Raw genomic sequence first — 111,299 nt, 5'->3', positions numbered from 1 at the left:
TGGCTGTCGCGGCGGATCAGGGCGGCGTAACGGCCGTCCCGGGCGAGCAGTTCCTCGTGCGTGCCGCGTTCCGCCACTCGGCCGGCGTCGAGGACAACGATCTGGTCCGCGTCACGGACGGTGGAGAGTCGGTGCGCGATGGTGAGCGTGGTGCGGCCCTCGGACAGGGCGTCGATGGCCTGCTGAACGGCGTGTTCCGTGCGGGTGTCGAGGGCGCTGGTCGCCTCGTCGAGAATCAGCACGGGCGGGTCACGGAGGATCGTCCGGGCGATCGCCAGCCGCTGCTTCTCGCCGCCCGAGAAGCGGTATCCGCGTTCGCCGACGAGGGTGTCGTAGCCGTCGGGCAGGCCGGCGATGTGGTCGTGGATCTGCGCGGCGCGGGCCGCGGCCTCGATCTCCTCGTCGGTGGCGTCCGGCTTGGCGAAGCGGAGGTTCTCGGCCACCGAGGCGTGGAAGAGGTAGGTCTCCTGGGAGACCACGCCCACAGCGCGCGCCAGCGTGTCGAAGTCCAGGTCGCGCACATCGACGCCGTCGAGCGTGACGCGGCCCTTGGTGACGTCGTACAGGCGCGGCACCAGGTAGCTGAGCGTGGACTTGCCCGATCCGGTGGGGCCCACGACCGCCAGGCTGTTCCCGGCCGGTACGGTCACGTCGATGCCGCTCAGGGTCGGGCCGCTCTTCTCGTCGTAGCCGAAGGTGACGTCCTCGAAGGCGATCTCGCCCCGGACGTGCTCCAGCCGTACCGGCTTCTCGGGTTCGGTGATGTCCACCTCGAGATCGAGATACTCGAAGATGCGGGCGAACAGGGCGAGGGACGTCTGCATCTGCACGCCGGTGGAGAGCAGGCTCACGGCCGGCCGGAACAGGCCCTGCTGGAGTGAGACGAAGGCGACGAGTGTGCCGATGGAGACGCCGGTGGCACCCGACTGGAGGGTGAGCCCGGCCGCCCAGTAGATGACGGCGGGCATGGCCGCCATCACGATCCCGATCGTCGACATCCGCCAGCGGCCGGCCATGTTGGAGCGCACTTCGAGGTCGACGAGGCGCTCCGACTCCTCGGCGAAGGTCTTGGTGAGGGAGTCCGAGCGGCCCATGGTGCGGCCGAGCAGGATGCCGCTGACCGACAGCGATTCGGTGACGGTCGCCGCCATCGCGGCCATCTGCCGCTGGCGCTGCGTGGTGATCTTCTTGCGCTCCCGGCCCACTCTGCGGCTGATCCAGACGAAGACGGGCAGCAGGAGCAGCGAGACGACGGTGAGCCGCCAGTCCAGCGCGAGCATGGCGACCACGGTGGCGATGACCGCGGTGAGGTTGGAGACCAGGGAGGTCGCGGTGGAGGTGACCGTGGCCTGCATCCCGCCGATGTCGTTGGCGATGCGCGACTGGACCTCGCCGGTGCGGGTCCGGGTGAAGAAGGCGAGCGGCATCCGCTGCAGCTGGGTGTAGACGGCGGTCCGCAGGTCGTGCATGACGCGCTGGCCGACCGTCGTCGAGATCAGGGTCTGCAGGACGCCGAAGACGCTGTTCATCACCGCGGTGAGGATCATGCCGAGCGCGAGCAGCGTGAGCAGCCCCGTGCGTCCCTGGGGAATCGCGGTGTCCAGGATCTCGCGGAGCAGGAACGGCGATGCGACCGACACCAGCGAGGAGGCGCCGACCAGCAGCGCGACCACGGCGAGCCTGCCGCGGTAGGGGCGGAACAGCCGGAAGATGCGGCGCAGCTCGGCGGGCGGCTGCCCGTCTTCCGCGGCGGCGGGTGTCCAGGTGGGTTCGTCGGGTTTCATGGGCTCCTTCGACAGCGTGCGAGAGGGGTGTGCCGGGCTCTGGTTCCGGGCTCTGGGTTCCGGGGACCGGCAGGTTCGGGAGCTGCCGTGCGAGCCGATTGGAGAGCCTAGCTCATTGTTACCTCTATTCACAATGAACCAGGTCCTGATATTGTTCCCTCATGGACTCCCCCGACTCCGACGGCGTGCTCGCCGAACAGCTGCTGCGACTGACGCGCCGCCTCCAGCGCATCCAGAGCCGGCAGCTGGAGCCGATCGGCATCACGCCGGCCCAGTTCCGCCTGCTGCGCACCACCGCGCACTACGACGGCCCGCCCCGTATGGCCGATCTGGCCGAGCGCCTGGATGTCGTCCCCCGGGCGGTGACCACCCTCGTGGACGGCCTGGAGGCGAGCGGCCGGGTGCGGCGCGCCCCCGATCCGGACAGCCGCAGGGTGGTCCGGATCGAGATCACCGAGGAGGGCCGCGCCGTGCTGCGCTCGATGCGCGACGCGCGCAAGGCCGCCGCGGAGGAGATCCTGGCTCCGTTGACCGCCGAACAGCGCGAGGTGCTCGGCGGCCTGCTGACCGCTCTGGTCGACGGAATGCCGGAGCGTCGCCGCTGCTGAGGCATGCGGTGCGACCCGCGCACCGCGCCGTCGAGGGGACCCTGACATGCCGCTGCTGGAGCCGAAGCCGGAAGCCCTCCGCCCAGGGACGGCGCGTACCCCGTCACCCGATCGGGTGCCCGGCTGGAAGTCGTCCGGGACACCGGCGGATCTGCGGGCCGGCCTGACCGCGCTGCTGGGCCCCGAGAAGGTCCTGTGGAAGGTCTCCGACCTCGTGCGGTACGCCTCCGACGCCAGCCCCTACCGCTTCCTGCCGCAGGTCGTGCTGGTCCCCGAGGACCTCGACGACGTCTCGGCGATCCTGTCCTACGCCCACGGCAACGGCCGCGACGTCGTCTTCCGGGCCGCCGGCACCAGCCTCAACGGGCAGGCGCAGGGGGAGGACATCCTCGTCGACGTACGCCGCCACTGGACGGGGATCGAGGTGCTGGACGGCGGCGCCCGGGCCAGGATCCGGCCGGGGACGACCGTCATGCGGGCCAACGCCACCCTCGCACGGCACGGCCGGATCCTCGGCCCGGACCCGGCCAGCGCCATCGCCTGCACCGTCGGGGGCGTCGTGGCGAACAACGCCTCGGGGATGACCGCGGGGACGAGCAGGAATTCGTACCGTACGGTCTCCTCGCTGACCTTCGTGCTGCCGAGCGGCACCGTGGTCGACACGGGTGGGGCCGACGCCGACGCGCTGCTGCGTCACGCCGAACCGCGCCTGTGTGACGACCTGCTGGCGCTGAAGGCGGAGATCGAGGCCGACGAGCGGCTCACGGCCCGGATCCGCGCCAAGTACGAGATCAAGAACACCAACGGCTACCGCCTCGACGCCTTCCTCGACGGTTCGACTCCCGTGGAGATCCTGCGCGGTCTGATGATCGGCTCGGAGGGCACGTTCGGCTTCATCTCCGAGGTCGTCCTCGACACCCTGCCGCTGGACCGGCACGTCTCCTCCGCCCTGCTGTTCTTCCCCTCGCTCACCGCGGCCGCCGCGGCGGTTCCGCAGTTCAACGAGGTCGGTGCGATCGCGGTGGAGCTGATGGACGGCAACACGCTGCGCGCCTCGGTGAGGGTCGAGGGCGTGCCCTCGGACTGGGCGGGCCTGCCGGACGGGACGACCGCGCTCCTGGTGGAGTTCCGCGCCCCGGACGGGAGCGCCCTGACGGCGTACGAGCAGGCCGCGGCAACGGTGGTCGCGAACCTCGACCTGGTGGCCCCGGCGGTCTCCGTGACCAACCGCTTCACCCGGGACGCCGGCACCGTCTCCGGTTACTGGAAGGCGCGCAAGGCGTTCGTCACGGCGGTCGGGGGCAGCCGCCCGGCGGGCACGACGCTGATCACGGAGGACTTCGCCGTGCCGCCGTCCCGCCTCGCGGAGGCCTGCGAGGCACTGCTGGCCCTCCAGTCCGAGCACGGCTTCGACGCCGCCGTCGCCGGTCACGCGGCTCACGGGAATCTGCACTTCCTGCTGGCCTTCGACGCCGCGAGGCCCGCCGACGTCGACCGGTACGCCGCGTTCATGGAGGAGTTCTGCACGCTCGTCGTCGACCGCTTCGACGGATCGCTCAAGGCGGAGCACGCGACCGGACGCAACATCGCACCGTTCCTCGAACGGGAGTGGGGTCCGGTCGCGACGGAGCTCATGTGGCGTACGAAGCGGGCGATCGACCCGGACGGAGTGCTGGCCCCGCGGATCGTCCTCGACCGTGACCCGAGGGCGCACCTGCGCGGCCTCAAGACGATCCCCGGCGTCGAGCCGGTCGCCGACCCGTGCATCGAGTGCGGGTTCTGCGAACCCACCTGCCCGAGCGAGGACCTCACTACCACGCCGCGCCAACGGATCGTGCTGCGCAGGGAGATGATGCGTCAGCCGGACGGCTCCCCGGTGGAGGCGGCGCTGCTGGACTCCTACGGCTACGACGCCGTGGACACCTGCGCGGGCGACTCCACCTGCAAGCTCGCCTGCCCGGTCGGGATCGACACCGGAGTGATGATGAAGGACTTCCGCCATCACAGGCACAGCCCGCGTGAGGAGCGTGTCGCGGTCCTGACCGCGCGGCACTTCAAGCTCGTCGAGGCCTCGGCCAGGCTGGCGGTCGGTGCGGCCGACTTCGTCTCCCGCCGGGCGGGGTCAGGGCCGCTCGAGTCCCTGACCAGGCTCGCCCGCAGGGCTGTACGCCCTGATCTGGTCCCGGAGTGGCTGCCCGAGATCCCGGGTGCCGCCTCCCGTACGCTGCCGCCCACCTCCCGGACGGGCGCCCGTGCCGTCTACTACCCGGCCTGCGTGAACCGCATCTTCGCAGGTCCCGAGGACGCGGGCGCGCTGTCGCTCGCCGAGGCCGTCGTCTCCCTGTCCGCGCGGGCGGCCAGGCCCGTATGGATTCCCGAGGACGTGACGGGGACCTGCTGCGCGACGATCTGGCATTCCAAGGGGTACGAGGCGGCCAATGCGGTCATGGCGAACCGTGTCGTGGAGGCCGCCTGGAGGTGGACGGCCGGGGGTTCACTGCCGCTGGTGGTCGACGCCTCGTCGTGCACGCTGGGCCTCGCGCACGAGGTGGTGCCCTATCTGACCGAGGACAACCTGGCGCTGCACCGCGAACTCACCTTCGTCGACTCCCTCGTCTGGGCCGCCGATGAGCTGCTCCCGAGGCTGACCGTGTTCCGCAGGGCGGGTTCAGCGGTCCTGCATCCCACCTGTTCGATGGAACATCTGGGCGATGCGGCACAGCTGCGCGCGGTGGCCGAGGCGTGCGCCGAGGAGGTCGTCGTCCCGGACGACGCGGGCTGCTGCGCGTTCGCGGGCGACCGGGGCATGCTGCACAAGGAGCTCACCGACTCGGCGACCGCCAAGGAGGCGGCGGAGGTCGGCACCCGCGAGTACGACGCGTATCTGTCGGCGAACCGGATGTGCGAGATCGGTATGGACCGGGCGACCGGCCACCCCTACCACTCGGCGCTCATCGAGCTGGAGAAGGCGACCCGGCCCGTCATCTGACCGGGGACCCGCAGTCCGTTCGAGGGCCCGGCGTCCGATCAGGGCCCGCACCAATAATCGGTTGCTTCGGGCAGGGGCAGGACGCGAACCTTGCACGGTTTGGTCCCCACTGTTCCACCGGGTCCGCAACGGGCCTCCGCCTTCCGATTCTTGGGACGTCATGCAGATTCGCGATCTTCCGTACTCGGATCCCGGCGATCCCGACGTACGGTCCGGCCCCCGATTCCTGGTCTGGCTCGGAAGGAGCCAGCTCACCGGTCAGCTCAGGTCGCTGGCCTGGGGTCTGCTCCACCACTGTGCGATCGCGGGTCTCCCGCTCGCCGTCGGGTCCGCGGTCCAGGCCGTCATCGACCGTTCCGGCCACGGCCTCGCGCTGGCAGGCGGGCTCCTGGTCCTTCTCGGTGTCCTCATCTCCGTGGGCGACACCATGCTGCACCGCACGGCGATCACCAACTGGATCACCGCCGCGGCCCGGGTGCAGCAACTGCTCGCCCGGAAGACGGCGGAACTGGGCTCGGCGCTGACCCGGCGCGTCGCGGCGGGCGAGGTGGTCGCCGTGTCGACCGGCGACGTCGAGAAGATCGGCTGGTTCGTCGAGGCACTGTCGCGTTTCCTCGCCGCCGCCACCGCCCTGGTCCTGATCTGCGTAGGACTGGTCCTCTACCTGCCGTCGCTCGGCGTACTGGTCGCGGTCGCCACCCCCGTCCTGGCGCTCGCCGTCCTGCCGCTGCTGCCCCGCGCCACCCGCCGGGCGGACGCGCAGCGCGAGAAGGCCGGCCGGGCCACCGAACTGGCCTCCGACACGGTCGCCGGACTGCGGGTGCTGCGCGGTATCGGCGGCGAGGGCCTGTTCCTCGGCCGTTACCGGCGCGCCTCCCAGGAGGTCCGCGAGGCAGCCGTGCGCAGCGCGCGGATGTGGGCGCTCATCTCGGCGATCCAGGTGTTCCTGCCGGGAGTTCTGCTCATCTCCCTGGTCTGGTACGGAGCGACGCTGGCCCGGGACGGCCGGATCGACATCGGTCAGCTGGTCACGGTGTACAGCGCGGCGACCCTGATGCTGTTCCCACTGCGCAACGTGGAGGAGATCGCCATGGCGTACTCCTTCTCTCGACCGTCCGCCCAGCGTGCGGTGCGGGTGCTGGCCCTGCGCCGGTCCACCCGCCCCCCGACGGCCGATGCCGCCACGCCCCGGGGCGACCTGTACGACCCGGTGACCGGACTGATGGCGCCTCAGGGGCTGTTCACCGCGGTGGTCTGCGGCGATCCCGACGAGGCGGGCAGGCTCGCCGAACGCCTGGGCGGTCACGCCGAGCCCGGCGACGAGTCCGCTCCGGCCCCCTCCGTGCTGCTCGGCGGGGTGCCGCTGGACGATCTGCCGCTCGTGTCGGCGCGGGCGGCGGTGCTGGTGCAGGACAAGGATCCGGTGCTGCTGTCGGGGACGTTGCGCGAGCTGCTGGACGTACCGTCCTCGGGCGGGGTCACGGCCCAGGACGCGCTGGACGCGGCCCGGTGCGGCGACGTACTCGACGCGCTGGCGCAGGCGTCGGCCGACGGGGACGGCGACCCCATGGGCACCCGGATCACCGAGCGCGGCAGATCGTTGTCGGGCGGTCAGAGGCAGCGGCTCGCGCTGGCCCGTTCGCTGGTCACCGATCCGGAGGCGCTCGTGCTGGACGAGCCGACGTCCGCCGTCGACTCGCACACGGAGGCCGGGGTCGCCGCCGGCGTCGAGCGGCTGCGCAGGGGCCGCACCACGGTCGCCTTCGCCTCGTCCCCGCTGCTGCTGGACGTCGCGGACCGTGTCGTGCTCGTCCACGGTGGCACGGCCGTGGCGGTCGGCACGCACCGCGAACTGCTGCGGGACGAACCGCTGTACCGGGCGGTCGTGACCCGCGAGACCGGGGAAGAGGGCGCGGCACCGGCCGTGCACGACCCACGCGCCGTCGTCGACGGCCTCCGGCCGGCCCGGACGGCCGGGGAAATCGAGGAGAGAGCATGATCGGCCTGGCACCTCCGGCGTACGACCCGGCCGCACCGGAGTCGGCGACGACCCTGCCGGTCGGGAGTCCGACGACCGTGCGGACGTACGTACGCGCTCTGCTGCGGCGCCACCGCAGGCCGTTCGCGATGCTGATCGGCGCCAACGCCGTCGCGGTGATCGCGTCGATCACCGGGCCCTATCTGCTGGGCGGGCTCGTCGAGGACCTCTCCGACGGGGTCACGGACCTGCATCTGGAGCGCACGGCCGCGGTGTTCGCCGTGGCGCTGGTCGTGCAGACCGTCTTCACCCGGATCATGCGGCTGCGCGGTGCCATGCTCGGCGAGGAGATGCTCGCCGATCTGCGCGAGGACTTCCTCGTGCGCTCGGTCGGCCTGCCGCCGGGTGTCCTGGAGCGGGCCGGCACCGGGGATCTGCTGTCCAGGATCACCACGGACGTCGACCGGCTGGCGAACGCGATGCGCGAGGCCGTGCCGCAGCTGGCGATCGGGGTGGTCTGGGCCGGGCTGCTGCTCGGCGCGCTCACCGTCACCGCCCCGCCCCTGGCCCTGGCCGCGCTGGTCGCGCTTCCGGTGCTCGTCATCGGCTGCCGCTGGTACTTCCGGCGCGCGCCCTCGGCGTACCGCTCGGAGGCGGCCGGGTACGCGGCGGTGGCGGCGGTGCTCGCCGAGACCGTGGACGCCGGGCGGACCGTCGAGGCGCACCGGCTGGGTGACCGCAGGATCGCGCTGTCGGACCGGCGGGTGCGGGAGTGGACGGCCTGGGAGCGGTACACCCTGTTCCTGCGCTCGGTGCTCTTCCCTGTCATCAACACCACCTATGTGACGATTCTCGGCGCGGTGCTGCTGCTCGGCGGCTGGTTCGTGATGGAGGACTGGATCACCGTCGGGCAGCTGACGACGGGGGCGCTGCTGGCGCAGATGATGGTGGACCCGATCGGCTTGATCCTGCGCTGGTACGACGAACTACAGGTCGCCCAGGTGTCGTTGGCCAGGCTCGTCGGCGTCCGGGAGATCGAGCCGGACGCGGGCGACGACCGGGTGGGGCCGGACGGCCGTGAGGTCAGGGCCGACGAGGTGCGGTTCGGGTACCGCGCCGGCCTGGACGTCCTGCACCGGGTGTCGCTGGAGGTCGCGCCGGGTACGCGGCTGGCCCTGGTCGGGCCGTCGGGTGCGGGCAAGTCGACCCTGGGCAGGCTGCTGGCCGGGATCTACGCTCCCCGGGCCGGCGAGGTCACGCTGGGCGGTGCCGAGCTGTCGCGGATGACCGCGGAGCGGGTGCGGTCCCATGTCGCCCTCGTCAACCAGGAGCACCACGTGTTCGTGGGCTCGCTCCGGGACAACCTCCTGCTGGCCCGTACGGACGCCGAGGACGCGGAGCTGTGGGCGTCGCTCGCCGCCGTGGACGCGGACGGCTGGGCCAGGGCCCTGGACAAGGGTTTGGACGCCGAGGTCGGTTCGGGCGGTCTGGCCCTGACCCCGGCGCAGGCGCAGCAGATCGCCCTCGCCCGCCTCGTCCTGGCGGACCCGCACACGCTGGTGCTGGACGAGGCGACGTCGCTGCTCGACCCCCGGGCGGCCCGCCATCTGGAGCGTTCACTGGCCAGGGTGCTGGACGGCCGTACGGTCGTGGCGATCGCGCACCGGCTGCACACCGCACACGACGCGGACATGATCGCGGTGGTCGAGGACGGCAGGATCAGCGAGCTCGGCAGCCACGACGCGCTGGTGGCTGCGGACGGCGCGTACGCGGCGCTGTGGCGCTCCTGGCACGGCTGAGCCCGTCGGGTCGGGGCGTACGCGGGTCCCCCGTCCGGACCCGCGTACGCCCTCCCACAAGAGGCGGACTCGGTCCCATCCGGTGAGGATGAGGGGTGACTGGCCCCGGATCCGGGGCAGGCGAGCGATGTCCGCGTAAGCCCGAGAAGGGACGCACACCGTGGCACGACCGAAAATTCTCGTCGTCGGCGCCGGCTTCGCCGGGGTCGAGTGCGTGCGCAGGCTGGAACGCACCCTCGCCCCGGGCGAGGCGGAGATCGCGCTCGTCACCCCGTTCTCGTACCAGCTCTACCTGCCGTTGCTCCCTCAGGTCGCTTCCGGGGTGCTCACCCCGCAGTCGGTCGCCGTGTCCCTGCGCCGCAGCAGGCGTCACCGCACCCGGATCGTGCCGGGCGGGGCGATCGGGGTGGACACGAAGGCGAAGGTCTGTGTGGTCCGCAAGATCACCGACGAGATCGTGAACGAGCCGTACGACTACATCGTGCTCGCCGCCGGCAGTGTCACCCGGACGTTCGACATCCCGGGGCTGGTCGAGAACGCCCGGGGCATGAAGACCCTGGCCGAGGCCGCGTACATCCGCGACCACGTCATCTCCCAGCTGGACCTGGCCGACGCCAGTCACGACGAGGAGGAGCGGGCGTCCCGGCTCCAGTTCGTGGTGGTGGGCGGCGGGTACGCCGGTACGGAGACGGCCGCCTGTCTCCAGCTGCTCACCAGCAACGCCGTCAAGCACTACCCCCGGCTGGACCCCGCGCTGATCAAGTGGCATCTGATCGACATCGCGCCCAAGCTCATGCCGGAGCTGGGCGACAAGCTGGGCACCAGCGCCCTGGAGATCCTGCGCAAGCGCGGCATCGAGGTCTCGCTCGGTGTGTCCGTGGCGGAGGCCGGTCCGGACAAGGTGACCTTCACGGACGGGCGGGTGCTGCCGTGCCGCACGCTGATCTGGACGGCCGGGGTGGCGGCCAGTCCGCTCATCGCGACCCTCGGCGCCGAGACGGTGCGCGGCAGGCTCTCGGTGACGCCGGAGATGGCGCTGCCCGGCGCCGACGGGGTGTTCGCGCTGGGTGACTCGGCGGCGGTGCCCGACCTGGCGAAGGGCGACGGAGCGATCTGCCCGCCCACCGCGCAGCACGCGATGCGCCAGGGCCGCAAGCTCGCGGACAACATCATCGCTTCACTGCGCGGGCGTCCGCTGCAGCCGTACGTGCACAAGGACCTCGGTCTGGTCGTGGACCTCGGCGGCCGGGACGCGGTGTCCAAGCCCCTGGGCATCGAGCTCCGCGGCATGCCGGCCCAGGCCGCGGCCCGCGGCTACCACTGGGCGGCGCTGCGGACCAATGTGGCCAAGACGCGGGTCATGACGAACTGGCTGCTCAACGCGATCGCGGGCGACGACTTCGTGCGCACCGGGTTCCAGGCCCGTAAGCAGGCCACGCTGCGCGACTTCGAGTACACGGACGCCTACCTCACGCCGGAGGAGATCCGCGCGCACACCGCCGGGGCGGCCACCCCGGGCTGACCGGCCGCCCCGGGCTGACCGGCCCCCCTTGTGGCTCCGGCCCCCTCCTTCGTCCTTCGCCGGGCGGGAGGGGGCCGGAGTCGTTCCGCCGGAGTCTGCGGGGCCGGAGTCGTGCGGTCGGAGTGGTGCGGTCGGAGTCGTGCGGAGGACCGAGCCGCACGGGGGCGGCGGGCACGGTTTCACGTCCGGCGGGAGAGCACCGTCTCGACCGTGTCCGCCTCGTCGGCCCGCTTGTCCTCGCGGTGGCGCAGGACCCGGGCGAACCGCAGGGTGACGCCCGCCGGGTAGCGGGTGGAGTTCTGCAGCCCGTCGTATGCGATCTCGACGACGAGTTCCGGGCGTACGGTCACCACGTGTCCGTCGTCGCCGGTGGACAGCTCCTGGAGGCGTTCCGTCTGCCAGGCGAGCATGGTGTCGGTGAGCCCTTTGAAGGTCTTGCCGAGCATCGCGAAGGTGCCGTCCTCCCGGCGCGCCCCCAGGTGCAGGTTGGAGAGCTTCCCGGTCCGCCTGCCGTGGCCCCATTCGGCGGCCAGCACGACGAGGTCCAGGGTGTGCACGGGTTTCACCTTCAGCCAGGAGGCGCCACGCCGGCCGGCGCTGTAGGGGGCATCCGTGCCCTTGACCACAACGCCCTCGTGCCCACGGGCCAGGGTGTCCTCGGAGAAGGCCACCGCGGCCGCCCGCCCGCGCTCGTCCCCGGGGTCCTCCACGACGACACGGCGTACCCGCATCGGTTCGGGCACCAGGGCGGCCAGCGCCTCGTGGCGTTCGGCGAAGGGCAGGTCCAGCAGGTCGCGTCCGTCGACGGACAGCACGTCGAAGAAGACCGGGACCACGGGTACGGTCTCCGCGGCTCCGACGACGTCGCGGCGGGAGCCCACCCGACCCGCGGTCTCCTGGAAGGGCCGGGGCCGGCCGTCCGCGCCGAGTGCGATCACCTCACCGTCGAGGATGAACCGCGCCGCGGGGAACCCCGCGACGGCCGTCGCGAGCTCGGGCAGCCGGTCGGTGATGTCGTCGAGCGTGCGGGTGTACGCCCGCACGCCCGCCCCGTCCGCGTGCACCTGTACGCGGATGCCGTCGAGCTTCTCCTCCACGACGCAGGGCCCCAGCCTGTCGACGGCCTCGACGACCGAGCTCGCGGTGTGGGCGAGCATCGGCTGGACCGGGCGGCCGACGGTGAGCCGGAAGGAATCGAGGACCCCCGGGCCCTCCGAGAGCAGTGCGGCGGCGACCGATCCGAGCGAACCGGCGAGCATGACCGCGCGGCGTACGTCGGCGGGTGGCGCCCCGGCGGCGTCGGCGAGGGCCTCGACGGCGACGGCGTCCAGCGCGCCCTGGCGCACCTCGCCGGTGAGCAGCGCGCGCAGGAAGCGCTGTTCCCCGTGGGTGGCCGCGCCGAACAGCCGGGCCAGCCGTTCCTTGCGGGCAGCCTGGGAGCCCGGCCCCTTCAGGGCGCCGATCGCCGTCAGCTCCGCGTCGGTGTCCGTCACGGTGAGGGTGGCCTCGCCCGCGGGCGGCACCTCGTCGCGCAGGGCATTCCAGCCGATCCCGAGCCGCCCCTGCGGGAGGCGGCCGGCGAGGTACGGGATGACGACCGGGACGTCGTCGGGCCCGGCTTCCCGGAAGAGCCCGGCCAGCAGGGCGGTCTTCCGATTGCGGGCGGACGTCGCGGCGACCTCCAGGGACACGTGGGCGAGCCGGGCGAGCAGCATGCGGCCATGGTGCTACGCCGCCGGGCCCGCCGCCCCCGGAGGGTCACGGAGGGCTTGCGCCCGGATCACGCCGGGCCCGACGTCCGGCACCGCCCCGGCAGACGCGCGGAGTCCTCAGATGATGTTGATCGCGGCGGCCGCGCCCACTCCCCCGAGGATCATGAAGGCGGGCATCAGCACCTTGAGCTCGACCCAGCTGCCGGCCCGGAACCGCATGGCCTTGGGCGGTCCGAGCGGGTACCAGCGCTTGCGGCCCAGCGGGATGGGCCACAGGATCGGGCAGCCGGAGACGGTGAGCGCGTCGCCGATGTCGTGGACGAGGGCGCCGAGCACGATCGGGAGTCCGAGCCAGAGGTACTCCTGGCCGGGTGCGCTGAACAGCCAGTCCGAACCGTTGCCCGCCTTGTCGAGCAGGCCGGCCAGGATCCAGGCGCTGGTCGCGCCGAGCAGCCATACGAGGACGTCGCTGGACACCCGGGCGGCCCGCCACAGGAGGCCCTCCACGGCGAGGACGAGGTGGACGAAGAGGATGGCGAGAACGGCCCACCGGCCGCCCGTCACAGCGGCGGCTGAGGCTCCCGCGCCGAGGAGCACGGCCCACAGCCAGGTGTGGGTGAGAGTGCGGTGGCCGCCGGTCCTGCGAGGGTCACCGGGCCCCTTCGTCGCCTTGTAGACCGCGTACGAGAGTTTGTCGACGATCTCGCAGATCGCCTTGGAGATGGGCCCGAAGGCGCGCGAGATCGTGGCCGCCTTGTGGTCGAGGTCCGGTGCGAGTGCGGCGCCGGCGGTGATCAGAGCCCCGACGACCAGGACGGGCCAGGGCATCGTGTGACCCGCGGCCGCGGCCGCGGCACCCACCCCCAGCCAGGCCGCCGCCCCCGACAGAGAGTGTGCCGGTCCCATCATGTGCTTTCCCGCCCCCATCGTGATCCGGCCGTGCCTTCCGGCCTGGCCGCCATAGCCTGTGCGAGGCGGCCGAGTTGAGTGGGCAGCGTATCGTCCGTGATCTTCGCGCGGTCCTCCGGTTCCCTCATCCGGGCAGGAGACAGGCAAGATGGGGACGTGACCCTTATCGATCAGCTCCCCCCGACCGCCGACCCGGACGCCCTCTTCGAGTCATTCTCGTCATGGACGGAATCGCAGGGCATCACCCTCTATCCGGCTCAGGAGGAGGCGCTGATCGAGGTGGTCTCCGGAGCGAACGTGATCCTCTCCACCCCCACCGGTTCGGGGAAGAGCCTGGTCGCGGCGGGTGCGCACTTCACGGCGCTGGCCCAGGACAAGGTCACGTTCTACACCGCGCCGATCAAGGCGCTGGTCTCGGAGAAGTTCTTCGACCTGTGCAAGCTCTTCGGCACGGAGAACGTCGGCATGCTGACCGGCGACGCGTCGGTCAACGCCGACGCCCCGGTGATCTGCTGTACCGCCGAGGTGCTCGCGTCGATCGCGCTGCGTGACGGCAGGTACGCCGACATCGGCCAGGTGGTGATGGACGAGTTCCACTTCTACGCCGAGCAGGACCGCGGCTGGGCCTGGCAGATCCCGATCCTGGAGCTGCCGCAGGCCCAGTTCGTCCTGATGTCGGCGACGCTCGGCGACGTCAGGATGTTCGAGGAGGACCTGACCCGCCGCACCGGACGCCCCACCTCCGTGGTGCGCTCGGCGACGCGTCCGGTCCCGCTCAGCTACGAGTACCGGCTGACGCCGATCACCGAGACGCTCACCGAACTGCTCGACACCAGGCAGTCACCGGTCTACATCGTGCACTTCACGCAGGCCGCGGCCGTGGAGCGCGCGCAGTCGCTGATGAGCATCAACATGTGCACGAAGGAGGAGAAGGAGAAGATCGCCGACCTGATCGGCAGCTTCCGCTTCACCACCAAGTTCGGCCAGAACCTCTCCCGTTACGTGCGCCACGGGATCGGGGTGCACCACGCCGGGATGCTCCCCAAGTACCGCCGGCTCGTCGAGAAGCTGGCGCAGGCGGGCCTGTTGAAGGTGATCTGCGGGACGGACACGCTCGGGGTCGGCGTCAACGTCCCCATCCGTACGGTGCTGTTCACCGCCCTCACCAAGTACGACGGCACCCGGGTGCGTACGCTGCGCGCCCGGGAGTTCCACCAGATCGCCGGGCGGGCCGGCCGGGCCGGTTTCGACACGGCGGGCTTCGTCGTGGCGCAGGCCCCCGAGCACGTCATCGAGAACGAGAAGGCCGTCAAGAAGGCGGGCGACGACCCCAAGAAGAAGCGCAAGGTGGTCCGCAAGAAGGCTCCTGAGGGCTTCGTCGCCTGGTCTGAAACCACCTTCGACAAGCTGATCACCTCGGATCCGGAGCCGCTGACCTCCCGATTCCGGGTCACGCACACCATGCTGCTGTCGGTGATCGCCCGGCCGGGCAACGCGTTCGAGGCGATGCGCCACCTGCTGGAGGACAACCACGAGCCGCGCCGGGCCCAGCTGCGGCACATCCGGCGGGCCATCGCGATCTACCGGTCGCTGCTCGACGGCGGTGTGGTGGAGCAGCTCGACACGCCGGACGCCGAGGGCCGGATCGTGCGGCTCACCGTCGACCTCCAGCAGAACTTCGCGCTCAACCAGCCGCTGTCGACCTTCGCGCTGGCCGCGTTCGAGCTGCTGGACGCGGAATCCCCTTCGTACGCCTTGGACATGGTCTCCGTGGTCGAGTCGACGCTCGACGATCCGCGGCAGATTCTCGCGGCCCAGCAGAACAAGGCGCGGGGCGAGGCCGTCGGGCAGATGAAGGCGGACGGCGTCGAGTACGAGGAGCGGATGGAGCGACTCCAGGAGGTCACGTACCCGAAGCCGCTGAGCGAGCTGCTCTGGCACGCGTACGACGTGTACCGCACGAGCCACCCGTGGGTCGGCGACCACCCGGTGTCCCCGAAGTCGGTCATCCGGGACATGTACGAACGGGCCATGACGTTCACGGAGTTCACGTCGAACTACGAGCTGGCCCGCACCGAGGGCATCGTGCTGCGCTATCTGGCGAGTGCGTACAAGGCGCTCGAGCACACCATCCCCGACGACCTGAAGTCCGAGGACCTGGAGGACCTGATCGCCTGGCTCGGCGAGATGGTGCGCCAGGTGGACTCCAGCCTGCTGGACGAGTGGGAGCAGCTGGCGAATCCTGAGGTGGAGACCGCGGAGCAGGCGCAGGAGCGGGCCGACGAGGTCAAGCCGGTCACGGCGAACGCCCGCGCCTTCCGGGTCCTGGTGCGCAACGCGATGTTCCGCCGGGTGGAGCTGGCCGCGCTGGACCGGGTCCGCGACCTGGGCGAGCTCGACGGCGACTCGGGCTGGGACGAGGAGGCGTGGGGCGAGGCGATGGACGGCTACTGGGACGAGCACGAGGACCTGGGCACGGGTCCGGACGCACGCGGCCCGAAGCTCCTGAAGATCGACGAGGACCTGGAGCACGGTCTGTGGCGGGTGTGGCAGGCGTTCGCCGACCCGGCCGGGGACCACGACTGGGGAATCCGTGCGGAGGTCGATCTGGCGGCCTCCGACGAGGAGGGCCGGGCAGTCGTCCGGGTCACGGCCGTGGGCCGGCTGTGACGGCGCGCCGGCCAGGAGAGTGGAGAGCAACCGCATGACGAACCCCGCCGAGAGCCTGGTCGATCTGCTCGACCTGGAGCGGATCGAGGTCAACATCTTCCGCGGCCGCAGCCCCGAGGAGTCCCTGCAGCGGGTCTTCGGCGGCCAGGTCGCGGGCCAGGCGCTGGTCGCGGCCGGCCGCACCACGGACGGGGACCGTCCGGTGCACTCGCTGCACGCGTACTTCCTGCGGCCCGGCCGCCCGGGTGTGCCGATCGTGTACGACGTGGAGCGGGTGCGGGACGGCAGGTCCTTCACCACGCGCCGGGTCACGGCCGTGCAGCAGGGCCGGACGATCTTCGATCTGACGGCGTCCTTCCACCGCCCCGAGGAGGCGGGCTTCGAGCATCAGCTGCCGCCGGCCCGAGTCGTGCCGGACCCGGACGAGCTGCCGACGGTCGCCGACGAGGTGCGCGAGCACCTGGGCGGGCTGCCGGAGGCTCTGGAGCGGATGGCGCGGCGCCAGCCCTTCGACATCCGCTACGTCGACCGGTTGCGCTGGACGCGGGAGGAGATCAAGGACGCGGACCCGCGCAGCGCGGTGTGGATGCGTGCGGTCGGCCCGCTGGGCGACGACCCGCTCGTGCACACCTGCGCCCTGACGTACGCGAGCGACATGACGCTGCTGGACGCGGTGCGGATCCCGGTGGAGCCGTTGTGGGGGCCGCGCGGCTTCGACATGGCCTCGCTGGACCACGCGATGTGGTTCCACCGGCCGTTCCGGGCGGACGAGTGGTTCCTGTACGACCAGGAGTCGCCGATCGCCACGGGTGGCCGCGGGCTGGCCAGGGGCCGGATCTACGACCGACAGGGGCAGTTGCTGGTGTCGGTGGTGCAGGAGGGGTTGTTCCGGCGCCTTGAAGGGGCGTAGCGCGCCGCTTCCGGTCGTTCAGGTGCCGGGCAGCGGGTCCTGCTCCACCTCGTGCCGGCGGGTCCGGATGTCCGGGCCCGCGGGGTGGAGCTTGGCGTCACAGGCGGGACCGAGCCCGGTGCGGCGCGACTCGGCACCGGTGAGGGGTCGTCCGCACAGGGCGCACCGCACCGGGCGGCGGACCTCGCGGCGGCCGGCCTCCGGCTGCTGCGGTCCGGGGAAGAGTTCGGGAGGGGGCTCGGGGGATTCCACGTACGGATCCTCTCAAAGGCGTGCGGCCGACGCCCCGCGCCGTGGCCGGCACCCTCTCCGCAGGCTGCCGCCGCACCCCGCCCGAGCGGCCGGAAGCGGCCCGGACCTGGATGATGGGAGGCAGGCCACGGGCAGGCCGCCCGCACGGCCTCGCGCGCAGGCAGGAGGGCCGCCATGCCCCAGGAACACACCTCACCGCTCCGTGCCGTACCGGGCGCCACACCGCAGGAGCGGGCGGCTTTCGGCCGGGCGGCCCGCAAACGGACACCCCGGTCCAGCCATGAGCTGTACGAGTCACCGGCGGACCGCCAGGACCCGCTGGCGCTCCTGGTGGCCCAGTCGGCGGCCAGGGTGCCGGAACTCGTCCCGATCAGGTACGGGCGGATGACGGAATCGCCGTTCCGCTTCTACCGGGGCGCCGCGGCGATCATGGCCTCCGACCTGGCGGGGACGCCTGACTCCGGGATCAGGGCGCAGCTGTGCGGTGACGCCCACCTGCTGAACTTCCGGCTGCTCGCCTCGCCCGAACGCAATCTGCTGTTCGACATCAACGACTTCGACGAGACGCTGCCCGGGCCCTGGGAGTGGGACGTCAAGCGGCTGGCGGTCAGCCTCGTCATCGCGGGGCGCGCCAACGGCTTCTCGGACAGGGAGCGTGCCCGCGTCGTGCGGGCCACCGTGCGGTCGTACCGGGAGTCGATGGCCCGGTTCGCGGAGATGCGCAATCTCGATGTCTGGTACACGAAGATCGACGTGGACCGGCTCAGGGCCGCCGCCGGGAGCAGACTCGCGGCACCGGGCCGCAAACGTGTGGCGAGGGCGACGGCCAAGGCCCGCACCCGGGACAGCCTCCAGGCCTTCGAGAAACTGACCGACGTCTCGGGGGGCCGGCTCCGGATCGCCGCGGACCCGCCCCTGCTCGTGCCCGTCGCCGACCTGCTGCCCGACGCCGAACGCCGGGCGACCGAGGGGCAGTTCAGGAAGCTGCTGCGGCGATACGGGCGCAGCCTCCCCTCGGACCGGCGGGCCCTGCTCGCCGACTTCGAGCCCGTGGACATGGCACGCAAGGTGGTGGGTGTGGGCAGCGTGGGGACGCGCTGCTGGATCATCCTGCTGCTGGGCAGGGACGGCGGTGACCCGCTCTTCCTCCAGGCCAAGGAGGCGGACACGTCCGTACTGGCGCCGTACGCGGGGGCGAGTGCCTACCGGAACCAGGGCGAACGGGTGGTGGCCGGCCAGCGCCTGATGCAGGCCGCCGGTGACATCTTCCTGGGCTGGGAACGGGTGGACGGCTTCGACGGGAAGCGCCGGGACTTCTACGTGCGCCAGCTCCGCGACTGGAAGGGCATCGCCGAACCGGAACTCATGGTGCCGCGTGACATGTCGGCCTTCGGGGAGCTGTGCGGGACGACGCTGGCCCGTGCTCACGCCCGTTCCGGGGACCGTATCGCGATCGCGGCCTATCTCGGTCGCGGCGACGTGTTCGACCGGGCGCTCGAGAGGTTCGCCGAGCTGTACGCCGACCGGAACGAGAGGGACCACCGGGCACTGGCCGACGCGGTGGCGGCGGGCCGCCTCCCAGGGGTCGGCGAGGGCAGGAAGTAGCGGATCCGGGATTCGCCGCTCCCCGACAGCGGGTGCACCTCGGACATAACCGGACATCGTGGTATCACCGTGTGGACTCCGGCAGGGCGCTACGCCCCGCCGGGACCCGACACCGAGGAGACCATGACCATGTCGGCCGAACCGGTCGGGACACCCGGCGCGGACACCCCGGATCCGCTCACGGTGATCCGCACCCGGGGGTACGCGGTACTTCTGATCATGGTGGCGGTCCTCGGGGTCCCCATCTCCGCGGCGGCCTTCGGGTTCCTGGCACTCGTGCACGAACTGCAGGACCTGACCTACGACGATCTCCCCCGCGCCCTGGGCTTCTACGGCACACCGTCCTGGTGGCCGGTACCCCTGCTGGCCATCTCGGGTCTGCTGACCGCACTGGCCGTGCGCCACCTGCCGGGAACGGGCGGGCACAAGCCGGCCGAGGGGTTCGTGAAGACGGGGGCCCCGACAGCCGCGGAACTCCCGGGGGTCGCGCTCGCCGCTCTGGCTTCGCTGGGGCTCGGCGCGGTGCTCGGCCCGGAGGCCCCGCTCATCGCACTCGGCGGCGGGCTGGCCGTGTACGCGGCACGGCTGCTCAAGCCGGGAATCGAGCCGAGCGCGAGCGCCCTGGTCGCGGCGGCGGGGAGCTTCGCCGCCGTCAGCGCCCTGCTGGGGTCGCCGCTGCTCGGCGCGTTCCTGCTGATGGAGGCGTCCGGCGTCGCCGGGATGACCCTCGGCCTCGTGCTCGTACCCGGGCTTCTCGCGTCGGGCATCGGGTCACTCATCTTCATCGGCCTCGGTTCGTGGACCGGACTGGGGACCTACTCCCTGGTGCTCCCCCATGTGCCGCACACCCCCCAGCCCACCGTCGCCGAGTTCGGCTGGGCCCTCGCGCTGGGGGTCGCGGCGGCCCTGGTGGGCACCGGCGTCAGGCGGTTGTCGCTCTCCCTGCAGGAGCGGGTCGAGCAGCGGCGGGTGCTCGCGACCGTGGTGATGGGCCTGACCGTCGGCGTGCTCGCGCTCCTCTACGCCGAGAGCACCGGAAGGAACGCGTCCGAGGTGCTCTACTCGGGCCAGGACGCCCTCGGCGGACTGCTCGCCGAGGACGCCACGTACGCACTGGGGACCCTTCTGGTCCTGATCGTCTGCAAGGCGCTCGCCTATTCGGCTTCGCTGAGCGCCTTCAGGGGCGGCCCCATCTTCCCGTCGATGTTCCTGGGCGCGGCCGGCGGGCTGGCCATGTCGCACCTGCCCGGTCTGAACGCCACCTCGGGTTTCGCGATGGGCATCGGAGCCATGTGCGTGGCGATGCTCAGACTGCCGATGACATCGGTGCTGCTGGCCACGCTGATGCTGGGGTCGGAGGGCATCACCGTGATGCCGCTCGTGATCGTCTCCGTGGTGGTCTCCTACGTCCTGGTGCTCAGGCTCGAGCGTCCTTCTGCGGCGAGCACAGCGCCCAGATGACGAAGACGTTGATCGCGATGAGGACGATGGACCAGAACGGGTAGTACGGGAGCCACAGGAAGTTGGCGATCGCGAGGAGCCCGGCGAGCAGGACACCGACGGCGCGCGCCCAGAGCGCACCGCTGAACAGGGCGCATCCGGCGAGGACCACGACGATGCCCAGGATGAGGTGCACCCAGCCCCAGCCGGTCAGGCTGAACTGGAACACGTAGTTGTTGGTCGAGACGAACAGGTCGTCCTTGGCGATGGCGGCGATCCCCTCGAAGATGGCCATCGCCCCACCGAAGATCATCATCACCGCCGCGAAGACGGTCCAGCCGGTCGCGGCGGTTCTGCCCTTCCTGGCGGAGTCGTGCCCCGTTCGCGAACCAGTCATGCTTCCAGCCATGTCGGCCTCCTCGGCTCCTCGGCCGATACCCGGACAGACGTCCCGGAATGCGGCTTATCTCTCCTTTATCACACTGGCACACCCTCACCCGTTCGGCATACGGGCATCGCGATCCTCATCCCTGGACAGAGATACGATCCCTTGGATGAGAGATGAAGGGGGCCCGGTGGCGGACTCCGTCGACGCCCGGCTCGCGGCGCGGCTGGGCCTGCTCCGCACCGAACGCGGCTGGTCGCTGGATGAACTCTCCCGCCGCGCCGGCGTGAGCCGCTCGACGCTGTCGCGGCTGGAGCGCGGCGAACTGAGCCCCACCACCACCGTGCTCGGTCAGCTGTGCACGGCGTACGGGCGGACCATGTCCCGCCTGCTCACGGAGGTGGAGGAGGCACCGCCCCCGTTGGTGACGGCCGCGACTCAGCCGGTGTGGCGGGACGAGCTGTCCGGGTTCGTACGCCGCTCGGTCTCACCACCGCACCCGGGCCTGCGTGCCGAGATCATCGAGGGCACGCTCGACGCCGGCGCCGGCCTCTCCTACGAGAACGCGCCCGTGCCCGGAGTGGAGCAGCACGTGTGGGTGCTCGACGGCACGGTCGAGATCACCGTGGCCGGCACGCCGCACACCGTGCGCCGGGGCGACTGCCTGCGTTTCCGGCTGACCGGCCCCTCCCACTTCCACTGCCCGGGCCCCGACCCGGTCCGCTACGCCCTGATGTCCGTCCTGCCCTGACTGTGAAAGGACCCGCTTCATGACCGAGATCGTCCCCGTGTCCGGCCCCGAACTGGTCACCTACGCCGACGAACTGGCCGCCCTGCTGATCGAGGCGGTGGAGGGCGGGGCATCCGTCGGATTCCTCGCGCCGGTGGAGCGGGCGACCGCGGCAGCCTGGTGGCGGGAGCGGGCCGCAGCCGTGGAGTCGGGCCGCCATCAGGTGTGGATCGCCCGGGACGACGAGCGGCTGACCGGCACGATCGGCCTCGTCAGGACGGCGCTGCCCAACGCCCGCCACCGCGCGGAGGTGGCGAAGCTCATGGTCAGGCCCTCGGCCCGCGGCCGGGGAATCGGCCGGGCGCTGCTCGCGGCGGTCGAACAGTGGGCGCTCTCGGAGGGGCTGACCCTGCTGGTCCTGGACACTGAGACGGGGAGCGACGCCGAGCACCTCTACCGCGCGGAGGGCTGGACCCCGTGCGGCTCCGTCCCCGGCTACGCGGCCGACCCGCACGGCACGCTCAGGGCGACCACGTTCTACTACCGGGCGCTCGGCCTGCCGCAGGCCTCCGCGTAGGACGCGCCACAATGGGGTCGACGCCACGCTGACGAGGAGACATCCCATGACGCTGCACGACATCCCGCTCCGCACGCTCACCGGCGAGCCGACGACACTGGGGGCCTACGAGGGCTCGGCGGTACTGCTGGTGAACGTCGCTTCCAAGTGCGGCCTCACTCCGCAGTACGCGGGCCTGGAGAGGCTCCAGAAGGAGTACGGCGACCGCGGGTTCACCGTGCTCGGCGTGCCCTGCAACCAGTTCGCGGGCCAGGAGCCGGGTACCGCGGAGGAGATCCGGACGTTCTGCTCGACGACGTACGGGGTCAGCTTCCCGCTGCTGGAGAAGATCGACGTCAACGGCGAGGACCGGCACCCGCTGTACACGGAGCTGACGAAGCTCGGCGACGCGGAGGGCGCGGCCGGTGACGTCCAGTGGAACTTCGAGAAGTTCCTGATCTCCCCGGCCGGCGAGCCTGTCGCCCGCATCCGCCCGCGTACCGAGCCGGAGGCTCCCGAGGTCGTGGCGGCCATCGAGGCGAACCTGCCGCAGAAGTAGCACGGAGTGCGCGAGGGGGGCGGACCGTGAGCACGGTCCGCCCCCCTCGTCGCCGCTAGCGGATCGGCATCCCGGACAGGGTGCGGGCGATCACCAGGCGCTGGATCTCGCTCGTGCCCTCGAAGATCGTGTAGATCGCCGCGTCCCGGTGCATGCGCTCGACCGGGTACTCACGGGTGAAGCCGTTCCCGCCGAGGATCTGCACGGCCTGCGCGGTGACCGTCTTGGCCGCCTCGCTCGCGTAGAGCTTCGACATCGAGCCCTCGGCCGCGGTGAACGGCTTCCCGGCGCTCGCCATCCAGGAGGCGCGCCAGACCAGGAGCCGCGCCGCGTCGACCTGCGTACGCATGTCGGCCAGTTGGAAGGCGACGCCCTGGTTGTCGATGATCGGGCGGCCGAACTGGGTACGGGTCTTGGCGTAGTCCAGGGCGACCTCGTAGGCGGCCCTGGCGGTGCCGACCGCCATGGCGCCGACGGCCGGGCGGGACGCCTCGAAGGTGGCCATCGCCGCGTTCTTGACGCGCTCGCCGCCGGACCTGGCGCGCTCGCGGGCACGGGCGAGGCGCTCGTCGAGCTTCTCCTTGCCGCCGAGCAGGCAGTGGCCGGGGATACGGACGTCCTCGAGGACGACCTCGGCGGTGTGCGAGGCGCGGATGCCGTGCTTCTTGAACTTCTGGCCCTGCGAGAGGCCGGGGGTGGCCGGCGGGACGATGAAGGAGGCGTGGCCCTTGGAGCCGAGCTCGGGGTCGACGACGGCGACGACGACGTGGACGTTGGCGATACCGCCGTTGGTCGCCCAGGTCTTGGTGCCGTTGAGCACCCACTCGTCCTTGGCCTCGTCGTACACGGCGCGGGTACGCATCGAGGCCACGTCCGAGCCGGCGTCCGGCTCGGAGGAGCAGAAGGCGGCCAGCTTCACGTCAGCGGCGTCACCGTACATCTGGGGGATCCAGGTACCGATCTGCTCCTCGGTGCCGTTGGCGAGCACGCCGACGGCGGCCAGGCCCGTGCCGACGATCGACAGGGCGATTCCCGCGTCGCCCCAGAACAGCTCCTCCATGGCCACGGGGATGCCGAGGCCCGTAGGGTCGAAGAACTGCTGGGCGTAGAAGTCGAGGGAGTAGATCCCGACCTTGGCCGCCTCCTGGATGACGGGCCAGGGCGTCTCCTCACGCTCGTCCCACTCCGAAGCGGCCGGCCGGATCACCTCGGCGGCGAATCCGTGCAGCCAGTCACGGACCTGCTTCTGGTCGTCGTTGAGCTCGAGCGTGAACTCGGCCATGTTCCCTCCATGCACTTCCGGATAAACCCGTTACTAGCGGTAACAACAGTCTGTTACCAGCAAGTAGCCTCTGTCAACCGGTCAGCTGCGGATCAACGTACGGCTGAGCAGGGTGTTACGTTGCCCGAGCATGACGAGATCGCAGGACAGCCGGGTGGGGCGGGAGAAACGACATGGAGACCGCACGAGGGGCCGAACGGCAGCGGACCGCCGCGGAACGGCGGCGCCGGGAACTGCTGGAGGCCGCGGACCGCGTGGTGCTCAGGGACGGCCCCCAGGCGTCGATGAACGCGATCGCCGCGGAGGCCGGGATCACCAAGCCCATCCTCTACCGGCACTTCGGCGACAAGGGCGGCCTCTACCGCGCCCTCGCCAAGCGCCACACCGACGCCCTGCTGAGCGCCCTGCGGGCCGCGCTCGACGCCCCGTCCGAGCGGCGCGAGCGGGTCGAGGCGACCCTGGACACGTACCTCGCGGCGATCGAGGCCCGTCCGCAGGTCTACCGCTTCCTGATGCACCCGTCCGACGACGCGGCGCCCTCCCCCGAGCAGGGCTTCGACGTCGGACGGCACTCCGCCCCGCTGCTGCGCCGGCTGGGCGAGGAACTGGGCAAGGTGATCGTGGAACGGGTCGATCTCGGGCCCGAGAGCGAGCAGATGGCCCGCATCTGGGGACATGGGATCGTCGGCATGATGCACGCGGCCGGCGACTGGTGGCTGGGTGACCGGCCGTGCTCGCGCGAGCAGCTCGTACGCAGCCTCGCCGACCTGCTCTGGGGCAGGCTGGCCGAGGCGGGCGACCTGCCGGGCGGCCAGGGCTTCTGAGCTCCGCCCCGAGCCCGCGGGGCCAGCCGCGCGAGGCGTCAGGCGGTGCCCGTACGGCCCCACGAGGCCTTCCGGGCGGCCCGGAGCGCCCTGGCCCGGCGCAGCCCTGTCAGCCGGTCCGTGTAGACCCGGCCTTCGAGGTGGTCGCACTCGTGCTGGAGGCAGCGGGCGAACCATCCGGTGCCGGTGACCACCACCGGCTCGCCGGTCACGGTCCTGCCCTCGACCACGGCGCGGTCGAAGCGCGGGGTGCCGGCTTCGATACCCGGGAGCGACAGGCAGCCCTCCGGTCCGCGTACGGTGATCCCGTCCGCCTCGACGAGCACGGGATTGACGAGATGACCCAGGTGCCGGACCTCGTCGTCGTCCGGACAGTCGTACACGAACACCTTGAGCGGGACGCCGATCTGGTTCGCGGCGAGCCCGACACCGTTCGCGGCGTACATGGTGGCGAACATGTCCTCCACCAGCCGGGCGAGCGACGGGCCGAAGTCGGTGACGTCCTCGCACGGGCTGTGGAGCACGGGCGCGCCCAACAGGCTCATGGCGCGAACGCGTCCGGAACTGCCGGGGATCGGGCGGTTTCGCATGGGGAGAAGCGTACGTTCCACGTGACCTCCACGTTCGCCGTGGTGCCGAGGTGCGGTCGCCGCGCCGGACATCGATAGGCTGGGCCCGGACTTACGCAAGGAGGATCTAGGACGATGGCAGGCAACACGGAGCCGTTGTCGCCGCGGGCCAAGCTCGCCGTGACGGCGGGCAAGGCCGCGGCGGCGGTGTCGCGCGCTGCGGGGCGCGGCAGCGGATCGGTGATCGGCGGCCGGGTGGCGCTCAAGCTCGACCCCGACCTGCTCGGGCGGCTGGCGCAGCACCTGGACGTGATTCTCGTGTCCGCGACGAACGGCAAGACGACCACCACCCGGCTGATCGCCGAGGCACTCCGGGCCGCGGGCCCGGTCGTGTCGAACGCACTCGGCGCCAACATGCCGGCGGGGATCACCTCCGCGCTGGCCGGCGGCTCGGACGCCAGGTACGGCGTGATCGAGGTCGACGAGAAGTACCTCGCGGGTGTGGCACGCGACACGACGCCGAAGGTGATCGCGCTGCTCAACCTCTCCCGCGACCAGCTGGACCGCGCGGCGGAGACCCGGATGCTGGCCGAGAAGTGGCGTGAGGGCCTGTCGGGCTCCAAGGCCGTGATCGTGGCCAACGCCGACGACCCGCTGATCGTCTGGGCCGCTTCCTCCTCCCCCAACGTGGTGTGGGTCGCGGCGGGACAGGCGTGGAAGGACGACGCCTGGTCCTGCCCGTCGTGCGGCGGTGTGATGCAGCGCCCCGGCGACGACTGGTTCTGCGGCGAGTGCGGTTTCCGCCGCCCCGCGCCCAGTTGGGCACTGAACGGCGACTACGTCCTGGACCCGCACGGTTCCGCGTGGCCGATCCACCTCCAGCTCCCCGGCCGGGCCAACAAGGCCAACGCCACGAGCTCGGCGGCCGTGGCCGCCGTCTTCGGCGTGCCGCCGCAGGTCGCCCTGGAGCGCATGTACCAGGTGCAGGCCGTGGCGGGCCGCTACGACGTCGTCTCCTTCCTCGGCCGTGAGCTCCGGCTCCTGCTGGCGAAGAACCCGGCGGGCTGGCTGGAGACCTTCTCCCTGATCGACCCGCCGCCGACCCCGGTGATCCTCTCGGTGAACGCACGCGGCGCCGACGGCACGGACACCTCCTGGCTGTGGGACGTCGACTACACACAGCTGTACGGTCACCCGATCTTCGTGCTCGGTGACCGCAAGCTGGACCTGGCGGTCCGGCTCGAGGTGGCCGGACTCGACTTCCGTGTCTGCGAGAACCTGGACGAGGCCGTCCAGATGGCTCCGCCCGGTCGCATCGAGGTCATCGCCAACTACACCGCCTTCCAGGATCTGCGCCGTCGTGTCGGCAACTGACCCCCGCGCGGGCTCCCCCCGGAGAGGACGAAGCATGAGCAACAACAGCCTGCGGCTGGTGTGGGTCTACCCGGACCTCCTCAGCACCTACGGCGACCAGGGCAACGCCCTGGTGGTGGAACGCCGGGCACGCCAGCGCGGTCTCGACGTGTCGCGTGTGGACGTACGCAGCGACCAGCCCATCCCGACGTCGGGCGACATCTACCTCATCGGCGGCGGTGAGGACCGGCCGCAGCGGCTGGCATCGGAACGGCTGCGCCGTGACGGCGGGCTGAGCAGGGCCGCGTCGAACGGCGCGATCATCTTCTCGGTCTGCGCGGGCTACCAGATCCTCGGGCACGAGTTCATCAACGACCTCGGCGAGCGCGAGCCCGGCCTCGGGCTGCTCGACGTCGTCTCCACCCGGGGCGAGGGCGCCCGGTGCGTCGGCGACGTCCTCGGTGACATCGATCCGCACCTGGGGCTGCCGCCCCTGACCGGCTTCGAGAACCACCAGGGCATCACCCACCTCGGCCCGTCGGCACGCCCGTTGGCCCGCGTCCGGTTCGGCGGGGGCAACGGCACGGGTGACGGCACGGAGGGCGCGTACAACGACACCGTCTTCGGCACCTACATGCACGGGCCGGTGCTGGCACGCAACCCGCTGATCGCGGACCACCTGCTGAAGCTGGCACTGGACGTGAACGCCCTGCCGCCGTGCGACGACCGTTGGTACGAGGCGCTGCGCGCCGAGCGGATCGCGGCGGCGACACAGCCCGCCTGACGCACCGCGTCCGGACCGGTCCGTTCGCGGGCCGGTCCATGGTGTGCGGGACCGGTGTACATTCGGTCGTCGTCCAGCAGTCGGACAGTGGGTTCGGTACGGACACCCCGCGCCGGTAGGGTGGCGGGGATCCAACCGGACGACGTGGTCCGGCGTCGGCCCACGTTGCAAAGGTTTCCCGGGCAATGCGAATTGGTGTGCTCACCTCCGGTGGCGACTGCCCCGGCCTCAACGCCGTCATCCGTTCCGTCGTGCACCGCGCGGTGGTCGACCACGGCGACGAGGTCATCGGCTTCCACGACGGGTGGAAGGGCCTCCTCGAGTGCGACTACCGCAAGCTCGACCTCGACGCGGTCGGGGGGATCCTCGCACGCGGCGGCACGATCCTCGGCTCCTCCCGCGTCCAGCCCGCGCATCTGCGTGACGGGGTGGAACGCGCCAGGGGACATGTGACCGACCTCGGCCTGGACGCGATCATCCCGATCGGCGGCGAGGGCACGCTCAAGGCCGCCAACCTGCTCTCCGAGGCGGGGCTGCCCATCGTCGGTGTGCCCAAGACCATCGACAACGACATCGCCTCCACCGACGTGACCTTCGGTTTCGACACGGCCGTCGGAGTCGCGACCGAGGCCCTGGACCGCCTGAAGACGACGGCGGAGTCGCATCAGCGGGTGCTGATCGTCGAGGTCATGGGCCGCCACACCGGGTGGATCGCACTGCACTCCGGCATGGCGGCCGGGGCGCACGCGATCGTCGTACCCGAGCGGCCCTTCGACATCGAGGAGCTGACCGAACTGGTCGGCCGGCGCTTCTCGGACGGCAAGAAGTTCGCAATCGTCGTGGTGGCGGAGGGCGCCAAGCCCCGCGCGGGCTCGATGGAGTTCAACCAGGGCACCAAGGACATCTACGGTCACGAGCGGTTCGCCGGCGTGGCCACGCAGCTCTCCGGGGAGTTGGAGCAGCGCCTGGGCAAGGAGGCCCGCCCCGTGATCCTGGGCCACGTCCAGCGCGGCGGCACCCCGACCGCGTACGACCGTGTCCTGGCGACCCGCTTCGGCTGGCACGCGGTGGAGGCCGCCCACCGCGGCGAGTTCGGCATGATGACGGCGCTGCGCGGCACGGACATCACGATGGTTCCGCTGGCGGCGGCCGTGGAGACCCTCAAGACGGTCCCGGCCGAGCGCTACGCCGAGGCACAGGTCGTCCTCTGACCTTCGCGACGCCCCGTGAACCGCCCCCGGCCGCATCAGCGGCCGGGGGCGGTTCTAGTCTGGTCCGGACAACAGGCACGAAACGGGGACGTCCCCAGCGGGAGTGAACAGATGGATCACAGCGGGCACGGCATGAACATGGATCTGCCGCCGTTCACGCTGGGACGGGGGCTCGAGTTCTCGGCGGACCCGTTCTTCCTGATCGGCTGCGTCGCCGCGCTCGTCCTGTACGCGTACGGAGTCGTGCGGCTGCGGGGCCGGGGCGACGGATGGCCGGTGAACCGGATCGTCTTCTTCGTCCTCGGCGTGCTCTCCATCGCCCTGGTGATGTGCACCGGACTCAACGACTACGGCATGGTCATGTTCAGCGTGCACATGGTGCAGCACATGGTGATCAGCATGGTCTCGCCGATCCTGCTCCTGCTGGGCGCCCCGGTGACGCTGGCGCTGCGGTCCCTGCCGGTCGCCGGCCGGGGACGCACCGGGCCGCGCGAACTGCTGCTGATGCTGCTGCACAGCCGCTACATGAAGGTCGTCACGCATCCGGCGTTCACGATCCCGCTCTTCATCGCGAGCCTGTACGCGCTCTACTTCACCCCGTTGTTCGACTTCCTGATGGGATCCACGACCGGCCACCTCTCGATGATGGTGCACTTCCTCGGGGTCGGCCTGGTGTTCTTCTGGCCGATCATGGGGGTCGACCCGGGACCTCACCGGCCCGGTTACGTGATGAGGATGCTGGAGCTCTTCGCGGGGATGCCGTTCCACGCGTTCTTCGGCATCGCCCTGATGATGGCGAGCCAGCCGATGGTGAAGGTCTATGAGAACCCGCCGGCCTCCCTCGGTGTGGACGCGCTGAGTGATCAGACGGTGGCGGGAGGCATCGCCTGGGCGTTCAGTGAGATCCCGTCCGTGCTGGTGCTGATCGCGCTGGTCTTCCAGTGGTACCGCTCCGAGCAGCGGACGGCCAAGCGCTCGGACCGTGCCGCCGACCGTGACGGCGACCAGGAGCTGAAGGCGTACAACGCCTATCTGGCCTCATTGCAGGCGCGCGGGCAGTAGCGGTGGGGGTGTGGGAGGGGTGACCATGGCTTCAACGGCCGTGCGGCCGGTGAGGAGCGTGCGCTCATGCCTGGATCCACGAAGACCATGGGAGTGCTCACTGTCGGCACGCTGGTCGCGGTGACCGCGTACACGGTGGCCCTGGGGAGCAACGGCTGGCTCTGGTTCGGCTGGGTGGTCCTGGGACTGGCCACCCTGGGGATGGTCGCCACCCGGGACACCTGAGGCGGGCCGCACGGGTTCCGCCCCGTGCGGGATGGGCCGGGTGCGGCTCACCCGGCAGGCGGGCCGGTGGTGCGGGTGACCGAGTCGTAGCAGCGGGCACCGGTCCACCGACCGGTGAGGACGCTGCCGGGCGCCGGGGGGAACACTTCGGCGTCGGAGACGTCCGGGGGCATGTCGCGACCCCGGCCCAGGGTGAAGTGGGGGACCCAGCGCGCGGGGTCGAGGAGCGGATCGGGCGGGCCGCTGCCAGGTGACCCGCACAGGATGTGCCACACCGTCTCGTGCAGGCGCAGCAGCGCTTCGTCGGGCCTGACCGCCCAGGCGAGCACCTGCCTCCGGCCCGTGAACCGTACGAGCCCGTCCAGGCGCAGTGGCACGGGCAGCACCGCAAGTGCCTCCCCCAGCCGTGCGCGCGTCTCCGGGAGGAGGATCTCCGCGGTGGCGAGGGTGAGGTGCGGGCGGTTCGTCGGGTGCCGGTGCGCGGCCATGCTGGGCAGCCCCGCCCGCGCCAGTCGCGCCCATACGTCGCGGACGGCCGTCTCGGTGCGCTCGTCCGGCAGCAGCTCCACACTGTGCACGGGTGAAGCCTACGGCCGTGCCGCGGCGGGTGGCGTGGCCAACGGCCGGTGCGGGGTGCGGGGGCCCCATCCCGCAACCCCGCACCGGCCGTGACGGTGTCGTCCGTACGGTCAGCTACCGGCAGCCGCGCGCTTGCGGAAGGCGTGGAGGAGTCCGCCGCCCGCGATCAGCGCCGCCGCGGACAGGCCCACCACGGGGAGCGTGTCGTAGCCGGTCGCCGCGAGGGCGCCGTCCGTCGTCCCCTGGCCGGAACCACCGGACGCGGAGCCCCCGGACGTGGAGCCCCCGGACGCGGAGCCTCCGGAACTGGCACCACCGGACGTGGACGACGAACCGGCGGCCGAGGAACCGGCCGTCGAGGAACCGCCTGCCGACGAACCACCGGCAGTGGAACCACCCGAACCGCCCGTCGTGCCGGAACCGCCGTTGACCACGATCTCGGCGGTGTCGTTGGCCGCGTTCCTGTCGAAGGGCCTGGCCGCCCCGGTGAAGGAGACCTTCCCGGTCGCGCCCTCGACGGCCTTGTCGATCCGCAGGACGAAGGTGTACTTCTCACCCCGCGTCTCGTTCACCCAGGACTGCGAGGTTCCGCAGGTGTAGTGCGTCCTGGTGACCGGGCTGCAGTAGTCGTGCGCCTTCACCACCGTGGTCCCGGACGGGATCCGGACGTCGACGGTCGCCGCCCCCTGCCCCGCCTCGCGGTAGACCCAGGCCGGGCCCTCGTTGACGAACTCCACCGTCGCGGTGACCTTGTCGCCGGCCCTGCCCTCGAGCTCGGCACCGGTCAGCGCGAAGTCGGCCGAGTTGACCGCGGTGACGTCGGCGGACGCGGAGGCCTCGGCATGGCTCGCCCGGTCGTCGTCGGTCGCCGGGGCCTTCTCGACCAGTTTCAGCGGGGCGCCCGTGCCGGGCACGGGCTCCGTGCCGCCGCCGTCGGACGGTCCGGGCTCCGTGGCACCCACAGTCATCGAGACGTTGTCGTACAGCGCGTTGTCCAGCGCCTTGAGCCCGAGCGGCTGGTCCGGCACGTACACGACACCCGGCTTCAGCGGCTGGTCGAAGGCGCACACGGCGAGGTCCCTCTCCGGGGCCTCGTCGTGCGACGGCACCGTCGAGTACGCGCAGTTCGCGTAGGAGTCCGCCGCCGCGAGACCCGAGGTGACGGCGTACGTCACCCACACCTTCCCCACCTCGTCGGTGCCCTTGTTCAGCACCGAGAACGGCACGTCGACACCGCTGCCGGGCTGCGCACCCGTGATCGGCGCGAGCGGCCCGATCCCGAGGTCGGGTTCCGCGGCGACGGCGGGCACGGATCCGAGTCCGGTCAGCGCGGCGGCGGCGAGTACACCGACCGCGGTGCGCGAGAGGCGGCGGCCGGGAAGGGTGTGAGTCATGGAAGATCCCTCGTCATGGCGTGCGGTGGACGAAATGCCGTCTCCGGCAAAACACTTGCACGAGTTGGAGACGTACGCGGAAGCCGATCGGTTGTACCCACCACGCGTCCGAATGGCACGGGCCCGCTGCCAGGACCCCCGACCGGCCTCGCGGGACGGCCGGCGCACCGAGGTCTGATCACCCGGCCGGGCGGGCAGGTGATAGCGCATCAGAGACTGCTCCTCGGCACCTCGGAGGCACATGGAACAGGGCTACGATCGATCATCCGGGAGCGATGCCGGAGCACACCGGCCGGGGCGCGTCGGGGTGCACCGGCGAGGAGTCGACAGCTGTCCGACCGGACACGGCCCGGGCCGGCCGCCCAGGCGGGTCGGCGAGGACGGCAACACCGTGCGTGAACCGGCGGGACGCGGCCACCGGTCCGGCCAAGAAGGCTAGGAGAGAAGCTGTGTTCTATTACGTCCTGAAGTACGTCGTGCTGGGTCCCTTGCTTCGGCTGACCTTCCGGCCCCGTATCGAAGGGCTGGAACACATCCCCGACGACGGTGCGGCCATCGTCGCCGGCAACCACCTGTCCTTCTCCGACCACTTCCTGATGCCCTCGATCCTCAAGCGCCGGATCACGTTCCTCGCCAAGGCCGAGTACTTCACCGGCCCGGGCATCAAGGGGAAGCTGACCGCCGCCTTCTTCCACAGCATCGGCCAGATCCCCGTGGACCGGTCGGGAAAGGAGGCGGGGCAGGCCGCCATCCGTGAGGGGCTGGGGGTGCTGGCCAAGGGCGAGCTGCTGGGCATCTATCCGGAGGGCACCCGGTCGCCCGACGGACGGCTCTACAAGGGCAAGGTCGGCGTCGCCGTGATGGCGATCAAGGCCGGGGTGCCGGTCATCCCCTGCGCGATGGTCGGGACCTTCGAGATCCAGCCGCCCGGCCAGAAGGTGCCCAAGGTCAAGCGCGTCACCATCCGGTTCGGGGAGCCGCTCGACTTCTCCCGCTTCGCCGGTCTGGAGGACCAGAAGGCCGCGATCCGCGCCGTCACGGACGAGATCATGTACGCGGTCCTCGGCCTCTCCGGGCAGGAGTACGTCGACGAGTACGCGGTCAAGGCGAAGGCGCCGCAGGCCGATCAGCCCGGGAAGTTCCCGCGCCGGCCCCGCTGAGAGCGATTCGCGTCCCCCGCCCGGAGAGACCGCGTGGCGACAGGGGTGAGCGGACGGCCGCCGGGAATCATCGGCCGTCCGCTCACGTCAGGGGGTGTTACGGCTTCGGCGTGGCGTGCGGGGTGCACGTCACATCGTGCCTGTCGGTCTTGCCCGTGAGCAGGTAGGACTCCACCCGCTCGTTGACGCAGGGGTTGACCAGGCCGGTCACACCATGCGAACCGGCGCCCTTCTCGGTGATGAGACGGGAGCCCCTGAAGCGCTTGTGCAATTCGACGGCGCCCTCGTACGGAGTGGCGGCGTCACGCTCGGACTGCACGATCAGCACCGGCGGCAGACCCTTGCCGGTACGCACCTCCAGGGGTGTCTGCTGCTTGGCGGACCAGGTCGCACAGGGCAGGTTCATCCAGGCGTTGGCCCACGTCATGAACGGGTTGTCCTGGTGCAGCCTGCTGTTGTCTCGGTCCCACTTCTTCCAGCTGGTGGGCCACTTGGCGTCCGCGCACTCGACCGCGGTGTAGACGGCGTTGCCGTTCTCCGCACTGATGTTGCCCGCGGTGTCCGACAGGTCGGGACCCGCGGCGTCGATCAGCCCCTGGGTGTCGCCGCCCAGGTAGTCGCTCCAGATCTGGGCGGTGGGCGCCCAGGCGGAGTCGTAGTAGGGCGCGCTCTGGAAGAAGCCGATGAGCTCGGCGGGGCCGACGACGCCGCCGATCGGGTTCTTCTTGGCCGCCGCACGCAGCGTCAGCCAGGCCTGCTCGACCTTCGCCGGCGTGTCACCGATGTGGTAGGCGGCGTCGTTCTTCGCGACCCACGCCTTCCAGTCGTCCCAGCGTGTCTGGAAGGCGACGTCCTGGTTGAGGTTGGCCTCGTACCAGATGTTGTCCTTCGAGGGGTCGACGACGCTGTCGACGATCATCCGGCGCACGTGCGACGGGAAGAGCGTGCCGTAGACCGCGCCCAGGTAGGTGCCGTAGGAGACACCCAGGAAGTTGAGCTTCTGCTCGCCGAGCGCGGCCCTGATGACGTCCAGGTCGCGTGCGGTGTTGAGCGAGGTCAGGTGCGGCAGCATCGCGCCGCTGCGCTCGGCGCAGCCGTCGGCGTACTCGGCCGCCAGCTTGCGCTGGGCCCGCTTGTCCGCCTCGCTGCCGGGCACCGGGTCGGCCTTCGGGGCCTTCACGAACTCCTGCGGGTCGATGCAGGAGATCGGCGCCGAGTGGCCGACCCCGCGCGGGTCGAAGCCGACGAAGTCGTACGCCTTCGCGGTCTTCGTCCAGAGGGGGTTCTTGGTGACGACGCGCTTCGGGAACGCCATTCCGGAGCCGCCGGGGCCTCCGGGGTTGTAGAGCAGCGAGCCCTGTCGCTCGTCCTTCGTGCCCGTGCTGACGTGCCGGTCGACGGCGAGCTTGATCTTCTTGCCGTTCGGCTCGGCGTAGTCGAGCGGAACGCTGACCCATCCGCACTGGATGGGTGCGGCTATCGCCCAGTCCGCCGGACAGTCCGCCCAGTCGATTCCGGCCTTCGCGGCCCGGGCGGCTGCCGTCTGTACACCGCGCGCCTCCCGGTCGCCGTGGTGATGACGACCGTCGGCACCTGCGACCGGTGCGGCTATCGCACCCGCTATGAGCGTGCCCGCGATCAGTGTGCCGGCCGAACCGAGCACCGCTGTGCGCCTCAAGTGGAACCTCCCCCTGCGTGATGCGCCGCCGGTGGCGGCGCGGTTGTGCGTGCGTCAGCAGATCCTTTCGTCTGTGAGGTTGCCGAGAGAAGGGCGTACACCTGTTTCTTTACCGAACCAATAACCGGTGCACCCTGTCCCGCTGAGCGAACTCAGGCCGTCGGGGCGGACCTTGATCCCTTGAGAAGCCCCTCCAGAGCGTCGTCCAGGAGCCCCCGGAGCAGCCGGGCGTCGGCGGCGAGCGCCGTCACGAGGACCGCGGGCCCGGCCAGCGGGGCGAGGGACGCGGTGGGGCCCAGCAACCGTGGCGCCGGCAGGTCCTTCTCGAAAGCGGGGTCGACCACGAGCAGTTGCCCCACGGCGCGGTGGCCGCCGAGAACGGCGGCGCCGTCCCAGCCGCCCGGGGCGTCCGGCCCGTACGCCAGCTGCTGGTCGAGCAGCGGGCGTCCGGCTCTACGGACCGTCAGGCGGCTGGAGAGCCGCCCGGTGGCCTCGCCGTGCCGGCCGAGGATCTGCTCGTCACGCAGCACAAGGCTCCCGGTGGCGGCGAGCTCGACGCGGGTGGTCATGTCGAGTGCGCTGCCCTTCGCCGAGATCAGCTGCTCGGGGAGCCAGCGCAGGTCCGCCCCCTCCCCCACCTCGAGTCGTACGTCGTACGAGGCGGGGACCGCGTCCGGGCCGGCACCCGGCAGTGCCACGGTGGCGGCGGCGGAGTCCACGGCCAGCCGCGCCCCTTCCCCGGCCCGCACCTCGATGGCGAGCCGGTCACCGCCGAGGGGCGCGCTCATCGCGCCGATCACGGTGACTCGCGCGTACGCGGCGTCCGGCGACCTGGTCCGGCGCAGGGCGAGCGGACCCTCGCTCTCGAGCACGGGCAGCGCCGTGGAGCCACGTCCGTCGGCGACCGCGGTGATCCGGGCGGTGGCCGAGACGCTCATGCGACCCAGGCGGCGAGCTGCGACCGCACCCAGTCGGCGACGGGTGCGACACCGTTCTCGGCGGTCAGGGAGGTGAACACCACGGGCAGGTCGCCGCGTTGTTCTGCGGCGTCGTGCGCCATCCGGCCCAGGTCGGAACCGACGTAGGGGGCGAGATCGGTCTTGTTGACGACGAGGAGGTCGGCGGTGGCGACACCCGGGCCTCCCTTGCGCGGGATGTCGTCGCCGCCCGCGACGTCGATCACGAACACCTGCGCGTCGACGAGCCCCTTGGAGAAGGTGGCGGTGAGGTTGTCACCGCCCGACTCGACCAGGATCAGGTCGAGCGGCCCCACGGAGTCCTCGAGTTCCTCGACCGCTTCGAGGTTGGCCGAGATGTCGTCCCGGATCGCGGTGTGCGGGCAGGCGCCCGTCTCCACGGCCTGGATGCGCTCGGGCGGCAGCACGGCGTTGCGAAGCAGGAAGGCCGCGTCCTCGCGGGTGTAGATGTCGTTGGTGACGACGGCGATGGAGATCCGGTCACGCAGGGCGCGGCAGAGGGCGGCGACGGTCGCCGTCTTCCCGGAACCCACCGGTCCGCCGAGGCCGATGCGCAGGGCGCGACGGGTGCCGTCGGGGCGTGCGGCGTCGGCGCCGACGGCAGCGGGGCCGTTGTGGTCGTGGTCGAGGTGCATGGGTACGGCTCCTGGTGGTGACGGGGCGGGGGATCGTCGGTTCAGGACGCGAACAGCCTGACCGGCCAGGCCGCGTGGGCCTCCGCGGAGATGTCGAGCATCGGCGCGGACGCCGCGGGCAGGGCGTCGATGCCCTGTCGTGCGGCTGCGGCCGCCTGGTCGGCGACCCGGTCGAGTGCGGGCGCGAGCCGGGCGAGGACGGCGGTGGCCTCGAAGGGGTCCAGGGAGAGCAGCCGGACGACCGCGGTGGCCGGGCCGCTGACGGTTTCGTAGGCGACCCAGTGAGCCGCGTCCTCGGGCCCGAGGCCGGCCGCGCGCGCCGTGAGGCCGAGGACGACCGGCTGGTGCGCACCGCGCGGGAGGGCTGCGGCGAGCGCGGTCAGTTCGGGGCTGGGCCAGGTCGCCCGGGCGGCCCTCATCAGCTGCCGGCCGAGCTTGCGCGCGACGGCCCGGAGGGCGGGTGAGGGGGTCCGGGCGTCGGCGGCCTCGTCCAGGGCGAGGGGGTCAAGGCCGTGGGCCGCCGCCGCGGCGAGTGCGGCCGAGGTGAGACCGGTGGTGTGGAGCCTGCCGAGGCAGAAGTCCGCCAGGTCCCGGGCGTCGCGGATCCGTCCCGCCTTGACGGCCGGCTCGGCGCCGCCTGAGTGGGCGTGGCCACCGGCGGGGAACCGGCCGTCGGCGAGGACGAGCAGGGCTGCGCGCGTCGTCATGAGGTGTGGTCCGTGTTCAGAAGAGGAAGTAGCGCTGGGCCATGGGGAGTTCCGCCGCGGGAGCGGGTTCGACGCGATCGCCGTCGATGGTGACGGCGAAGCTGTCGGCGTCCACCCGGACCTGGGGCAGCGCGTCGTTCTCGCGCATGTCCGCCTTGGTGACTCCCCGGGTGCTGGTGATCGGCACGAACCTCTTGCCGAGCCCCAGCCGCTCCGGAAGCCCGTCCTCGACGGCCGGGGCGGAGACGAAGTTGAAGGAGTTGGCGGCGGGGGCGCGGCCGACGGCTCCGAACATGGGCCGGGGCATGACCGGCTGCGGGGTGGGGATCGACGCGTTGGCGTCGCCCATCTGCGCGTACGCGATCTGGCCCCCCTTGATCACCAGTTGGGGCTTGACGCCGAAGAAGGCCGGGTCCCACAGGACGAGGTCGGCGAGTTTGCCGGGCTCGACGGAGCCGATCTCCCGGTCCAGGCCCTGGGCCACCGCGGGGTTGATGGTGTATTTGGCGACATAGCGACGCGCCCGGTTGTTGTCGGCCGAGCCGTCGCCGGGCAGGGCGCCGCGTCGCCGTTTCATCACGTGGGCGGTCTGCCAGGTACGGAGGATCACTTCGCCGATGCGCCCCATCGCCTGGGAGTCCGAGGAGATGATCGAGATGGCTCCGAGGTCGTGGAGGATGTCCTCGGCCGCGATGGTCGACGGCCGGATCCGGGACTCGGCGAAGGCCAGGTCCTCCGGCACCGCGGGGTTCAGGTGGTGACACACCATCAGCATGTCGAGGTGTTCCTCGATCGTGTTGACCGTGTGCGGCCGGGTCGGGTTGGTGGAGCTGGGCAGGACGTACGGCTCCGAGACCACGCTGATGATGTCGGGAGCGTGCCCGCCTCCCGCGCCCTCGGTGTGGTAGGCGTGGATCGAGCGCCCGGCGACGGCGGCCAGCGTGTCGGCGACGAAACCGGCCTCGTTGAGCGTGTCCGTGTGGATGGCGAGCTGCGCGCCGGTCTCCTCGCAGACGCTCAGGCACGCGTCGATGACGGCCGGGGTGGCGCCCCAGTCCTCGTGGATCTTGAACCCCAGCGCTCCGGCGCGCAGTTGGGAGTGCATGGCGTCGCGGGACATCGTGTTGCCCTTGCCCAGCAGACCGATGTTGACCGGATAGCCGTCGAGCGCTTCGAACATCCGGGCGAGGTGCCAGGGGCCGGGGGTGATCGTCGTGGCCTTGGTGCCTTCCGCCGGGCCCGTGCCGCCTCCGACGAGCGTGGTGACCCCGGAGGACAGCGCCTGGTCGACCAGGGTCGGCGAGATGAAGTGCACGTGGGCGTCGATGGCACCAGCGGTGACGATCTTGCCGTTGCCCGCGATGATCTCGGTCTCGGGCCCGATGACCAGGTCGGGGTGGACACCGTCCATCGTGTCGGGGTTGCCGGCCTTCCCGAGGCCGGTGATCCGGCCGTCGCGGATGCCGATGTCGGCCTTGACGACGCCCCAGTGGTCGATGACGACCGCGCCGGTGATGACGGTGTCCGGCGCGCCCTCGGCGCGGGTGGTGCGCGCCTGGCCCATCGATTCGCGGATCACCTTGCCGCCGCCGAAGACGGCCTCGTCGCCGGCCCGCCCGGGGCCCCCGGACCTGTCCTCCTCGATCCGTACGACGAGATCGGTGTCGGCGAGCCGGATGCGGTCACCGGTGGTGGGCCCGAACAGGTCGGCGTACACGGGGCGGCTGAGCTCAGGCATCGAGGGAACCTCCGGTGTCGCCACGCAGTCCGGGGACGATGCGCAGGCCTGCGAGCGGGACGAGTTCGACGTCTACGGGGATGCCCGGCTCGAAGCGCACGGCGGTTCCGGCGGCGATGTTGAGCCGCAGCCCGCGGGCTGCGGCACGGTCGAACTCCAGGCCGGTGTTGGCCTCGGCGAAGTGGTAGTGCGAGCCGACCTGGACGGGCCGGTCGGCGGCGTTGAGGACGGTGAGGCGCGTGACGGCGCGCCCCTCGTTGAGCGGCACCGTGCCGTCCGCGTAGAGGATCTCTCCGGGAATCATCGGCTGCTCCCCCGTCAGACGATCGGGTCGTGGACGGTGACGAGCTTGGTGCCGTCGGGGAAGGTGGCCTCGACCTGGACGTCGTGGATCATCTCCGGGATGCCGTCCATGACGTCGTCGCGGGTGAGCACCTTGCGGCCGGAGGCCATGAGTTCGGCCACGGTCCGCCCGTCGCGGGCGCCCTCCAGGAGGTGCGAGGTGATGAGCGCGACCGCCTCGGGGTGGTTGAGCCGCAGTCCGCGCGCCCTGCGCTTCCCGGCGACGTCGGCCGCCACATGGATGAGCAGGCGTTCCTGTTCGTGCGGAGTCAGTTGCACGCTTCCACCCTCTTCGTCTACCGCCCGGTACCTGCCCCGGGCGCAGCGGGACCCTATCCCGGCTTCAACACTCTGTTGAACGATGAAGAGGGTTCCGCGGCCAGGTATTGCACGTTAGGGCGGAAGTTTTTCCAACGCGTTAACTGCTCTTTTGCGGACCCATGGACATCAGGCCGCGCAACCCGTTCTCCAGGACCTCGGGCTCGGACCCGCCGAACAGCGCCTCCTGCGCCAGGAACCCCTGCGCGGTGGCGATCACCGTGCGGGCGACGTCGTCGGCGGGTACGTCGGCGCCCATGAGCCCCGCCGCACGGTAGGCCTGCACCAGCTTCGCCCAGGCCGTACGCATGCCGGCGTAGCCGTCCCGGAGGGTGGCGGCCAGCCGCTCGTCGCGCAGGGTCTCCGCCCACACCTGGACGATGAGCGCGGCGCACGTGCGGCGCTCCATGCCGTACACCTGCCCCGTGAAGACACCGCGCAGCACCCTGCCCAGGAGCACGTCCGGGGTGGGCGGCGGCGCCAGTTCCGCCGCCTCGTCGAAGGCCTGCCGGATGCTCAGGAAGGCCTCGTCGGCGATGGCGGCGATCAGGTCCTCCTTCCCGGCGAAGTAGCGGTAGACGGCCCCCGCCGACAGGCCCACCTCTTTGAGTACGTCCTGCATCGACGTGCCGTGGAACCCTCCGAACGGTGGCGGCCGCTCTTCTCGCCGCCCCGGTGGTGACTCTCGCGCTCCGGGCCTTCGCACGGCCCGCCGCACGCATCGCTCCGCGCTACCTGCCCGTGGGCATCGCCGGAGCGGCACCGGCCGCCGAACAGCTGCGGGAGCGGTTCGAGCGGCAGGAGGGAGCCTTCGAGATCCACCGTTACACCGACGATGCCGCGACCCGCTCCGCGATCGAGGACCGGGTCGTATACGGGGTGGTGGTGATCACCGCAAGGGGCCGCTACCGGTCACCGCCTCCGCCGCGGGGCCGGTCGTCCCCCAGCTGCCGACGGGGCGGTCACGGCGGCGGCCCCCTCGGAAGGCGGGATACCCGTCACCGACGTCGTCGCCGCGCCGGAGGCCGACCCGCGCGGCAGCGCGCTCGGCGCGAGCGTCCTGCCGCTGACGCCGGCCGGGGTCGCCGCCGGCGCGATCGTGACCCTGCTGAAGCTGCGCGGCGGGCGGGCCGGCAGTCGCGCCGGCCCTGTGGACACCGCTCGGCCCGACCGCCGTCCTGGTGGGCGGCCGTGGGCGGCCGGAGTCCGCCGCACCCAGGACCGGGTCCGACGCCTTGGCTCCGGAAAGCCCGCGCTCAACAGCTGAAGGACTTCGCCGCTCACGACGCGCCCGACGGGTCGACGAGTTTTCCTCGCCCGTTCGGCGTAGGGGGTCCCCCGCACGAGGGACAGCCCAACTTGCGCAACAGGCACGGACGCTGAACGGAATATCTCGTTCCGACGCTGGTGCGGGGCTGGTCGGGCAGGGCGGCCAGATCTCCCGATCCGCCCTGTCCACTCGAACGGATCAGTGGTGACGACTCTCACATATCGCCGCTTCAGCGAGGAAATCCGGCAGTGCGTGCGTAAAGATCCCTGGGACGACAAGCCCCCGCCGCCGCGGCGGGGCGGTCCGGGCGGACGCCGAGTCCTGCCGCTGTCCGGATGCCTGGTCGACAGAAGTGGATCGGCAGGAGTGGAGGACCCGAGCACAACGGGCCGACCGGACACGCCGGACGGCCCTCGGGGTGAAGCCGCACAGGTCCTGTCCGAAGCCTCGCCGTACGCCCTGAGGGCGCCGCGCGGGACTTCGCGCACACGGGCCGGGGCGGCCGGGCGACTTCGCCAGCCCGAACCCGACAGGTCATCTTTCACAGGCGGCTGACGAAGGGTTGCGCATGACTGCGCAGGTTCATGTCCCGTCACTGCTGGCCCGGGTCGGTACCGCCTCGGTTCTCACATTCGCCGTCGGCACCACCATGCTGGCTCCCGGTCTCGTCGACGACGCGGAGGCGGCGCCCCATTCGGCGAGGGCTCTCGACGTCGCGGCCTCGAAGAAGGGTGCGCCCTACCGATACGGCGCCGCGGGCCCCCACCGGTTCGACTGCTCGGGCCTGACGCTCTACTCGTTCAAGAAGGCGGGCAGGAAACTCCCCCGCACGGCCCAGCAGCAGTACAACAAGACCCGCCACATCCCCAGGTCGCAGCGGCAACGCGGCGACCTGGTCTTCTTCCACGCGGGACGCGGTGTCTACCACGTCGGCATCTACGCCGGCAGCGGGAAGATCTGGCACTCGCCGAAGACCGGGGCCGTGGTCCGGCTGGAGAAGATCTGGTCGAACAGCGTCTGGTACGGGAGGGTCCGCTGACACCTTCGTCCACCAGGTGCTGACGCCTCCCGTCCGGCGCCTCCCCACCAGGATCAGTGCAGCAGGGGCTCGGTCACCAGCACGAGTCCCAGCGCGGTGAGCGCCGCGCCGCTGCCGCCCTCGATCACGCGGGCGGTACGCGGCCGGCGCAGCCACCGGCCGAGGCGGTCCACCAGGAGGGCCACCGCGGGGAACCATACGAGCGCCAGCAGCACGACCACCGAGGCGAGCAGCAGGGTCCTGGGCAGGGGCGCCTGGCCGTCGGGGACGAACTGGGGCAGCAGGCTGAGGAAGAGCACGGGCGCCTTGGGGTTCAGTGCGTTGGTCAGGAATCCCTGGCGCAGCGAGCGTCCGGGCCCCTTGGGTGCACCCTGGTCCTCTTCTTCCGCTCCCGGCCCCGTGACGGCCCGCCGCCGCATCGAGTGGAGGCCGCTGAGGCCGAGGTAGAGCACGTAGGCGCCACCGAGCAGCTGGACGGTGCGGAACAGCACCGGCATCGTGACGAGCACTGCGGCGAGCCCGGCGACGGCAAGCGCGGTGTGCACCAGCAGCCCTCCCGCGACTCCCACCGCGGTGGCCAGACCCGAGCTCCGGGATGCGAGTGCGTTGCGCACGACGACGGTGAAGTCCGCACCCGGCAGCGCGACCATGCCGGCCGCCACGGCGGCGAAGGCGAGAAGTTGTGCGTCCATGAGTACACCCTGGCCTCTTCGGCCCTCTACTGTGTACTTGCAATCTTCTGGGTCTGCCAAAAGGAACGCTTAATGTACGACCCGACACGGCTGGCCGCGCTGGTGGCGGTGGCCGAGGCGGGCTCGATCACCCGGGCCGCCGCGAGGCTGGGCTACACCGCGCCCGCGCTCTCGCAGCAGCTGGCCAAACTGGAGCGGGAGTCGGGGGCGGCCCTCCTCGTCCGGCACCACCGGGGGGCACGGCTGACGGCCGCAGGTGAGCTGCTGGCAGGCCGGGCCAGGCGCGTCCTGGACGAGATGGACCAGGCACGGCACGAGCTGGCCCGGCTGGCGGGGCTGTCCGGGGGCAGGCTGCGCGTCGGCACCTTCGTGACGGCCGGGATCCACCTGCTGCCCCCGGTCCTGACGGCGTTCCGGCGGGCCCACCCGGACGTGGAGCTGACGGTCACGGACTACGAGCCGCCCGCCGGTGTGGCCGCCGTGGCGACGGGCGACGTGGACCTGGCACTGACCCACGCGTACGAACCAGCGGCCTCCTCTCCCCTGCCGTCCGGGGTCTCGGCCGAGCCGCTGCTCGTCGAGGAGTTGGTACTGGTCACCGCACCGGGGCAGATGCTCGCCGAGGGCAGCGGCCCGCTGCCGGTGGCCGAACTGGCGGGCCGGCCGCTGATCAGCAGCGCACCCGAGCACCCACCGCGCCGCGGTGTGGAGCGCGCTCTGGCCGAGGCGGGTGCGACCCCCGCCGTCGTGTGCGAGTCGCCCGGCTACGCCCTGGTCTGCGCCCTGGTGAGCGCGGGTCTCGGTGTGGCCGTGGTTCCGGAGATGGTCGCCGCGATGTCCCCGGCACCTCTGGCCGTACGGCGCCTGGAACCTGCCGCCTTCCGGCGGACGATCTCCGTCGTCCACCGGGGGGACGAGAACACCGCCGCCGCGACGACCCTGATGGCGCTGCTCCGGAGCGGCTTCGGACGGGTCGGCGTCCCGTGAGAACCGGTCAGGCCTGAGCGGGGACGACCCAGGGAAGGGCGATGGACACGGTCTTCCCCCCGTCAGGGGTGGGGCTGACGCCGAGCCTGCCCCCGCGTTCCTTGGCGAGGGAACGGATGATCACCATGCCGCGTCCGTTGTCCTGCCGGACCGCCGCGGGGAGCTTCTGCGGCCAGCGGGGGTGGCTGTCCGTCACCCCCAGGTACAGCTCGACGTCACGGTCGAGCCGCAGGTCGATCGTGAACGTCGGCGACAGACCGAACGTGTGCTGGACCGCGTTCGTGGTGAGTTCGGAGACGATCAGCCGTACGGCGTCGGCCATGTCGCTGTCCTCGTCCAGGCCCCAGTCGGTGAGTACCCGGGCCACGTATCTGCGGGCCTCGGACACCGAGACCGGGTCGCTCGGCAGAGTGACGGTTGCTTCCTGATGGTCTGCCATGGCGACGTCGTCCCTTCCGCCCGGACCGACCCGCGATCGGCCTGGATTGTGCTTCGCGCCAGACTGCCACTGTTGCGGCCGTCCGTAACTGCGATCCCCCAAGATGTGCATATATCTGTCGCCCATTCCGGTGAACTGTGCCCCGTAAGCCGTGAACGGGCGCCACACTGGCCCCTTTCCGGGCCGCTCCCCAGAAGACGGCTCTCCGTACAACGGAAGGAGGCCGCCTTGCGAAACGGCCCTGTCGTACGCCGCCGGAAACTAGGCGAGGAACTGCGCGGCCTGCGTCACGCGGCCGGGCTCACGAGCCGGGACGCCGCGGGCATGCTGGGCTGGCACCAGTCGAAGGTGAGCCGGATCGAGACGGGTGCGAGCGGGGTGACGCCCGGCGACGTGACCCGGTTACTCGACGTCTACGGCGTGGACGACGGACAGTTGCGCTCGCTGCTCCAGACGCTGGCCGGCTCGGCCGGCGGCGGTGGCGGAAGTGGCTGGTGGCACGCGTATCGCGGACTCATCCCGCCTCAGTACCGCGACTTCATCAGCCTCGAGTCACAGGCCGACGCGGCACGAACGCTCGAGACCTCGGTGGTGCCGGGTCTTCTGCAGACGGCCGACTACGCCCGAGCGGTGACCCGTTCCTCGTTGGACGGACTGCCTCCCTCGGCACTCGACTCGCTGGTCGAGGTCAGGCTCGCCCGGCAGAGCGTCCTGCACACGTCCAGGCCACTGCGGCTCAGCGCCGTGCTCGACGAGGCCGTCGTCAGGCGCGAGGTCGGCGGCGCCGGGGTCATGGAGGCGCAACTGCACCATCTGTCCCAGGTGGCTCAACTTCCACACGTGACACTCCAGTTGCTGCCGTTCGAAGCAGGGAGCTATATCGGCCTTACGGGGCCCTTCGTTATCTTCTCGTTTCCGAGCACTTCTGATCTAAATGTGGTCGTTCTTGACCATCTGACGAGTAGCCTCTACCTGGAGCGGAGAGAAGACCTCGAGGCGTACAGCTCGGCCTTCCGCACGATGCAGGCCCACGCGCTGTCGCCGGAACGTTCGCTGGACCTCATCGCCGCGGTAGGCCGCGGTGGTTGGGCGGAGCCTTCCGACTCCCCGAGGGGGACACGATGTCCGACCGTCTCGCACAGCCCGCACCCGAGTGGCGGCGCAGCAGCCGCAGCACCGGGATGAACAACTGCGTGGAAGCAGCAAGGCTCGGCACCGGCCACCTCGCGGTCCGGGACTCCAAGGACACCGGCCTGCCTCCGCTGAGCTTCTCGGCCACGGCATGGACGTCGTTCGTCGCCGGGCTGGGCGGCCACCGGATCACCGGCGGCCGCACCCGGGAACTCAGTTGACCGACGAGGGGGCACACTCCACGATCGTGGCCACCGCCGACTCGATCTGTGCGCTGGTCAGATCAGCCCGGGCGGTCAACCTGAGCCGGGAGATCCCGTCCGGCACCGACGGGGGCCGGAAGCATCCCACCCCGAGCCCCGCGGCGCGGCAGTCGGAGGCCCAGCGCACCGCCGACGCGGCCGAGGGCGCACGGACCGACACGACGGCCGCGTCGGGGCGAACGGCGGTCAGACCGGCGTCGGTCAGCCGGGCGTACAGCTCCGCGGCGACCTCCCGCGCCCTCCCCGCGCGCTCCGGTTCACGGCGCAGCAGCCGCAGAGCGCCGAGGGCCGCGCCCGCCGCGGCCGGGGCGAGGCCGGTGTCGAAGATGAACGTACGGGCCGTGTTGACCAGGTGGGCGATGACCCGGGCCGGGCCGAGGACCGCTCCGCCCTGACTCCCCAGGGACTTGGAGAGGGTGAGCGTGGCGACGGTCCCCTCGTCGCCCGCGAGCCCCGCGGCCGAGAGCGCACCGCGTCCTCCCTCCCCCAGCACACCCAGCCCGTGGGCGTCGTCCACCACCAGGGCGGCGCCCGCCTCCCGGCAGGCATCGGCGAGCCCGGTCAGCGGGGCCGCGTCACCGTCCACCGAGAAGACGGAGTCGGTCACCGTCAACGCCGGCCCGCCGTGCGCGTGGAGCGCCTTGCGCACGGCCTCGGGATCCGCGTGCGGCACGACGGCGGTGGCGGCCCGCGACAACCGGCAGCCGTCGACGATCGACGCGTGGTTGCCGGCGTCCGAGACGATCAGCGAGCCGTGGCCGCCGAGCGCGGTCAGGACGGCGAGGTTGGCCGCGTAGCCGGACGAGAACACCAGGGCCGCCTCGAAGCCGCAGAAGTCTGCGAGTTCGCGTTCGAGCGCGGCGTGCAGCGCGGTGGATCCGGTGACCAGCCGCGAACCGGTGGCACCCGCGCCCCATTCCCGCGCCGCCTCGGCCGCGGCCGAGGTGACCTCGGGGTGGCGGGTCAGCCCCAGGTAGTCGTTGCTCGCGAGGTCCAGGAGTTCCGTCCGGGCGTCCCGGGGGCGCAGTGTCCGGACGAGTCCGGCGTCGGTACGGCGGCGGGCCTCGTCGTCGATCCAGTCGAACGGGGCGTAGGACATGGGCGGGTCCCTTTTGTAGGCAGCTCACAGACCCTAGCCCGGTGCGCAACATGCCAGGGTGTGGCAATACCCACAGCATCGACGGCACGTCCTGTCCGGTTCCTCCTTGGCCGGAAGCCGTGTCGTACGTCAGGATCAAGGCCATGGACCTGCTGAACACGCTGGTGGACAAGGGGCTGCGGCGCGAATCGCCGACCCGTGACGAAGCGCTCGCCGTGCTGGCGACATCCGACGACGAACTACTCGATGTGGTGGCCGCGGCCGGGAAGGTGCGCCGCCAGTGGTTCGGCAGGCGCGTCAAGCTCAACTACCTGGTCAACCTGAAGTCGGGGCTCTGCCCCGAGGACTGCTCCTACTGCTCGCAGCGGCTCGGCTCCAAGGCCGAGATCCTCAAGTACACCTGGCTCAAGCCGGACGAGGCGAGCAAGGCCGCGGCCGCGGGTGTGGCGGGCGGCGCGAAGCGCGTGTGCCTGGTGGCGAGCGGCAGGGGGCCCACGGACCGGGACGTCGACCGGGTGTCGAAGACGATCGAGGCCATCAAGGAGCAGAACGAGGACGTCGAGGTGTGTGCCTGCCTCGGCCTGCTGTCCGCGGGCCAGGCCGACCGCCTGAGGTCGGCGGGCGCCGACGCGTACAACCACAACCTCAACACCTCCGAGGCGACGTACGGGGACATCACGACCACCCACACCTACGCCGACCGGGTGGACACCGTGCAGCAGGCCCAGGCCGCGGGGCTGTCGGCGTGCTCCGGTCTGATCGCGGGGATGGGCGAGACCGACGCCGATCTGGTGGACGTCGTCTTCTCGCTCCGCGAGCTGGACCCCGACTCGGTGCCGGTGAACTTCCTGATCCCCATGGAGGGCACCCCGCTCGCGAAGGACTGGCACCTCACTCCTCAGCGGTGCCTGCGCATCCTGGCGATGGTCAGGTTCGTCTGCCCGGACGTCGAGGTGCGCCTCGCGGGTGGCCGGGAGGTGCACCTGCGTTCGATGCAGCCGCTCGCCCTGAACCTGGTCAACTCCATCTTCCTGGGCGACTACCTGACCAGTGAGGGCCAGGCCGGCCAGACCGACCTCGACATGATCGCGGACGCGGGTTTCGAGGTGGAGGGCGCGGGCACGACGACGCTTCCGGAGCACCGGGCGGAGCCCGCCGCAGGCTGCGGTTCGCACGAGGGCGGCTGCGCCCCGTGCGGCGACGCCCCCCGGGCCGTTCCGGCACCGACGGAACCACCGGCCGAGGCGCCTTCGGCGCGCAAGGACCTGGTGGCGGTGCGCCGTCGCGGTGCCGGGACGGACCTCGCGCCCAATGCCTGACCGGCTCGGCCTCACCGAACTCCGCTCCCTGGACCGGGCCCACGTCTGGCACCCCTACGGCCCGATGCCCGGCCGCCAGGAGCCGCTGGTCGTGGAGTCCGCGTCCGGGGTACGCCTCCGGCTCGCCGAGTCCGTGCACGGGCAGCGCGAGTTGGTGGACGGGATGTCCTCCTGGTGGTCGGCTGTGCACGGCTACAACCATCCGGTGCTCAACGAGGCCGCCCGCGGCCAGCTGGACCGGATGAGCCATGTGATGTTCGGCGGGCTCACCCACGAGCCCGCCGTGCGGCTGGCGGCCCGGCTGGTGGAGATCACCCCGGAACCGCTCCAGCACGTCTTCCTCGCCGACTCGGGCTCGGTGTCGGTCGAGGTCGCCGTGAAGATGTGTCTGCAGTACTGGCGCTCCGCCGGACGACCGGCCAAGCGCCGTCTCCTGACCTGGCGCGGCGGCTACCACGGGGACACCTGGCAGCCGATGTCGGTGTGCGATCCCGAGGGCGGGATGCACGAGCTCTGGTCGGGCGCCCTCCCGCGGCAGGTCTTCGCCGACGCGCCCCCGGACGGCTTCGACGCCGAGCCGGACGAGGCGTACGCACGGCACCTGGGCGACCTGGTCGCGGCCCACGCCGACGAACTGGCCGCGGTGATCGTGGAGCCGGTGGTGCAGGGCGCGGGCGGGATGCGCTTCCACTCGCCGGCCTACCTCCGGGTACTACGCGAGGCGTGCGACGCGAACGACGTGCTCCTGGTGTTCGACGAGATCGCGACGGGGTTCGGCCGGACCGGGCAGCTGTTCGCGGCCGGGCACGCCGGAGTCGCGCCGGATGTGATGTGCGTGGGCAAGGCGCTGACCGGCGGCTACCTGACGCTGGCGGCGGCCCTGTGCACCTCGCGGGTCGCCGAGGGCATTTCGAGCGGAGAGGTGCCGGTGCTGGCCCACGGACCCACCTTCATGGGCAATCCGCTGGCCTGCGCCGTGGCCTGCGCCTCGATGGACCTCCTGCTGGGCCAGGACTGGGAACAGGAGGTGAAGCGGATCGGCGCGGGTCTCCGGAGCGGCCTCGCCGAGGCCGCCGACACGCCGGGCGTACGGGATGTACGGGTGCTGGGCGCGATCGGGGTCGTACAGCTCGACCACGAGGTGGACATGGCGTCCGCGACGCGCGCCGCGGTCCGGGAGGGCGTGTGGCTGCGCCCGTTCCGCGACCTCGTGTACACGATGCCGCCCTATGTGACCGGCGACGACGATGTGGCGAGGATCAGCCGGGCCGTGTGCGCGGCGGCGAGGGAGGGCTGAGATGACGATCCTGGTGGTGACCGGTACGGGCACCGAGATCGGCAAGACGATCGTGACGGCGGCGGTGGCGGCCGCCTGCCGGGACCGGCGGGTGGCAGTACTCAAGCCCGCCCAGACGGGTCTGGCCCCGGGCGAACCCGGGGACGCCGCCGAGGTGGTGCGGCTGGCCGGTTCGCAGGTGACAGCGGTCGAACTGGCCCGTTTCCCCGAACCGTTGGCCCCGGAGACGGCCGCGCGCCGGGCGGGCCTGACTCCCGTACGCCCGTACGAGATCGCGGAGGCCGCCCAGAAGCTGGCGACGGAACACGACCTGGTGCTCGTCGAGGGCGCGGGCGGGCTGCTCGTGCGTTACGACGGACAGGGGGCCACGCTCGCGGACGCGGCACGGCTGATGTCCGCCCCCGTCCTGGTCGTGGCCCCGGCGGGACTCGGCACCCTGAACGCCACCGCGCTGACCACGGAGGCGTTGCGGACAAGGGGCCTGACCTGCCTCGGCGTGGTGGTGGGCAGCATGCCGGCCGAACCGGACCTGGCCTCGCGGTGCAACGTCGACGACCTCCCGGTCGCGGCCGGCGCCCCGCTGCTGGGCGCGGTGCCGGCCGGGGCAGGCGCCCTGGCTCCGGCCGACTTCCGTGAGAGGGCGAGGAGTTGGCTCGCACCGGAACTCGGCGGGAATCGGCAGGTCGGCTGAGCGGCAGGGCGCGTCCGTACGGTGGACAATCGGGGTGGAGCCGCATCTCCGCGCCCTCCGAGGAGGCCTGCCATGCGTCGGCGAAGCGCGAAAGTCCCACGGGACGCCGTGCACCACCCTGTTTTCGCCCGCTTCTACGCGCGAATGAGCGTGACCGCCGACCTCAGGGGAGGTGTCGCGGCCCATCGCGAGGAGCTTCTGGCCGGCCTGTCGGGCCGGGTCATCGAGATCGGCGCGGGAAACGGCCTCAACTTCTCGCACTGTCCCGGGGCCGTCTCGGAGGTGGTGGCGATCGAGCCGGAGCCAAGCCTGCGGCGGCTCGCGGTGGCCGCCGCGCATCGCGCCGAGGTGCAGGTGGACGTGGTACCGGGCACGGCCGAGGCGCTGCCGGTGAAGGGCGAGGCGTTCGACGCGGCCGTGGCCTCGCTGGTCCTGTGCACCGTGGCCGACCTCCACCAGTCCCTGTCGGAGATCGGGCGGGTGCTCAGGCCGGGAGGGGAGCTGCGCTTCTTCGAGCACACCCTCGCCCCAGGACGGGCGCTGGCGACGACCCAGCGGGCGTTGGACCGCACGGTGTGGCCGCTGTTGTTCGGCGGATGTCACACGGCACGGGACAGCGTGGCGGCGATCGAGGAGGCGGGCTTCGAGCTGGGCACGTACCGCAGGTTCCGTATCCCGGAGAAGGGAGTGCGACTGCCGACCACCCCGTGCGTGATCGGGGTCGCGCGACGGCCCGCGGTGGCGGACGGGGCCACCCGGGCGGACTGACGGGGGCGGGTCAGAGGCTCCACCTGCGGAGCTCGTCGGCGATGGCCCTTACGTCCGCCTTGCCCTCCTTCACCAGTCTGGCCAGATCGCGGACCTGCTCGGGAGAGGTGATGACCTTGAGCCCGGAGGCGACGAGATAGCCGTAGGCGACCGCGGAGGCGAACATCGCGTTGGAGTGTTCGAGGGCCGGCACATGGAGCAGAAGCTGCAGCATGGCGGCCGCCCGGGAGTGCGGGTCGCTGTAGACGGGGCTGCCGAAGATCTCCGCCTCGTGTCGGCTGACGGCGGCGACCAGCGCTCCCCAGTCCACGACCTGCGGATCACCGGGCGTCTTGTGCTCGGCGACCATGAGCAGCCAGGAGAGGTCGATCTGCAGGTTCAACGGGTGCCTTCGCGCTCCGGGCCGAACTCCTCGGCGAACACCGACTCGTACTGCTTCATGAAGTCGGCCGCGGCCTCGACGAACGTGTGTCCCACCTCGCCGGCGTCCCTTTTGACGAGCTCCTCTATGTAGCGGTTCACGCTCATCCCCCGCTGGAGGGCGCGCTGACGCGCTGCCTCGGCGGTGGCCTCGTCCACTCGAACGTTCAGCTGAGTCTTGGGCACGCCATCAAGCTAGCGCGTGACCGCTAGCAGCCGCAAGGGGACCGGGACGGCGCACCGCCGAGGTCCGACGGGACGGCACACCGGCACCGACCGGGAGTGCCGACCTGGAATACGGTCGCACCGCCCTCGGGCGCTCTGGTTGGCTCGCGACCATGAACGATCTCGAAATCCGCTTCGCCACGCTCCGTGACGTCGACACCGTGCTGCGCTTCTGGCGGGACGCGGCCGAGGGCACCAGCATCACCGACGACCACGACGGAGTCGCCGGGCTCGTCACTCGGGACCCCGAGGCCCTGATCCTCGCGGAGGCGGGCGGCCGGCTCGCCGGGACGGTGATAGCCGGGTTCGACGGATGGCGGTGCTCGGCGTACCGGCTCGCCGTGCACCCGGAGCACCGTCGGCAGGGTGTCGCCACCGCATTGCTGGAGGCCGCGGAGCGGCGGTTCCTCGCCCTGGGCGGGCGTCGCGTCGACGCCATGGTCCTGGAGTCGAACACCCGGGCGCACCGCGTGTGGGGCGCGGCTGGTTACCATCGCGAGGGTCACTGGCGGCGGTGGGTCAAGTCCCTCTAGCGGCGGACGAGACCGCCGACGCCCCACGAACGTCCAGCACGCAACGCATTTTGCTGATCCTTTACCATGGACGTCCGAACGTACGACCTTTCGAAAGGTGTGAGCGTCCGCCCATGGGCGAGCCCCCCAGTAGTCGATACCGCCGACATCGCGCGATCCCCCGGCCCCTGTCCGATCATGGGACGGAGGTGAACCGATGACCGAAGTGCTACTACTCGTCGTGGCCCTGCTCCTCTCCCTCGCCTGCGGTGTCTTCGTGGCGGCGGAGTTCTCTCTGACCACGGTGGAGCGCGGGCAGCTCGAACGGGCCGTCGAGCAAGGGGACCGGGGCGCGGCCGGAGCTCTCAAGGCCGTACGCAGCCTCACCTACCAGCTCTCGGGCGCACAGCTCGGGATCACCGTCACCAACCTGGTGGTCGGCATGCTCTCCGAGCCGTCCATCGCCAAGCTGATCCGGGGGCCGGTGGAGGCGACCGGCCTGTCACCCGGGGTCTCCTCCTCGCTGGCGCTGGTGATCGGAACCGCGCTGTCCACCGTGGTGCTGATGGTGGTCGGCGAGCTCGTCCCGAAGAACTGGGCGATCTCGTCCCCGCTCGCCGTGGCCAAGAGGGTCGCCACACCGCAGCGCGCGTTCACCGCGGTCTTCCGCCCCTTCATCAGCCACCTCAACAACACCGCCAACCGGATCGTGCGCCGCTTCGGCCTGGAGCCGGCGGAGGAACTGGCCTCGGCGCGCAGTCCGCAGGAGCTGGTGGCCCTGGCGCGGCACTCCGCGAAGGAGGGCGCGCTGGAGGCGGACACCGCCGAGCTGTTCGTACGCACGCTCAGCCTCTCCGAGCTGACCGCGGAGAACGTCATGACGCCGCGCGTCCAGGTCACCGCCCTGGAGGTACAGGCCACCGCCGAGGACGTCGCGAACGCGACCCGCGCCACCGGCCTGTCCCGCTTCCCGGTCTACCGGGGCAGCCTGGACACGGTCGTCGGCGTCGCGCACATCAAGGACGTCCTGGCCGTCCCGGCCGACCAGCGGCCCCGCAAACGGGTGTCGGACATGCTGCGCGAACCGCTGCTCGTCCCGGAGACCCTCACGGTGGACCGTCTGCTGGACCGGCTCTCCGGGAAGTCGGCCATGGCGGTCGTCATCGACGAGTACGGCGGCACGGCGGGGGTCGTGACGCTGGAGGACATCGTGGAGGAGGTCGTGGGCGAGGTGCGGGACGAGCACGACCCGCACGAGACACCCGACCTGGCGCCGGCGGGCGAGGACGCGGACGGCCGCAGGCTCTGGTCGGCGGACGGAGCGGCCCGCACGGACCAGCTCCGCACGATCGGACTCCGGATGCCCGACGGCCCCTACGAGACCCTCGCCGGGCTGATCGCCACGGAGGTCGGCCGCATCCCGGTGGTCGGCGACACCGTCGAGCTCACGGGCTGGCGGATCGACGTGGTGGACGCCTCAGGGCGCCGTGCGGCGCGTGCCCTGCTGCACGCACCGCTGTTCGGTGACGACGAGCCCGTGGAGGAGACACGATGATCGCGGTTCAGCTCTTCATCGGCCTGCTGACCCTGGTCGTCAACGCCTTCTTCGTCGGTGCGGAGTTCGCGCTGATCTCGGTACGCCGCAGCCAGATCGAGCCCGAGGCAGAAGCGGGGAACCGACGGGCCCGCAGCGTCATCTGGGGGCTCGAACACGTGTCGGCGCTCCTCGCGGCGGCACAGCTGGGCATCACGCTCTGCACCCTGGTCCTGGGTATCGTCGCCGAGCCCGCCATCGCGCATCTGCTGGAGCCCGTCTTCGACACGGTGGGGGTGCCGCACGGACTGGTGCACCCGATCTCCTTCGTCATCGCCCTGACCGTGGCGACGTACCTGCACATGCTGCTGGGCGAGATGGTGCCGAAGAACATCGCGCTGGCCGAACCCGCCAGGACCGCGCTGCTGCTCGGACCGCCCCTGGTCGCGCTGGCCAGGGCGCTGAAGCCGGTGATCTTCGCGATCAACGCCTTCGCGAACGCCCTGCTCAAGATCCTCCGGGTGGAGACCAAGGACGAGGTCTCCGCGACCTTCTCCGACGACGAACTCGCACGCCTCGTCAAGGACGCCGAGGATTCCGGACTGGTCGACGACCGCTCGGCGGACCGGCTGCGCCACGCACTGGAACTGGGCAGGCGTCCGGTCCGGGACGTGGTCATGCCGACCGAACGGGTGCTGCACACCAGGGTCGGCACGACCCCGGAGGAACTGGAGCGGCTCTCCCACGAGTCCGGCTTCTCGCGGTTCCCGGTCATGGACAGCGAGCGGCGGATCATCGGCTACCTCCATGTGAAGGACGCCCTGGACGCCGCGCCGCGGGACGTCCCGTTCCCGGTGTCGGCTCTCCGGCCGATCGCCCGGGTACGCGCGGCGACACCTCTGGACGACGTGCTGACAGCGCTGAGGCGCAGCCGTACACACCTGGCCGCCGTGCTGGACGAGGACGACCGGCTGACGGGCATGGTCACCATGGAGGACGTACTGCGCGAGCTGGTGGGCAGGCCGCAGCAGGCCCGCTGAGGCGGGCGCCCTCGGGGCGACGGAGCGGGGAGGCGCGGCGAAGGCCGCGCCTCCCCGCTCCCCTGCCTCCCGTCCGCCCCTCGCGGTAACATCGGCATCGCCATGAAATTGAATGCCTCCTACACCAGTCTTGTCGCGGTCGGCGACTCGTTCACCGAGGGCATGTCTGATCTGATGCCCGACGGCTCCTACCGCGGCTGGGCCGACGTTCTCGCCGCCCGTCTCGCGACGGGCACACCGGGATTCCGGTACGCCAATCTCGCCGTACGCGGAAAGCTCATCCGCCAGATCGTCGACGAACAGGTCCCGATCGCGGCGGCGCTCCGACCGGATGTGATCACACTCGTCGGAGGCCTCAACGACACCCTGCGGCCGAAGTGCGACATGGGCATGGTCCGCGATCGGCTGGAGGAGGCCGTGGAACGCCTCGCGCCGGCGTGCGGGACCTTGGTGCTGATGCGCAGCCCCGGCCGGAACGGGCCGGTGATGGAGCGCTTCCGCCCGCGCATGGAGGAACTGTTCGCGCTGGTGGGAGAGCTGGCCGACCGACACGGCGCGCTGGTGACCGATCTGTACGGCGCTCCGTCGCTCGGCGACCCGCGCATGTGGGACGTCGACCGGCTGCACCTGACCGCCGAAGGGCACCGCAGGGTCGCCGAGGCGGTGTGGCAGTCGCTGGGCCTGCCCGCGGAGAGCGACTGGCAGACCCCGATGGCCGCCTCGGCGCCGGCGCGCTGGGCACAGCGGCGGGTCGACGACGTCCGGTTCGCCCGACAGCACCTGATGCCCTGGATCGGTCGGCGCCTGACGGGACGTTCGTCCGGCGACGGGCGGGCCGGCGCGCACTTCGACGCCGGGCTCGGCCAGGCGTTCTGGATCACGCCCGAGGACGTGTCGGCGCCCGGGCCCGTGACGGGCTGGCGACGGCTGGACGGCTGAGGTACCGGGCTCCTGGCACGGCGTGCGCCGGGACGCGGGCACCGGAGCGAAGGACCGGGAGCGCCTGAGGGCTGTCCCGTAGGAAGCCACAGCCCGGCCCGCGGCGCGGACCTGCATGAACCGCCAGTAGAATCCGGACACGTGACTGCTGTGTCTGCGAAGCCTCGCATCCCCAATGTCCTGGCCGGCCGCTATGCCTCCACGGAGCTGGCCGTCCTCTGGTCCCCCGAGCAGAAGGTGAAGCTGGAACGTCAGCTGTGGCTGGCGGTGCTGCGCGCTCAGAAGGACCTCGGCATCGAGGTGCCCGACGCGGCGCTGACCGACTACGAGCGCGTGATCGACCAGGTCGACCTGGTATCGATCGCCGAGCGCGAGAAGGTCACCCGGCACGACGTGAAGGCCCGCATCGAGGAGTTCAACGCCCTCGCCGGCCATGAGCAGGTCCACAAGGGCATGACCTCCCGGGACCTGACCGAGAACGTCGAGCAGCTGCAGATCCGGCTCTCGCTGGAACTGATGCGTGACCGCACGGTGTCGGTCCTGGCCCGTCTCGGGAAGCTCGCGGCCGAGCACCGCGAGCTGGTCATGGCGGGCCGCTCGCACAACGTCGCCGCTCAGGCAACGACGCTCGGCAAGCGCTTCGCCACTGCGGCGGACGAGCTGCTGGTGGCGTACGGCCGGCTCGAGGACCTGCTGGGCCGCTACCCGCTGCGCGGCATCAAGGGCCCGGTCGGCACGGCACAGGACATGCTGGACCTGCTCGGCGGCGACGCGGACAAGCTGGCCGACCTGGAGCAGCGCATCGCCGGGCACCTCGGCTTCGCGCACGCCTTCACCTCGGTCGGGCAGGTCTACCCCCGCTCCCTCGACTACGACGTGGTCACCGCGCTGGTCCAGCTGGCCGCCGCCCCGTCGTCGGTGGCGAAGACCATCCGGCTGATGGCCGGCCACGAGCTGGTGACCGAGGGCTTCAAGCCGGGCCAGGTCGGCTCGTCGGCGATGCCCCACAAGATGAACACCCGCTCCTGCGAGCGCGTCAACGGTCTGATGGTCATCCTGCGCGGTTACGCGTCGATGACGGGTGAGCTGGCGGGCGACCAGTGGAACGAGGGCGACGTGTCCTGCTCCGTGGTCCGCCGGGTCGCGCTGCCGGACGCCTTCTTCGCGTTCGACGGTCTGCTGGAGACCTTCCTCACGGTGCTCGACGAGTTCGGCGCCTTCCCCGCGGTCGTCGCACGCGAGCTGGACCGCTACCTTCCCTTCCTCGCCACGACCAAGGTGCTCATGGGCGCGGTGCGGGCCGGGGTCGGCCGGGAGGTCGCGCACGAGGCCATCAAGGAGAACGCGGTCGCCTCCGCACTCGCCATGCGCGAACAGGGTGCGGAGCGCAACGAGCTGCTGGACAAGCTGGCGGCCGACGAGCGCATCCCCCTCTCCCGTGAGCAGCTCGACGCGCTGATGGCCGACAAGCTCTCGTTCACCGGCGCGGCGGGAGACCAGGTCACCGCACTGGTTGCCAGGATCGAGGAGATCGCCGAGCGTCACCCCGAGGCCGCGAGTTACACCCCCGGCTCCATCCTCTGACCGCGGCGTCCCGTCACCCGATGACATGCGAAGACACCCGGACCGCCCGCGACCGCGTCGTACCCGACGTGATCGCGGGCGGCCTGCGTGTGCTGTTCTGCGGAATCAACCCGAGCATCATGACGGCCACGACCGGGCACCACTTCGCACACCCGGGCAATCGCTTCTGGCCCGTACTGCACCTGTCGGGCTTCACGCCCCGGCGGCTGAAGCCGTCCGAACAGCGGGAGCTGCCGGCATACGGCCTGGGCATCACCAATGTCGTGGCCAGGCCCACCGCGCGGGCGAGCGAGCTGGAAGCCGAGGAGTACCGGGAGGGCGGACGAGTGCTGTCCGCCAAGGTCGAGGAGTTCGGCCCGTCGTGGCTGGCCGTCGTCGGCGTCACCGCCTATCGCACGGCCTTCGGTGAACGTCACGCACGGATCGGCCCGCAGGAGCGGACCGTAGGTGGCGCCCGTGTCTGGGCCCTGCCCAATCCCAGCGGCCTGAACGCCCACTGGACCGTGGCCACGATGGCCGAGGAGTACGCCCGCCTGAGAGAGGCCGTCGGGGAACATCCCGCCGTGGCCGGCGGGCAGCGGTAGGACCGCGCTTCCGCAGTCGGGAACCGCGAACCGGCGGTCACGCGCTCTGGAGCATCCCCGCGCCGTCCCGGGCGTCGCGGTGCCAGGTCCGTCGCGACGGCCATGACAGTACGTCAGAGCCATTGGGGCGCGCGGAGGTTCGGCCACAGGGCCGCCGGCGCCAGGCGGCGGTGGCCACCGGGGTCGCAGGCCATGCCCCTCAAGGCGGGTCCACCGCCGTGACGATGACGCCCAACTCGCAACCTGCCCCGTGGTCCCCCGGGTACAGCGCCACGGCGACCCATCGGTCACCGGTCCGCCAGAGCTGCAGGTACTCGCAGCCCGCGACGGGCTCGGCCCACGGCTCGGCTATCGCCTCTCCCGCCGCCATCCGCTCCTGTGCGCTCCACAGGCTGAGGGCCTGCGGTTCGCCCCAGCGCAGGGCGAGCAGGGTGAGGAGGGCGTCGTGCTCCGCCAGGCACTGCGCCCTTCGTCCGACGCGGTCCGCCTCGTCCTCCCCATGAGCGTCGTCGCCGACGAGAAGCGCGGTGTGGTAGCCGGGTCCGCTGACTCCCGTGCCCGAATGAACGCGCTCCGAGGGGAATTCCCTGGTGCGCATGACGTCGATGAGGCCGAGGTGGTGTGCGGTCGTCATGTCGTCAGTAAACCGCCACGCACTGACACATGGCGTCCCGCGCACCGTTTCCCCGTCCTGCTTCGCGGCTCCCCCGCCGACCGGAGCCGAGCCGGTGTCCGTTCCGGCTCCGCCGGGTCGCCGGCCGGGGGCCCGTCGCCTCTCCCCGGGTGCTGGTCGCCGCGTCCCGGACCAGCGAGTACGATCCGGCAGACACGCACGACCTGGGAGGACGCACCGTGGGCAAGCTGACCGGTGGGGACCCGTCTCTGCTTCGGCGGATCAATTCCGCAGTGGTGCTGCACGCGCTGCGAGGGGCGGACTCTCCCACGCTCACGGACCTGACCCGGATCACGGGTCTCTCCCGCCCCACCGTCGAGGGTGTCGTCGAAGGTCTCTTCCAGGAGGGCCTGGTCGTCGAGGCGCTGCCGGACGACAGCGGAGCCCGCCGGCAGGGGCGCCCCGCCAGGCGGTTCAGGTTCCGTGCCGAGGCCGGCTATCTGCTGGGGATCGAGATCGGGCCGCACCGGGTCTCCGCGCTGCTGTCCGGCCTGGACGGCAGGGTGGTCGGCGCGGGGTCTCGTGATGTCTCGGAGACGGCGTGTGCGGACGACCGGCTCGAACAGGTCAGAGCCGTTATCGCCGATGTACTGCGACGGACCGGGGTGGCACGGAACAGTCTGCGTGCGGTCGGCGTCGGCAGCCCCGGCATCGTGGAGGCGGACGGCACCGTACGCCTGGGCACTGCGCTCCCGGACTGGACGGGCCTGGCGCTCGGCGAGCGGCTGCGGCGTTCCTTCCGCTGCCCGGTGCTCGTGGAGAACGACGCCAACGCCGCAGCCGTAGCCGAGCACTGGAAGGGCGCGGCGACCGAGTCCGACGACATCGTCTTCGTGCTGGCGGGCCTGAGTCCGGGCGCGGGTTCGCTGATCGGTGGCCGGCTGCACCGCGGGTTCGGCGGTGCCGCCGGGGAGATCGGCGCGCTGCATCTGCTGGGGCGCGATGTCACACCGGAGCACCTGCTCTCCACGACGGACACTCCCCTCGACCCGCTTGACGAGCACGCGGTCGCCGCGGTCTTCGCCAAGGCCAGGGAGGGGGACGGCGGGGCTCAGGCGGCTGTCGCCCGCTTCATACAGCGGCTGGTGCACGACGTCGCCGCCCTGGTGCTGGCGCTCGATCCGGAGGTCGTGGTGATCGGCGGGTGGGCCGCCGGACTGGACGGAGTCCTGGATCCGCTCCGGGACGAGCTCGCCCGTTACTGCCTGCGCCCGCCCCGGGTGGCTCTCTCGCTCCTGGGTGAGGCCGCTGTCGCCACCGGTGCACTGCGGCTGGCGCTCGACCACGTCGAGGAGCAGCTCTTCGCCGTCGAGGGTACGGTGACGGCCCGCCGCTGAGGCGACGGGCCGTGCCGGGAGGACCGCGGCGCCCCGGGTGGGGAGCCGTTCAGGCCCGCAGGACTGCCGGAAGTATCTGGCGGAAGGTCAGGAAGCTCTGCGCTCCTGCTCGTCGTGGCTGATCTCCAGCGCTCCGGAGTCGCCGAAGGTGAGCCGGCAGGTGTCCGCCCGGTAGGTGGCTACGGCAACGGCCGCCGTCCCGGCCGAGGCGAGGTAACGGGTCGTGACCACCAGGACAGGGGCACCCGGCAGCCGGTCGAGTTCCTTCGCGTCGTCGGCACGGGCCGATCCGAGCTCGACCGAGCGGTCCTGGCCGTCGAGTTCAAGGCGGTGCAGCTCCCGCAGGACGCTGCGGGCCCTGGCGGGCCCGGAGGCGGCCTCGATGGCGGAGAGTTCGGGCACGGACGCGCCGGGGACGTAGAGGAGTTCCGCGGCTACGGCCTGCCCGTGCGTGGTGCGGATACGGCGCACCACGTGCACGGTCTCGCCCTCGTCGAGTTCGAGCGCGGCCGCGACCGCCGTGGGAGCCGTGGCGGTGGTGCACTCGACGGGCTGCCACGCCTCGCCCGTGTCGCCGGCCCAGCCGTGCTGGGCCGTGGCGACGGCCACGCCGACCCGGGGCGGTGCGACGGTCGTGCCGACGCCTCGGCGCCGCTGGAGCCGGCCTTCCAGTTCGAGCTGCTCCAGGGCCTGCCGGAGCGTGGCCCTGGCGACGCCGAAGCGCGCTGCGAGGTCCCGCTCGTTGGGGAGAACCTCTCCCACCGCGAAGTCCGAGTCGAGTGCCTCACTGAGCACGGTCTTGAGGTGCCAGTACTTCGGCTCCTGAACCGATTCCAGCTGCGTGGTCCCCACCCTGTCCTCCGCAATCGCTCGACGGTTTTCCGCGACGTTATTTATTAAAGGTTCCTGTCTTAACGTTCAGACTTTAGGGCGGCGAAGCACCTTGGTCAAGACCAATTCTCGCCCGGTGACGGAGCGAAACAGCCCACTGCCGCAGAGCGTTCACGGGACGTTCGTGCGGCTGTGAACCCGGGCAACACCGGGCCCGGCGCCCGGCCGGATCCGCGGGGCCCGCACAAAGGGAGCACGGGACGGCCGGGACCACGCCACCGGCGCCCGCGGCCGGGGTGCTAGCCGACCGGCAGCCCGGCCAGTTTGTCGGGGTTGCGGATGGCATAGACGCACCGGATCACTCCGTCGCCGACCTCCGCCTGGAAGACGGTGTCCACCTTCCCGTCCACGCCGAACACCAGGGCCGGGCCGCCGTTGAGCTCCAGGATCCGGACCTCCATCCGCGAGGGCCGGCCCTGCGCCACCGCGTGGAGGAAGCGGCCCACCTTGTCCGCCGTCTCGATGATCCGGCGTGGCGCCTTGGCCTTGCCCCCGCTGTCACTGACGAGCCGCACATCGGGCGCGAGCAGGGCGAGCAACTGCTCCAGTCCGCCGCCCGAGGCGGCGGAGAGGAAGCGCTCCGTCAGATCGCGCCGCTCGGCCGGGTCCGCGTCGTAGCGCGGCCTGCCCTGCTCCACGTGGCGCCTGGCCCGTCCGGCGAGTTGGCGCACCGCCGCCTCGGAGCGGTCGAGCGTCGCGCCGATCTCCGCGTAGGGGAAGCCGAAGGCCTCGCGCAGGACGAAGACCGCGCGCTCCGGCGGGGAGAGGGTCTCCAGGACGATGAGCACGGCTAGGGAGACGGAGTCGGCGAGGACAGCCTTCTCGGCGGAGTCGGGGGCCGCGTGTCCGAATTCGGTGACCACGGGCTCGGGCAGCCAGGGCCCCACGTAGGCCTCGCGCCGGGCTCGCAGCTGACGCAGTCGGTCGATCGCGAGACGGGTGGTGATCCGCACGAGGAAGGCCCGTGGCTCCCGTACGTCCTCGCGCCCGGCCGAGGACCAGCGCAGCCACGCCTCCTGCACCACGTCCTCGGCGTCGGCGGCGCGGCCGAGCATGCGGTAGGCGACGCCGGTGAGGACGGGCCGGTGTTCCTCGAAGAGAGCGGTCACGGTGTCGTCTGTCACTTCCCCATCCCAGCCGACGGGCAGGAGGGTGTCCAGCGGGAATCGCGCCCACCTCTTGAACTGCAAGCTACCCAGCGGTAATCATTGCTGACGAGCCGTCTCATTCATTCCGTGGCCCGTGCGGCCGGATCGCCCCGAGGAGCAGCATGGCCCACACGGTCTCGTTCACGGTCGACTCCCCCGCCGGGCGGCGCACCGTCGGTGTGGCGTACGAACGAGCCGGTTCCGGTGAGCCGTTGGTGCTGCTGCACGGCATCGGCCATCACCGGCAGGCCTGGGATCCGGTGCTGCGGATCCTGGCGGCCGAGCGGGATGTCATCGCCCTGGACCTCCCCGGATTCGGCACCTCACCGTCGCTGCCGGACGGGCTCCCGTACGACCTGAGGACCATGGCTTCGGTGCTCTCCTCGTTCTTCGGCACACTCGGCGTTCGGCGCCCGCACGTCGCGGGCAATTCCCTGGGTGGCCTGCTGGCCCTGGAGTTGGGCCGCCGGCGGCTCGCCCGCTCGGTGTCGGCCCTGTCCCCCGCCGGATTCTGGACGGAGAGCGAACGCAGGTACGCCTTCGGCGTGCTCCGGGCGATGCGCGGCGCGGCACTCACGATGCCCCTGCCCCTGATCGGCCGCCTCTCGCGGAACGCTCCCGGCCGGACCGCGCTGACGAGCACCATCTACGCCCGGCCCGGGCGCCGTTCACCCGAGGCGGTCGTCTCGGAGACGGTGGCCCTGCGGGGAGCCACGGGCTTCCACGGCACCCTGGCCGCGGGAAGGTCCGCCGCCTTCACCGACGACGTCCCCGGCATCCCCGTCACCATCGCCTGGGGCAGCAAGGACCTGATCCTGCCGCGCCGCCAGGGCGTCAGGGCGAAGCACGTCATCCCCGGTGCCCGGCTCGTCCGCCTGCCGGACTGCGGCCACGTCCCGATGAACGACGATCCTGCCGCCGTGGCACGGATCATCCTCGACACGAGCCGCTGACCGCCACCGGCCGGTGCCCGGCCCGGGCGGCACACCGGCCGGCCCCGCCGCCGAGAGCGCCCCGCCACCACCGGTGGGCGGACCCCGGCTCCGTCGCGGACGGAAAAGGTGCTGAAGGCGACCAGATCCACACGTAACCCATCAGTCACAATCCGTTCGTGATCAGGCAACACCGTTCGGTCACAGTAGGTACATGACTGATGTGACATCCGCGAAGAGTGCCCGACGCCCGCACCACTGGCGGCGTGACCTGATCGAGCTGGCCGCGCTCTTCACCGCGGTCGCCGTGGCCGACGCGATCGCCAACCTGATCGGGCACCAGCCCGACGGCCCCTATCTGCTCATCGCCTCGGCCGTGGCCCTGGCCGCCACGGCCGCGTTCCACACGTGGTGGGCACGACGGCACAGCCACGCGCCTCCCCCGGAGTCCGATACGGGCACCGGCACGGAGACCCAACTCGCCTCCGCCGGTGCCCACGAGCAGCTCGAAACGGTTCTGTGGCGGATGCGGACGACCGTACGGGACACACCGGGCGCCCTGGCCGCCCTCTGCATCGCGCTCGCCCGCCACCGGATCGACATCCTCACCCTCCAGACGCACCCACTGGCGCAGGGCACCGTCGACGAGTTCCTGCTGCGGGCGCCCGCCGCGCTGCCGGCCCAACAGCTCAACCGGGAGATCTCCGCGGCCGGAGGGTCGTCCACCTGGATCGAGCGCGCCGACGCGCACGACCTGGTCGACACACCCACCCGGGTCCTCGGCCTGGCCACCCGCACGGCGCTGGACGCGGCCGAGCTGCCTCTCGCGCTCCGCCAGCTCCTCGGCCGGTGCACCATCCACTCGCTGCCCGCCATGTCGATCACCGGGCGGCCCACCGGGGAGAGCGCCCCGGTGGAAGGCGTCCTGGAGGAGACCGTGATGAGGCTGCGCGATCCGTCGGGCGGTGTCATCAGCGTCGAACGCCCCTACCTCCCCTTCACCCCGACCGAGTTCGCCCGGGCACGGGCACTGGTCGAGCTCGACGCCCGGCTCGGACCGCGCGTGCCGCGCAGCGAGGACGTCCTCACCCTCCCCGAGGGCAACGAGATCACCGTGCGCAGGGCGGACCAGGCGGACCTGGACGCGGCGGTCGCCATGCACGACCGCTGCTCCGAGCGCACCCTCGGTCTCCGGTACCACGGCCCGGTCCGCGACGCCGACCGGTATCTCGCCCACCTGCTGAGCCCGCGCTTCGGCCGTACGCTCGCCGTGCAGACGGCCTCCGGGCGGCTCGTGGCGCTCGGACATCTGCTCTGGGACGGGGACGAGACCGAGGTCGCGCTCCTCGTCGAGGACGACTGGCAGCGCCGTGGAATCGGTTCGGAGCTCCTGGAGCGTCTGGTGGCGCTGGCGGCCGAGGCCGGCTGCGAGAGCGTGTACGCCGTGACGCAGGCCCACAACACGGGGATGGTCGCCGCCATGCGGGCGCTGTCGCTGCCCCTCGACTACCAGATCGAGGAAGGCACCCTGGTCATCACAGCGCGGCTGACCGCCGCTCCCGTCCAGCCGGCCGCGGAGTCGACGACCCGACCGGCGACATCGGCGACGCAGCCGCCCCCGCGGCCCGAGCAGGCGCGGGAGCGGTTCCGTCACTGAGCGCCTGGCACAGGTCGGCCCAGAGGTCCTCGACGTCCTCGAGGCCGACGGACATCCGCAGCAGCCGGTCTCCGACACCCGCGGCCCGCCGGTCTCCCTCACCCACGATGCGGTGGCTGATGGAGGCCGGGTGCTGGATGAGCGTGTCGACGCTGCCGAGGCTGACGGCGGGCGTGATCAGCCGGACCCCCGCGATGATCCGGTGAGGATCGCCGTACACCTCGAAGGACACCATCGCGCCGCCCACCTCGGGGTAGTGCACGCGGGCGATGCGCGGGTCCGCCGCGAGCCTGCGGGCGATCTCCGCGGCGGACGCCGAAGCGGCCCTGACCCGTACCGGCAGCGTGGACAGTCCGCGCAACAGCAGATATCCGGCCATCGGATGCAGGACACCACCGGTGGCGAACCGCACCTGCCGCAGGGTCGCGGCGAACTCCTCGTCGCAGGCGACCACTCCGCCCATCACGTCGCCGTGGCCGCCGAGGTACTTGGTGGCACTGTGCAGAACGATCCGGGCCCCGTGTTCGAGGGGCCGCTGCAGCACTGGCGTGGCGAAGGTGTTGTCGACCAGCAGCGGCACGGATCCGCAGGAGTGCGCGACGGCCCTGATGTCGATCTCGGCCAGCGTCGGGTTGGCGGGCGTCTCGACCATCACCAGACCGGTGTCCGGGCGGATGGCGTCGGCGATGCCCGCGGGATCCGTCCAGGTCACCTCGGTGCCCAGCAGCCCGGCGCCCAGGAGGTGGTCGCTGCAGCCGTAGAGGGGACGCACCGCGACCACGTGGCGCAGCCCCAGGCTCGCACGCGCCAGCAGGACGGCGGTGAGCGCCGCCATTCCGCTGGCGAAGGCGACGGCGCTCTCGGCGCCTTCCAGGCGGGCCAGCGCCGTCTCGAACCTGGCCGTCGTGGGGTTGTCGAGCCGTGCGTAGACGGGCGGCCCGTCGGGCCTGGCCCCGGTCGACGCGAAGGCGTCGATACGTTCGGCCTCGCCCCTGGAGTCGTACGAGGGGTAGGTGGTGGACAGGTCGATCGGCGCGGCGTGCAGACCGAGAGAGGCGAGGTCGTCGCGTCCGGCGTGCACGGCTTCGGTGGCGAGCGCCCTGGACCGGAGGGGGGCCTGGGGTGTCAGGGAGGAGGCTTCGGTGTCCATGACATCAGCCTGAACAAGCAACGGATGATTGCGCCCGAACACCGTGCTACGTTCGCCGAATGCCTGAATCCGTCGCTCTCGATCCGGTTGATCTGCACATTCTGCGACTGCTGCAGAACGATGCCCGGACGACCTACCGGGAGCTCGCCGCGGAGGTCGGGGTGGCTCCGTCCACATGCCTGGACCGGGTCGCGCGGCTTCGCCGCTCGGGTGTGATCCTGGGGCACCGGCTGCGCATCGATCCGGCGCGGATCGGCCGCGGTCTGGAGGCGCTGCTGCTGATCCAGGTCAGGCCGCACCGCCGGGAACTGATCGGCCCGTTCGTCGAACGGATCCGGGCGCTGCCGGAGTCCCGGGCGTTCTTCCACCTGACCGGCCCCGACGACTATCTGGTGCACGTGGCCGTCGCCGACCCGGCGGACCTCCAGCGGCTGGTGCTGGACGAGTTCACCTCGCGCCGGGAGGTCGCGCGGGTGGAGACCCGGCTGATCTTCCAGCAGTGGGAGTGCGGCCCGCTGATGCCGCTCGCGGCGGGGGCCCGTACGCCCGCCGGCACCCCGGAGCAGCACCCGGACGTCCCGGCCCCGTAAGGGATCTTCCCGGCCGAAGTCCTCTTTACCCGTGACGCGAGGACCTCTGCCGTACGAAGATGTCCACATGTCAGACACTCCGAGCAGCGCACTGCCGCGCCAGGTCGCCGACGCATACGTCGACGCGTACATCGAACTCGACCCGATCACAGGTACCTATCTCGGTGTCGCGGAAAGCTACCGCAGGCTGCCCGATCTCTCGCCCGCCGGTCAGGCCGCCATGGCCGAACTCGTCCGCCGCACCCTGGTGGAACTCGACGCCGCCGAGCGGCTTCCCGGGGCGGACACCGAGGAGGAGAAGCGCTGCGCACGGCTGCTGCGGGAACGCCTGACGGCCGAACTCGCCATCCATGAGGCGGAGGAGGGCCTGCGGGCCGTCTCCAACATCCACTCCCCCGTACACAGCCTCCGTGACGTGTTCTCGGCGACGCCGACCGCCACGGACGAGGACTGGGCCGCGATCGTCGACCGGCTCCGGGCGGTACCGGCCGCGATCGACGGGTACCGCGCCTCGCTCGCGCTCGGTCTGGAGCGCAAGTTGTACGGGGGCCCCCGCCCGACCGCCACGTTCATCGGGCAGCTGGGTACCTGGGCGGGCGAGGGCGGCACGGGGTTCTTCCAGGACTTCGTGGCCCGGGGACCCGATTCGCTGCGCGCGGAGCTGGACGAGGCCGCCGGCCGGGCGACCGCGGGACTCCTCGCGCTGCGGGACTGGCTGACCGAGGTGTACGCCCCCGCGATCGAGGGCGCCCCGGACACCGTGGGCCGTGAGCGCTACGCCCGCTGGGCCCGCCAGTTCAACGGCACGGACCTCGATCTGGACGAGGCGTACGCCTACGGCTGGTCCGAGTACCGCCGCCTGATGACCGAGATGAAGAAGGAGGCGGACAAGATCCTTCCGGGCGCGGGCCCGTGGGAGGCGCTCGCCCACCTCGACGTGCACGGCAAGCACATCGAGGGCGTGGACGAGGTACGGGACTGGCTGCAGGGGCTGATGGACGAGGCCATCGAGGCCTTGGACGGCACGCACTTCGAACTCGCCGAGCGGGTAAGGAAGGTGGAGTCCCGCATCGCTCCCGCCGGGGGCGCCGCCGCTCCGTACTACACGGGCCCGTCCGAGGACTTCTCGCGCCCCGGCCGCACCTGGCTGCCCACCATGGGCCAGACGCGCTTCCCCGTCTACGACCTGGTGTCCACCTGGTACCACGAGGGCGTGCCGGGTCATCACCTCCAGATCGCGCAGTGGACGCACGTCGCCGAGAGCCTCTCCCGGTACCAGGCGTCGATCGGCCATGTCAGCGCCAACGCCGAGGGCTGGGCGCTGTACGCCGAGCGGCTGATGGACGAGCTGGGCTTCCTCCCCGACGCGGAGCGCCGCCTCGGTTATCTGGACGCGCAGATGATGCGTGCCTGCCGGGTGATCGTCGACATCGGCATGCACCTGGAGCTGGAGATTCCCGCGGACTCGCCCTTCCACCCGGGCGAGCGGTGGACCCCGGAGCTGGCTCAGGAGTTCTTCGGAAGCCACAGCGGCCGGCCGGCCGACTTCGTGGAGAGCGAGCTGACCCGCTACCTGTCGATGCCGGGGCAGGCGATCGGCTACAAGCTGGGCGAGCGGGCCTGGCTGCTGGGCCGGGAGAACGCCCGCAAGGCGCACGGCGACGCCTTCGACCTCAAGGCATGGCACATGGCCGCCCTTTCGCAGGGGTCGCTCGGCCTCGACGATCTGGTGGACGAGCTGTCCAAGCTCTGATCCCGCCGGTGGCGGGGCCCGGTGCGCTGCCACCGGGCCCCGCCGCCTGGCCGGCACGCACACCCCGGTCCTTCGGGCCCTCCCGAAGCCCCGAAGCTCCCGAAGCTCCCGACGAATGAGTCCCGCATGGCTCCGCCCGGATTCCTGTTCTGCCGCGACCCGCTGCGACCGGCACGGCCGGACGGCGCCTTCGCCCAGGAGGCCGCCGCGGCCCGGCAAGCAGGCGCCCCGGTGGTACTGGTCGACCACGACGCGCTGCTCGCCGGGGACGCGGAGGCAGCCGTCGGCCGGGTACCGCGCGGTTCGGGGCCGTACTGGTACCGGGGTTGGATGATTCCGCAGGGTCGCTACGGAGAGCTGGAGCGGGCTCTCGTCGCGCGCGGCTGCTCGCTGCTCACCGACGCCGTCGCCTATCGGACGGCCCACGAACTCCCAGGCTGGTATGCGGTGTTCACGGAGCTCACCCCGGCCAGTGTGTGGCTCCCGCTGACGTCGGGGAACGCCACGCGCGGTCACGCACCGTGGTCCCGCCTCGCCCGGCCCCTCGGCTCCGGACCGGGGATCGTCAAGGATTTCGTGAAGTCCCGCAAGCACGAGTGGCACGAGGCGTGCTTCGTGCCGGAACTCGGGGACGCGGAGCGGCTCACCGCCGTCATCGACAGGTTCCTCGCACTGCAGGGCGACTTCCTGGCCGGTGGAGTGGTGCTGCGCGCCTTCGAGCGGTTCGTGCCGGGCGGTGAGGCACGGGTGTGGTGGGTGGACGGCGAGCCGGCGCTGGTGACGGCTCACCCGGACACGCCCGGCCGGTCGGCGGGGCCGTCGCTGGGTGCCGTCCGCGAGGCGGTGCGGGAGCTCGGCTGCCGATGGGTGACCACCGACATGGCACTGCGCGAGGACGGGGTCTGGCGTGTCGTGGAGGTGGGCGACGGCCAGGTCAGCGGTCTGCCCCCGGAGGACGACGGCGGGAGACTGTTCGCCGCGCTCCTCGCGAGGTGACCGGGTGGCACCGGGTACTCCTCCCCGGCGGGCCGTCAATCGCTGAGCGTGCCCACCGCCCGGTGGCGCACCGCGGACCCGTGCCTCTCCTTCACCACCTCGAGCTGGGCGGGGATACGGCGCCTCAGGTCCGCGACATGGCTGACGATGCCGACGCTGCGGTCCCGCTCCCGGAGCGAGTCCAGGACGTCGAGCACCTCGTCCAGCGTCTGGTCGTCCAGGCTGCCGAAGCCCTCGTCGATGAACAGGGTGTCCAGGCGTACGCCTCCCGCCTCGTCCGTCACCACGTCGGCGAGGCCGAGCGCCAGGGCGAGCGACGCGAAGAAGGTCTCGCCGCCGGACAGGGTCGCCGTGTCCCGCTCCCTGCCCGTCCAGGAGTCGACCACGTGCAGGCCGAGTCCCGCCCGCCGGCCTCCGCTGCGCTCGTCGGAGTGGACCAGGGTGTAGCGGCCGGACGACATGCGCTGGAGGCGGGCGGTCGCCGCGGCCGCCACCTGTTCGAGGCGGGCCGCCAGCACGTAGGCCTCCAGGCGCATCCTGCGCTCGTTGTCCGCCGAGGTCCCCGCGGTCAGGCCGGCCAGCCGGGCCACTCTCTCGTACTCCGTACGCAACGGCCGCAGCCCGCGCACCTCTTCGGCGGTGCGGTGCGAGAGCCGGCCGAGTTCGGCGCTGCGCTCCCGTGCGGCGGCGTGGTCGGCGGCGCCGTCGCGCAGTGCCCGCGCCGACAGTTCGTACGCCGTCCTCGCCGCGTCGGGCGCGGCGGGCGGGCGCTCTGCGGCTGCCCTGGCGTCCGCCTCGGCCAGCCGGTCGGCGACCGTCGCGGCCTCGGTCTGCCAGGCGTCGATCCGGTGCTGGAGTTCGCGCTGCGCGGTGTCGCCGAGAATCTTCGCAGCGGCGGCCTGCGGGGTGTCGAACCCGGCTCGGAACGCGGCGTCGGCGAGCCTGCCGTCCGCTTCCTTCAGCCTCTCGGCGGCGCTCTGTTCGGCACGGAGCGCCTCAGCCGCTTCCTCGAGCAGGCCGGCCCGCCGTTCCAGCAGGTCCGCGTGTTCGGCGACGGAGCGGCACGCGCCCCGGGCCTTGGCCAGCTCGGCTTCCAGCGCGTCCTGTTCACGGTCGAGTGCTTCCCGCTGCGAGGTGCGGGCAGCGGCGCGCCGCTCGGCCTGCTGCCGTTCGTCGAGCCGCCCGAGGTGCTCGCGTTCGGCGGTGGCGAGGGCCTCTCTGGCCGCGTGCGTCCCGGCGGCCAGGCGGTGCGCGTCCGTGTGCTCCCCGGTCAGCCGGTCCACGGTCTCCTGGAGTCCGGCGACCGATGCGAGGTGACCGGTGGCCGCCGGTCCGGACGCGGAGTCCGGGTCCGGACCGGATCCTGCGCCGACGCGGTCGGCCGGCTCGGCGTCTCCGGCCGCCTCCGCCCGTGCCGCCGCGTGCCGTTCGCGCAGGACGCCGAGTTCGCTCTCCGCCTCGGCACGTGCCTGTTCGGCGCGCCGGTGGACGGTGAGCGCGGCTTCCTCCGTGGCCCGGTCCACGTGGTCCGCCTGCGCACGGGCGGGGTCCGGGTGCTCGGTCGAGCCGCACACCGTGCAGGCCACGCCGTCGGTGAGGCGGTCCGCCAGCTCGGCCGCGATGCCCTGGAGGCGCTGCTCGCGCAGCCGTAGCCAGTCCTCGTGCGCCGCCACCGCGCGCTCACGGGCCTCCGTGAGAACCCCCGATGCAGCCTTCTCCTGCGCGCCGAGCACGTCGCGCCGCCGGGCGGCGTCCAGCCGTCTGCGTGCCGGACCGAGCCGACCGGCCAGCTGCTCCGCCCGGGTGGCGGCATCCTGCGCCGTCTGCACCCGCTCCCTGAGACTCCGGTGGGTCGCGTCCCAGCCGGCCAGCCAGTCCGCCGCCTCCTGGATCAGTTCGTCGTCCGCCCTGGACTGCCTTTCCAGACGCGCCCGTTCGGTGCCGATCTCGCTGCTGCGGTGTTCGGCGCGCTTGGCGGCGTCGAGTCCGCCCAGCTCCGCCCGCAGCCGGCGCTCCCTTTCCGCCAGCTGGTCGAAGCCGGCGTCGGCCAGTTCGGGCGGGAGTCCGGCGCGGGACCGGTCCCGCGCCGCCACGGCCGCGGTGTGTGCTCGCGCGGCCTCCTCCCGCAGTTCGAGCGCGGGGGCGACCAGGTCCGCCTTACGCGCGCGGGTCAGCTGCTCGTGGCAGCGGTCGCGCTCGGCCCGGCGGCCCTCGAGCCCCGCCGCTCGCCTCCGGGTCTCCTCGTACCGCTGCTGAAGGCGTGCCAGTTCGCGTTCCGCTTCCAGCACGTCGCGCGCTGCCGCGTTCCTGCCCTCCGCAGCGGCCAGGACGCATTCGGCGATGTCCAGCCGTTCCCGGGCCCCGCTGCGCGCGACGGCGGCCCACTGGAGGACCCCCTCGGCCAGGCCCGGCTCACCGGGGCGGTCCTCGGGGAGAGGGGCCTCGTCCGCGGCCGGTCCGGCCGCCTGCGCGATGCGCTGGGCCAGGGCGAGGACCTGCTCGTCGGCCGCCTTGACCCGGGCTTCCGCCGTACGCCGCAGCTCGGCCAGGCGTTCCTCGACGGCGGCGAAGCGGCGGGTGTCGAAGAGCCGCCCGAGCAGTTTGCCGCGCGCCTCGGCATCCGCACGCAGGAAGCGGGCGAAGTCGCCCTGGGGAAGCAGGACGACCTGGCAGAACTGGTCCCTGCTCATCCCGACGAGTCCGCCGATCTCCTCGCCGACCTCCTGGTGGGAGCGGCTGAGGGCCTGCCATCCCCTCTCGGGGTCGTACTCGCGCAGGAGGCTCTGTGCCTTCTCGGTGGTGAAGCCGCCGCCGCGCTTCTTGGGGCGTGGCTGCGCAGGCCGCCTGGTGACCTCCAGCCGGCGCCCGCCGACGGTCAGTTCAAGGCGTACCTCGGTCGGCAGGTCGAGCGGGGCGTGGTCGCTGCGCAAGGAGGTGCCCGGGCTCTGCCGGGCACCGGGCACGGCGCCGTACAGCCCGTAGCAGACGGCGTCGAGGACGGAGGTCTTGCCCGCGCCGGTCGGTCCGTGCAGCAGGAAGATCCCCGCCGAGGACAGGGCGTCGAAGTCGACTTCCTGGGTGGCGCCGAAGGGTCCGAACGCGGTCAGGGTGAGCCTGTGCAGCCTCAACGGGACACCTCGTGGACGCCGTCGCCGACCCGCACGTCGTCGAAGGCGGCGCGCAGCACCGTCCGCTCCTGTGCGCTGGGGCCGCTTCCACCGCGTACGTGGGCCACGAAGTCCTCCGCGATCTGCTGGTCGTCGCGCCCGCTGAGCCGCTGTGCGTAGGACGCGAGTGGGTCCTCGGGGCCGCGTTCCGGGTCGAAGACGAGGCTGAGGGTGTACGGGAAGCGCTCGACGAGCCGGGCCATCGGCTCGTCCGGGCGCGCCGGATCCGTGAGGGTGGCCTCCACCCAGGATTCCCGGTGCCGTTCGAGCACGGGATCCTCCAGCAGGGAGTCGAGGCGTCCGCGGAGCCGGGCGAGGGGGCGCGGTACGGGGCAGTCGATCCGCTCGGCGGCCAGATCGCCCCGGGGGCCGAGGTCCACGAGCCACATGGTCTTGCGGTGCACGTGCTCGGAGAAGGAGTAGGCGAGCGGGGAGCCCGAGTAGCGGACCCTGTCCGTCACGGTCTGGGAGCCGTGCAGGTGGCCGAGCGCGACGTAGTCGACGCCGTCGAAGACCCCGGCGGGGACGGCGGCGACACCGCCGACCGTGATGTCGCGTTCGCTGTCGCTGGGCTGCCCGCCGGCCACGAACGCGTGGGCGAGCACCACGGAGCGCGTCCCGTCCGGCCGGGCGGCGAGATCGGCCCGTACACGGTCCATGGCGGCCGAGAGGACGGCTTCGTGCCCTGCCTTCGAGGCGCCGAGCGTGTCCTTGACGAGGGCGGGTTCGAGATACGGCAGCCCGTAGAAGGCCACGTCGCCGTGGGTGCCGTCGCGCAGCACGACCGGGGTGGCGCAGCCCGAGGGGTCGGTACGCAGATGGATCCCGGCCCGGGCGATCAGTCCGGCGCCGACGCCCAGTCTCCGGGCCGAGTCGTGGTTCCCGGAGATCATGACGGTGGGTACGCCGGCCGCCGCGAGCCGGTGCAGCGCGTCGTCGAAGAGCTGGACGGCCGACAGCGGCGGTACGGCACGGTCGTACACGTCGCCCGCCACGACGACGACGTCGACCGCGTGCTCCCGGACCGTGTCCACGAGGTGGTCGACGAAGGCGGCCTGGGCGTCGAGCAGGGACACCCGGTGGAGCGAGCGCCCCAGGTGCCAGTCCGAGGTGTGCAGAATCCTCACCACGCCACCCCGAGCCGCGTCACTCCGAGGCACGCCACTCCGAGCCACGCCGCGACCAGCCACACCGCTTCGGGCCGCGCCGCCACGGGCCAGGTCGCTCCGACTGCTTCGCCCGGCATGTTCCGCTTCCTCCGCACCCTGGATCCCACGTGTTCCACTCTGTCCGCCTTCTCCGCCTCCGGCCCACGGGTCGGGACCTGCCCCGCCCGGGCCACGCGTCCGGCCCGACCACGCCGGTGCCGTGCCGTACCGGAGTCCTCATCAGCCCCGGACATCGCCGTACGCCTCGCCACCGAGTTCGAGGGTCGCGGCTCCTGCCGTGGCGTCGGCCAGCCAGGCCCTGAAGTCCTCGACCTCGGTCTCCGGCAGCCCGATCTCGAAGGTCACCGCCTCCGCGTACGTGACGTCGTGCACGGCCCGGCCGCCCGCGCGCAGATCGTTCTCCAGCTTCCCCGCGCGGTGGTGGTCGACGGTCACCGTGAGGAGACGGAACCGGCGGCGGGTGATCGTGCCCAGCGAGTCGAGTGCCTCGCCGACCGCACCGCCGTACGCCCGGATCAGCCCGCCGGCGCCCAGTTTGACTCCACCGAAGTAGCGGGTGACCACGGCCACGGCGTACCGCACGTCCCGACGCATGAGCATCTGGAGGATGGGGACGCCGGCGGTGCCTCCGGGCTCCCCGTCGTCGCTCGCCTTCTGCACGGAGGCGTCGGCACCGATGACGTACGCGAAGCAGTTGTGGTTGGCGGTGGGGTGTTCCTTGCGGATGCGTGCGATGAACTCCTGCGCCTCGTGCTCGGTGGCGGCGGGAGCGAGCGCGCAGAGGAAGCGCGATCGGCTGACCTCGGTCTCGTGCACACCCGCGCGGGCGACGGTGCGGTACTGCTCCTGCATCAGCCCACCCTATGCGCCGGTGCCGCCGGACAGTTCACCCTTCCGTGGGGAATGGTCCGACGGGACCGTCCGTTGTCAGGGCATGTACGCAGACGAAGAGACGATCCGCGGGATTCTTCAGGACTCGGGCGACACCTGGGCGGTGGTCGGACTGTCCGGCAACCGCTCCCGTGCGGCTTACGGGGTGGCGGAGGTCCTCCAGCGCTTCGGCAAGAGGGTGGTCCCGGTCCACCCCAAGGCCGAGACGGTCCACGGCGAACAGGGGTACGCCTCGCTGGCGGACATACCCTTCCCCGTCGACGTGGTGGACGTCTTCGTCAACAGCGACCTGGCGGGAGGCGTCGCCGACGAGGCGGTGGCCGTCGGAGCGAAGGCGGTCTGGTTCCAGCTCGGAGTCGTCGACGAAGCGGCGTTCGCCCGCACGCGGGAGGCCGGTCTCGCCATGGTGATGGACCGCTGCCCCGCGATCGAGATACCCCTCCTGCGGAACGGCTCCTAAGCTCGCTGCCGGCGCTTCCCGTCCTCCAGACGTCACCGTCGCCACTCCCGCTGCCGCCCGCCCAGCCGATTCCGCAGGGTAGGCGTGGTGTCGCTACAGGTCACCGGCGGGGAGAATGCGGGACGTGACACAGCATCCCGTCCTCAGCGATGGACGCACGGCCTCGCAGCTGCACGAGCTCGGCCTGCGGCGGGGCGGTGTCGTGCTCGTCCACGCATCGATGCGCTCCGTGGGTGGGGACGCCGGGACGGTGGCCGAAGCGCTGCGTGGCGCCCTGGGCCCAGGTGGAACCCTCGTCGTCCCGGCCTTCACCCCGGAGAACTCCGACACCTCACGCTCCTACCTGGACCGCGTCCGAGGCCTGAGCGACGAGGCATGTGCGGCCGTGCGGGCGGCGATGCCCCCGTTCTCCCCGGGGGTTTCTCCCGCACCGGCCATGGGGGCGCTCGCGGAGACGGTGCGGCTCACTCCCGGCGCTCTGCGCAGCGCTCACCCGCAGACCTCGTTCGCGGCGGTCGGCCCGGCGGCGGAGAAGCTGCTCACCGGCCACCGCCAGGACTGCCACCTGGGCGAGGGCTCCCCTCTCGCCCGGCTCTACGAGACCGACGCACAGGTCCTGCTGCTGGGCACCGGCTTCGACACCTGTAGCGCCTTCCACCTCGCGGAGTACCGTCGCCCCGCCCCGCCGCCCCGCCGGGTGTACCGCTGCGTGGTGGAGTCGGCGGGCACGCGCCGCTGGTGGGAGTACGAGGACATCGTGCTGGACGACGGCGACTTCGCGGCCCTGGGGGGCGACTTCGCGCGCGAGGGCCGCGCGGCCGGGGCGGTCCGGTCCGGGCGGGTGGGCTCGGCGACCGGCCTGCTCTTCGGCCTCCGGGCAGCGGTGGACTTCGCCCAGGGCTGGTTCGGGCGCCATCGGCCCGCGCGTCCGTAGCGTGGGAGCCGCGTCACGTCCGCCCGCGCCCCTGGTCGTCCGCGTGGATCGCGGGCCCTTTCACCGCCGCTCCACCGCTGCCGCGCCGGGTGGTGCCCACCGCAGCGATCGGCTCGGCGGGGATGCGGCCGCGGCGCGAACCGCCCCGGTGTGCTGACGCGGGGCCTACGCCGACAGCCTCCAGGTTCTGCTCACTTGCCCTCTCGGCGGACCGGCGGGATCGAGACCGCCATAGTCATCTCGACCGGCTCGGTGCCGTCGTTGCGGTAGTCGTGCGGCACGTGGGCCTCGAAGGTCGCCGACGTACCCGCCGCCACGGCGTGCGGCTCGCCGTCCACGATCAGCGTCAACTCGCCCGCCGTGACGTGGAGGAGTTCGACCGTGCCCTCGGGGTGCGGGTCGGAGGCGCTGCCGTCGCCCGGCATCAGGCGCCAGGACCAGAGCTCGATCGGCCCCCGTGCCTCGGTACCGACCAGGAGCGTGGTCGAACTGCCCGCCTTCGTGGACCACATGCGCACGGCCTGCCCCTCGGGCACCAGCCGCACCTGTGGCCCCTGCTCGTAGTCGAGGAGGGTGGTGATGCTGACGCCCAGCGCGTCGGCCAGTTTGACGGTGGTGCCGACACTCGGGTTCGTACGCGCCTGCTCGATCTGGATGATCATGCCGCGGCTGACCCCTGCCCGGGCCGCGAGAGCGTCCAGGGTGAAGCCCCGCTCACCTCGCCAGCGCTTGAGGTTGCGGGCGAGCGACTGGGTGAGCTGATCGAGGTCAGACACGTTCCGTCCAATATTCTGGATGACAGAGTCGAAAATAATGCACTACGGTGTGGTGTACCCACCGACCACCGCACTGTACTGCGAGGCGCCCGATGACAGCACTGTTCGCCCTGGCCACGAGCCTGTTGTGGGGCCTGGCGGACTTCGGCGGCGGACTGCTCACCCGTCGTCTGCCAGCACTCACCGTCGTGGTCGTCTCGCAGTGCATCGCGGCCGTGGTCCTGGGCGTCGTCGTGATCGCGACCGGGGCGTGGGACGAGGCCGGAGGCAGGCTCTGGTTCGCGGTGGCCGCGGGTGCCGTCGGACCTGTCGCGATGCTGAGCTTCTACAAGGCTCTGGCACTGGGCCCGATGGGCGTGGTCTCTCCGCTCGGCTCACTCGGTGTCGCGGTCCCGGTGGGGGTGGGCCTGGCCGTCGGGGAGCGGCCGGGACTGATCCAGTTCGCCGGGGTGGCGGTCGCCGTCGTGGGGATCGTCCTGGCCGGCGGGCCGCAGCTGCGCGGAGCGCCGGTGCAGCGTCAGGCGGTCCTGCTGACCCTGCTGGCGGCCTTCGGTTTCGGAGCGGTGATGGCACTGATCGCGGAGGCCTCAACGACCGTGACCGGCCTCTTCCTGGCCCTGTTCGTGCAGCGCGTGACGAATATCGCGGTCGGCGGGACGGCCCTGTACGTCTCGGTGCGGCGAGGTGGTCGCGCCCTCCCGCAGGACAGCGGCTGGTCCGTCGTACGGTCCGCGCTGCCGGCTCTGGCCTTCGTCGGGCTCGCCGATGTCGCGGCGAACGGCTCGTACGCGATGGCGGCAGGGTACGGCCCCGTGACGGTCGCCGCCGTCCTGGCCTCGCTGTATCCGGTGGTCACCGCGCTCGCCGCACGCGGCTTCCTGGGCGAGCGGCTGCGCGGGGTCCAGGCCGCGGGCGCGGGTCTGGCCCTGCTGGGCACGGTCCTGCTGGCGACGGGCTGAGGGAAGCGCGGGGGACGGACACCGAGACGGGACGGGCGTTCCGACGGAGGATCAGCCCTACAGCTCGACCCCGTCACCGCCCAAGCCCTCCACCTAGGCCCCCTCACCGCCCACCCCGCGATCAGCTCTCCGCCGCGGGGTCGTCCAGGAGCAGCGCGACCGCCTGCAGCTCTTCGGAGGTGACGCCGGCCGGGATGGGCACCGGTGCGGGTGTGCGCAGGGGCGGCTGCCAGCCCTGCTCCGGGTCCCAGCTCCGCACGACACGGGCCGGCGCCCCCGCCACGACGGCGTGGTCGGGCACCTCTCCGCGTACGACGGCTCCCGCCGCGACCACCACGTTCCGGCCGAGTCTGGCCCCCGGGAGGATCACCGCCCCGGTCCCGATCCAGCAGCCCGGACCGATCGCGACGGGTTCCATGCGCGGCCACTGCTTGCCGACGGGCTCATGGGGATCGTCATAACTGTGGTTGGTGGAGGTGATGTAGACGTACGGACCGCAGTACGTGTCCGACCCGATCGACACCGTGGTGTCGGCGATGACGTGACTGCCCCGGCCCAGCACCACACCGTTGCCCAGCGTCAGGATGGGCTCGGACCCGAGGTCCAGATCGGGCATCAGCCCGGCGGTGAGCGTCACCCGCTCACCGATGATGCAGTGGTCGCCCAGCTCGATCCACGGCTCCCCGAAGACCGTGCCCTGGGGGAACGCGAGACGGGTACCCGTGCCGATGCGGCCGAACCGTAGCCGTCCCGGGTGCTGCGCGGTGACCGCTCCGGTCTCCTGCGCCCAGGCCCAGACGCCGTGGACGGCGCGGGACATGGCACCTCGCCCGAGGCGGGAGAGGGAGGAGAACGTGTTTCGGTTCTTCGGCACCTGCCCAAGGTAGTCCGACCGCCGGGAACGCATCCGCGCGACGGGCTGTGATGTTCACCCCACCTCCCGGTGCGGGTCGGGGCGTCCATTACGGTTCGTCCGGAGCACGGCACGGCCGAGGGGCGCCGCGCGCACCACACCGAGGAGCAGGCGATGGCAGAGCAGGCGTTGGTCACCGGCATCGGCGGCAGGGAACCGGACATCGATCCGGACGCCTTCCTCGCGCCGACGTCCGTCGTCATCGGCGAGGTGTCGATGGCGGCCGGTTCCAGCCTCTGGTACCAGGCCGTGCTGCGCGCCGACTGCGGCCCGATCTCCCTCGGACCGGACAGCAACATCCAGGACAACTGCAGTGTGCACACCGACCCCGGCTTCCCCCTGACGGTGGGCGCCCGGGTCTCCGTGGGCCACAACGCGGTCCTGCACGGCTGCGTCATCGAGGACGACGTACTGGTCGGCATGGGCGCGACCGTGCTCAACGGCGCGCACATCGGCGCGGGTTCACTGATCGCGGCGCAGGCTCTCGTGCCGCAGGGGATGCGGGTACCTCCGGGCTCCCTCGTCGCCGGCGTACCGGCAAAGGTCAGGCGGGAGCTGACCGAGGAGGAGCGCGAGGGCATCGCCTTCAACGCGGCCGGTTACGTCGAGCTCGCGAAGGCGCACCGCGAGGCCCACCGGGTCTGAGCCCGTGGAGCCCCGGTGCGGTGTCCGGGGTGTCAGTCGGCCGCGCGCACCGCGTCCGGCTCGGGCGCCGCCACCGGCAGGTCCGCCCGTTCCGCCGCCTTCTTGGCCCGGTTCTTCAGTACGAGCATCGAGGCCAGGCCGATCAGTACGGCCACCAGCAGTCCCAGCCAGGAGAAGCGCTTGAGCCAGGCCTCGGCGGCGACGCCCACGGTGTAGACGACCGCGGTCGTGCCGCCGGCCCAGACGATTCCGCCGAGGACGTTGGCGATCAGGAACTTCCAGTACGGCATGCGCAGGACACCGGCCAGGGGCCCGGCGAAGATGCGGAGCAGCGCGACGAAGCGGCCGAAGAAGACCGCCCACATGCCCCACTTCTCGAACGACCTCTCGGCCAGGGCGATCTGTGGCGCCCCGAAGTGCTTGGGGAACTTCCCACCGAGCCAGGCGAGCAGAGGACGGCCTCCCCTGCGGCCGATGGCGTAGCCGATCGAGTCGCCGATGATCGCTCCGGCCGACGCGCAGACACCGAGCACCACAGGGTCGATGTGACCGTGCTGGGAGGCGAGGAGGGCCGAGCCCACGAGGATGATCTCGCCGGGCAGCGGAATGCCCAGGCTCTCCAGCCCGATGACGACCCCCACCAGGAGGTAAATGCTGACCGCGGGTACGGTCTCCAGCCACTCCTGGACGTGCATCGCCGAACCTTCCCGTCAAGAGATCTGCCGTCGCGCACCACGCGTGGCGCACGGCGGGCAGCCTACCGGTCCGGCAGAGGCGGGCGGCCGCCGCGGCCCCCGGCCGGGGCTCGCGGGGCCGCTCTCCGGTCAGCGGTTGGGGCGCAGGGTCCAGACCACGCTCATCTCACTGGTCACGGCGCCGTCGGCCCGCCGTATCTCCACGCTCACCGGGAACTCGGGGCGCTTGCCCTCGTCGAGTTCGGCGACGACCTCGTCCGCAGGGCGGCCAAGCACCGCGGTCGCGGTGAGTTCGCCCATGGCCACCTTCTTGAAGGCCATCTCCGTGGTGACGGGCAGTGGGACCGCCCGTGCCATCTGGTCGCCGAAGGCGGCGACGACGATCGCGCCGCTCGCCGACTCGGCGAGGGTGAACATCGCTCCGGCGTGCGGGCCGCCGAGGTGGTTGTGGTATTCGGCCTGGTCAGGGAGCGAGAGCACGGCGCGCTCCGCGGTCGTCTCCAGGTACGTGATGCCAAGGGTCCGGACCATCGGGACGCTCGCGGACAGCATGTCTCCGACTGTCATCTCTTCAGTGCTCATGGAGCGCGATGTTACTAGCCGGTAGCAGGCTTTGACCATCCCCTCACAGGGGCGCCCGTAGCAGTGGGTCCACCCGCCCTCTATGGTTACTGGCCATGTGGCCAGGACAGCAGCCGCCCGGGGGCGAGCAGAACCCGCAGGACAAGAACCAGAACCCGTACCAGCAGCCGGGGTACCAACAGCCGAATCCCTATCAGCAGCCGGGATATCAGCAGCAGGGCCAGCCGGGTTACCCGCAGGGCAACCCGTACCAGCAGCCCACCGCGCCGCAGTACGCCGTGCCGGGGCAGCCCGGTGGCCCGCAGCCGGACGACAAGAGGAAGACGACGATCGTCGCCGTCGTCGCCGCCACCGCGGTCGTCGTCGCGGCGGTCGTCACGGGCGTCGTCGTCATGAACAAGAAGGACGACGAGGGCGGCTCGACCGAGGCCGGCGGAAAGTCGTCCTCGTCCCCGAAGCCGTCCGCCACCGCCTCCTCCCCCGCGGCGAACCCGCGCGGCGGCGAGGAGGCCGCGCCCACCGTCCCGGGCTGGAAGGTCGTGACCAACCCCAAGTGGGGCACGCGGTTCGACGTGCCCGGCGACTGGGAGGTCGCGGGCGCCGGCGTGTTCTCGGGCTTCGAGGACGTGAAGGACCCCACCGGCCCGCCTGCCGCCGGTTTCAGCGCTCCCGCGTTCTACAAGAGCAAGTGGTGCGTCGACGACTCCGACAAGGACGGCACCGACGAGGACACCGGCCTGGCCGGCGTCGGCACCAAGGGTGGGCAGGGCGCCACGAGCACGGACCAGGCGGCCGAGAACGAGGCCGCGCACATGGTCTACGCCGCCTACGGCCAGGAGGACCCGAAGAACAAGGTCAAGATCGGCACGGCCAAGCCGTACACGACCAAGTCCGGCCTCTCGGGCAGCGTCGTCACCGCCACCGCGACAGGGCTGGCGAACAAGGACAAGTGCGACACCGACGGCAAGTCGATCGCGTTCACCTTCAAGAACGCGAAGGACGAGTACTCGTCCTGGATCCTCTACGCCAACGCCGGTGTCGACGACGAACTCCCCGACACCACCATCCAGAAGATCCTCAGCACCGTGCGGCTCACGGAGGCCGGGGAGAGCACCGAGAGCCCGTCCTGAGCCACCGGCGCCCGAGGCCCCGGGGATGACCATTTGGCGGCAGGGGGGTGCGGCGGGGATAGTCCCCTGGTGACTTCCCCCGCCTCTTCCTCCTCGGCCGCGCTCCGCACCCTGCGGAAAGAGCGGAACTTCGGTCTGCTGACCGCCGCCGCGATCATCACGAGCCTGGGGACCCACGGCGCGCTGATCGCGGCGGCGTTCGCGGTTCTGGAGGCGGGCGGCGACGCCGGCGACGTCGGTCTCGTGGCCGCCGCTCGTACGGCGCCGCTGGTGCTCTTCCTGCTCATCGGCGGCGCGGTCGCGGACCGTGTCCCGCGCCACCGGGTGATGGTGGCGGCCAACACGCTCAACTGCGTCTCGCAGGCCGTCTTCGCCTGGCTGGTACTGACCGGTTCCGCCGAGCTCTGGCACATGATGCTGTTGACGGCGCTCTGCGGAACGGGACAGGCGTTCTTCGCTCCGGCGGCCGAGGGCATGCTGATGTCCAGCGTCGACGGGGAGCGGGCGGCCCGGGCCTTCGCGCTCTTCCGGATGTCGATGCACGGCGCGGCCATCGGCGGAGCGGCTCTCGGCGGCGCCCTGATCGCGGCCATGGACCCGGGGTGGGTGCTCGCGGTCGACGCGGCGGCGTTCGCGGTGGCCGGTGCCCTCCGGGCGTTCCTCGACGTGAGCCACATCCCCGCGCGCGAGTCGGGCGGCGGGCTGCTCGCCGATCTGCGCGACGGCTGGCGCGAGGTGGCGGGACGTCCCTGGCTCTGGGCGATCGTCCTGCAGTTCAGCGTGGTCGTCGCCGTGGTCGGGGCGGCCGAGGCGGTCTACGGGCCACTGGTGGCCAGGGACCAGCTCGGCGGGGCGCGTCCCTGGGGATTCGCGCTCGCCGCGTTCGGGGTCGGCACGCTGGGCGGGGCACTGCTGATGATGCGCTGGAAACCACGGCGGCTGCTGCTGGCCGGAACGCTCTGCGTGTTCCCGCTCGCGCTGCCGTCCGCGGGGCTGGCGGTACCGCTGCCGGTGGCCGGCCTCTGCGGCGTGATGTTCGTGACCGGAGTCGCCATCGAGGTGTTCGGCGTCTCCTGGATGACCGCCCTGCACCAGGAGATCCCGGAGGAGAAGCTGTCCAGGGTCTCGGCGTACGACTGGTTCGGTTCGGTCGCGATGGTGCCCCTGGCCACGGCGGCGGCCGGCCCGGTGGAGTCGCTCGTGGGCCGCAGCGAGGCGCTGTGGGGCTGCGCCGCGCTGATCGTGCTGGTGACCGCGGGCGTGCTGCTCGTGCCCGACGTACGGAATCTGACACGCCGCGGCCCCGCGGAGGAGCCGGGCGTACCGGTCGGGCCCCGGAAGTCAGCCGATACCGAAAGCACCGTCGGGGGGCTCGGGTGAGGCGACGGCGTCACTGTCGTCCACCGGCTCCGCGCCGCCGATGAGCCGGTCGAGCGCGGCACCGTGCTGGACCCGCGCGGGGAAGACGTCGGCCGCGCACAGCCTGGTCAACCGGGCGATGTCGAGCGGCGCGCGGGAGGCGACGAGCACCGTGTTGCCGAAGCGCCGCCCGCGCAGCACGGCCGGTTCCGCGATGAGCGCGAGCTCGTCGAACACCTCCGCGAAGTTGGCCAGTTGGGGACGGAGGAAGGTGAAGGGCGCGCTGTCGGCCAGATTGGCCGCGTAGACGCCGTCCGCCCTCAGGAGCCGTGCGGCGGACCGCGCGTACTGGACCGACGTGAGGTGGGCGGGCACGCGGGCGCCGCCGAAGACATCCGCGATCAGGAGGTCGGCGGAGTCCTGCGGTGCCTGTTCGAGCCAGGCGCGGGCGTCCGCGGCGTGCACCGTGATCCCGGCTCCCCGTGGCAACGGCAGATGCTCGGCGACCAGCTCGACGAGCCCGCCGTCCGCCTCGGCCACGTCCTGCCGCGAGCCGGGACGGGTCGCGGCGACATAGCGCGGCAGCGTCAGCGCGCCCCCGCCGAGATGCACGGTGTCCAGCGGCGCCCCCGGAGTCGCTGCCCGGTCCACGACGTGGCCGAGCCGGCGTACGTATTCGAACTCGAGGTGCTCCGGGTCGTCGAGGTCGACGTAGGACTGCGGGGCGTCGTCCACCGTGAGCAGCCAGGCCCGGTCCCGGTCGACGTCGGGCAGCAGCCTGGCGGTGCCGCGGTCGGTGTCCCGGATGACGGGTATCGGCTCGTTCACTCCCCCATTGTGAGGGGCGCCGGGCCCGCTCCCGGACGGATCAGCCGTTCCAGAGCGCGGCGACCGCTTCGGTGTGCGCGACGGACTGGGCCAGGCCGGCCCTGGCCGCCGCGGCCCGCCGGGCGGGGTCGAGGGAGTTGCGCCCGATCACCTTCCGGGTGCCGGCGTCCGGGGTGATGACCTCCACCCGGGCGCCCGCGGCCTCCAGTTCGGCGGCCTGCGCGCGGGGCGAGGCGATCACCTTGGTGCCGCTGGCGGTGGGGGCGATGACCACGACCCGCCCGTAACCGGCGGCGAGCTGCGCGTTGGCCGGGGAGTACACCCCGCCGTCGATCCAGCTGCCGCCCCCGGCGCTCACCGCCGGCCGGACCAGGGGAACCGCGCAACTGGCGGTGACCGCGTCGGTGAGGGAGACCGTGCCCGTCCCGTCGAAGGTGTGCAGGGCGCCGGTGAACGCGTCCACGGCCGTGACCAGCAGGTGCCGCTCGGGCCAGTCGGACGACGGCAGCCGGTCCGCGGTCGCCCGGTGGCACTCGGCGGCGGTCGCTCCCGGACGGCGGTCCCGGGCCAGCGCGCCCAGTCTGCGGCCGTACTCGTCCGGAGTACGGGAGGTGAGCACGGCGCGGGCGTAGCGCAGGAGGGTGACGGGGCCGAGCCTGCCCGCCGTCGCCTTCCTGTCCTCCGGGTCTGCGAGCTGCCGTTCGTAGAGCTCGCCGATGCCGACGAGGCCTGACGCGAGCTGCGCCCCGACGACGGCGCCCGACGAACTCCCGACGATCAGATCGGCCGTGGACAGGTCTACGCCCGCCTTGGCGAGTCCGTGCAGGATGCCGGTTTCCCAGGCTGTGCCGGTGACGCCTCCGGCACCGAGTACGAGAGCTGTGTCTGCCATCCGCCCAGTCTGACGCACAGGGTGCTGCCCGCCTCCCCGGGGCCGGGGAGGCGGGCAGGCGGGCAGGCTCAGAGCAGCCCGGTGACCGTACCGGCGCCCACCGTCCGGCCGCCTTCGCGGATCGCGAAGCCGAGGCCGGACTCCAGCGGGACGTCACGGCCGAGCTCGACCGTCATCATGACCGTGTCGCCGGGCCGCGCGACCGCCGCCTCACCCAGGTCGACGTCCCCGACCACGTCGGCCGTGCGGATGTAGAACTGGGGCCGGTATCCCGTGGTGACCGGTGTCGTGCGGCCCCCTTCCCTGGCGGACAGGACGTAGACCTGCGCGGTGAACCGCCTGCTCGGGGTGGTGCTGCCGGGCGCGGCCACCACATGCCCACGGCGCACCCGGTCACGCTCGACCCCGCGCAGCAGCAGCGCGACGTTGTCACCGGCCTCCGCGGACTCCATCGGCTTCCCGAAGGTCTCCAGGCCGGTCACGACGGTCTCGACGTCCGCGCCGAGCACCGACACCCGGTCCCCGACGCGCACCGTGCCCCGCTCCACAGCCCCGGTGACGACGGTGCCACGGCCCGTGATGGTGAGCACGTTCTCCACGGAGAGCAGGAACGGCGCGTCGGTGTAGCGCACCGGCATCGGTACGTACGTGTCGACGGCGTCGAGCAGCCCCTCGATGGACGCGGTCCAACGCGGGTCGCCCTCAAGGGCCTTGAGCCCGGACACCCGTACGACCGGCAGGGTGTCCCCGCCGTAGCCGTGCGCGGTGAGCAGCTCACGCACCTCCAGCTCCACCAGGTCGGCGAGCACCGAGTCCTCGTCGTCGGTGACGGCGTCGGCCTTGTTCAGCGCCACGACGATGTGGTCGACGCCGACCTGACGGGCCAGCAGGACGTGCTCGGCGGTCTGCGGCATGATGCCGTCGAGCGCGGATACGACGAGGATCGCCCCGTCGAGCTGCGCCGCGCCGGTGACCATGTTCTTGACGTAGTCCGCATGGCCGGGCATGTCGACGTGCGCGTAGTGACGGGTGTCGGTCTCGTACTCGACGTGCGAGATGTTGATGGTGATGCCGCGCTGCGCCTCCTCCGGGGCCCGGTCGATCCGGTCGAACGGCACGAAGGTGCCGGTCCCCCGGTCGCTCAGCACCTTGGTGATGGCGGCGGTCAGTGTGGTCTTGCCGTGGTCGACGTGGCCCATGGTGCCGATGTTGAGATGCGGCTTGGTGCGCACGTAAGCCGTCTTGGGCATGGCTCGTTCCTTGGTGTTCGAAGCTGAGAGGAGAAGACCCCAGGGCCCCGCCGACCCTCCCCTTGCGGGGTCCGCCGGACTGTCGGGGGAGGGTCAGCTTCGGGCGCCGCCGAAGGGCGCATCGGCAGCGGTGAACGCTGCGACGGTTGCTGCTGCGACCGCGGATGCGCGTGTGGCCGCGAGGCTCACGGCAGCCTTCGGCGCGGCCGCGACTGCGGACCGAGCTGCGAGGAAGGCGTACCGGAACATGCCCTGATCATGGCTCAGCGGAGCGGCACCGTCGAATGCTTTTCGGACGAGGCGAGGCCACCGCGTGGGGGGGGGCGGGGCCGCCAGCCGCCACCCGGCGCGACTCCTGGAAGCTCGGGGCCCGGCACCCGGGCTTCGAGGGCCGGAACGCGGCGACTCACTCGTTCGAGGGTATGAGAGGAGGGATCGGCTCGATCCTTGAGCTTCGGGATTCGGGCGTCGAGACGCGGGCTCCGGGATTCGAGCCGTATGGGTATCCGGTAGGGAGGTAAGGGTGGTTGAGGAAACCTGCCCACCCTTCCCGACCCGTCACGGCCAGCAAGTATGACTAATGGTGACCAGCTTGCGGCGCAGCGTCGCGGCTGCTTACCGTGCCCACAACGAAACGACCCCGACACGGTGCGATCAACACCGGGCCGGGGTCTCACCCCAAGATCGAAGTAGGCGATCTCGTGGCTACCGAGAACCTTAGCTCCGCCCTGCGCGCGCCCGCAGCATCGCGCCCGTACGCCAAGGCCGTGCACGGCTACGGAAAGCGCTCAACTCCTCACCAACACCCGCCCCGCGCCGACGACTTCAGGCTCCTGCCGGAGCGGGAGCGGTACATCGCCGGATACGTCGACCGGCTGCCCGAGGGTGGCGCCATGGACGTCAAGTCACTGGCCAGGGCCCTGCCTCTGTACGGGCAGATGGCCGTCGGCACCGCGTTGAGGGCCTTGGGCGTGGCGGGTCATCTCCGGCGCGTACGGTGCCAGGTCGTCGACGGTGGCCGGAGCCGCTGGGTCACCCGGACCTTCTGGTCCCGCACCGCCCGCGACGGCGAATGGTGGGACGCCTTCACCATGGCCGAGGACCACCGGGCCACCCAGGCAGCCGATACGACCTCGCCGTCCCTCGGATCTGCGGCGGCCGTCGCAGATCCGGCCGAAGCGGATATCCCGACACCGGCCGCACCGCCCCGGCCGGCCACCGTGCCTGCGGTGCCCCGGCAGCGGAACTCCGAGCCGGCCGAGCCCGATCCGTCGCCCGCGTACCTGGCACTCGCCCGACTCGGCCGCATCGAACCCCGCCTGGCCCTGTCCGCCGCCGACTGCACCGCGCTGGAGGGGCCGGCCGCCGCGTGGCTGGACCGGGGGGTGAACACCGACTACCTGACCCGTGCCCTGGTGTCCGGCCTGCCCGCCGAGGTCGGCTCGCCAGTCGGCCTCGTACGCCGTCGCCTCACCGACAAGATCCCACCGCGCCTGCCTGCCACACGGGCACCGGCAGCCTCAGCCGCTCCGGTACGCCGCGTGCTGATGGAATGCACCGGATGCGGGGCTCCCGGACCGTCCGAGGCCCTTCCCGACGGCCTCTGCCGCGCCTGCCGAACAGCGGCACCGGGCTCGACGCAGGCAGCCCCTGCCGAGGTGCCCGCCGCACGCGATGTCCAAGCGCTGGTCAGCGGCCTCCGAGACCTGCTGCGAGCGCCCTGAGCTCCGTGGTCGAGCGGGCCTCGGACAGCGACACCCCACCGTTTGTACGCGCAGGTGTCGCACCTGTACACGGGGGCTACGTGACGGGGCAGCCGGCCGCCGCGTTGATCCGGACGGCGGTGACCAGTGGTACGGGACCTACGGGGCGGGGCGTGACGATGAACGCGGACATGGGTACGGACGAGGCGGCCGGGGCACGGCCGGAGGACGAGCCGGGCACGGGGATGGTCGCGGCCTTCGGCCGGCTGCTGAAGCGTGTGCGTACGACAGCCGGAATGGAACGGGCCGAGCTCGGGGCCCGGCTGGGATACGCGGCATCGACGATCGCGTCCTACGAACTGGGACGGCGCATCCCGCCGCCGAAGTTCATCGATCAGGCGGACGAGGTCCTGGGCGCCCGAGGGGTGCTGAGGGAGCTCAAGGAGGACGTGGCCAGGGCCCAGTACCCGGCGTTCTTCCGGGACGCGGCGAAGCTGGAGGCGGAGGCCGTCGAGCTGCATGTGTACGACACGCATGTGATCAACGGGCTTTTGCAGACAGAGGCGTACGCACGAGCCGTCTTCGCGATGCGGCGCCCCCTGTTGAGTGAGGCAACGGTCGATCAACGTGTAGCGACACGGATGACCCGACAGGAGGTCTTCGCCCGGATGAACCTACCCACACTCAGCTTCGTCATCGAGGAGTCGACGGTGCGGCGCCCCATCGGTGGCCGGGCGGTTCGGCGTGGGCAGCTCGAACAGCTGTTGCTGCACGGCCGGAGGCGGAACGTCGAGATCCAAGTCATGCCCACCGACCGCGAGGAGCACTGCGGGCTGGCGGGCCCGTTTACCTTGATCGAGACACGCACCGGGCAGCGGATCGCATACGTTGAAGTACAGAGGGACAGCCGTCTGTACACCGAACGGGCGACGGTCAGAGAGATCGCGGGGCAGTACAGCATCCTCCGGGCGCAGGCGCTGACCCCGTGTGAGTCGCTGACCTTCATCGAGAGGCTTCTGGGGGAGAAATGACCATTCAGCACGCGGAGCTGACCGTGCCGGAATCGGCTTGGTCCAAGAGCAGCTACAGCAGCGGTGAAGGGGGGCAGTGCGTGGAGGTCGCGGCCAGTGGAGGGGCCGTGCACATCAGGGATTCCAAGGACCTTTCCCAACCGATCGTCTCCGTGCTGCCCGGAACTTGGGCGGGATTCATCGGCCTGGCTGCTGAGCGAACTACCTGAGGCGGCAGTTGCCGTTCGGCGCGAGGGCCCCGCAATCGAAAGGGGGGCGCGGCTCTCGCACCCTTACTCCCGACAGAACATGGTCATCAGCCGACCGGAGCGACCGCCCATGCCGCCCGGCGGTGCGCAAGGGGTAGGTGCGTGATGAGTGACTTCCCTCCCTCCGCCCGCACACAACGGCGATCACACATCTGTTTCGGTTACGCTCCCCAGATGTTCGACCCCGTCTCCGCAACACGGCCGTCCGGTGGCCTCGCAGTGCGCTGTACGAGGGCGCTGCTCTCCCCCTGGTCCCGGTTCTCCCTGCTCGTGGCAGTGCTGTTGGGTGCCGCCACCACGATGCTGCTGTTCGAACCGCAGCGGCTGCTGGCCTCCGGTTGGCCACCCCAACTCACGGGTTCCGCAGCGGCGATGCTGTTCGGCCTGGCGTACGGCGTGTGCACCGTGGCGTTCGTGCCACGCCCACTGCTCAATCTCGCCGCCGGAGCGCTCTTCGGCGCCCAGGCGGGCCTGGCGGCGGCGCTGGCCGGTACCGTCCTGGGGGCCGGCGTCTCCTTCCTGCTGGGCAGGGTGCTGGGGCAGGACGCGCTCCGTACGCTGCTGCGCGGAAAGTACCTGAAGGCGGCGGACGGGCTGTTGAGCCGGCACGGCTTCAGGTCGATGCTGGCGCTGCGTCTCTTCCCCGGGGTTCCCTTCGCGGCGGCCAACTACTGTGCGGCGACCTCCCGGATGGGCTACCCGCCGTTCCTCCTCGCGACCGGACTCGGTTCCATCCCCAACACGGCCGCCTACGTGATAGCGGGCAGCTCGGCCTCCTCCCCGACCTCTCCGGCTTTCCTGGCGGCGATGGGCTTCATCGTGATGTCCGGCGCGGGGGCGGCGTTGGTCGCCTGGCGCAGGCGCCACCGGCTCACCGTGGCCGCCGGCCCGTCCTGACGGCTGTCCGACGCGGCGAAGCCGGGGGCAGCGGAGTGTCTGTTCACTCGCAGGCGATACGCTGCGCGCAACCGACAGAGGATGTCCGGGACCGTGACGTCCCGCCCCCTTTTCTGACCGTATCCGCACACCGCCGACGGGCTTCGCGTCCGTCGGCCGTTGCATGAGCATCTCCGGGATGGCCAAAGCCCCATGAGCTGGTTCGAATCATTCGTCCTGGGCCTCGTTCAGGGACTGACCGAGTTCCTGCCGATCTCCTCCAGCGCGCATCTGCGGCTGACCGCGGCGTTCGCGGGCTGGCACGACCCGGGAGCGGCGTTCACCGCGATCACCCAGATCGGTACCGAGGCCGCAGTCCTCATCTACTTCCGCAAGGACATCGCACGCATCGTCTCGGCCTGGTTCCGGTCGCTGACCAATTCCGCCATGCGCAGGGACCACGACGCCCAGATGGGCTGGTTGGTCATCATCGGGTCGATTCCGATCGGCGTGCTCGGAGTCACCTTCAAGGACCAGATCGAGGGCCCGTTCCGCGACCTGCGCCTGATCGCGACGACCCTGATCGTCATGGGTGTGGTCCTCGGCATCGCGGACCGGCTGGCGGCCCGGGACGAGACCGGCGGCAAGCACCGGGCGATCAAGGAGCGGAAGTCGCTGAAGGAACTGGGGGTCAGGGACGGTCTGATCTTCGGCTTCTGCCAGGCGATGGCCCTGATTCCGGGCGTCTCGCGCTCGGGCGCGACGATCAGCGGTGGCCTGCTCATGGGCTACACCCGCGAGGCGGCGGCCCGCTACTCCTTCCTGCTGGCGATCCCGGCGGTGCTGGCCTCGGGCGTCTTCGAGCTGAAGGACGCGGGCGAGGGGCACGTCTCCTGGGGGCCCACCATCTTCGCGACGATCATCGCGTTCGTGGTCGGGTACGCGGTCATCGCATGGTTCATGAAGTTCATCACGACGAAGAGCTTCATGCCCTTCGTGATCTACCGCGTGATCCTGGGCATCGTGCTGTTCATCCTGGTCAGCGCGGGTGTGTTGAGCCCGCATGCCGGCGAGTCGGCGGGCTGAGGCAGGTTCGAACGAGCGGATTCATCCCGTTCGTTCCTCACGAGAGGGCCGGCCGAGCGACCACGAATCGTGCGGGCATCCCGGACGGGCCGGTCGGATCGCCGGCCCGCGGCCGTAGAATCGGCCCATGCCCACACCACACTCCGAGCCGACACCTGCCCGGTCGCTCGCCGAGCTGAACGCGGAGATCCGCGCGCTCGTGGACAGTGGTCTGCAGTCCCTGGACGCCCGCCAGGATTACGAACGGCTGCTGGTCGAGTGGGGTTCCGCGGTGCAGCACGGCGCTGCGGAGGCGGCCTGAACCGCGGAATGGCCGCAGCGGTCCGGCCCACCGTCCGGCGGTGGATCGAAGGTCTGGTCTCCGGGCCCGGCGACGCCGTGGTGGTTGAGGAAGCGCCGGCACAGAGGGTCCGGTGGCCCAGGAGGAGTTGAGGTCATGCCCGGTCGTCCGGGCGCGCGTTGACGTCGTAGGCCCTGACAGGCCCGTCATCGCGTGCTGCCCCTGATGTTGCGGCACAGCGAGCCTCCTTCTGCCCGGACCGCCGGGCGCACCTCCGGTGTGCGCGGTGGCGGGCCTCGTTGTCGGCAACCCGAGGGGTCTCCATGCCGTCCGCCGCATCTGCATCCGATCGATCCGTCCCGTCGAGCCTGTGGCGGAACGCCGACTTCCGCAGACTGTGGCTGGGGCAGACGGCATCCCAGCTCGGCGAGCACGCGGGTCTTGTGGTGCTGCCGCTCATCGCCGTTCTGACACTCGACGTGGGTGCGGGCCCGCTCGGCGCCCTGCGTGCCGTGGGTCAGGCGCCGGTTCTCCTGCTCTCGCTCTTCGTCGGCGCCTGGGTGGACAGATGGCGCACTCGCAGGGTGATGGTGCTGGTGGACGTGTGCCGGGCCCTTGTCCTGGGGGCCGCGGCCTTGGTCGGTGTCCTCGGCGGGCTCGACATGCCCGCGCTGTTCGCCGTCGCCTTCGCCATCGGGGCGCTGTCCGTGTTCTTCGACGTCGCCTACCAGGCCTCCGTGGTACGGCTGGTGCGACGGGACGAACTGGTGCGTGGCAACAGCGCCCTCGAGGGCAGCAGGTCGGCGGCCCAGATCGGCGGCCCCGCGCTGGGCGGTGCGCTGGTGTCCCTGCTGTCTGCACCGATCGCCGTTGCCGCCGGTGCGCTGTTCTTCGTGCTGTCGTTCGTGTCGATCCGGGGGATCCGCCGTTGCGAATCGATCCCGGAGCGCACGGAGCGTCCGCCCTCCGTGTGGCGGCAGATCCTCGATGGCCTGCGTTTCGTCGCCGGCGACGCCTCGCTGCGGACCGTGTGCCTGGCTTCGGCCGTCTTCCAGTTCGCCTTCGCCGCCGTGATGACCGTGTACCTGCTCTTCCTGCCACGCGAACTGCATCTGTCGGGCACCGCCGTCGGACTGACACTCGCGGCGACGGGACCGGGCGCGCTCCTGGGCTCCGTGCTGGCAGCCGGGCTGCCGAACAGATTCGGCTACGGCACGGTACTCGTGTCGGCGGCGGTGCTCGGCGACGGCGTGTTCCTGCTCGCACCCGCGCTGCACGGCTCTCCCTCGGTGACGGTTCCCGCGCTCGTCGCCATCAACTTCGTGTTCGGCGCCGGAGGCCAACTGGTGAGCGTGGCGGCCATGGCGGTACGCCAGACGGCCACCCCGGACGGGATGCAGGGCCGCGCCGCCGCGACGATCACCTTCGTCGGCATGGGGCTCACGCCTCTCGGCTCCCTGCTCGGCGGATTCCTCGCGGAGGAGTGGGGGCTGCGCACGGGTCTCCTCGTGTCGGCCGCGGGCATGATGCTGTCCCCGGCGGTGATGGCCCTGTCCCCGCTCGCCCGCCTCGGCAGGACGCTTCCGGCAGAGCTGGACGGCAGCGCTCCAGGGGCACCGGCAGCGGGCCGCCCGGCTCGGTAACCCCGCACGGCCCTTGGCGCGCCGCCCGCGCGGGCGCAGGATTGGGCGATGACACAGCGCGTGGCTCTCGCGACGGTGATGGACCGGCTCTCCATCGATGCAGTGATCACCGACTACGCCGTGGCGGTGGACGACGGCGCCTGGGAGGACTACGGCGCCCTGTTCACCCCGGACGGGCGCGCCGACTACCGGAGCGCGGGCGGCACGGAGGGGCCGGTGGCGGAGACCGTGCGGTGGTTGGAGGACAGCCTGCGTCTCCTCCCCGTCCGCCAGCACCTGATCGTCAACCGCCGCCTGGACCTCCAGGACCTCGGCGGCTACCCCGGCGACCAGGCGCGGGTGCGGGCCGACTACCTCAGCCCGGCCGGTACGTCCGGCGCATCCGGTACGTCCGGCACGGACGCGGAGGCCGGGGAGGCGGGGAGCGGGGGAACGGCGGCCCGGGGACAGCCGCCGGCCCTGGTCTCCGGCGGCCGGTACGTCTTCGAACTGCGGCGTACGGAACCGGGATGGCGGATCCGCACCGTCACGATGCACGAGAAGTGGCGGTACGGGCCCGGACCCGGCGGCTCCGAGACGAGCGGCCCGGGGGCAGCCCCCACCGGCTGACAGTGCCTGCGGCCGACGGCACGCCCCCTGTGCGCTGCTGATCTTCTGCACCACACTGGGATCAGGCGGATGACGGGCGAGGAGGACGAGGTATGCCGAAGAGGGGCGTGCGGCTACCGGACGGACCGGCCGACGGGGGTGCCCGGCCGTACCAGCGGCTGCTGCGTTCCCGCACCGGGCGCGGCGCAGCCGCCCTGTGCGCGGGGGCTCTGCCCGCCCTGGCCTTCCCCGCCCCGTCGCTCTGGTGGTTCGCGTATGTCGCACTCGTGCCCTGGATGCTGCTGATCCGGTCGGCGGGCACGGGGCGTCGCGCGGCGGTCGACGGCTGGCTCGGCGGCACGGGTTTCATGATCGCCGTCCACCACTGGCTGATGCCGAGCCTCCATGTGTTCATCGTGGTGCTCGCGGCCCTGCTCGGGCTGCTGTGGGCTCCCTGGGGTCTGCTGGTGGCTCGGCTGCTCGGCGGAGCACCTTCGGTCCGGCGGTCGGTGGCCGCCGTCGCCGTGGTGCCCTCCGGGTGGCTGATGATCGAGCTGGTCCGCTCCTGGGAGGGGCTCGGCGGGCCCTGGGGGCTGCTCGGTGCCAGCCAGTGGAACGTCCCGCTCGCCCTCCGTACCGCCTCGGTCGGAGGTGTGTGGCTGGTCAGCCTCGGTGTGGTGGCGGTGAACACCGCTCTCGCGCTGCTGATCGCTGTACCGTCGGCCCGGCGCGCTTCGGCTGTGTGCCTGGTGGTGGGCGCGCTGGGCGTGGGCGCGACCGCCGTGTGGGCGCCGAGACCCGAGGAGACGGGCACGGTCAGGGTCGCCGTCGTGCAGCCCGGCATCGTCGACGGCCCGGGCAGCATCCAGCACCGGTTCGCGCGCAGCGAGGCGCTGACCCGCGGACTCGCGGGGCGGGACGTGGACCTGGTGGTGTGGGGCGAGAGCAGCGTGGCCGTGGATCTGTCCCGGCACCCGGAGACCGCCGACCGGGTCGCGGCGCTTTCACGCCTGGTCGGGGCGGACGTGCTGGTCAACATGGACGCCAGGCGCACGGATGGCCCCGATCGCGCCGGGATCTTCAAGTCGGCCGTGCTGGTGGGTCCTGACGGCCCGACCGGGGACCGCTACGACAAGATGCGCCTGGTGCCGTTCGGCGAGTACGTCCCGGCCCGCGCGCTGCTCGGCTGGGCGACCTCGGTGGGCAAGGCCGCGGGCGAGGACCGGCTGCGTGGGAGCCACCCCGTCGTGATGGACCTGCCGGACGGCCTGCGGGTGGGCCCTCTGGTGTGCTTCGAGTCAGCCTTCCCTGACATGAGCAGGCGGCTGGTCAAGGACGGCGCCGGGTTGCTCGTCGCCCAGTCGTCCACCTCGACGTTCCAGCACAGCTGGGCACCCGAGCAGCACGCCTCGCTCGGGGCACTGCGGGCCGCCGAGACCGGCCGCCCGATGGTGCACGCCACGCTGACGGGTGTGAGCGCGGTGTACGGCGCCCGGGGTGAACGGGTGGGCGCACCTCTCGGCACGGACGCGAGCGAGGCGGCCGTGTTCGACGTACCGCTGGCCCGTGGCACCACGCTCTACGTCCGGCTGGGCGCCTGGCCGGTGTACGGCGCACTGGCGGTGCTGGCCGCCTTCCTCGGCGTACTGGGGCTCAGAGCGCTCAGGACGCCTGCTCCGAAGCGTCCAGAAGCACCCGCTCACACAGCCGGTGGGTCTCCAGAGCGTCCCGGGCGCTGAGCACCTCGCCCGACCGCACCGAGTCCAGGAAGGACACGACGCTCTGCTCGATGCCGCGCTGGCGGGCGACCGGTACCCAGTCGCCACGTCGCCGCAGGGTCGGCTGGCCCTTGTGGTCGACGACGTCGGAGAGGTTGAGGACCTGGCGCTTGGTGTCCTGGCCGGAGACCTCGAGGATCTCCTCCGTCGATCCGTTGAGCCGGTTCATCATGCCGATGGCGGTGAATCCGTCGCCGGAGAGCTGGAGTACGACGTGGTGCATGAGGCCCTCGACGATCCGGGCCCGCACGACGACGTTCGACACCGGGCCGGGAACCAGGAAGCGCAGGGTGTCGACGACGTGGATGAAGTCGTCGAGCACCATGGTCCGCGGGTCCTCGGGCAGCCCCACCCGGTTCTTCTGCAGGAGGATCAGCTCGCGCGGGTGGTCGGCGCACTGCGCGTACGACGGGGCGAGCCTGCGGTTGAACCCGACGGTGAGCGTGACACCACGCTCCTCGGCGAGGGCGACCAGCCTTTCGGAGTCGGCGAGTTCGTAGGCGAGCGGCTTGTCGACGTACGTGGGGACGCCCGCTTCGAGGAGCCGCTCGACGATCTCGGCGTGGGCCGCGGTCGGCGCGTGCACGAAGGCGGCGTCCAACCCCTGGGCCAGGAGCGCGCCGAGGTCCTGGTGGCACTGGTCCACGGGAATCCGGTGGGCGTCCGCGACGGTTTTCAGCGTGGCGGGGGTGCGGGTCTGCAGATGCGGTTCGACGCCCGGCAGAGTCGTCAGTACCGGCAGATACGCCTTCTGCGCGATGTCTCCGAGCCCGATGCAGCCGACCTTCACGAAGTTCTCCCTGTCGCCTCGACCAGGGTGTTTCACGGTCACGTCCTCCGACCGTCCCTGGTCCGGGCAGCATACGTGTGGCGCGGCGACGTCCGGTGCGCCGCGGGGCACGCCCGGGACCGGCCGCCTGTCACGGCCCCGCCGCGCTCCCCCGCATCCGCTGTTCCATCCGCCCGATAGCGGTGCGCACCCTGTCGCCGTAGCCGTCGTCCTCCAGCACTCCGACGGCGTCCCACGCCCGGTCAAGGTGGAGCCGGGCCGCCTCGAAGCGCTGGAGCTTCAGGTAGTCCGCCGCCAGGTTGAGGTGGAGCGACGGGAGGAAGGTGCGCACGGCTGACGCGTCCGGGCGTTCCGAGGAGGCGCCGTGTGCGCCGCAGGCGTCCCCCCGGCGGCATTCGTCGCACCCGTCGTGGCAGTCGCATCTGTCACGACCGTCGTGCCGGTGGTCCCCGGCCGGCCGCTCGGCCAGCCCCTCAGCGGCCGTCAACGCCCTCAGGTCCCAGGCGAGCTCGTCCCCCGGGTCGTCCTGCGTGTCCGCCATGTAGTGGGCGAGGGTGCAGCGGTGGAGGTCGTCGCCGTACTCCCCGATCTCCGACCAGATGGTGCCGAAGCGGTTGCGTGCCTCCTCCCTGTCCCCCGCGTGGAGCAGCATGATCGCCTGGCCGATCCTGGTCATGACGGCATCGCCCCGCACGTCCCGCTGCTCCACGTCAGAGGTCTCCCTGATCACCGTCCGGCCTGTTCCGGTCGGTCCGACGCTAGCCGCAGCCGTCGGCAATACCTCTCAGGCGCGGGTCCGAGCCGCCGGCCGGGTCGCCTGAAGGCCCAGGTCAGGGATGCGCCAGTCGATGGCGTCGTGGCCCTGGGCGGCGACGGCCTCGTTGATCTGGGTGAAGGGGCGGGAGCCGAACCACTTCTTGGCCGAGAGGGGCGAGGGGTGCGCGCCCTTCACCACGATGTGGCGCTCCTGGTCGATCAGCGGGATCTTCTTCTGCGCGTAGTTGCCCCAGAGCACGAAGACCGCGGGGTCGGGCCGCTCCGCCACCGCGCGGATCACCGCGTCGGTGACCTTCTCCCAGCCCTTGGCCTTGTGCGAGTTCGCCTCGCCGCCGCGGACCGTCAGCACCGCGTTGAGCAGGAGCACGCCCTGCTCGGCCCACGGCATCAGATAGCCGTTGTCAGGGACCGGCAGGCCGAGCTCGTCGTGCATCTCCTTGTAGATGTTCCGGAGGGAGGGAGGTGTCTTGACCCCGGGCAGCACCGAGAAGCACAGGCCGTGTCCCTGGCCCTCGCCGTGGTAGGGGTCCTGGCCGAGGACGAGCACCTTGACCCGGTCGTAGGGAGTGGCCTCCAGAGCGGCGAAGACCTGCTCACCCGGGGGATACACCGGCCCCCTGGCGCGCTCCTCCTCGACGAAGTCGGTGAGCTCCTTGAAGTAGGGCTTCTGCAGCTCTTCGCCGAGGACGCCGCGCCAGGACTCGGGCAGCAGGTCGGTGTCGGTCACGTGCACAACCTCCGGTAAGCAATCGGTTCTTGACCACAGAACCTACCGGGGGCCACTGACAGCGCTCCCGGGGAACCTGCCGCCGCCCCGCCTACCAGCTGGTCTTGCGGTACAGCTCCCACATCTGCATCACCGTCTGCGGGTCGAGCGCGCGCTCGCCGCCGCCGATGTCCTCGCCGGCCGCGACGTACAGTTTGCCCTGCCACAGCGGGAGCAGCCGGACGTCCTCCACCAGGATCTCCTGGGCCCGTTCGAACTGCGCGGAGACGGAACCGCGGTTGCTCTCCCTGCGTGAGGAAGGCAGCAGTTCCTGGGTGATCTCCTTGGCCGGGTACGGGGTGCCGGTGACGCTGTCCTGGCCCACGAAGGGGGCGATGAAGTTGTCGGGGTCCGGGAAGTCGGGGAACCAGCCTCGCCCGAAGGCCGGGTAGTCGCCCTCGTTGAAGCCTTCCTGGAAGGTCTTCCAGGGTGCGCTCTTCAGCGTGACGCGGAAGAGGCCGGACGCCTCGAGCTGCCGCTTGAGCTCGGCGAACTCGGGAGCGGTGGAGGAGCCGTAGCGGTCCGTGGTGAACCAGAGGGTCAGCTCGACCGGCTCGGTGATGCCCGCGTCGGTGAGGATTCGCTCGGCCTTGGCCGGGTCCGGATCACCGAAGGAGTCGAAGAAACTGGTGGCGTGGCCGGCGATGCCCTTGGGGACCATGGAGTACAGCGGCTCCGCGGTGCCCTGGTAGACCTTCGCGACGAGCGCGTCGCGGTCCACCAGCTGGGCGATGGCCCGTCTGACGGGGAGCTTCCCGACGGCCGGGTCCTTGGGGTTGAAGACCAGGAAACGGATGTCGGCGCCGACCGTCTCGACGATCTGGAGGCCGTTGTTGTCCCGCTTGTTGTCCTCGAGGTTGACGACCTCCTGCGCGGTCAGACCGCGGTAGGTCGCGTCGATCTCCTTGTCCTTCAGCGCTGCCACCATGAGGGTGGAGTCCTTGAAGTAGCGGATCGTGACCGCGTTGTTCTTCCGGTTCGCGAAGCCCTTGTAGGCGGGGTTCTTGGTCAGCTCTGCCTTGTTTCCCGGCTCGTACGACTCCAGGACGTACGGCCCGGATCCGGTGACCTTCCCGTCGTCACGGATCTTGTCCGCCGGGTAGTCGCCCGGTGCGACAAGGGACATCGCGGGGGTGGCCAGGACGTAGGGGAAGGTCGCGTCCGCCTTGCCGAGGTGGAAGACGACCGTGTCCTCGCCCTTGGTCTCCACCCGGTCCAGGGAGCCGAGCAGGCCGGCGGGACCGCCCTTGACCTTGATGTTCCTGATCCGGTCGATGGAGTACTTCACGGCCTCGGCGTCGATCTTCTCGCCGTTGGAGAACTTAAGTCCGGACCGCAGTGTGCACCGGTAGGCCATGCTCGTGGAGTCGGTGAACTTGCAGGACTCCGCCGCGTCGGGCTCGGGGCTGGTGGTGCCGGTCGGAAAGCTGACCAGGGTCTGGAAGACGTTCCTCATCAGTTCCCAGGAGCCGTCGTAGGCCGCCGCCGGATCGAGGGTCGAGGGCGAGCTCGTCGTTCCGACCGATATCTGCTGGTCCGTCTCCGAACTGCTGTCGGGCAACAGGCCGCAACCGGCAAGAACGCTAAGGGATACAAGGGCTGCAGCAGCCTGCAGACCGGCCCGGTAGTACACGCGCACGCTCCTCGATCAGCCTTAAGGTCGGCAGACCATACCGCAGCGCCCCGCCGGGTCAATCCGCAGGCCCGGCAGGGCACTTGAGTAAATCGTGGCCAAACCGGCGCAGGCGTCCCTCAGGCCACGCCGGCATTCAGGAAGATACCTCCGTCGACCACGAGTGTCTGCCCCGTGACCCAGTCGGACTGCGCGGACGTGAGGAACGCCGCGGCTCCCCCGATGTCCTCCGGCACACCGAGTCGGCCGAGCGGGTAGGCGGCGGCGGCCTCGGCCTCTCGGCCCTCGTACAGCGCCTCCGCGAACCTGGTCTTCACCACGGCCGGGGCGATCGCGTTGACCCGCACGACCGGCGCGAACTCGTGCGCCAGCTGGAGGGTCAGGTTGACCATGGCCGCCTTGCTCATCCCGTAGGCGCCGATGAACGGCGACGCGGAGACGCCGGCGACGGACGCGATGTTGACGATCGCCCCGCCGTTGTCCTTCTGCCACGCCTTCCAGGTCTGCTGGGCGAACCCGAGCGCCGAGATCACGTTGGTCTCGTAGACCTTGCGGGCGACGTTGAGGTCGAGCTCGGCCATCGGCCCGAACACGGGGTTCGTGCCGGCGTTGTTGATCAGGAAGTCGACCCGGCCGAACGCCTCCATCGCGCGCTCGACGGCCGCGGCCTGGTGCGCCTCGTCGTGCGCCTTGCCCGCGATGGCGACCGCCCGGTCGGCGCCGAGCCTCTCGACGGCCTCCTTCAGGGCATCCTCGCCCCGCCCCGTGATGACGACCCGGTCACCCCGGGCGACAAGTGCCTCCGCGATGCCGTAGCCGATGCCCCGGCTCGCGCCCGTGATGAGCGCGACCTTGCCACTGTCCTGCACAGTCATGGTGTCCGTTGCCCTTCCGGGGTCAGTTGAGCGGTCCGCCGGCGACGTACATGACCTGGCCGGACACGAAGCCCGCGTCGTCGCCAGTGAAGAAGGCGATGGCGTTGGCGATGTCCTCGGGGTGCCCCACGCGCTGGACGGGGATCTGGGTGGCGGCGGCTGCCTGGAACTCCTCGAAGCCCATGCCGACCCGGGCTGCGGTCTGCGCGGTCATCTCGGTAACGATGAAGCCGGGGGCCACGGCGTTCGCGGTCACTCCGAACTTGCCGAGCTCCTTGGCGAGCGTCTTGGTGAAGCCCTGGAGACCGGCCTTGACCGCGGAGTAGTTGGCCTGGCCGCGGTTGCCCAGGGCCGAGGAGGAGGACAGCGAGACGATGCGTCCGAACTTGGCCTCCACCATGTGCGACTGGACGGCCTTCGCCATCAGGAACGCACCCTTGAGGTGGACGTTCATGACGAGGTCCCAGTCGGACTCGCTCATCTTGAAGAGCAGGTTGTCGCGGAGCACACCCGCGTTGTTCACGAGGATCGTCGGGGCGCCGAGCTCGGCGGCCACGCGCGCGACGGCGGCTTCCACCTGGGCACTGTCCGACACATCGCAGCCGACGGCGAGGGCCTTGCCCCCGGCGGCGGTGATCTTCTCGACCGTGTCCTTGCACGCGGCCTCGTCGAGGTCGAGTACGGCGACGGCGCGGCCCTCGGCCGCCAGGCGAACGGCGGTGGCGGCGCCGATGCCCCGCGCCGCTCCCGTCACGATGGCGACGCGCTGCTCGGTGGTGGACATGCTTGGTTCTCCTCGCCCTTGGATCGCGGCTCAGCGGACGTCAGGAAGTTCCCGATAACTGAGCAACCGCTTAGTACCTTCAGCAGACGAGACGCTAGAAGCCCTGGCACGCGGTGTCAACGGCCGACAGGGGCACGGGCGCATGTCACACCCGACGGCGTCGCGACCGGCCGCGCTTCCGGCCGCACTCCCGGCCGCGTCCCCGTGCCCGGATCAGCGCACCAGCAGATCGAGCAGCCGCTCGACCTCCGCTTCGGGGTCCGTGGTCAGACCGCTGTGCACCACACCCGGCTGGACCACGGTCGAACGTGGCGCGATCAGCCAGCGGAAGCGCCGCCCGGCGTCGTCGCCGGCCGCCTGGCCCGCCGCCTCGCCGCCGCCGCAGACCCCCTCGACCGCCCGGAGCGCGGCGCGTACGCCGGCCACGTCCGCCCGCGGGTCCAGCGCCCTGAGCTTGCTCTCGTCCAGGAACGTCCGGGCGGCAACGAAGGACTTGGCACGGCAGTACACCAGCACCCCGGCGTTGAAGCACTCGCCGCGCTCGACGCGCGGCACGACGCGGAGGACCGCGTACTCGAAGACGTCGCGGCGGCTCATCGGCCACCCTCCTCGGCGTTGCGCGCCACGGCAGCCTGCGGGTCGCGTTCCTTCCTGACGGGATGCGGCCAGGGGGCCGCGTGCCCGGTGAGCCAGCCCGGGGCCCGGGACGGCTGGGTCCGGGTCGGCTGCCCCAGCGAGATGCGCTCGTGGATGCTCGCGGCGCGGCTCAGCAGCGGCTCCACGTAGGCGCGCCGCAGCTGGTCCGTCGTGTCGAACCCGGGCTCCCCGGCCAGCCACTCGTCGGGGACCTCGGCGGCCACCTCGGTGAGCAGTTCCTCGGTGACGAGCGGCGCGAGTTCGGCGGCCGCGGACGCGATGTCCGGGTCGAAGGGGGCCAGGACGTGGTCGGATGCGTTGTACGGCTTGGCCGCCGACGCCTGCACACCCGGCCAGTTGTGGTGCCAGATCATGGTGGCTCCGTGGTCGATCAGCCAGACGTCGCCGTGCCAGACCAGCATGTTGGGGTTGCGCCACGACCGGTCGACGTTGTTGATCAGCGCGTCGAACCAGACGATCCGCCCGGCCTCGGCCGGGTCCACCCCGTAGGCCAGCGGATCGAACCCCAGCGAGCCGGGCAGGTAGTCCATCCCGAGGTTGAGGCCGCCGCTCGCCTTGAGGAGCTCCTGCACCTCCTGGTCCGGCTCGGCGAGCCCGATGACGGGATCGAGCTGAATGCTCACCAGCTCGGGCACCCGCAGCCCCAGCCTCCTGCCGAGCTCCCCGCAGATGACCTCCGCGACCAGGGTCTTGCGGCCCTGTCCGGCTCCGGTGAACTTCATGACGTACGTGCCCAGGTCGTCGGCCTCGACGATCCCGGGGAGCGATCCACCTTCACGCAACGGCGTGACATACCGGGTCGCTACGACCTCTTCCAGCATTTTCCCAGGCCACCAATCTCTACAGCCTTGTAATCCACGGACGGCTCCTCCGAGGCGTAGGGGCGGGAATCGGCGCTCCCCGCTCCCCGAGAAGTCCGTCGATGGCGCCCCGCCCCTTGCTGCCGGCCTCCCGCACGAAGTGAGCATAGTAACCGAGGGTGATCGCGGGCGAGGAGTGCCCGAGCCGCCCGGCCGAGGTCACAACCGACTCTCCGGCTCCCAGCACGCCAGCGTGTCGACAGGGAACCACTCCGTCTCCGGATCGGGCGGGGTTCGACACCCGCTACGAGACCACGCGGTTCCCGACGTGGGGCCGGACACCGTGCCTCGACGCACGGCACGCCACATTCGCCGGCTCCGCCCTTGTCCACCGTGCTGACCGCGCCTCCCCTCGTGCTGTTCGGGGTCATTGCGTACCGGCCCGGGCGGACCTGGTGCCACTCGTCGTAGTCGTCAAATGTTTGGCGGTGTGAACAGGGCCTGGATGGTTTCGGTGGCCAGGTCGCGCAGCCATGTGTGGGCGCGGTCGTCGTCGTAGCGCTGGTGCCAGAGGAGGTACAGCGGGACGTCGGGCAGGAGGAGTGGCGGTGTGAGCGTGACGAGACCGGCCTGGTCCCGGGCCGTGCGGGTCACCGTGTCGGGGACGGTGACCACCAGGTCGCTGCCGAGGGCGAGTTGCAGTGCGAAGGCGGCCGTGGGCCCGGCGGCGGCGACGTGCCGTTCGAGGCCGAGCTCGGCCAGTGCGTCGTCGATCGGGTCGCGCAGGCTTCCGCGCCGCGAAACGGTGAGGTGTTCGGCGGCCGCGTAGCGCTCGAGACTCAGCGGGCCCTCGGCGAGCTCGTGGCCAGGGCGGACGGCGACGACCAGACGGTCCCTGCCGACGAGGCGGTGGCGGACGTCGGGGAGCGTCGGAACGCTGGAGCTGGATTCGAGGTCGACCTCGCCCCGGCGCAGTTCGGGGCCGTCCGTGCCGGGTTCGGCGGTCAGTCTCAGTCGGACGCGGGGCGCTTGGCGATGGGCGCCGGTGATCAGTGCGGCGCCGCAGGCGGTGGTCAGGGCATCGTGCCAGCGCACGGTGAACACCCGCTCCAGAGTCGCCAGATCGAGTTCCGTTTGTGCGGACAGGAGTTGGTGTGCCTGCTGCACCAGGCCGTGGACTTGGGCGCGCATGGCCAGCGCGCGGGTGGTTGGAACCATGCTGCGGCCGGTACGCACCAGGATCTGGTCTCCGGTGGCCCTGCGGATGCGGCCGAGCGAGCGGCTCATCGCCGGTGAGGTCACGTGGAGGCGGTCTGCGGCGCCGGCGACGCTGCCCTCTTCCAGCAGTGCGTCCAAAGCCGTGAGCAGATTCAAATCCAGTTGCATGAGAGTAACTCTACAAGTGAAAAACATGCACTTGTTGTTAAGTATCTGGCGGCCTACCTTCGAAGTGCGGGGGCGAGACAGACCGCCCCAGCCCCACATCGATCCATCCCAGGGAGCCCGCCATGAGCACAGCCATGCCGTTCGATGCCGATCCCCAGCTGCTGTCCGAGGTGACCGCCGCGGTGAAGACCGCGGGGCTCACCCTGCGGAACCGCTACGCCCCGAACGCCCGGGGCGTGGGTCTGGACGAGATCGTCGATGAGATCCACGCCAACGACGATGCCGTGCTGAAGGTGCTGCGCGAACCGCTGCTGCGCGCCCGGCCCGGATCGCAGTGGGCCGAGGACGAGCTGGCCGGCGGCGCGCTTCCGGCCGGGGAATGGTGGGTCGCCGATCCCGCCGAGGGCAATGTCAACCACGTCCACGGCATGGACGACTGGTCTCTCACCGCCACCCTGGTCCGCGACAACCAGCCGGTCCTCACCGTCGTCCACGTCCCGCTGAACGGCGACACCTACACCGCCGTCGCCGGCGGTGGCGCCCACCTCAACGGCCGTTCCCTGAACGTGTCCGCCAAGACCGATCTGGGCGCCGCCCTCACCGGTACCGGTCAGGCCAAGCCCGGCGAGGACGAGCGGACCTTCCGGCAGATCGGTGACTCCGTCACCGCCATGCTCGTCAATGGCCTGGTCGTGCGCGTGTCCGTGCCCGCCACCATGCAGCTCATCCACGTCGCGGCAGGACGCATGGACGCCTTCTGGCAGTTCTCCGACGTCCGCTCGGGCCTGGTCGCCGGCGCGCTGCTGGTCTCCGAGGCCGGAGGAACCGTCACCGACCTGGCGGGCGAAGCCTGGAACACGGCAAGCCGCGACTTCCTCGCCTCCGCCCCCGGCATCCACGCCGCCGCCCTCGATGCCCTCTCCCCGATCGCCTGACCGCACGCCTCGCTCTTCCAACCCGATCCCCGCAAGGAGCATCAACTCATGACCAGCATCGGCATCCTGGGCGCCGGCCGCGTCGGATCCAACCTCGCCAACAAGCTTTCCGCCGCGGGACACCACGTCACCCTCGGCGGCCGGACCGCCGAAGACATCACCGATCGTCCCGCCGGGATCGCGCCACCGATCGCCTTCACGGACCAGCGGACCACCGCCCGCACCGCGGACATCGTGATCAACGCGACACCCGGCCACAGCTCCCTGGAACGCCTCACCGAACTGAGCGCCGAGCTCTCCGGAAAAATCCTCGTCGACGTCTCCAACGCCACCCGCGACGCCGCCGACGGCCTGCCGGGCGACCTGTGCTACCCCGGCAGCAGCCTCGCCGAGAAACTCCAGGCAAACCTCCCCGACACACAAGTCGTCAAGACCCTCAACACCATGCTGTTCATGGTCATGACCGCGCCCGAAAGCCTGGCCACCCCACCGACCGTCTACGTCTCAGGCAACGACGAGAACGCGAAAAGCGCCGTCACCGGCCTGCTCAACGACCTGGGCTGGCAGCCCGCATGGATCGAAGACCTCGGCGACATCGGCACAGCCCGCGCCACCGAGGCCATGATCCTGGTCGTCCCCCACATCCTGCGCCGACACGGCCTCAAGCCCTTCGCCGTCTCCCTCTCCCGCTGAACGCACACGGAGCCAGAGAACTGCCCTCCGGACGGGTTCCGCGGGCGCGCAAGCGGAACGGGTGGCCCAGTTCGGGTCGAGCGCCCAGCTCCAGCGTGAGCCGGCCGTGATGGATCGGCCCCGTCAAGGTCGCTCCGCGCCGGCCCCGCGGCCTGGACACGGCCGAGCAGCCGCGCGCCGGCTGCGGCTATGCATCAGCGCCCTGCTCGGCGAGGCGCTCGTCCGCGCGACCGGGGTCAGTCCGCCGGACCGGTACCTGCACGGCGGCCTCACACGGCCCCGACCTATGAACTCGCGACAGGGATGTTCAGGGTCCTGCTTCTTCTTCCCGCATATCGAAGGCGTCGCGTGCGCGCGCGATGGCGGGCATGTTCTCGGAGGACCAAGCCAGAAGGGCGTCGATGGGAGACCGAAGGGTCTTTCCGAGTGGCGTGATCCCATACCTGACCGCCACCGGGCGGGTGGATACGACCTCACGCTCGACCACGCCGTTGCGTTCGAGGCGCCGAAGCGTGGCGGTCAGCGACTTCTGCGTGACCTGGGGGACGGCCCGGCGCAGTTCGTTGAAGCGGCACGGGCGTTCGCACAGCTCGTTCAAGACGCTGAGCGACCACTTGTCCAGGATCTGGTCGAGCAATTCGCGGTGCGGGGTGGTGATGCGCAGTTCGTTGTCGGTATCCACGGCGAAACCTGGTCTCGTTGAAGTGTCTTTCTCCTACTAAGTAGCTTATTGATACCTACTTCAGAGGAGGAACACCCATGCCCGTTCAGCACTTCACTCCGGAAGGCATGCTGCAGGCAGTCCCGTACCACCACGTAGCCGTGGGTACCGGGACCAAGCAGGTCCACGTCAGTGGACAGATCGCGCGCAGAGCGGACGGAACACCGGTCGCCCCCGGCGACCTGCCCGGGCAGGTCGCCCAAGCGCTGCGCAACACATCCATCGGGCTGGCGGGTGCAGGCGCGTCGTTCACGGACGTGCTCCGCCTGACCTTCTATGTGACCCGTTGGAGCCCGGAGAAGATCGGCGACTTCATGGCCGGTGTGGAAGCCGTCGCCGAAGAGATCGGGCTCCAGCTTCCCATGCCGCCGGCTTCCCTCATCGGCGTCGACCACCTCTTCGAGCCGGATGTCCTCGTCGAGGTCGAAGCAACCGCACTGCTCGGCTGATTTCCTGACGCAGATGTTTCCAGACTGCTCTTGGCATGAGAGCTCTGAAAGTGTGGGCAGTGGTCGGCTGCCTGTCGGCGTGGACCGGATCGATCGGCGGTCACGGTCGATCGATCCGGTACCCGTCGGAGTTGAAGGCGGACGCGGTCGCGCTGGACGAGTCGCGGCCTGGGCACCGGAACGGCCCCGCCGTCACTGAGCGGTTGCCGTCGCGGTCCGCCCCGGTCCCTGGCCCGGAACGGACGGCGCCGGGTCCGGGTCCGGGCCCTCCCGCTCCGGCTCCGGCTCCCAGGCTGCCGCGCACAGGGACTCGGCCACGGCTGCCGTGTAACGGGCGGCGGCGAGCCAGAAGGCGGCGAACCCGTCGGTGTCGGCAGGTAGCAGGCGGCCGAAGAGGTCGCGATCCCGCTGGGCCGCCGAGGCACACAGCGCGTTCAGGAGTCCGGCGGCCGTGGGGAGGCCCGCGCGGCGGACGCGGCGGGTCTCGGCGGTGACGTCGCCGAGCATGCCGAGCGCGGCGCGGCCCGCCGAGACCGCCTGTTCGACACGGCGCTCAAGGAGGTACAGGGGCGAGTGCGTGCCGGACCCCTCGGGGTGTGACGGGGCCGTGTGCACGGGGGCGGCCGGGTCCGGGAGGTCGGCGCGGCGCAGGCGGTCGAGGCCGAGGTCGACCGTGCCCTCTCCGGTGGGATGGGAGCAGGCGAGGAGGGTGAGCCGGGGGTGGTGGGCGGGCACCAGGCGGCCGATGATCCTGAGGCGTGTCCCCGGCGCCGTGGCCAGCAGCATCAGGTTGTCGCGATGGGCCAGCGCGGGGTCGTCGTCGGCAGCGGTGAGCCGGACGGCCGCGCCTGCTCCCGCACACCGCGCGAGCAGGCAGGTGCCGCCCGACTCCCTTACAGCGCCGAGGAGTTCGACGTCCAGGAAGAGCAGGTCTGTGCCGCCGCCGTCCGGGTCCGCGTAGCGGGAGGTGGACCGCAGGGCACGGGCGGCCTGTTCGGAGGGCGGCGCCTCCCACAGGGCGACGAGCGGAGGTTCCGTCCACGCCGCGCCGCGTGCGGTGACGGCCTTGACACCCTTGCCTGCGCCCAGTCTGCCGTCCGGCGAGACCGTCGCCCCCGAGACCGCCAGGCCGGCTCGGCCCAGCTCCCGGTGGGTGAGCGCGCTGTCCCCCAGGCGCACGGCCCGGTCGGCCACGCCCAGGGCGCGCCCGGCACCGCCGGGCGCCACGTCGCCGACCGTGAAGAGGCGGCCGTCCGTACCGGCGACCCAGGTGCGGACGCCTCCGTGCCCCGAGTCGGTGACCACGGGTTCGGTGAACAGGCCGTACAGGCGCACCGAGCCGTCCGGGCTGTACGGGCGGCGCGCGCGACCTCTCACGCCGGCCAGCTCCGCCCCGGAAGCCGTCCCCACCCGACGTGCGGTGCCCAGGAGTTCGGCCAGGGCCGTGACGAGATCGGCGGTGCGGTAGGACGGGTCCCCGGCGCGGGCCGCGCGCAGCAGTGTGACGACGGACAGCGCGGCGCCGGCGGCTCGCGGCAGGTGCCGGAGCCGGGCGGTGTGCGCGGCGCGGAGGAGGGCCGACTGGGTGACGGCGCCCGCCCCGTCCACGCCGGCCTCCAGGACGGCGGCGCCCGCCGACCACAGGGCGTCGGCCGCCGCACGCTGGACCGGGCTCGCCACCTCGGGCGAGGAGCCGGGATCGGGGTCGGGGTCCGTCGCGGCGGGCGGTGCGGGGACCGCCTGCCCCGGACCGTCGGCGGGCTCCGGCACCGGTTCCGCCGTAGGGGCGGCGCAGGCGGCGGCCGCACGGTGGACGCATGCGGGAGCCAGCAGGCAACCGCAGGTGATGGCGTCCGCCGTCGCCACCACGCCGCCCTGGGCGTGCAGGCGCAACTCGGTCTCGTCGTCGACCGAGATCGTCACCGTGTCCCCGTCACGGTGCGTCGGGCGGCTGCCGAGCTTGGTGACTGCCGCGTCCAGCCGCTTGCGCAGCCGGGGCGAGAGGTCCTCCACCAGCGTGGCCGTGACCTCCGGCGCTACCGGAGGCAACCGGTCGGCGTTCATACGGTCTTCTCCCCTATCCAGCGGGCCAGTTCGAGTGGGCTGAGGGCCGCCACGGGCATTCCCGCGGCGACGAGCTGCCCGGCGACGCCCGTCGAGTAGCGGGGCCGGCCGGCGTCGTCGAGACTCGCGCACCCGAGGACGTGGCAACCGGTGTTCACCAGGGCCCGCACCTCGGCGAGCAGCCCGCCGAGCGGCGCACCCTCCTCGAAGTCGCTGATGACGACGACGAGGGTGCGGGTGGGCACCGCGATCAGGCTGCGGGCGTGCCGCAGCCCGGCGGCGATGTGCGTGCCCCCGCCCACGCTCACCTCCAGCAGGAGGGAGAGGGGATCGCGTACATGGTCGGTGAGGTCGACGACCTCGGTGGAGAAGGCCAGGAAGTGGGTGCTCAGGGTCGGTACCCCGGCGAGCACGGAGGCGGTCAGCGCGGACCAGATCGTGGACGCCTCCATGGAGCCGGAGACGTCGGTGACCAGGATCAGGCGCCAGTCGGCCGACCGGCGGGCGCGACTGCGGAACACCGGCTTCTCGGGGATCACCTGGACCGTTCCGTCCGCCGTCCGGCGGGCGGTGGCCAGGTTCGCGCGCAGCGTGCGCGGCAGGTCCAGCCGGCCGCCGGGCCGGCGGGTGGGCCGGGCGAGCATCGTGCCGGTGAGGGCGGGCCGCAGCCGGGTGGCGAGCTGCCGGGTCAGTTCGTCGACCAGACGGCGGACCAGGGGCCGGAGCGCGGCGAGGCGGGCCTCGGGGAGGCCGCCGGCGTACCGCAGGATCGTCCGGAGCAGTTCCACGGAGGGGGTGGCGGCGGCCGGGTCGAGTTCGGCGAGGACGTCCTGCCGGCCTGTCGCGGCCGCAGCGGCGAGGACCTCCTCGCGGACGCCGGGGCCGAACAGCGCGGCCAGTTCCTCGGACCACTCGCGGACCCCGGGGAACGACGGTTCCCGGCCGCCGCGCGGTCCGGAGCCGCCGTGATCGGGCAGGCCGCTGCGGGAACCCTCGCCGTGTCCCGCGCCGTAGAGCTCGTCCAGAGCGGTCGCCAGGCGGGCGGCGCCGGACGGCAGCCGGTCGGGACGCCGGCCGAGCACGAGCCGCCACCGGTCGCCGGGGGCGAGGGTCCGCGCGGGGATGGTGCCGGTGGGTGGGACGGCGGGGTCCGTCGCGGCGGGGTGGCCGGGCAGCGGTGGGAACCGGTCGTCGTGCGTGGGTGGCGGGACGGGCAGGCCGAGGCCGGTCAGGAGTTCGCGGGCCGCGAGGTCTGCGGCCGTCCGGCGGGCCGACTCGGCCGGATCGTCCGCGTCGAGGGTGTCCACCCGTTCGCCGAGACGCTCCTCGACGGTGTCGAGCAACCGGTCCCGGGCGGCCGGGCTCAGGGTGTCGAAGCCACCGCGCAGGGCAGGCAGCCGGGCGAGGAACGCGGTGTCGTCCAGCTCGACGACTCGGTGCAGCAACGGGTCCAGGGCTCCGACGCCGACGGTCAGGAGCGGGCCCGCCACCGTCAGTACGCCGGTGAGGCGGGCGGTGAGCGCCGCCCGGGAGGCACTGTCCGCGGCGCCGTCCACCCAGGAGGCGACGCGTCCCCCGAAGGTCTCGGCCTGTTCGTGACCCGTGAGCACCCTGACCGCTCCGGCGGCGGCGGCGATCAGCGGAGTGCCGTCGGCGGCCAGTCGGGCGAGGGCGTCGGTGAGCCGGATGCCGCCCATGCGGTCGGCCCGCTGGGCCAGTTCGAGCAGCGCCCGGGCGTCCTCGGGCTCATCGGAACCTGTCAGGCCGTCGACCTGGCGGACCGCGGCCGAGGTCAGGAGTTCGGCGGCGCGCGCGGTGCGGGCGGAGGCCGGGGTGTCCGGGGCCGAAGGGTCGTCGGGCGCGGCCGGGCCCGGCAGGTGGCCGGCGCCGATGCGGTCCAGCAGATCGAGCCCGGCGAGGAGTTCGGGAAGGGTGCCGCTCGCGGGGAGTACGGCCGCCAGTTCCGTCAGCCGTTCGTCGGCCAGGGCGGGGAGCCCGCACTCGGCGGCCTCCGTGAGGCCGCGGACGACCTGGGCGGCCGTCGGGCCGCCCTCCGCCTGCTCGGCGGCGTGCCGCTGCCTCAGCACGCCTTCGGCCGCCTGGGCCGGGGTGACACCGCGGACCCCGGCCGCGGTGAGCATCGCGGCCGTCGCCGGAGTCCACCGCACCTGCCAGCGGGTCGTGAGTCCTTCCGTGCCCGCCGCGCCGGTCACCTCCTGCTGCCGCCCGTAAGGGATGCCGCACACCGTCAGCCTGCGCAGGAGCAGTTCGCGGCGCCGGTCCAGGGTGGAGCGTGCCGGGTCGAGCCGGAGGTCGCGCGCTGTCTTCTCGTGCGCGTCCTCCGGGCCGGGGAGGGAGAGCGCGGTGGTCTCGGCCTCGACGGCGGGGCCCAGTCCACCGCGCGGAGCCGCCGGCGCGGGCCGTCCGGTGCGGGCTCCGACGAGTACGCGTTCGAGAGCCCGGGCGACAGCGCGGCCCGTGCCGTAGGTCTCGCCGCGCCCCAGCACCGTCTGCACGGCTTCCAGGAGTTCACCGCGGCCAGGGGCGGGCAGGCCGCGCAGGCGGGCCAGGTCGCCTGCCACCCGGACGATCTCCCGGCCGTCCGCCGGACCGGAGGGGTGGCCCTGTTCACGCAGGGCGGCGCAGACGCGGACCGCCGTGCGGACGAGCGCCTCGTGCAGCGCCGCCGGGTCCCCGGCGGCGTCCAGGACGGTGTGCTGCCACTCCGGGTCCCGGATGCCGGCCGGGTAGCCGGACCGGGAGTCGAGCAGGGGGTAGGTGTACGGGACGAGGGAGACCGTGCACGCCGCCGTCCCGGCAGTGCCGTTCGCGGGGCCGGCCGCGCCCGGTCCGGGGCTCCTGGCGGCGGACGGCAGCAAGGCCGGGGTGTGGAAGGCTCCCACCACCACGGCGGGCCGCCGCCCGACCTCCAGGGCCTCGGCGACATGCCCGCGCATACATGCCTCGCGTACCAGGTCCGTGCTGTGCACACCGCCCCGCGCCTCGGCCTCGTGGCGCAGGGCCCAGCCGGTGAGCAGCGCGGCACGCCGGAGCGCCTCGGGTGTCGAACCGGGCGCCTGGGCCTCCACCAGCCGGTCCCACAGGTCGTCGCCGTCCCGGCCGGTCAGCCCGGACCGGAGCGCGGCGGACAGCCCGTGGCCTTCCCCCGGCAGAGGTGCGGAGTCGGCGCCCGGGGCAGGGGCGGGGGCCGGGGTGTCCGGACCTCCCCCCGCCCACGCCCGGTCGGTCAGCGGCAGATCGCAGGCCACCGCCGGGACCCCGTTCGCCGCCGCCCAGCGCAGAGCGACCAGCTCGGGCGAGAAGTCCGCGAACGGGTAGAAGGCCGGACCTCGTTGGCCTGCCGTGCCCACCCCGGGCCCGTCGGCGGGTACGGCGGCCAGCGCCACCGGGGCCTCGGTCTCCTCGTGAGCGAGCCAGCCCAGCCAGGGCTGGAACTCGGCGGGCAGTTCGACGAGGAGGACATCGGGGGCCGCCTCGTCCAGCAGCGCCGGGAGGACGGCCGCCAGCGAGGGCGCGTGGTGGCGCACCCCGATCAGGAAGGGCGCCCCGGGGCCGGTCGCCGCGAGGGCCGCCACGGCGGCTTCCGGGGTGGCGGGCCCTGCTTCCGGGCCCGGTGCCCGAGACACGGCCGGGGAAGGCCCCGGAGCGCCGGCGGTGGGCGGCTCCGCGGCGGCGGAGCGGGTCCCGGGGGTGGTCGACTCGCTCATCCGTCAGTTCTCCAGCACCGCGCGCAGGTCCCAGAGGGCGCGCCAGGTGGCCGCGCCCTGCTCAGCTCGCCTGCGCACCGGCCCGTCCCAGTACCCCAGCAACCGGGCCGCGTCGGCGGGGTCGTCCTTTCGTACGACCCCGAGCAGATGGC

The 111,299-nt window shown here is 71.7% G+C and carries 105 protein-coding genes and 3 pseudogenes (2 of these 108 only partly in view); 58 read left to right on the top strand and 50 right to left on the bottom strand.

Translation table 11 applies throughout. The features are described 5' to 3' along the window. A protein-coding gene (locus AB0I83_RS17415) for an ABC transporter ATP-binding protein (RefSeq protein ID WP_363305134.1) crosses the window boundary here: on the bottom strand, window positions 1-1,784 show its 5' portion. 28 nt of this gene lie to the left of the window's left edge; the window shows 1,784 of its 1,812 coding nt (coding positions 1-1,784); it begins with the start codon at window positions 1,782-1,784; its stop codon lies beyond the left edge, outside the window. Window positions 1,785-1,945: 161 nt separating this feature from the next. Between AB0I83_RS17415 and AB0I83_RS17410 the strand changes: the two genes are divergently transcribed. The 5 genes from AB0I83_RS17410 to AB0I83_RS17390 all read left to right on the top strand — a co-directional run bounded on the left by AB0I83_RS17410 (window position 1,946) and on the right by AB0I83_RS17390 (window position 10,680). After that, a complete protein-coding gene (locus AB0I83_RS17410) occupies window positions 1,946-2,392 on the top strand; it encodes a MarR family transcriptional regulator (protein ID WP_356532763.1) in 447 nt (148 codons plus the stop codon). A 46-nt stretch (window positions 2,393-2,438) separates the two neighbouring features. Beyond that, window positions 2,439-5,381, top strand: coding sequence for an FAD-binding and (Fe-S)-binding domain-containing protein (locus tag AB0I83_RS17405; protein WP_363305133.1), 2,943 nt, complete (start codon window positions 2,439-2,441; stop codon window positions 5,379-5,381). A 160-nt stretch (window positions 5,382-5,541) separates the two neighbouring features. Continuing rightward, window positions 5,542-7,380 (top strand): ABC transporter ATP-binding protein, encoded by a 1,839-nt coding sequence (locus AB0I83_RS17400; protein ID WP_363305132.1) that lies wholly within the window; start codon window positions 5,542-5,544, stop codon window positions 7,378-7,380. Then, window positions 7,377-9,158 (top strand): ABC transporter ATP-binding protein, encoded by a 1,782-nt coding sequence (locus AB0I83_RS17395; protein ID WP_363305131.1) that lies wholly within the window; start codon window positions 7,377-7,379, stop codon window positions 9,156-9,158. Before AB0I83_RS17400 ends, AB0I83_RS17395 begins: the two co-directional genes overlap by 4 nt. A gap of 160 nt (window positions 9,159-9,318) precedes the next feature. Beyond that, complete coding sequence (locus AB0I83_RS17390) at window positions 9,319-10,680, top strand: NAD(P)/FAD-dependent oxidoreductase (protein WP_356532756.1); 1,362 nt, start codon at window positions 9,319-9,321, stop codon at window positions 10,678-10,680. A 179-nt stretch (window positions 10,681-10,859) separates the two neighbouring features. On the opposite strand, the gene AB0I83_RS17385 is transcribed toward AB0I83_RS17390, so the two are convergent. Continuing rightward, window positions 10,860-12,395, bottom strand: a complete 1,536-nt coding sequence (locus tag AB0I83_RS17385) for an ATP-dependent DNA ligase (protein WP_363305130.1) — start codon at window positions 12,393-12,395, stop codon at window positions 10,860-10,862. A 114-nt stretch (window positions 12,396-12,509) separates the two neighbouring features. After that, window positions 12,510-13,301: a metal-dependent hydrolase gene (locus AB0I83_RS17380; protein WP_356532753.1), complete on the bottom strand. Its 792-nt coding sequence runs from the start codon at window positions 13,299-13,301 to the stop codon at window positions 12,510-12,512. 156 nt (window positions 13,302-13,457) lie between these two features. Here AB0I83_RS17380 and AB0I83_RS17375 point away from each other — a divergent pair, with 156 nt between their 5' ends. Further along, window positions 13,458-15,971 carry a DUF3516 domain-containing protein gene (locus AB0I83_RS17375; RefSeq protein ID WP_356532752.1) on the top strand — a complete coding sequence of 838 codons (2,514 nt, stop codon included), beginning with the start codon at window positions 13,458-13,460 and terminating at the stop codon, window positions 15,969-15,971. A gap of 34 nt (window positions 15,972-16,005) precedes the next feature. Then, entirely contained in the window at window positions 16,006-16,881 is an 876-nt protein-coding gene (locus AB0I83_RS17370) for an acyl-CoA thioesterase II (RefSeq protein WP_356532751.1), read from the top strand. A gap of 18 nt (window positions 16,882-16,899) precedes the next feature. Here the strand turns inward: AB0I83_RS17370 and AB0I83_RS17365 are convergent, their stop codons facing one another. Further along, on the bottom strand, window positions 16,900-17,133 hold the full coding sequence (locus AB0I83_RS17365) for a DUF6011 domain-containing protein (RefSeq protein ID WP_356532750.1): 234 nt from the start codon (window positions 17,131-17,133) through the stop codon (window positions 16,900-16,902). 174 nt (window positions 17,134-17,307) lie between these two features. Between AB0I83_RS17365 and AB0I83_RS17360 the strand changes: the two genes are divergently transcribed. After that, window positions 17,308-18,738 carry a DUF2252 domain-containing protein gene (locus AB0I83_RS17360; protein ID WP_363305129.1) on the top strand — a complete coding sequence of 477 codons (1,431 nt, stop codon included), beginning with the start codon at window positions 17,308-17,310 and terminating at the stop codon, window positions 18,736-18,738. A gap of 129 nt (window positions 18,739-18,867) precedes the next feature. Next, window positions 18,868-20,199: a chloride channel protein gene (locus AB0I83_RS17355; RefSeq protein WP_363305128.1), complete on the top strand. Its 1,332-nt coding sequence runs from the start codon at window positions 18,868-18,870 to the stop codon at window positions 20,197-20,199. Here the strand turns inward: AB0I83_RS17355 and AB0I83_RS17350 are convergent. After that, entirely contained in the window at window positions 20,156-20,587 is a 432-nt protein-coding gene (locus AB0I83_RS17350; RefSeq protein WP_356840707.1) for a hypothetical protein, read from the bottom strand. The genes AB0I83_RS17355 and AB0I83_RS17350 overlap by 44 nt on opposite strands. Window positions 20,588-20,732: 145 nt before the next feature. On the opposite strand from AB0I83_RS17350, the gene AB0I83_RS17345 reads away from it, so the two are divergent. Genes AB0I83_RS17345 through AB0I83_RS17335 form a run of 3 tightly spaced genes read left to right on the top strand, consistent with a single transcriptional unit; the run spans window position 20,733 to window position 22,408 of the window. Further along, on the top strand, window positions 20,733-21,314 hold the full coding sequence (locus AB0I83_RS17345) for an XRE family transcriptional regulator (RefSeq protein ID WP_363305127.1): 582 nt from the start codon (window positions 20,733-20,735) through the stop codon (window positions 21,312-21,314). A 19-nt stretch (window positions 21,315-21,333) separates the two neighbouring features. After that, a complete protein-coding gene (locus AB0I83_RS17340) occupies window positions 21,334-21,870 on the top strand; it encodes a GNAT family N-acetyltransferase (protein ID WP_356532745.1) in 537 nt (178 codons plus the stop codon). Between the two features lie 46 nt (window positions 21,871-21,916). Then, entirely contained in the window at window positions 21,917-22,408 is a 492-nt protein-coding gene (locus AB0I83_RS17335; RefSeq protein WP_356532743.1) for a glutathione peroxidase, read from the top strand. A gap of 55 nt (window positions 22,409-22,463) precedes the next feature. Here the strand turns inward: AB0I83_RS17335 and AB0I83_RS17330 are convergent, their stop codons facing one another. Then, window positions 22,464-23,690, bottom strand: a complete 1,227-nt coding sequence (locus AB0I83_RS17330; protein ID WP_356532742.1) for an acyl-CoA dehydrogenase family protein — start codon at window positions 23,688-23,690, stop codon at window positions 22,464-22,466. 173 nt (window positions 23,691-23,863) lie between these two features. Here AB0I83_RS17330 and AB0I83_RS17325 point away from each other — a divergent pair, with 173 nt between their 5' ends. After that, a complete protein-coding gene (locus AB0I83_RS17325; protein ID WP_356532741.1) occupies window positions 23,864-24,514 on the top strand; it encodes a TetR family transcriptional regulator in 651 nt (216 codons plus the stop codon). Between the two features lie 38 nt (window positions 24,515-24,552). On the opposite strand, the gene def is transcribed toward AB0I83_RS17325, so the two are convergent. Further along, a complete protein-coding gene (gene def, locus AB0I83_RS17320; RefSeq protein ID WP_363305126.1) occupies window positions 24,553-25,104 on the bottom strand; it encodes a peptide deformylase in 552 nt (183 codons plus the stop codon). 114 nt (window positions 25,105-25,218) lie between these two features. Between def and AB0I83_RS17315 the strand changes: the two genes are divergently transcribed. The 5 genes from AB0I83_RS17315 (at window position 25,219) to AB0I83_RS17295 (ending at window position 29,718) form a co-directional block, all read left to right on the top strand. Next, entirely contained in the window at window positions 25,219-26,457 is a 1,239-nt protein-coding gene (locus AB0I83_RS17315; RefSeq protein ID WP_329035149.1) for a MurT ligase domain-containing protein, read from the top strand. A 34-nt stretch (window positions 26,458-26,491) separates the two neighbouring features. Beyond that, the gene (locus tag AB0I83_RS17310) at window positions 26,492-27,220 is read left to right on the top strand and encodes a glutamine amidotransferase (RefSeq protein ID WP_356532737.1); all 729 of its coding nucleotides are present in this window, start codon (window positions 26,492-26,494) and stop codon (window positions 27,218-27,220) included. 185 nt (window positions 27,221-27,405) lie between these two features. Further along, a complete protein-coding gene (locus tag AB0I83_RS17305; RefSeq protein ID WP_356532735.1) occupies window positions 27,406-28,431 on the top strand; it encodes a 6-phosphofructokinase in 1,026 nt (341 codons plus the stop codon). A 111-nt stretch (window positions 28,432-28,542) separates the two neighbouring features. Further along, window positions 28,543-29,493 carry a cytochrome c oxidase assembly protein gene (locus AB0I83_RS17300; RefSeq protein ID WP_356532733.1) on the top strand — a complete coding sequence of 317 codons (951 nt, stop codon included), beginning with the start codon at window positions 28,543-28,545 and terminating at the stop codon, window positions 29,491-29,493. 66 nt (window positions 29,494-29,559) lie between these two features. Further along, window positions 29,560-29,718: a hypothetical protein gene (locus AB0I83_RS17295; RefSeq protein ID WP_033301001.1), complete on the top strand. Its 159-nt coding sequence runs from the start codon at window positions 29,560-29,562 to the stop codon at window positions 29,716-29,718. Between the two features lie 47 nt (window positions 29,719-29,765). Here the strand turns inward: AB0I83_RS17295 and AB0I83_RS17290 are convergent, their stop codons facing one another. Together AB0I83_RS17290 and AB0I83_RS17285 are read right to left on the bottom strand one after the other, a co-directional pair. Beyond that, complete coding sequence (locus AB0I83_RS17290) at window positions 29,766-30,296, bottom strand: 2'-5' RNA ligase family protein (RefSeq protein WP_363305125.1); 531 nt, start codon at window positions 30,294-30,296, stop codon at window positions 29,766-29,768. A 111-nt stretch (window positions 30,297-30,407) separates the two neighbouring features. After that, window positions 30,408-31,691: a peptidase gene (locus tag AB0I83_RS17285; RefSeq protein WP_363305124.1), complete on the bottom strand. Its 1,284-nt coding sequence runs from the start codon at window positions 31,689-31,691 to the stop codon at window positions 30,408-30,410. Window positions 31,692-32,140: 449 nt separating this feature from the next. Here AB0I83_RS17285 and AB0I83_RS17280 point away from each other — a divergent pair, with 449 nt between their 5' ends. Then, window positions 32,141-32,851: a lysophospholipid acyltransferase family protein gene (locus AB0I83_RS17280; RefSeq protein WP_363305123.1), complete on the top strand. Its 711-nt coding sequence runs from the start codon at window positions 32,141-32,143 to the stop codon at window positions 32,849-32,851. 97 nt (window positions 32,852-32,948) lie between these two features. Here AB0I83_RS17280 and AB0I83_RS17275 read toward each other — a convergent pair whose 3' ends face one another. From AB0I83_RS17275 to AB0I83_RS17240, 8 genes and pseudogenes are all read right to left on the bottom strand, one after another. Further along, the gene (locus tag AB0I83_RS17275) at window positions 32,949-34,529 is read right to left on the bottom strand and encodes an alpha/beta hydrolase (RefSeq protein ID WP_363305122.1); all 1,581 of its coding nucleotides are present in this window, start codon (window positions 34,527-34,529) and stop codon (window positions 32,949-32,951) included. Window positions 34,530-34,681: 152 nt separating this feature from the next. Then, window positions 34,682-35,467: an urease accessory protein UreD gene (locus tag AB0I83_RS17270; RefSeq protein WP_356532725.1), complete on the bottom strand. Its 786-nt coding sequence runs from the start codon at window positions 35,465-35,467 to the stop codon at window positions 34,682-34,684. Next, window positions 35,464-36,141 carry an urease accessory protein UreG gene (gene ureG / locus AB0I83_RS17265; protein WP_363305121.1) on the bottom strand — a complete coding sequence of 226 codons (678 nt, stop codon included), beginning with the start codon at window positions 36,139-36,141 and terminating at the stop codon, window positions 35,464-35,466. Before ureG ends, AB0I83_RS17270 begins: the two co-directional genes overlap by 4 nt. Before the next feature lie 41 nt (window positions 36,142-36,182). Further along, complete coding sequence (locus AB0I83_RS17260; protein ID WP_363305120.1) at window positions 36,183-36,848, bottom strand: urease accessory UreF family protein; 666 nt, start codon at window positions 36,846-36,848, stop codon at window positions 36,183-36,185. A 16-nt stretch (window positions 36,849-36,864) separates the two neighbouring features. Beyond that, complete coding sequence (locus AB0I83_RS17255) at window positions 36,865-38,586, bottom strand: urease subunit alpha (protein ID WP_363305119.1); 1,722 nt, start codon at window positions 38,584-38,586, stop codon at window positions 36,865-36,867. Further along, window positions 38,579-38,890, bottom strand: coding sequence for an urease subunit beta (locus AB0I83_RS17250; RefSeq protein WP_363305118.1), 312 nt, complete (start codon window positions 38,888-38,890; stop codon window positions 38,579-38,581). The genes AB0I83_RS17255 and AB0I83_RS17250 overlap by 8 nt, the downstream gene beginning before the upstream one ends. 14 nt (window positions 38,891-38,904) lie before the next feature. Further along, window positions 38,905-39,207 (bottom strand): urease subunit gamma, encoded by a 303-nt coding sequence (locus AB0I83_RS17245; RefSeq protein WP_356532717.1) that lies wholly within the window; start codon window positions 39,205-39,207, stop codon window positions 38,905-38,907. A 139-nt stretch (window positions 39,208-39,346) separates the two neighbouring features. Then, a pseudogene (locus tag AB0I83_RS17240) lies at window positions 39,347-39,968 on the bottom strand (TetR/AcrR family transcriptional regulator). Between AB0I83_RS17240 and AB0I83_RS17235 the strand changes: the two are divergent. Next, window positions 39,922-40,378 (top strand): annotated as a pseudogene (locus tag AB0I83_RS17235) (ABC transporter permease); the annotation flags it as partial. The pseudogenes AB0I83_RS17240 and AB0I83_RS17235 overlap by 47 nt on opposite strands. Window positions 40,379-41,084: 706 nt before the next feature. Then, window positions 41,085-41,555 (top strand): C40 family peptidase, encoded by a 471-nt coding sequence (locus AB0I83_RS17230; RefSeq protein WP_363305117.1) that lies wholly within the window; start codon window positions 41,085-41,087, stop codon window positions 41,553-41,555. 53 nt (window positions 41,556-41,608) lie between these two features. On the opposite strand, the gene AB0I83_RS17225 is transcribed toward AB0I83_RS17230, so the two are convergent. Next, entirely contained in the window at window positions 41,609-42,247 is a 639-nt protein-coding gene (locus tag AB0I83_RS17225; protein WP_363305116.1) for a LysE family translocator, read from the bottom strand. A gap of 72 nt (window positions 42,248-42,319) precedes the next feature. On the opposite strand from AB0I83_RS17225, the gene AB0I83_RS17220 reads away from it, so the two are divergent. After that, window positions 42,320-43,234, top strand: a complete 915-nt coding sequence (locus tag AB0I83_RS17220; RefSeq protein ID WP_356840728.1) for a LysR family transcriptional regulator — start codon at window positions 42,320-42,322, stop codon at window positions 43,232-43,234. A gap of 7 nt (window positions 43,235-43,241) precedes the next feature. Here the strand turns inward: AB0I83_RS17220 and AB0I83_RS17215 are convergent, their stop codons facing one another. After that, window positions 43,242-43,673, bottom strand: coding sequence for an ATP-binding protein (locus AB0I83_RS17215; protein ID WP_356840730.1), 432 nt, complete (start codon window positions 43,671-43,673; stop codon window positions 43,242-43,244). Between the two features lie 228 nt (window positions 43,674-43,901). Between AB0I83_RS17215 and AB0I83_RS17210 the strand changes: the two genes are divergently transcribed. Both AB0I83_RS17210 and AB0I83_RS17205 read left to right on the top strand, forming a co-directional pair. After that, complete coding sequence (locus AB0I83_RS17210; RefSeq protein ID WP_356532706.1) at window positions 43,902-44,858, top strand: helix-turn-helix transcriptional regulator; 957 nt, start codon at window positions 43,902-43,904, stop codon at window positions 44,856-44,858. Continuing rightward, window positions 44,795-45,025: a DUF397 domain-containing protein gene (locus tag AB0I83_RS17205; protein ID WP_356532704.1), complete on the top strand. Its 231-nt coding sequence runs from the start codon at window positions 44,795-44,797 to the stop codon at window positions 45,023-45,025. The genes AB0I83_RS17210 and AB0I83_RS17205 overlap by 64 nt, the downstream gene beginning before the upstream one ends. Here the strand turns inward: AB0I83_RS17205 and AB0I83_RS17200 are convergent. Continuing rightward, the gene (locus AB0I83_RS17200) at window positions 45,018-46,166 is read right to left on the bottom strand and encodes an 8-amino-7-oxononanoate synthase (RefSeq protein WP_363305115.1); all 1,149 of its coding nucleotides are present in this window, start codon (window positions 46,164-46,166) and stop codon (window positions 45,018-45,020) included. The genes AB0I83_RS17205 and AB0I83_RS17200 overlap by 8 nt on opposite strands. Before the next feature lie 143 nt (window positions 46,167-46,309). Here AB0I83_RS17200 and bioB point away from each other — a divergent pair, with 143 nt between their 5' ends. The 4 genes from bioB (at window position 46,310) to AB0I83_RS17180 (ending at window position 50,241) form a co-directional block, all read left to right on the top strand. Further along, window positions 46,310-47,485: a biotin synthase BioB gene (gene bioB, locus AB0I83_RS17195; RefSeq protein ID WP_356532700.1), complete on the top strand. Its 1,176-nt coding sequence runs from the start codon at window positions 46,310-46,312 to the stop codon at window positions 47,483-47,485. Next, the gene (locus tag AB0I83_RS17190; protein WP_363305114.1) at window positions 47,478-48,782 is read left to right on the top strand and encodes an adenosylmethionine--8-amino-7-oxononanoate transaminase; all 1,305 of its coding nucleotides are present in this window, start codon (window positions 47,478-47,480) and stop codon (window positions 48,780-48,782) included. The genes bioB and AB0I83_RS17190 overlap by 8 nt, the downstream gene beginning before the upstream one ends. A gap of 1 nt (window position 48,783) precedes the next feature. Further along, window positions 48,784-49,473: a dethiobiotin synthase gene (gene bioD, locus AB0I83_RS17185; protein WP_356532697.1), complete on the top strand. Its 690-nt coding sequence runs from the start codon at window positions 48,784-48,786 to the stop codon at window positions 49,471-49,473. Between the two features lie 72 nt (window positions 49,474-49,545). After that, window positions 49,546-50,241 carry a class I SAM-dependent methyltransferase gene (locus AB0I83_RS17180; protein ID WP_363305113.1) on the top strand — a complete coding sequence of 232 codons (696 nt, stop codon included), beginning with the start codon at window positions 49,546-49,548 and terminating at the stop codon, window positions 50,239-50,241. A gap of 10 nt (window positions 50,242-50,251) precedes the next feature. Here AB0I83_RS17180 and AB0I83_RS17175 read toward each other — a convergent pair whose 3' ends face one another. Together AB0I83_RS17175 and AB0I83_RS17170 are read right to left on the bottom strand one after the other, a co-directional pair. Further along, window positions 50,252-50,623, bottom strand: coding sequence for a hypothetical protein (locus AB0I83_RS17175; protein ID WP_031094113.1), 372 nt, complete (start codon window positions 50,621-50,623; stop codon window positions 50,252-50,254). Continuing rightward, window positions 50,620-50,847 carry a hypothetical protein gene (locus AB0I83_RS17170; protein WP_030125221.1) on the bottom strand — a complete coding sequence of 76 codons (228 nt, stop codon included), beginning with the start codon at window positions 50,845-50,847 and terminating at the stop codon, window positions 50,620-50,622. Before AB0I83_RS17170 ends, AB0I83_RS17175 begins: the two co-directional genes overlap by 4 nt. Window positions 50,848-50,999: 152 nt before the next feature. Here AB0I83_RS17170 and AB0I83_RS17165 point away from each other — a divergent pair, with 152 nt between their 5' ends. The 6 genes from AB0I83_RS17165 (at window position 51,000) to mug (ending at window position 57,079) form a co-directional block, all read left to right on the top strand. Then, window positions 51,000-51,419 (top strand): GNAT family N-acetyltransferase, encoded by a 420-nt coding sequence (locus tag AB0I83_RS17165; RefSeq protein WP_356532694.1) that lies wholly within the window; start codon window positions 51,000-51,002, stop codon window positions 51,417-51,419. Between the two features lie 196 nt (window positions 51,420-51,615). Then, entirely contained in the window at window positions 51,616-52,953 is a 1,338-nt protein-coding gene (locus tag AB0I83_RS17160; RefSeq protein ID WP_363305112.1) for a hemolysin family protein, read from the top strand. Continuing rightward, complete coding sequence (locus AB0I83_RS17155) at window positions 52,950-53,972, top strand: hemolysin family protein (RefSeq protein ID WP_363305111.1); 1,023 nt, start codon at window positions 52,950-52,952, stop codon at window positions 53,970-53,972. The genes AB0I83_RS17160 and AB0I83_RS17155 overlap by 4 nt, the downstream gene beginning before the upstream one ends. Window positions 53,973-54,074: 102 nt before the next feature. Continuing rightward, window positions 54,075-54,911 carry an SGNH/GDSL hydrolase family protein gene (locus AB0I83_RS17150; protein WP_363305110.1) on the top strand — a complete coding sequence of 279 codons (837 nt, stop codon included), beginning with the start codon at window positions 54,075-54,077 and terminating at the stop codon, window positions 54,909-54,911. A gap of 141 nt (window positions 54,912-55,052) precedes the next feature. Next, a complete protein-coding gene (purB, locus tag AB0I83_RS17145) occupies window positions 55,053-56,495 on the top strand; it encodes an adenylosuccinate lyase (protein ID WP_363305109.1) in 1,443 nt (480 codons plus the stop codon). Window positions 56,496-56,515: 20 nt separating this feature from the next. Further along, complete coding sequence (gene mug, locus AB0I83_RS17140; protein ID WP_363305108.1) at window positions 56,516-57,079, top strand: G/U mismatch-specific DNA glycosylase; 564 nt, start codon at window positions 56,516-56,518, stop codon at window positions 57,077-57,079. 199 nt (window positions 57,080-57,278) lie between these two features. Here mug and AB0I83_RS17135 read toward each other — a convergent pair whose 3' ends face one another. Beyond that, window positions 57,279-57,713 carry a hypothetical protein gene (locus AB0I83_RS17135; protein WP_363305107.1) on the bottom strand — a complete coding sequence of 145 codons (435 nt, stop codon included), beginning with the start codon at window positions 57,711-57,713 and terminating at the stop codon, window positions 57,279-57,281. A gap of 218 nt (window positions 57,714-57,931) precedes the next feature. Between AB0I83_RS17135 and AB0I83_RS17130 the strand changes: the two genes are divergently transcribed. Next, a complete protein-coding gene (locus AB0I83_RS17130) occupies window positions 57,932-59,089 on the top strand; it encodes an ROK family protein (protein WP_356532683.1) in 1,158 nt (385 codons plus the stop codon). Between the two features lie 87 nt (window positions 59,090-59,176). On the opposite strand, the gene AB0I83_RS17125 is transcribed toward AB0I83_RS17130, so the two are convergent. Together AB0I83_RS17125 and sigJ are read right to left on the bottom strand one after the other, a co-directional pair. Continuing rightward, entirely contained in the window at window positions 59,177-59,941 is a 765-nt protein-coding gene (locus tag AB0I83_RS17125) for a GntR family transcriptional regulator (protein WP_356532681.1), read from the bottom strand. A gap of 278 nt (window positions 59,942-60,219) precedes the next feature. Then, window positions 60,220-61,104, bottom strand: a complete 885-nt coding sequence (gene sigJ, locus AB0I83_RS17120; protein ID WP_363305106.1) for an RNA polymerase sigma factor SigJ — start codon at window positions 61,102-61,104, stop codon at window positions 60,220-60,222. Window positions 61,105-61,250: 146 nt separating this feature from the next. On the opposite strand from sigJ, the gene AB0I83_RS17115 reads away from it, so the two are divergent. Both AB0I83_RS17115 and AB0I83_RS17110 read left to right on the top strand, forming a co-directional pair. Beyond that, entirely contained in the window at window positions 61,251-62,081 is an 831-nt protein-coding gene (locus tag AB0I83_RS17115) for an alpha/beta fold hydrolase (RefSeq protein WP_363305105.1), read from the top strand. 202 nt (window positions 62,082-62,283) lie between these two features. Beyond that, a pseudogene (locus AB0I83_RS17110) lies at window positions 62,284-63,612 on the top strand (GNAT family N-acetyltransferase); the annotation flags it as partial. Here the strand turns inward: AB0I83_RS17110 and AB0I83_RS17105 are convergent. After that, entirely contained in the window at window positions 63,596-64,867 is a 1,272-nt protein-coding gene (locus AB0I83_RS17105; protein ID WP_356532676.1) for a PLP-dependent transferase, read from the bottom strand. The pseudogene AB0I83_RS17110 and the gene AB0I83_RS17105 sit on opposite strands and share 17 nt — an antisense overlap. Window positions 64,868-64,926: 59 nt before the next feature. On the opposite strand from AB0I83_RS17105, the gene AB0I83_RS17100 reads away from it, so the two are divergent. The 3 genes from AB0I83_RS17100 (at window position 64,927) to AB0I83_RS17090 (ending at window position 68,206) form a co-directional block, all read left to right on the top strand. After that, complete coding sequence (locus tag AB0I83_RS17100) at window positions 64,927-65,457, top strand: Lrp/AsnC family transcriptional regulator (protein ID WP_363305104.1); 531 nt, start codon at window positions 64,927-64,929, stop codon at window positions 65,455-65,457. A 67-nt stretch (window positions 65,458-65,524) separates the two neighbouring features. Further along, entirely contained in the window at window positions 65,525-67,210 is a 1,686-nt protein-coding gene (locus tag AB0I83_RS17095) for a DUF885 domain-containing protein (RefSeq protein ID WP_363305103.1), read from the top strand. Window positions 67,211-67,336: 126 nt separating this feature from the next. After that, complete coding sequence (locus AB0I83_RS17090) at window positions 67,337-68,206, top strand: ATP-grasp domain-containing protein (protein WP_363305102.1); 870 nt, start codon at window positions 67,337-67,339, stop codon at window positions 68,204-68,206. A 35-nt stretch (window positions 68,207-68,241) separates the two neighbouring features. On the opposite strand, the gene AB0I83_RS17085 is transcribed toward AB0I83_RS17090, so the two are convergent. The 4 genes from AB0I83_RS17085 to AB0I83_RS17070 form a co-directional block, all read right to left on the bottom strand. Continuing rightward, on the bottom strand, window positions 68,242-71,334 hold the full coding sequence (locus tag AB0I83_RS17085; protein ID WP_363305101.1) for an SMC family ATPase: 3,093 nt from the start codon (window positions 71,332-71,334) through the stop codon (window positions 68,242-68,244). Next, window positions 71,331-72,500, bottom strand: a complete 1,170-nt coding sequence (locus AB0I83_RS17080; protein ID WP_363305100.1) for an exonuclease SbcCD subunit D — start codon at window positions 72,498-72,500, stop codon at window positions 71,331-71,333. Before AB0I83_RS17080 ends, AB0I83_RS17085 begins: the two co-directional genes overlap by 4 nt. Beyond that, the gene (locus AB0I83_RS17075) at window positions 72,497-72,619 is read right to left on the bottom strand and encodes a hypothetical protein (RefSeq protein ID WP_363305099.1); all 123 of its coding nucleotides are present in this window, start codon (window positions 72,617-72,619) and stop codon (window positions 72,497-72,499) included. Before AB0I83_RS17075 ends, AB0I83_RS17080 begins: the two co-directional genes overlap by 4 nt. 142 nt (window positions 72,620-72,761) lie before the next feature. After that, on the bottom strand, window positions 72,762-73,394 hold the full coding sequence (locus tag AB0I83_RS17070; RefSeq protein WP_356532667.1) for a YigZ family protein: 633 nt from the start codon (window positions 73,392-73,394) through the stop codon (window positions 72,762-72,764). Between the two features lie 82 nt (window positions 73,395-73,476). Between AB0I83_RS17070 and AB0I83_RS17065 the strand changes: the two genes are divergently transcribed. Continuing rightward, window positions 73,477-73,893: a CoA-binding protein gene (locus tag AB0I83_RS17065; RefSeq protein ID WP_356532665.1), complete on the top strand. Its 417-nt coding sequence runs from the start codon at window positions 73,477-73,479 to the stop codon at window positions 73,891-73,893. A 115-nt stretch (window positions 73,894-74,008) separates the two neighbouring features. Further along, window positions 74,009-74,827, top strand: coding sequence for an AAC(3) family N-acetyltransferase (locus AB0I83_RS17060; protein WP_363305098.1), 819 nt, complete (start codon window positions 74,009-74,011; stop codon window positions 74,825-74,827). 191 nt (window positions 74,828-75,018) lie between these two features. Here the strand turns inward: AB0I83_RS17060 and AB0I83_RS17055 are convergent, their stop codons facing one another. Further along, window positions 75,019-75,603, bottom strand: coding sequence for an XRE family transcriptional regulator (locus tag AB0I83_RS17055; protein WP_363305097.1), 585 nt, complete (start codon window positions 75,601-75,603; stop codon window positions 75,019-75,021). 92 nt (window positions 75,604-75,695) lie between these two features. Here AB0I83_RS17055 and AB0I83_RS17050 point away from each other — a divergent pair, with 92 nt between their 5' ends. Further along, the gene (locus AB0I83_RS17050) at window positions 75,696-76,562 is read left to right on the top strand and encodes an EamA family transporter (protein ID WP_356840754.1); all 867 of its coding nucleotides are present in this window, start codon (window positions 75,696-75,698) and stop codon (window positions 76,560-76,562) included. Window positions 76,563-76,683: 121 nt separating this feature from the next. Here AB0I83_RS17050 and AB0I83_RS17045 read toward each other — a convergent pair whose 3' ends face one another. Then, complete coding sequence (locus AB0I83_RS17045; protein ID WP_356532658.1) at window positions 76,684-77,436, bottom strand: DapH/DapD/GlmU-related protein; 753 nt, start codon at window positions 77,434-77,436, stop codon at window positions 76,684-76,686. A 153-nt stretch (window positions 77,437-77,589) separates the two neighbouring features. On the opposite strand from AB0I83_RS17045, the gene AB0I83_RS17040 reads away from it, so the two are divergent. Next, window positions 77,590-78,120, top strand: a complete 531-nt coding sequence (locus AB0I83_RS17040) for a gamma carbonic anhydrase family protein (protein WP_356532657.1) — start codon at window positions 77,590-77,592, stop codon at window positions 78,118-78,120. A 32-nt stretch (window positions 78,121-78,152) separates the two neighbouring features. On the opposite strand, the gene AB0I83_RS17035 is transcribed toward AB0I83_RS17040, so the two are convergent. Continuing rightward, window positions 78,153-78,815, bottom strand: coding sequence for a DedA family protein (locus tag AB0I83_RS17035; RefSeq protein WP_356840757.1), 663 nt, complete (start codon window positions 78,813-78,815; stop codon window positions 78,153-78,155). Between the two features lie 129 nt (window positions 78,816-78,944). After that, a complete protein-coding gene (locus AB0I83_RS17030) occupies window positions 78,945-79,382 on the bottom strand; it encodes a DUF4442 domain-containing protein (RefSeq protein WP_356532805.1) in 438 nt (145 codons plus the stop codon). A gap of 110 nt (window positions 79,383-79,492) precedes the next feature. Between AB0I83_RS17030 and AB0I83_RS17025 the strand changes: the two genes are divergently transcribed. Beyond that, entirely contained in the window at window positions 79,493-80,527 is a 1,035-nt protein-coding gene (locus AB0I83_RS17025) for a hypothetical protein (RefSeq protein ID WP_363305096.1), read from the top strand. 69 nt (window positions 80,528-80,596) lie between these two features. Beyond that, a complete protein-coding gene (locus AB0I83_RS17020; RefSeq protein ID WP_363305095.1) occupies window positions 80,597-81,907 on the top strand; it encodes an MFS transporter in 1,311 nt (436 codons plus the stop codon). On the opposite strand, the gene AB0I83_RS17015 is transcribed toward AB0I83_RS17020, so the two are convergent. The 3 genes from AB0I83_RS17015 to tuf all read right to left on the bottom strand — a co-directional run bounded on the left by AB0I83_RS17015 (window position 81,869) and on the right by tuf (window position 84,856). Then, entirely contained in the window at window positions 81,869-82,714 is an 846-nt protein-coding gene (locus tag AB0I83_RS17015; protein ID WP_363305094.1) for a fused MFS/spermidine synthase, read from the bottom strand. The genes AB0I83_RS17020 and AB0I83_RS17015 overlap by 39 nt on opposite strands. A 40-nt stretch (window positions 82,715-82,754) precedes the next feature. Continuing rightward, window positions 82,755-83,606: a patatin-like phospholipase family protein gene (locus AB0I83_RS17010; RefSeq protein WP_356532650.1), complete on the bottom strand. Its 852-nt coding sequence runs from the start codon at window positions 83,604-83,606 to the stop codon at window positions 82,755-82,757. Between the two features lie 68 nt (window positions 83,607-83,674). Further along, window positions 83,675-84,856: an elongation factor Tu gene (tuf, locus tag AB0I83_RS17005; protein WP_363305093.1), complete on the bottom strand. Its 1,182-nt coding sequence runs from the start codon at window positions 84,854-84,856 to the stop codon at window positions 83,675-83,677. A gap of 701 nt (window positions 84,857-85,557) precedes the next feature. Here tuf and AB0I83_RS17000 point away from each other — a divergent pair. From AB0I83_RS17000 to lnt, 9 genes are all read left to right on the top strand, one after another. Next, window positions 85,558-86,580 carry a MarR family transcriptional regulator gene (locus AB0I83_RS17000; RefSeq protein ID WP_363305092.1) on the top strand — a complete coding sequence of 341 codons (1,023 nt, stop codon included), beginning with the start codon at window positions 85,558-85,560 and terminating at the stop codon, window positions 86,578-86,580. A gap of 158 nt (window positions 86,581-86,738) precedes the next feature. Beyond that, a complete protein-coding gene (locus AB0I83_RS16995) occupies window positions 86,739-87,590 on the top strand; it encodes a helix-turn-helix transcriptional regulator (RefSeq protein ID WP_363305230.1) in 852 nt (283 codons plus the stop codon). After that, window positions 87,587-87,799 carry a DUF397 domain-containing protein gene (locus AB0I83_RS16990; protein WP_363305091.1) on the top strand — a complete coding sequence of 71 codons (213 nt, stop codon included), beginning with the start codon at window positions 87,587-87,589 and terminating at the stop codon, window positions 87,797-87,799. The genes AB0I83_RS16995 and AB0I83_RS16990 overlap by 4 nt, the downstream gene beginning before the upstream one ends. Before the next feature lie 213 nt (window positions 87,800-88,012). Then, on the top strand, window positions 88,013-88,735 hold the full coding sequence (locus AB0I83_RS16985) for a VTT domain-containing protein (RefSeq protein ID WP_363305090.1): 723 nt from the start codon (window positions 88,013-88,015) through the stop codon (window positions 88,733-88,735). A gap of 192 nt (window positions 88,736-88,927) precedes the next feature. Next, window positions 88,928-89,800 (top strand): undecaprenyl-diphosphate phosphatase, encoded by an 873-nt coding sequence (locus AB0I83_RS16980; RefSeq protein ID WP_356532643.1) that lies wholly within the window; start codon window positions 88,928-88,930, stop codon window positions 89,798-89,800. 127 nt (window positions 89,801-89,927) lie between these two features. Then, entirely contained in the window at window positions 89,928-90,101 is a 174-nt protein-coding gene (locus AB0I83_RS16975) for a hypothetical protein (RefSeq protein ID WP_356532641.1), read from the top strand. Window positions 90,102-90,403: 302 nt separating this feature from the next. Beyond that, window positions 90,404-91,723: an MFS transporter gene (locus AB0I83_RS16970; protein WP_363305089.1), complete on the top strand. Its 1,320-nt coding sequence runs from the start codon at window positions 90,404-90,406 to the stop codon at window positions 91,721-91,723. 48 nt (window positions 91,724-91,771) lie between these two features. After that, window positions 91,772-92,332, top strand: coding sequence for a nuclear transport factor 2 family protein (locus AB0I83_RS16965; protein WP_363305088.1), 561 nt, complete (start codon window positions 91,772-91,774; stop codon window positions 92,330-92,332). Between the two features lie 92 nt (window positions 92,333-92,424). Further along, window positions 92,425-94,050, top strand: a complete 1,626-nt coding sequence (lnt, locus tag AB0I83_RS16960) for an apolipoprotein N-acyltransferase (RefSeq protein WP_363305087.1) — start codon at window positions 92,425-92,427, stop codon at window positions 94,048-94,050. Here the strand turns inward: lnt and AB0I83_RS16955 are convergent. The 9 genes from AB0I83_RS16955 to AB0I83_RS16915 form a co-directional block, all read right to left on the bottom strand. Beyond that, entirely contained in the window at window positions 93,974-94,879 is a 906-nt protein-coding gene (locus AB0I83_RS16955; RefSeq protein ID WP_363305229.1) for a Gfo/Idh/MocA family oxidoreductase, read from the bottom strand. The two genes, lnt and AB0I83_RS16955, sit on opposite strands and share 77 nt — an antisense overlap. A 130-nt stretch (window positions 94,880-95,009) precedes the next feature. After that, window positions 95,010-95,588, bottom strand: a complete 579-nt coding sequence (locus AB0I83_RS16950; protein WP_363305086.1) for a hypothetical protein — start codon at window positions 95,586-95,588, stop codon at window positions 95,010-95,012. A gap of 75 nt (window positions 95,589-95,663) precedes the next feature. Beyond that, the gene (locus AB0I83_RS16945; RefSeq protein ID WP_356532633.1) at window positions 95,664-96,383 is read right to left on the bottom strand and encodes a uracil-DNA glycosylase; all 720 of its coding nucleotides are present in this window, start codon (window positions 96,381-96,383) and stop codon (window positions 95,664-95,666) included. Window positions 96,384-96,474: 91 nt separating this feature from the next. Beyond that, complete coding sequence (locus tag AB0I83_RS16940; RefSeq protein ID WP_356532631.1) at window positions 96,475-98,055, bottom strand: ABC transporter substrate-binding protein; 1,581 nt, start codon at window positions 98,053-98,055, stop codon at window positions 96,475-96,477. Between the two features lie 119 nt (window positions 98,056-98,174). Beyond that, on the bottom strand, window positions 98,175-98,930 hold the full coding sequence (locus AB0I83_RS16935) for an SDR family oxidoreductase (RefSeq protein ID WP_356532630.1): 756 nt from the start codon (window positions 98,928-98,930) through the stop codon (window positions 98,175-98,177). A 22-nt stretch (window positions 98,931-98,952) separates the two neighbouring features. After that, window positions 98,953-99,714, bottom strand: coding sequence for a 3-oxoacyl-ACP reductase FabG (gene fabG / locus AB0I83_RS16930; protein ID WP_014157515.1), 762 nt, complete (start codon window positions 99,712-99,714; stop codon window positions 98,953-98,955). 213 nt (window positions 99,715-99,927) lie between these two features. After that, window positions 99,928-100,311, bottom strand: a complete 384-nt coding sequence (locus AB0I83_RS16925; RefSeq protein ID WP_363305085.1) for a DUF3037 domain-containing protein — start codon at window positions 100,309-100,311, stop codon at window positions 99,928-99,930. Further along, window positions 100,308-101,192, bottom strand: coding sequence for a HipA family kinase (locus AB0I83_RS16920; RefSeq protein WP_363305084.1), 885 nt, complete (start codon window positions 101,190-101,192; stop codon window positions 100,308-100,310). Before AB0I83_RS16920 ends, AB0I83_RS16925 begins: the two co-directional genes overlap by 4 nt. A 453-nt stretch (window positions 101,193-101,645) precedes the next feature. Next, window positions 101,646-102,557 carry a LysR family transcriptional regulator gene (locus AB0I83_RS16915; RefSeq protein WP_363305083.1) on the bottom strand — a complete coding sequence of 304 codons (912 nt, stop codon included), beginning with the start codon at window positions 102,555-102,557 and terminating at the stop codon, window positions 101,646-101,648. A gap of 122 nt (window positions 102,558-102,679) precedes the next feature. Between AB0I83_RS16915 and AB0I83_RS16910 the strand changes: the two genes are divergently transcribed. Further along, window positions 102,680-103,492, top strand: coding sequence for an inositol monophosphatase family protein (locus AB0I83_RS16910; RefSeq protein WP_363305082.1), 813 nt, complete (start codon window positions 102,680-102,682; stop codon window positions 103,490-103,492). Between the two features lie 48 nt (window positions 103,493-103,540). Then, window positions 103,541-104,185, top strand: a complete 645-nt coding sequence (locus AB0I83_RS16905) for an NAD(P)-binding domain-containing protein (protein WP_363305081.1) — start codon at window positions 103,541-103,543, stop codon at window positions 104,183-104,185. 307 nt (window positions 104,186-104,492) lie between these two features. On the opposite strand, the gene AB0I83_RS16900 is transcribed toward AB0I83_RS16905, so the two are convergent. Continuing rightward, window positions 104,493-104,867, bottom strand: coding sequence for a helix-turn-helix domain-containing protein (locus AB0I83_RS16900; RefSeq protein WP_356532619.1), 375 nt, complete (start codon window positions 104,865-104,867; stop codon window positions 104,493-104,495). Window positions 104,868-104,944: 77 nt separating this feature from the next. Between AB0I83_RS16900 and AB0I83_RS16895 the strand changes: the two genes are divergently transcribed. Then, a complete protein-coding gene (locus tag AB0I83_RS16895; protein ID WP_363305080.1) occupies window positions 104,945-105,355 on the top strand; it encodes a RidA family protein in 411 nt (136 codons plus the stop codon). A 192-nt stretch (window positions 105,356-105,547) separates the two neighbouring features. Here AB0I83_RS16895 and AB0I83_RS16890 read toward each other — a convergent pair whose 3' ends face one another. The 3 genes in view from AB0I83_RS16890 to AB0I83_RS16880 are tightly spaced (at most 3 nt apart) and all read right to left on the bottom strand, a layout consistent with a single transcriptional unit that may run on beyond the window. After that, window positions 105,548-107,419 (bottom strand): hypothetical protein, encoded by a 1,872-nt coding sequence (locus tag AB0I83_RS16890; RefSeq protein ID WP_363305079.1) that lies wholly within the window; start codon window positions 107,417-107,419, stop codon window positions 105,548-105,550. Next, the gene (locus AB0I83_RS16885) at window positions 107,416-111,147 is read right to left on the bottom strand and encodes a DUF5682 family protein (RefSeq protein ID WP_363305078.1); all 3,732 of its coding nucleotides are present in this window, start codon (window positions 111,145-111,147) and stop codon (window positions 107,416-107,418) included. Before AB0I83_RS16885 ends, AB0I83_RS16890 begins: the two co-directional genes overlap by 4 nt. Before the next feature lie 3 nt (window positions 111,148-111,150). Continuing rightward, window positions 111,151-111,299: the 3' portion of an AAA family ATPase gene (locus AB0I83_RS16880; protein WP_363305077.1), read on the bottom strand. Its footprint extends 1,075 nt past the window's final position; the window shows 149 of its 1,224 coding nt (coding positions 1,076-1,224); its start codon lies beyond the right edge, outside the window — the gene reads right to left on this strand; it ends in the stop codon at window positions 111,151-111,153.

The organism is Streptomyces sp. NPDC049970 (assembly GCF_040660235.1).
In the GTDB taxonomy this organism is placed as follows: Bacteria; Actinomycetota; Actinomycetes; order Streptomycetales; family Streptomycetaceae; genus Streptomyces.
The sequence above is the reverse complement of the archived record's forward strand: the minus strand, read 5'-3'. Positions and strand labels throughout refer to the sequence as shown.

What these genes read in the sequence shown, in the direction of transcription:
- AB0I83_RS17410 (WP_356532763.1), top strand. Translation starts at nt 1,946, where the DNA reads ATGGACTCCCCCGACTCCGACGGCGTGCTCGCCGAACAGCTGCTGCGA.
- AB0I83_RS17405 (WP_363305133.1), top strand. Translation starts at nt 2,439, where the DNA reads ATGCCGCTGCTGGAGCCGAAGCCGGAAGCCCTCCGCCCAGGGACGGCG.
- AB0I83_RS17400 (WP_363305132.1), top strand. Translation starts at nt 5,542, where the DNA reads ATGCAGATTCGCGATCTTCCGTACTCGGATCCCGGCGATCCCGACGTA.
- AB0I83_RS17395 (WP_363305131.1), top strand. Translation starts at nt 7,377, where the DNA reads ATGATCGGCCTGGCACCTCCGGCGTACGACCCGGCCGCACCGGAGTCG.
- AB0I83_RS17385 (WP_363305130.1), bottom strand. Translation starts at nt 12,395, where the DNA reads ATGCTGCTCGCCCGGCTCGCCCACGTGTCCCTGGAGGTCGCCGCGACG.
- AB0I83_RS17380 (WP_356532753.1), bottom strand. Translation starts at nt 13,301, where the DNA reads ATGATGGGACCGGCACACTCTCTGTCGGGGGCGGCGGCCTGGCTGGGG.
- AB0I83_RS17370 (WP_356532751.1), top strand. Translation starts at nt 16,006, where the DNA reads ATGACGAACCCCGCCGAGAGCCTGGTCGATCTGCTCGACCTGGAGCGG.
- AB0I83_RS17360 (WP_363305129.1), top strand. Translation starts at nt 17,308, where the DNA reads ATGCCCCAGGAACACACCTCACCGCTCCGTGCCGTACCGGGCGCCACA.
- AB0I83_RS17355 (WP_363305128.1), top strand. Translation starts at nt 18,868, where the DNA reads ATGTCGGCCGAACCGGTCGGGACACCCGGCGCGGACACCCCGGATCCG.
- AB0I83_RS17350 (WP_356840707.1), bottom strand. Translation starts at nt 20,587, where the DNA reads ATGGCTGGAAGCATGACTGGTTCGCGAACGGGGCACGACTCCGCCAGG.
- AB0I83_RS17345 (WP_363305127.1), top strand. Translation starts at nt 20,733, where the DNA reads ATGAGAGATGAAGGGGGCCCGGTGGCGGACTCCGTCGACGCCCGGCTC.
- AB0I83_RS17340 (WP_356532745.1), top strand. Translation starts at nt 21,334, where the DNA reads ATGACCGAGATCGTCCCCGTGTCCGGCCCCGAACTGGTCACCTACGCC.
- AB0I83_RS17335 (WP_356532743.1), top strand. Translation starts at nt 21,917, where the DNA reads ATGACGCTGCACGACATCCCGCTCCGCACGCTCACCGGCGAGCCGACG.
- AB0I83_RS17330 (WP_356532742.1), bottom strand. Translation starts at nt 23,690, where the DNA reads ATGGCCGAGTTCACGCTCGAGCTCAACGACGACCAGAAGCAGGTCCGT.
- AB0I83_RS17325 (WP_356532741.1), top strand. Translation starts at nt 23,864, where the DNA reads ATGGAGACCGCACGAGGGGCCGAACGGCAGCGGACCGCCGCGGAACGG.
- def (WP_363305126.1), bottom strand. Translation starts at nt 25,104, where the DNA reads ATGCGAAACCGCCCGATCCCCGGCAGTTCCGGACGCGTTCGCGCCATG.
- AB0I83_RS17315 (WP_329035149.1), top strand. Translation starts at nt 25,219, where the DNA reads ATGGCAGGCAACACGGAGCCGTTGTCGCCGCGGGCCAAGCTCGCCGTG.
- AB0I83_RS17310 (WP_356532737.1), top strand. Translation starts at nt 26,492, where the DNA reads ATGAGCAACAACAGCCTGCGGCTGGTGTGGGTCTACCCGGACCTCCTC.
- AB0I83_RS17305 (WP_356532735.1), top strand. Translation starts at nt 27,406, where the DNA reads ATGCGAATTGGTGTGCTCACCTCCGGTGGCGACTGCCCCGGCCTCAAC.
- AB0I83_RS17300 (WP_356532733.1), top strand. Translation starts at nt 28,543, where the DNA reads ATGGATCACAGCGGGCACGGCATGAACATGGATCTGCCGCCGTTCACG.
- AB0I83_RS17295 (WP_033301001.1), top strand. Translation starts at nt 29,560, where the DNA reads ATGCCTGGATCCACGAAGACCATGGGAGTGCTCACTGTCGGCACGCTG.
- AB0I83_RS17285 (WP_363305124.1), bottom strand. Translation starts at nt 31,691, where the DNA reads ATGACTCACACCCTTCCCGGCCGCCGCCTCTCGCGCACCGCGGTCGGT.
- AB0I83_RS17270 (WP_356532725.1), bottom strand. Translation starts at nt 35,467, where the DNA reads ATGAGCGTCTCGGCCACCGCCCGGATCACCGCGGTCGCCGACGGACGT.
- ureG (WP_363305121.1), bottom strand. Translation starts at nt 36,141, where the DNA reads ATGCACCTCGACCACGACCACAACGGCCCCGCTGCCGTCGGCGCCGAC.
- AB0I83_RS17260 (WP_363305120.1), bottom strand. Translation starts at nt 36,848, where the DNA reads ATGACGACGCGCGCAGCCCTGCTCGTCCTCGCCGACGGCCGGTTCCCC.
- AB0I83_RS17255 (WP_363305119.1), bottom strand. Translation starts at nt 38,586, where the DNA reads ATGCCTGAGCTCAGCCGCCCCGTGTACGCCGACCTGTTCGGGCCCACC.
- AB0I83_RS17250 (WP_363305118.1), bottom strand. Translation starts at nt 38,890, where the DNA reads ATGATTCCCGGAGAGATCCTCTACGCGGACGGCACGGTGCCGCTCAAC.
- AB0I83_RS17230 (WP_363305117.1), top strand. Translation starts at nt 41,085, where the DNA reads ATGACTGCGCAGGTTCATGTCCCGTCACTGCTGGCCCGGGTCGGTACC.
- AB0I83_RS17225 (WP_363305116.1), bottom strand. Translation starts at nt 42,247, where the DNA reads ATGGACGCACAACTTCTCGCCTTCGCCGCCGTGGCGGCCGGCATGGTC.
- AB0I83_RS17220 (WP_356840728.1), top strand. Translation starts at nt 42,320, where the DNA reads ATGTACGACCCGACACGGCTGGCCGCGCTGGTGGCGGTGGCCGAGGCG.
- AB0I83_RS17215 (WP_356840730.1), bottom strand. Translation starts at nt 43,673, where the DNA reads ATGGCAGACCATCAGGAAGCAACCGTCACTCTGCCGAGCGACCCGGTC.
- AB0I83_RS17205 (WP_356532704.1), top strand. Translation starts at nt 44,795, where the DNA reads ATGTCCGACCGTCTCGCACAGCCCGCACCCGAGTGGCGGCGCAGCAGC.
- AB0I83_RS17200 (WP_363305115.1), bottom strand. Translation starts at nt 46,166, where the DNA reads ATGTCCTACGCCCCGTTCGACTGGATCGACGACGAGGCCCGCCGCCGT.
- bioB (WP_356532700.1), top strand. Translation starts at nt 46,310, where the DNA reads ATGGACCTGCTGAACACGCTGGTGGACAAGGGGCTGCGGCGCGAATCG.
- AB0I83_RS17190 (WP_363305114.1), top strand. Translation starts at nt 47,478, where the DNA reads ATGCCTGACCGGCTCGGCCTCACCGAACTCCGCTCCCTGGACCGGGCC.
- bioD (WP_356532697.1), top strand. Translation starts at nt 48,784, where the DNA reads ATGACGATCCTGGTGGTGACCGGTACGGGCACCGAGATCGGCAAGACG.
- AB0I83_RS17180 (WP_363305113.1), top strand. Translation starts at nt 49,546, where the DNA reads ATGCGTCGGCGAAGCGCGAAAGTCCCACGGGACGCCGTGCACCACCCT.
- AB0I83_RS17165 (WP_356532694.1), top strand. Translation starts at nt 51,000, where the DNA reads ATGAACGATCTCGAAATCCGCTTCGCCACGCTCCGTGACGTCGACACC.
- AB0I83_RS17160 (WP_363305112.1), top strand. Translation starts at nt 51,616, where the DNA reads ATGACCGAAGTGCTACTACTCGTCGTGGCCCTGCTCCTCTCCCTCGCC.
- AB0I83_RS17155 (WP_363305111.1), top strand. Translation starts at nt 52,950, where the DNA reads ATGATCGCGGTTCAGCTCTTCATCGGCCTGCTGACCCTGGTCGTCAAC.
- AB0I83_RS17150 (WP_363305110.1), top strand. Translation starts at nt 54,075, where the DNA reads ATGAAATTGAATGCCTCCTACACCAGTCTTGTCGCGGTCGGCGACTCG.
- mug (WP_363305108.1), top strand. Translation starts at nt 56,516, where the DNA reads ATGACATGCGAAGACACCCGGACCGCCCGCGACCGCGTCGTACCCGAC.
- AB0I83_RS17135 (WP_363305107.1), bottom strand. Translation starts at nt 57,713, where the DNA reads ATGACGACCGCACACCACCTCGGCCTCATCGACGTCATGCGCACCAGG.
- AB0I83_RS17115 (WP_363305105.1), top strand. Translation starts at nt 61,251, where the DNA reads ATGGCCCACACGGTCTCGTTCACGGTCGACTCCCCCGCCGGGCGGCGC.
- AB0I83_RS17105 (WP_356532676.1), bottom strand. Translation starts at nt 64,867, where the DNA reads ATGGACACCGAAGCCTCCTCCCTGACACCCCAGGCCCCCCTCCGGTCC.
- AB0I83_RS17100 (WP_363305104.1), top strand. Translation starts at nt 64,927, where the DNA reads ATGCCTGAATCCGTCGCTCTCGATCCGGTTGATCTGCACATTCTGCGA.
- AB0I83_RS17095 (WP_363305103.1), top strand. Translation starts at nt 65,525, where the DNA reads ATGTCAGACACTCCGAGCAGCGCACTGCCGCGCCAGGTCGCCGACGCA.
- AB0I83_RS17090 (WP_363305102.1), top strand. Translation starts at nt 67,337, where the DNA reads ATGGCTCCGCCCGGATTCCTGTTCTGCCGCGACCCGCTGCGACCGGCA.
- AB0I83_RS17075 (WP_363305099.1), bottom strand. Translation starts at nt 72,619, where the DNA reads ATGCCGGGCGAAGCAGTCGGAGCGACCTGGCCCGTGGCGGCGCGGCCC.
- AB0I83_RS17070 (WP_356532667.1), bottom strand. Translation starts at nt 73,394, where the DNA reads ATGCAGGAGCAGTACCGCACCGTCGCCCGCGCGGGTGTGCACGAGACC.
- AB0I83_RS17065 (WP_356532665.1), top strand. Translation starts at nt 73,477, where the DNA reads ATGTACGCAGACGAAGAGACGATCCGCGGGATTCTTCAGGACTCGGGC.
- AB0I83_RS17060 (WP_363305098.1), top strand. Translation starts at nt 74,009, where the DNA reads ATGCGGGACGTGACACAGCATCCCGTCCTCAGCGATGGACGCACGGCC.
- AB0I83_RS17050 (WP_356840754.1), top strand. Translation starts at nt 75,696, where the DNA reads ATGACAGCACTGTTCGCCCTGGCCACGAGCCTGTTGTGGGGCCTGGCG.
- AB0I83_RS17040 (WP_356532657.1), top strand. Translation starts at nt 77,590, where the DNA reads ATGGCAGAGCAGGCGTTGGTCACCGGCATCGGCGGCAGGGAACCGGAC.
- AB0I83_RS17035 (WP_356840757.1), bottom strand. Translation starts at nt 78,815, where the DNA reads ATGCACGTCCAGGAGTGGCTGGAGACCGTACCCGCGGTCAGCATTTAC.
- AB0I83_RS17030 (WP_356532805.1), bottom strand. Translation starts at nt 79,382, where the DNA reads ATGACAGTCGGAGACATGCTGTCCGCGAGCGTCCCGATGGTCCGGACC.
- AB0I83_RS17025 (WP_363305096.1), top strand. Translation starts at nt 79,493, where the DNA reads ATGTGGCCAGGACAGCAGCCGCCCGGGGGCGAGCAGAACCCGCAGGAC.
- AB0I83_RS17010 (WP_356532650.1), bottom strand. Translation starts at nt 83,606, where the DNA reads ATGGCAGACACAGCTCTCGTACTCGGTGCCGGAGGCGTCACCGGCACA.
- tuf (WP_363305093.1), bottom strand. Translation starts at nt 84,856, where the DNA reads ATGCCCAAGACGGCTTACGTGCGCACCAAGCCGCATCTCAACATCGGC.
- AB0I83_RS16995 (WP_363305230.1), top strand. Translation starts at nt 86,739, where the DNA reads ATGAACGCGGACATGGGTACGGACGAGGCGGCCGGGGCACGGCCGGAG.
- AB0I83_RS16990 (WP_363305091.1), top strand. Translation starts at nt 87,587, where the DNA reads ATGACCATTCAGCACGCGGAGCTGACCGTGCCGGAATCGGCTTGGTCC.
- AB0I83_RS16985 (WP_363305090.1), top strand. Translation starts at nt 88,013, where the DNA reads ATGTTCGACCCCGTCTCCGCAACACGGCCGTCCGGTGGCCTCGCAGTG.
- AB0I83_RS16980 (WP_356532643.1), top strand. Translation starts at nt 88,928, where the DNA reads ATGAGCTGGTTCGAATCATTCGTCCTGGGCCTCGTTCAGGGACTGACC.
- AB0I83_RS16975 (WP_356532641.1), top strand. Translation starts at nt 89,928, where the DNA reads ATGCCCACACCACACTCCGAGCCGACACCTGCCCGGTCGCTCGCCGAG.
- AB0I83_RS16970 (WP_363305089.1), top strand. Translation starts at nt 90,404, where the DNA reads ATGCCGTCCGCCGCATCTGCATCCGATCGATCCGTCCCGTCGAGCCTG.
- AB0I83_RS16965 (WP_363305088.1), top strand. Translation starts at nt 91,772, where the DNA reads ATGACACAGCGCGTGGCTCTCGCGACGGTGATGGACCGGCTCTCCATC.
- lnt (WP_363305087.1), top strand. Translation starts at nt 92,425, where the DNA reads ATGCCGAAGAGGGGCGTGCGGCTACCGGACGGACCGGCCGACGGGGGT.
- AB0I83_RS16935 (WP_356532630.1), bottom strand. Translation starts at nt 98,930, where the DNA reads ATGACTGTGCAGGACAGTGGCAAGGTCGCGCTCATCACGGGCGCGAGC.
- fabG (WP_014157515.1), bottom strand. Translation starts at nt 99,714, where the DNA reads ATGTCCACCACCGAGCAGCGCGTCGCCATCGTGACGGGAGCGGCGCGG.
- AB0I83_RS16925 (WP_363305085.1), bottom strand. Translation starts at nt 100,311, where the DNA reads ATGAGCCGCCGCGACGTCTTCGAGTACGCGGTCCTCCGCGTCGTGCCG.
- AB0I83_RS16920 (WP_363305084.1), bottom strand. Translation starts at nt 101,192, where the DNA reads ATGCTGGAAGAGGTCGTAGCGACCCGGTATGTCACGCCGTTGCGTGAA.
- AB0I83_RS16915 (WP_363305083.1), bottom strand. Translation starts at nt 102,557, where the DNA reads ATGCAACTGGATTTGAATCTGCTCACGGCTTTGGACGCACTGCTGGAA.
- AB0I83_RS16910 (WP_363305082.1), top strand. Translation starts at nt 102,680, where the DNA reads ATGAGCACAGCCATGCCGTTCGATGCCGATCCCCAGCTGCTGTCCGAG.
- AB0I83_RS16905 (WP_363305081.1), top strand. Translation starts at nt 103,541, where the DNA reads ATGACCAGCATCGGCATCCTGGGCGCCGGCCGCGTCGGATCCAACCTC.
- AB0I83_RS16895 (WP_363305080.1), top strand. Translation starts at nt 104,945, where the DNA reads ATGCCCGTTCAGCACTTCACTCCGGAAGGCATGCTGCAGGCAGTCCCG.
- AB0I83_RS16890 (WP_363305079.1), bottom strand. Translation starts at nt 107,419, where the DNA reads ATGAACGCCGACCGGTTGCCTCCGGTAGCGCCGGAGGTCACGGCCACG.
- AB0I83_RS16885 (WP_363305078.1), bottom strand. Translation starts at nt 111,147, where the DNA reads ATGAGCGAGTCGACCACCCCCGGGACCCGCTCCGCCGCCGCGGAGCCG.